Origin of the sequence: Dyadobacter diqingensis (assembly GCF_024220585.1) — a bacterium.
Taxonomy (GTDB): domain Bacteria; phylum Bacteroidota; class Bacteroidia; order Cytophagales; family Spirosomataceae; genus Dyadobacter; species Dyadobacter diqingensis.
Genome location: NZ_JAMXKF010000009.1, coordinates 170430 through 285772 on the forward strand (window position 1 = coordinate 170430; position 115343 = coordinate 285772).

Genomic DNA, 115343 nt, shown 5'->3' on the forward strand with positions numbered 1-115343 from the left:
AGGTTGAGGCCGAAATGAGCCGTGTTATTGGCCGCAGTGATGTAGCGCTTACCAAACCGTCGGAGCCTGAAACGTTGATGGGTGACTTTTTTTCAGACGCGATTTTGACTGAGGGGTTGAAAAAAGATCCCGGTATTCAGTTTACGCTTGCAACAAAAGGTGGTTTAAGGACTACTTTTCCCAAAGGTGATCTTACCGTTTCTCACGCTTTTGAGCTGATGCCGTTTGAAAATGAACTGGTCGTGCTGACGCTTACCGGTGCAAATACGCAAAAGGTCATTGATTTCATCGCCCGTTCAGAAGGGCAGCCAACGGCGGGTATCACCATGAAAATAAAAAATAAAAAGGCTTATGACGTGGTTATTGGCGGCAAACCTTTTGATATCAACCAGCATTATAAATTGCTGACCTACGATTATCTGGCCAATGGGGGCGATAATCTGGATTGTCTGAGCAATCCGGTTGAAAGTAAAGTGATTGATAAAAAAGTGCGTGATGCCGTGATTGACTACATCAGCGATCTGACCCGCGCAGGAAAAACCATAAATACGAAATTAGATGGAAGAATTATTGTTGTCAACGACTAATCGCCGGGACTTCCTGAAAAGCGGCAGTGCGGCTGCTGCTTTCTTTGCATTAAGCCCGTTTGCTGCTTTTGCTAAGGACGAAACGGTACAGCTTACCATTTTACATACCAATGACGTTCATAGCCGCATCGAACCTTTTCCTATGGATGGTTCCAGAAATCAGGGCCTGGGTGGTGTGGCCAGAAGGGCAGCGCTTGTGAAAAAAATCCGGGCCGAACAAAAAAATGTGCTTTTGCTGGACGCAGGGGATATATTTCAGGGAACACCATACTTCAATATGTTTGGCGGTGAGCTGGAAATGAAGCTGATGAGCGATATGGGTTACGACGCCGCAACCCTGGGAAATCATGATTTTGATAATGGTATTGCCGGTTTTGTAAAACAAATGCCGCACGCGAAATTTCCGTTTCTTGTCAGTAACTATGATTTCAATAACACGGAACTTAAAGGCAGAACACAGCCCTATAAGATCTTTAAAAAGCAGGGCTTGAAAATTGGTGTATTTGGGATTGGGATTGAGCTCGCCGGTTTGGTGGATAAAAAAAATTACGGGGATATTGTTTATCAGGATCCGATAGCAAAAGCCAATGAAACGGCAGCAATTCTTAAAAATGATCACCATTGTGACCTGGTTATTTGCCTTTCACATCTGGGATATAAATACAAGGAGGAAAAGGTATCCGACCAGATTCTGGCGAAATCAACGCGGAATATTGATCTGATTATCGGTGGGCATACGCATACCTTCATGAAGGCGCCGGAAGACATAAAAAATCTTGACGGGAAAATTACAACGGTCAATCAGGTTGGTTTTGCCGGCATTAACCTGGGGAGACTGGATTATTTCTTCCAAAAAGGAACAGGGAAACGCCTGATGACGGCTGCTGTTTGTCCTGTACATGAGTACGGGTTGGTGTAATACGCTGCCATTCAGGTAGGCTGAAAAATATAAAAGGGACTTGCTGATAACAGTGAAGTCCCTTTTTCTGCTTTGTACAAATCGAAAAAACTATTCGACCCGACTGATCTGCATCTCAGGTATAACCGATGTGAAGTTTGAAATGTCTCCGATCAGCGTTGCGCCTTCGGCAGCCAGCCCATCCTGCAACGATTGAAGGTCAGGGAAAAAGATCCCGCAAATAACCGCATAAGGTGGCTCCGATCCGGGAGCCGGTCCGGAAATCCCTATTTCCACATCTACTTTAACCAATCCGAAGGGACCCAGTAATTCTTTCAGCAGGGGTGTATGCACTTCAAGGTAATAGGCGACGTTAAAGTCGTCTTCGGCGGTACGCGGATAAATAACAGTTACTTTGAACATAGGGCAGGTTGTTTAAAGTGTGATAAGTATTTACTTTGAAGGTAATCAATAAAAGCTGTTTTCAAATTTTAAAAAACGAATGCCATGTCTGTTCGGTTCGGCGTTGATATTTTCCTTGAAAAAGTTTCTGCGTATAGTGGTATTCGGTTTGGTTTTGTAACCAATCATGCTGCAACGACTTCATTTTACCAACCTTCAAGAGCGGCTTTGCTGGCGGCTGGATTTAAAATTTTCAGATTATTCTCGCCGGAACACGGCCTGGATACGATTGGTGAAGATGGGAAACTGATGAGTAATGGTATCGACGAATTCACCGGTTTGCCAGTCATCAGCTTGTATGGTGATAAGTTAGGGCCTGCTTTGGATGATATTGGAGATCTGGACGCGATTTTGCTGGATTTACCTGATATCGGCAGCCGGTTTTATACTTATCTGTGGACGTTGACTTATGTGATGGAGTCGTGTAGTCAACATCGCAAGCCGCTTATTATTCTTGACAGGCCGAATCCTATTTCGGGAAACCTGAGACTGGCGGAGGGACCGATGCTCGATGAAACGTCGTGTAGTTCTTTCATTGGAAGGTGGAATATGCCGTTGCGCCATTCCTGTACTTTGGGAGAACTGGCCACTTATTGGAAGTCGGAAAGGTTTCCTCACTTACAGCTTGAAGTTATCCGGAGTGAAGGATGGCATCGTTTATCTTTTCAACAAGACTGGCAGCAATCATTTATCCCTGCTTCACCGGCCATGACAAGTCTGGAGGCTGCTTTACTTTATCCCGGTTTGGGTTTATTGGAAGCCACCAATCTGAGCGAAGGCCGGGGCACTGCTGCGCCTTTCAAAATTGCAGGCGCACCGTGGATGAAAACAAAGTTGTTGGTTGAATGTTTCAACCAGTTAGCGTTGCCAGGATTAGTTTTACGGAGTATAACGTTTACACCAGCAGGAGGAAAATACAGAGATGAACTTTGTCATGGCGTAATGTTTCATGTAACAGACCGGGAAATTTTCAGACCCGTTTTGGCAGCATTGCTGTTCATAAAAATGGTGAAAGATATGCATCCTGATCATTTTCAGTGGGCTCCATATCCGACACACGTAAATCCGACGGGCGAAAACCATCTGGATTTATTAACCGGTATTCCGAAAGCGACATTATTATTTGAAAAATCCTGGGAGGTATTTAACGAAATTATCCCGCCGCTCCTTTCCGTGGAAGAATGGCACGACAGGATAAAGCCGTATCTTTTATATTGAAAAATAACAGGTTAATGAATCATGCCACCGTCAGCGCCCGCTTCAACTTCTATCGTTTGTGCAATGGTTTTTCGTCCGATCAACAATACGCAAAGTGCAAGTAACGAGGAACCTGCCATGGCGGCCGTCATAGGCAAAGTGGATGGTTCTTCAAATAAACTGATCGCCACCGAAATTAACGCACCCATACCCATTTGAATGGCACCCATCAGAGCGGAAGCGCTTCCGGCATTTTTGGAAAAGGGCGCCAGGGAAAGTGCGGCCGCATTCGGGTTTGTAAGGCCGATGCAGCAAAGGAAGAGGAATAACAGAACGATCGTGGGTGCGAGTGTCAGCAATCCGTTAAAGGAAGCAAAAACCAGTGTAAAACTGACAATCAACTGGCAGATCAAAGCTGTGTTGATAATTTGCTCACTTTTATATTTTCTCAGGAGCAGCGTGTTAAACTGACTTGCGCCAATAAATCCAACCGATAACAATGCGAAAATCCAGCCATAAACTTTTTCATCCGTGTGAAATACTTCCATAAAAACCAGTGGCGAACCGGAAACATAGGCAAACAACCCTGAAAATGCGATGGCGCCGGTAAACGAATAAGTATAAAACTGAGGCTCACGGATTACAGATAAGAAGTTGAGGATGATTGGCCGTGGTTTCAGAGAAAGAGATGTGTCGGGTTTGAAACTATCCGGGAGCCACAACACCGTCGCCGCCAGAATGGCCACACCCATACCTGTAAGGATCAGAAAAACAACTTGCCAGCCGAATGCCGCCGTGACATAACCGCCCAGCGTGGGTGCGATCATGGGTGAAGCACCGACCACAAGCATCAGCAGAGAGAATACTTTTGCACTGTCTTTAACCGGAAAAAGATCCCGAACCATGGCCACAGAAGCCACCGCCGCTGCACAACTCCCAATGGCCTGAATAAAACGCATGACAATCAGCATGTCGATGCTGGTTGAAAGTGCACAGCCCACCGAGGCAAGGATGTAGACGGTTAACCCAATAAAAAGTGGCTTTTTTCTTCCAAATCTGTCCAGCAACGGCCCGTACAGCAATTGCCCTGCGGAAATACCAATAAAGAAACCTGACAATGAAAGAGATACTTTGGAAGCGGTTGTATGCAGGTCTTTTGCAATGGCCGGGAATCCGGGGAGGTACATATCAATAGAAAAAGGACCCAGTGCAGTAAGGCTTCCTAATATCAAAATCAGGAAGAAATATGTTCTATTATTCATTTTTTAAAATGTATTATTTTTTGTTTAAAGTCTATTGCAGAAAAAAAATCTAGTTAACCGGAATTTACTTGTAGATTAATGTTGTTAATTTGTAGAATTAGTTGTAACATGTTGTTTATGAGTTATTAATTAGTTGTAGAAGTTAAACTAACTGTTAACTTTGATACCTTAATTACGAATCTCAACAATGAAAAGCGATATAAAAACGGTATCTCTTAAATCTTTTGCCTGGACGATAACCCTAATTTTAATACTAGCATCTTTTGTATTTTTAACGCTGATCACCAATTCAAAGTCAGATATTGTTCAGCATAATATACGTGTCCTGCAAAATGGCGATAACAATTACCGCCGGATAGATACCTGTATTTCCGTTTTATACGTGGCGGAGAATAACAGCAGGCTGTACGCGATTACCGCTGACTCCCAATACCTGGATAAGTACACAACGCAGATGAAAACAGTTTCATCGATCCTGACTCAATTTCAGGAGGAGAAGAAAAAACAGTCATTTTTTTCCAGTTTGTATCTTCCTGAGTTGCTATTGAGCAAACAATTGAAAAACGAGGAGTTTATCTCTCTGAAAAAAATGGTTGACAGCCTGCTTACATTTCAGGCACCTAAAAAAGTGCTGGAATTACCGAGAAACAGCAAACCTTTTACTGTCAAAACAATCAGGAAAATTGCAAAGACGGATTCGGTTGCAATTACGCCTGCAAAGGTGAAAAAGAGGTTATGGAGAAGACTGGTTGAAGCGGTTTCCAATAAATCGGACGACAGCAGCAATGTGAAGGTGAGGGCGATGAGATCTTATCTGACGATCGAAGACTCGCTCGCGCTGGTCATGCGAAAATCGGAATATCAGAGTGCGAAAATGATTCAGGGGAATCTCGAACTGGCGCGTATCAGACTGAATAAGGCTGAGCTTGAGTTGCTTGGAATTAACAATCGAATATTTTCAAACCTTCAGTCGGCGTTGAAAGCGTTGCGAAATGAAGAGGTGAACAATGTGGAAACGTTGAGAATGTCATTATTATTACAGACTTCCGATAAAATGGCAGAACTTAATCAGCTGTCGTGGGGGAACATCGCTGTGGTGCTGATATTAACGCTGATGATCATCTGGAATATCATCCGGTTATATAAAAGTGAACGTACAATCCTGGAATACAGTAACCTTGCTGTGAAATCAGCGAAACGAAAAGGCGATTTTCTATCACATGTCTCGCACGAAATCCGAACGCCGCTTAACGCCATCATCGGTTTTTCACGACAGATCGGTGAGGAAAAACTAACACCGGAGCTACGTTCAAAGGTTAAGGCAATCAGAAATTCTTCTGATGTGCTGTTGATGCTCGTGAACGAGATCCTTGATTTTTCCAAGTTTGAGAGTGGTAAGATCAAGCTGATCATTCACCAGTTCCACCCGCTTGAAATGCTGCAAGGCGTGGTAAGTATGCTGTCGATACTGGCTGATAATAAGGAGATTAAATTGACTGAAAAATTTGAACTGGATGCGAAGCTCATGCTCAATGGAGATGATTTTCGGTTGAAACAGGTTGTTATTAATCTGCTTACGAATGCGATTAAATTTACGCCGGTGCGCGGGCAGATCAATATCCACGCCGTATTTGAGAAAACAGCGGATAAAGAACAGGGGATATTGAAAATTATGGTACAGGACAGCGGGGTGGGTATTGCCAATAAAAACCTGAAAAAGATTTTTGAAGATTTTACGCAGATTGAAACACCGGACGATCCGTCGAGGGAATTAGGAACCGGGCTTGGTCTACCGATCAGCAAAAGAATTGTAGATCTTTACAAAGGGAGTATCAGCGTAAAAAGCGAGCTAGGGAAAGGGTCTGTTTTTACGGTCGAAGTGCCTTTGGATATCGCGAAAGCCGTAGCAGTTGTCAACCATGAACAGACGGATCTGCCTGTCATCGCTTCTCTTTTAAAAAATAAGAGAATTCTGCTGGTTGATGATATAAAGATCAATTTGCTGATGTTAAGCCGGTTTATGGATAAAAATGCCGTACGATACGATCTTGCGTCGGATGGCGAAGAGGCTTACAAATTATTTAAATCAGCTCAGTATGATCTGATCATTACGGACGTGCAAATGCCGAAAATGGATGGCCTTCAATTGACAAAACTGATCCGGGATGATGAAGACAATAGAAAATCAGCAATCCCTGTTATCGGCTACACCGGAAATGTGTCAGAGGAAGAAAGATTGAAATGTTTGAGCATAGGGATGAATGATTTATTGGCAAAACCTTTCACAGAGAATGATCTGATAGAGGTTTTGACCCGGGTTATTTTTTAATTATTTTCACAGGAAGCAACTTGTAACGCAGGAAACACATCTGCTTTACAGCCATGAAAATTTTATAATTTTAAAGTACCTATATGCACAACCGTTCTATTCCCGCTTTCTTATTCTTTCTCCTGCTTGTCACTCAGAGTTTTTCACAAACCGGTATTTTATCGACTGGTGTGAAAGGTGTCATTAAAACTAAAAAGGGAGAACCTCTTCCGTTTGCCGCCATTGTGGTGAAAGGTACCGATATCAGTACGATTTCTAATGAAGAAGGCAAATACCAGCTCGATCTTAAACCGGGTTATTATGAGATTATCTTCCAGTACCTCGGGTTTAAAACAGGGCAGAAAGCTTTTACCATTGAAAACAGGATGGAAACTTTTGACCTGACCATGGAAGAGCAGGCCTATAATCTGGGCGAGGTGCGGATCGGGAATAAAGGTGAAGATCCGGCTTATACCATTATGCGAAGGGCCATTGCAAAAAGCCGTTATCATTTTTTGCAGGTGGAAAGTTATACGGCCAAAGCCTATTCGAAATCATCCTTTGTGATCACTGACCTGCCCCTGGAATTTCTGTACAAAAAGGAATTGAAGGAAATGGAAAAGGAGTCGAACTTTAAAAAGGGCGTTCCTATTTTAAATGAGAGTGTTTCGGAGGTAACTTTTCGTCAGCCGAATTCGTATAAACAGCGGGTAATCGCGGCGCGGAACAGCCAGGATAAAAGCTTTGCCAACGCGAACCAGTATTTTCTGACCAGTTTTTATCAGCCGGAAGTGGTAAAAGCCGTGTCTCCATTATCGCCGCGGGCTTTTACTTATTACAAGTTTGAATACGAGGGGAGCTTTCGGGAAAACGGTGTTGAAATCAATAAGATCAAAGTAACTCCGAGATCGTATGGAGAGGGCGTTTACCGAGGGACTATTTATATTACCGAGAATTTGTGGAGTATTTACAGTCTGAATCTACAAACGGTCAATACTGGTTTTAATATCGAAATCAAGCAGGTTTATAGTCCCGTACAGGGTGTTTGGATGCCGATAAATCAGCAATTTCATGTAAACGGAGGGATTTACGGTATCAAGGGAAAAGGTGATCTGGTTATTTCACAGACTTTTTCCAAACTGAAAGTTAACCCGGCTTTTCAGGCAGATATTGTTGTTGTTGACGGTAAGAAAGAAAAAGAAGAGGCCAGGAAAATTGGCTTGTCGTCGCGAGAGATCAAGTCTCAGAAACTGGAAGAGGTGGTGAGCAAGCAGAAAGAATTTTCTGCCAAGAACCTCAAAAAGCTGATGAAGGAATATGAAAAACAGGATCTGAAAAAGAAAGAGGAAAAAGGAGAGGATATTGATCTGAATTTTACCAGAAATGATTCCACCTCGGTGGATTCGATGGCAGGCAACAGGAGTATGGCTTTCTGGGATTCGATTCGCTCGGTTCCGTTGACGGTCGCTGAGGTGAAAAGTTATAACAGACTGGACAGCATTATCGTCATGAAAGAGGGTACGCAAGAGCAGCGTGACGGCCTGATCATTGCCAAAGCAGACACTACCAAAAAGAAAGGAGGCTCGGATTTTCTTGGTAATCTGCTGACTGGACATACGTTTCGTTTAGGCAAAAAAAGCCCGTGGAGGCTGGAATACGTCAGCCCGCTTTTGGGGTTGCAGGTTAATACAGTGGAAGGTTGGGTGCTGAATGGCGGAGGTTTTAAACTGAAATATAAAAAAGGCAGCCAGCCGAAAAAGGAAACAGACGAAATCCATATTTCCGGTAACGGAGTGAAAAGATATACTGTCAGGGATCCGGGAACATGGACTTTTAGCGGATTAACGCGTTATTCATTTGCCCGGGAGAAGTTGTTTGCAACCGGCGTTGTGGATTATAACTGGAAGCAAAATGCAATTATGATGTCGGGTGGAAAAACGGTGTCGCAGTTTAACGCTGAAAACCCGATGCATCCGATCCTCAACAGTTTGACGACGTTATTTCTGGAAAGAAATTTTATCAAGATCTATGAGAAGAACTTTGTCAGACTGGATTTTAGAACCAGTCGTGAAAATGAGCATTTTGAATTGAAAGCAAACATCGAATACGCCAACCGTCGGGCGTTGTCCAATAGAAGCAACACCAATCCTTACAGCTGGATTGACTGGAAAAAAAGGACATTTACCTCCAATATTCCTGTTAATGAGGAGCTGGCAGATGAATCCGGTACCAGGCTTACCGACAAACTGGGGCAACGGGCATTAACGGTGGGCTTGTCGGCCTATTACAAACCATGGCAGAAATACCGTACGCAAAAGGGAAAGACAACATTTTATGATGACGATTCACCAAAACTTTCGGTCAGTTACCGGAAGGGGATTGATGTTTTTGGGAGCGACGTGAATTTTGACTTTGTGCAGGTGGGAATAGCACATGGATTTGATATCGGTGTGCGAAGCAAGTTAAGTTATAAAGTGGCCGCCGGTGCATTTTTAAACGGCAGAAATGTGCAGTTTCCGGATTTTCAGCATTTTGCAGGGAACCAGTTTTTCTTCCAGTATGGCGATCCGGTTGGAACATTCCGGATGCTCGATTATTATCGTTACAGTACTTCGGAGCGATTTGTGGAAGCACACGCATTGGCCGAGTTACGTAAATTTTTGCTCACGCAGATTACCTGGTTCCGGATTATGGGGATTAAGGAGAACTTTTTTGCGCATTACCTGGGCACGCCCGACTCGAATCATTATGGAGAGCTGGGTTACGCGCTGGATGTTGGCATTCGTTTTCCTTTCCGGGTAGAGGTTGCTAACAGTTTTGAAGGTTTTAAATACAAACACACGGTGTTCCGAATTGGCACGACGATGAATTTTTCTTTTGGAAAAAAATAATATCCCGGCGTCGGGATTAGTCTAAAAAGTAAAACTCAACTTTTGGGAACAGGCTCCTGAAAGTTGAGTTTTTATATTTTGAATGAAAACAGAGTTAAACCGGATTACATTTTCTGTACAAACATCGTTTTCAAAACCATTACGGTTTTTTCTACTTTGCCTTCAATTTCTTCCTCGTCATCGGTAAGACGTATATTTTTAACCACCGTTCCTCTTTTCAACGTGGTGGACGAACCCCTAACTTTTAAATCTTTGATCAACTTTACCGAATCGCCTTCTGCAAGCAGTGTGCCGTTGCTATCTTTAACTTCCATGAATTTTTTATTGATTGGAACAATGTTCAATGTGGCGCAAAGGTAAGGAAAACCGTGAAGATTGGCTTTCCTGAACTGGTCGGAAGGCGGATAACTGACATAAATCATATTTGTGTACATAAAAAAGCTGCTGCCGGAACCGGCAACAGCTTTTATCCTGGAAATATATTCCCTACGCGTCCAGAGCTTCGCGCAATGCTTTTGCAGCAGCAGCAGGATCTGCCGCACCATAAATAGCCGCACCTGCAACCGCAACTTTTGCACCCGATGCCTTTACAGCAGCGATGTTGCTCAGTTTAACGCCACCGGCAATAGAAACCGGCACACCCGCACGTGACGCTTCGTCAATCAAAACCTGGATGGAATAACCCGGTTGCGCCTGTTCGTCCAGACCTGCGTGTAATTCTACAAACTCCACGCCGAGTGCAATCACTTCCTGTGCACGTTTTACGCGGTCGGCCACGCCGATGGTATCCACGACAACGCCTTTTCCATGCGCCTTCGCAGATTTAACGGCACCAAGAATGGTGGCGTCGCCGGTTGCACCTAAAATCGTAATTAAATCTGCGCCTGCTCCAAAAGCCATATCAGCTTCCAGTTCACCTGCGTCAGCTGTTTTGAAATCTGCAAAAACCAGTTTGTCCGGAAATGCTTTTTTCATCGCGGTAATCACCGCCAGACCTTCGCTTTTGATAAGCGGTGTTCCCAATTCAATGATATCGATATAAGGAGCAACTTTTGTTGCCAGTGCAATTGCATCTGCCGTTGTCAATAAGTCTATCGCGACTTGTAATTTAGCCATTGTTTTATTTATTTAAATTATTGGTATTCAGTTTATTGTTTGATTATTCGAGATTTGCATGCCGCTGCCAGAGTTCTTCTGCCGGTGTTCCGTCCATTTGCCATAACGTTTGGATGATCGCGTCGGTAAGCAGCAATACGGATTGTTCGAACAGGCTTCCGGCGTACTGTCGGGATATGGTGGCCCCATGATCCTGTTTCTGGGCTGCCGGGAGCATGGCAACATGATCTGATAATTTTGCAAGCGGCGATGTCACGGAAGTGGAAATGGTAATCACCTTTGCACCGACGGCGACCGCTTTTTCGGCGGCTTTTACAATGGTACCCGTAGTTCCGGAGCCAGAGCCTGCAATGAGCAAATCGTTATTCCTGATCGCAGGTGTCGTTGTTTCACCAGCCACAAAGACCGTAAATCCCAGATGCATGAGCCGCATGGCAGCGGCTTTCAGAGCTAAGCCAGTTCTTCCGGCCCCTACTATAAAAATGCGGTCGGCATTTTGGATGAAAGGGATGATATCGGCAACCTGATTAAAATCAATTTCTGTCGCCAGCTTGGTGTTTTCAGCCAGAATCATTTTCAGATTATTCTGTAAATCAGTGGCTAAATCAATATTTGTTATGGTACTCATGATCCAATTTTTATCATGTTGAGAAAGTCAGAGATAATTCTCGTTGGAAGAGATCAGTCTGATTCCTTTTTGTTCGTTCAAATGTGCGGATACAAATTCCTGTAAAACCTGTCGGCAAAGTTATGGCAGGCGGGAAGGGAAGACGTTACACAATCGGCGCGATATGTTGTACTATTTGCTAATGATTATTTATTCGATTGCATAATCTGCTAATTTTGGTATCTAATTCGGAATATGGTATTCGGAGGAGAAAATCCGGGAGAATTTTAGAACGAAAAAAATGGAGGAGAACAACCTGAGTATTGAGCTTAATAAGACACTCATTTATATAAGAAATCTGGACAATTGTCCGCCAAGTTATCTCAACGATCCCAGCCGAAAGGAGTTTTTTGAGATTGTCTGGCTGAAAAATGAGGACGCTTTGCATACGATTAAAGGCAATGAATATCCGTTGAAGGGCGACTGGATTTATCTGATACCGCCGTACCGGGTGCATCAGTTAAACAAGGCAGGGAAAAAGGGAATTCTGCTCTCGTTCAAAAGAGATATTCTGGACGACGATGTCAAAGAGTTTTTGCTCGACGTTTTCAAAATATTCAATATTCAGGGAGAATTTTCGTGCCTTCAGATCAGCGATGAAACGGCCATTCAGTTGGGCAAGGTATATCAGTTGCTCGAAGAGGAATATCAGAGAGAAAACAATAGCCTGGTGATCATTAAGGCTTTGCTTAAGGTGTTCTTATTGCAGTTGGTAAGGATCAAGGAACATAACTTTACCGTTCAGGACATTAACCAGAAGCGGGTTTACGAGTTTATGGTTTTGCTGGAAATGAACTATCAAAACGTCAGGAACACGGATTTTTATGCCGGAAAACTCGGGATCAGTTCGAAAAGGTTAAACCAGATTTTAAAAGAAAAACTGGACAAAACCGGTATGCAGCTTATACATGACAGAATTGTGCTCGAAGCCAAAAGGCAGATTATCCATAGTGAAAATACGATAAAGGAAATTGCCTATGACCTTGGCTTCAAAGATCGTCCGTATTTCAGCCGTTTTTTCAAACAGCATACGGGATTGTCACCGGAACAGTTTCAAAATGAGGCGAAAGCACATATTGTAACCAAGTTCAATACCTTATTTTGAGGGGCTAAACGTTACCCCTCAAAATAATTTTATCCGGTGTGGGATACTCCAATAATTTAGTGAAATCCACCTTCCAGAAATCCAGGTCCAGTAAATGGTTTTTGTCGTCTTTTGTCAGGGTGATAACTACCGGTGTTTCGTCGGAATCAACATATTCCACCTGGATTAAGTCGCCGTCATAAGCTGAAACATCGCCTCCGAGACTGATGCTTCCCATTTTTCCGTCTTCATACTCATCGACATATTCGTCGACGGGGTAGTCGTCAGGATTAAGGTTAAGTTGTTTTAGCAGAAATGTTATAAGGTCTTTTTCGTTTTGACGAATTGCTCTTTTCTCTCTCATTTTTTAATCTCAATATCAGGCCAGTTTCTTTTCCTTATTTCTCCATTGTTCGGCTTTTTTGCCAACGAACCAAAAAGAAATCGCAAGTATAGCAAAGAAAATGCCTTTGTTCGTTCTGTCCCAGAAATACTCAAAATAACGGGTGTAAATGTTAAGGAGAAAAAAAACGAGGCCCATATCACGGAGCACATCGTTTTTTGTTTTGAAAGCATAGGTGATAAGTGCCGCCAAAACGATGGTATAACCAACCGACCAATACCACAAAGTTCCCTGCCTGATGGCCGTCCACCGATCCAGGTCATCATAATTTCCAAAGATGGAAAGGGTCCAGGCTGCCAGCAAAAATAAGAATAAGCCGATGGAATAGGTAACGGTTGAAAAAGGCTTGAGCCCTTCGATCTTTTCAACAATCCATGAAAACGCCCAGATTACCAGTCCGAAAAGGGTCATGTTTAACGGGTAATTCATCCCGGCGAACCGATACGCCCCGCCAGTCCAGAAATAGGTCTGGGCGCCCCACCAGCCGGCTAATGTAAGCAGCATGACGGTCCACAAAAGCTGAGCACCGAGATAGGCCGCGGAGACGAAATAGACAACGGCGGCAATCAATAATGGTCTGGCATAATTGCCCTCGAAATAAGCGAAACTTCTGGTCCAGTAGGCAATGGCGATGGCCACACTGAGGATGATCGTGATGGTATAGGTTTCATTGCTGGCTCTGGCGGTCGGGTGTTTGAGCTTTCTTCTTTTGGCCAAGATCACAAAAACTACGGCAACCAGCGAAAAACCAATGCCCACAACAGTTTCCGAAAAACCCCATTTGTTACGTAATAACTCGATCCATTTTTCATCAATAACCAGGGCTCCGAAAGCCAGCAAACCACAGGAAACGGCGGAAATGAAAGCGTACCAGGTAATTGTATCGACATTTGAATCACGAAGCTGATAACTGTTACGCAGGTCGTCAGCGAGCTCCTGAGATACTTTGCCCGAATCCTGCCAGAACTGAATTGCGTTGCTGATAACGGCAGCCTCTTTTTTATCTACTTCCATTTAGTTGATGATGTGTTTCTTATACGTGTGTCGTTTTTTTGCTGAGATATGTGCCCTCAAATATACCTTTTTTTAATTTTTGTTATCAATATTGTGCCTGTTCACGGAAATTGGTTTTGGTGTAAAAAAAGAGAAGTCAACTTTTCAAAAGTTGACTTCTGAGACTTATTTAAAGCAAGTTTAAGATCTATGTCCAAATAAGAGTGTTTCCAATTCTTGTTTGGTCATCCCGAAATGGTCCGAAATGTTTTTCAAAATTTTGTTTGCTGTGCCTTCTTTCAACGGTTTATGATTGGGTATCGTTTCCAGATGATTACCATTTCGAACTGTTTTTATTCTGATATGACTACCTTTCTGGCGCACCACCGAATAGCCGAGATGGCAAGTCTTTTTACAAGATCTTGCCCTGTAATGTTTTTAGGGATCATTGCATGTTAGTGTGTGTTCTTCAGGCAATCTAAATTTCAAAAACTTCCTCTTTTACAAAATGTAAGCGGACAGTTTTGGGCATATCTTCTATGTTATCGTAATGGCATTCCAAAGCATCTTTGATCATTAGTTTTAGCTCTTCAATGGAATTTCCTTCTGTGATAATCTGCTCGTTATCTGAGATGTGTGCTTCTGCTACAAAGCTGCCGTCTTCTTCCTGCTCTACAACGAAAACTATTTCCTGCATGTCGTTTGCTGTGTGAGATGTATTATCAAATATACTTTTTTTATAAGGTAATAACAAGGGTCAGATTTTCTGTAAAAGGAGATTTCTGGCAAAAAAAGAGAAGTCAAGTTTTCAAAACTTGACTTCTCTAGACGCCGGGGTTTCAGAAACCTGGCTTTTTTGATAACAAAATTATTCCGTATTACTTCAAGTTTGACAAAAATTCAACAACGTCTCTGATCTCTCTTTTTGACATAATTGAACCCATTGGAGGCATACTTGATGGCACATTGTCACGTTTCGCAATTCTGGCCACTGCAATTTTCAACGGCTCAGCTTCTGACGTTTTCAAAACCAGCTCATGATCATTTTCTTCGGTAAGAATACCGGCAGCGGTCTGACCGTCTTTAAGAGTAAGGACAACCATACCAAAACCAGGAGATAGTCTTGCACTTGGTTCGACCAATGCCTGTAAAATTTGCTCTCTGCTCAACGTTCCTCCGATTTTCGAAAGTGATGGGCCTACTGCACCACCCTGGCCGCCAATGGAATGGCAACGTACGCATTCTCCCTGCGAGCTGGTCATAAAATACCTGCGTCCCAATTGGGCATTGCCGCCATAAAGTGATTCCTGATAATCTGCTACGGTTGCTCCGTTTTTGCGCATAGGAGCCAGTTTTCCAATCAATACACTTGATTTTGTAGAATCCACAGCCTCGCCAAGATCAAGCGCCAGGTTATTGGAGAGTTCTTTTGAAGCCATTTTTGAAATCAGACCGTCAAAAATTGTTTCTGTTTTAGAAACCGGCAATCCTCCCAAAACGCGTAACATTTGCTGCTGTTCCTTCACACTTCCCTTTTCGAAAATCACTTTCGAAATATCCGTAAGGGTTTCTTTTGACATATTTACGCTGCCTACCAAAGCCAGAGCTGCCGTGCGGACATCAGCGTCAGGGTCGCTCATACCTTTTTTCATTGCCGACTCCATACCTGTATATTTCAGCGTATTGAGGGCGCCAAGCATCGAAGCTCTTACTTTTGGGTCTTTGTGATCATCAAGAATTTTCGCCAGCGCATCATTATTATCAGAAATACCCAGTTCGCCGAGCATTTGTGCTGTGGCAATTAAAATACTTGCATCGTCATCCTGTAACAATGTGCTGATCTGCGGTTTGATCTTGGCTTTTACCAACTCGGGGTTTCTGGTGATAACACCTCTGTAACGGCCGTCAACGCGGTCGAGCACGGATGGATTAGCCCAGCTTCCCAAAGTCGCCAGGGCTTCTGCCCGCAGCTCTTTATCTACGTCAGTTCTTTTAGCGAAAGCAATCAGGTCGTTAAGTTGTTCTTCACCTCCCACGCGGAGTGCAGCGTTGATGGCACGACGAAGTAAAGGCTCAGAAGTAAATCTTTTTTCTTTCAACGTGGCTGCCAAAGCAGGCAGTGCAGGAACAATGGACAAATCGTCGTTGATAGCGCGGGCTGCCTCGGTGGCGATGTACTCATCTTTATCCTGCAAAAACAAACTTACTTTGTCGCTGCTTAACCGGCGTAAAACCAGCACAGCTGCCAGACGAAGGGATTTGTCAGAATTATTTGCCAAAGCTACCATCGGCTCCACTTCACCGATGCGTGACAATGCCAAAACAGCGGCGTGTCTTAGATAAAGATCTTCATCTTTGTTCGCCTTGATCATATCCAGCAGGGGAGCTATCGCCTGTTTTTCGTGAATTCTTCCCAAAGCCTGTGCTCCGAAGAATTTGACACGAGGATTTTTATCGGTTAACAATGGAAGCAATAATGGACCTGCTTCTGAAATTTTGGCATCTCCCAATACTTTTGCAGCTTGTGCAATAATTTCGGGATCCGAATCCTTTAACAAAGTCATCAGTGTATTAGCATAAGCCTTATCCTGGCGGGCCAGTTGTCCAACGCCCCAGATTCCGTGCACGCGTGCCAGTTGATTTCCTGTTTGTGTAATGGCTTTATTCAGCTCAACGGCTCCTTTTGAACCACGAGATGCCAGTTCAAATTGTGATTTCAACCTGATTCTCATGTCAGGGTTCGACAGCAAAGTGAACAATAACGCTTCTGTTTGTTTTGAATAGTCCAGCTGCATCAGGCGTTTGGTCTCAATTCTAAGCGCCTTCAAGTCGTTTTTGCTATCAGTGACGTCAAGTTTCCAAACGCGACCGTAGTTTTTCGTATCCCATCCGTTGATCCAGTCGGCCACGTACAATGCACCATCCGGACCGAAACGAATACCTGTTGGCAAAATGCCACTCAGAATGTTTTTTTCGCCATCCAGTACGAAAGAGGCACCTTTTGGTTTTAAACCAAATGACCAGATTGGTGAACGTGCCGGGTTTCCAACAAACTCAACCAGGAAAAATTTGTTTTTCCATTCCGATCCCAAAGCGGTTCCTGGGTTGTACTGCATACCCGTAGGCCCGTTGTGGAAGTTTTGGATCGGAGGAATGATATAAGCAGCCTGTCCATCCCAACGTGGCACGTACAATTTTTCGTCCATCCAGACTTTATAGCTATTGTTCTTCGGGTCAGTATATTTTCCATACTGCCAGTTTGAACGCCAGCCTGCGTCAGAACCTTCCACGACGTGTACCAGACGCTCGCTTTCGCCAGGATGGTCACCATCGTTATCCGAGCTGATCAGGTTTCCGTATTCGTCAAAAACAAATTCATGGGTATTTCTTAAACCTCCCGCAAATATTTCGAAATCACTTCCATCCGGGTTTGAACGGGCAATGATCCCTTCATTCGGACGGCTATGATTAACACCTTCTTTGGTGGTGATGTTTGCACCAATATCACCGATGTTCCAGTAAATTTTTCCGTCAGGTCCCTCAATCGGGTTTGACATGCCGTGGCCGCCAAAACCGATATGTACGCCATATCCGTGGCTGATGGAAGTTTTTTCATCCAGGATGCCATCACCGTTGTTGTCTTTCAAACGCCATACATCCGGTGCTATAGCTACAAAAACATCATTTGCCCGAACCAATAAACCTCCGGCAACATCGGAAACTTCTTCAAAGAAATCGCTCAGAATACGCATCGATACGTCGGCGATGCCGTCGTTATCCGTGTCTTCCAAACGCCAAACTTCATCTTTTTCAACCGTCAGGTCTTTCCAGTCGTGAGAACCATCACCGTTCAAATCTTTGAGCCAGTTGTTTTCTTTGCTTTTGGCAGGATCAAAAGTGCTGCGTAAAAATGCCCGGCGGTCTTCAACGGATTGAAGCGCTATGGACGGTGTCATCCAGTTGCGGTGTCCGCGGATATCAAATTCCGAATTTTTTTGTCTGTTTGTCCTGTTCAGATATACTCTTCCCCTGTTATCTATGGCGATCGCAACAGGGTCGGGGGCGAGAGAATCAGATGCCCACAGGTCAAGTTTTAGCCCATCAGCAATTTTAACAACAGTGTTTTCACGGATTTCTTTGGATCGGGCTTTTGCCGTCGCGGCGTCTTCCTTGACAACCAGCGGTTTGCTCGAAATTTTCGAAGCCGTTGGAGCCATTTTCATACAGGAAACAACTACAACAGCGGTAAGAGCCAGAAGCGGGAGTGGTTTTCGTAAAAAGTTCTTTGGGATCATCAGGTTGAATTACTTTTTGATATGGAATTACGTCTTAGTCTTGAAAGACTAAATGTAAGTGAGAAAAGAGTTAAGAGGAAGAAAAGAATCTTTTTTACTGATAAAAATGAGAATGAGTGTTGGGGAGGTGGAATATTCGGTGAGTGGAATGAGTCTAGGTAGGGTGAGATAGAGAAGTCAAGTTTTCGAAACTTGACTTCTCTGGACGATGACCAGGTTTCCGCCCCACCCATGCAAAATCAGAGATTAACAATAATTGATTACTGTATGCCGATAAATGACAAATACATCGAATCATTCTGCGCAACTACCTTTTTACACGTAACCTGTAAGGCGGTAGGCAACGTCCTGCTTTTCAGAAATGACGAAAATCGCCGGTATTTTCTAAAAAAATATGCGGAGTATAGTTGTGGATATTTAGAGACATATAGTTATATCTTGTTGAGTAATCACGTTCATTGGTTAGTGAAAACTGTTTCTGAGGAATCATTATTACATTTTCTCCGGGGCATACCTCTTATCGACCGTAAATCACACCAAAAAAAATACCTTAAAAAAGAGATAAGCTTCGAAGAGGCAGTCGAGTTTCAGATGAAAGATTTTTTTATTTCATATGCGATGTCGTACAACAAAAGATTCAATCGTAGTGGAGCATTATTTTTAAATCCATTCAGGAGAGTAAAAGTGGAAGACGAACAACATTTTACACAGATTATTGTCTATCAGCATGCCAATGCATTGAAACATGGTATTTCGACAGATTTTGCAAATTATCTTTGGTCTTCTTACCGCTCTCTATTGTCTGAAAAACCGACAATTTTGAAGAGGGACGAGGTGTTAGGATGGTTTGGCGGGAGACAGGGGTTCGTTGCAGCACATTGTGAAATGAGTGAATATTATTATTCTCATCCTAATGCGATAGAATAATGTTTTTGGGGTATGAGAGGCCTTTAGAGAAGTCAAGTTTTCAAAACTTGACTTCTCTAAAACATCAAAACAATTCCAGCTGTCCTCCATTCCCTTTCGGCTTCTTAGCTTTTCCCATAACCGTCCGCCCTTCGTATTTCCAGGCGTTGTTTCGCTCCTCCTGAATCAGGTCGTCGAACCGGTTATTGGGCTGGAAATCTTTTTCCAGCTGAGCCGCTACTTTGGACAGATTTTTGAGTGCATCCGATTTATCATGATCACCCAGCCTGGATTTTTGTACAGCCTTGTCCAGAATCTGGATGGATTCATCGTAAATGGTTATCGGAACGGGGAAGGGATGACCGTCCTTACCTCCATGTGCGAACGAAAAACGGGCAGGATCTGAAAATCTTGAAGGGGTTCCGTGAATAATTTCACTCACCAGTGTTAGCGACTGGATTGTTCTGGGACCAACTCCTTCCAGCAACAATAGCGATTCCATATCTTGAACGGGGTTATCGTGTGCCAAAGCCAGCACGGACCCTAGTCTTTTTAAATTGACATTTTCAGCACGGACGTCATGATGTTCCGGCATAATCAGTTTTCTGACCTCACGCATGATTTTATCAGGATTTTCTGCGGTGAGCTCTAAAATCCCCGAACGTGTTGGCGCTGCGGCTTTATCAGTCAGGTTTAAAATTTTTCCCTGATTCTGACCATAAATAAAAGTATGAGGTTCTTCAATAAATGATTTTATACTCGGAGAATGCCAGTGGTAACGGCGCGCCATTCGCTCATCCGGATTCATACCTTGTTGAACAACGGCCCAGTTTCCTTCCTTTGATACGATAAAGGAATGCAGATAAAGCTGAAAGCCATCCTGAATGGCTGTGTTATCAACTTTGGCGGAAAGGCGGCTGTTATGGACCAGAAGATCCCCGTTTAACCCTGTTTTATTGGCAATAGCGATTAATTCAGCGGGTGTCTGCCGGGATTGTTTGCCTCTTCCCCCGCAAATATAAATTCCCAGGTCGGCCGATCTTTTGTTAACTGATCGTTTCAAAGCGCCCATTACAGAAGTTGTGATTCCGGAAGAATGCCAGTCCATACCCAGAACACAGCCCAGCGACTGAAACCAGAAAGGATCACTCATTTTTTGAAGTAAAACATCCCTTCCGTATTCTATTACAATGGATTCCACAATGGCGCCACCCAGCAGGCTCATTCTTTGAGCCAGCCATTCGGGCACTCTTCCATAGTGCAAAGGCAAATCTGCATGTCCGCTTTTCATAGAAGTGTAAGTTACTCAAAATAGTGAAGACGTAGAAAAACAGAAACCATAACTACGGTAGAACAAACCCGAAGGAAATCAGTTTTTTTAATTTTAAGGAAGACAAGAGCAAAACAAGGGCGATATTTGCACAAATATTTTACTGAAAAATTTAAAATCTGACAATGATATGACCAATAACGATATCCTTAAAAAGTTACGTGTAGCGCTTCATTTGAGAAATGATGAAATAATCAAAATTCTGGCACTGGTTGACTTTAAAGTAACTGCAAGTGAATTAGGCGCGTTATTTCGTAAGGAAGGCCATGAAAATTATAAGCCATGCGGCGATCAGCTCCTTCGTAATTTCCTGAACGGATTGATCATCCACATGCGCGGACCCTCTGCGGACGGCAAGGTTAGAGACGAGGAATAATTAGAAAAGAATCGATATTAACGGGAAGTAAAAGCTTCCTGATGATATCATTTTTTATATCTTTGAGTTCAACGGGTATTGTTTAGAGGTAAATTATCCCGTCGGCTCGTTGCCTTACATGCTAAATAACTTAATAAACATCCAATGTTAATTCAGGTAATTATTACCCTAGTCCTAGTTCTATTGAATGGTTTTTTTGTAGCTGCCGAGTTTGCTATTGTAAAAATAAGAGCTTCTCAACTTGAACAAAAGGCGCAGGAGGGTAATAAAATGGCCATTTTGTCCAAACAAATTGTGTCTAATCTGGATGGTTATCTGGCTGCTACTCAATTCGGGATAACCTTGGCGAGTCTTGGACTCGGTTGGATCGGAGAGCCGGTTGTGTCCAAGATATTGATCAGTGGAGTAGAATTGATCGGTATTACGCTGGACCCGGTTCTCGCACATCAGATTGCCCTGCCAACAGCATTTGCGATTATCACCGTACTTCACATTGTTTTTGGAGAACTTGCTCCCAAATCCATCGCTATTCAGCGCCCTGAGGCCACAACTTTGTTCTTGTCTTATCCCTTGCATGGATTCTTCATCGTGTTCCGCCCGATTGTATGGATTTTGAACGGCATTGCCAATTTTATATTAAAAGGTATTGGTATCACGCCAACCCATGGCAGTGAAGTGCACAGCAGTGATGAATTGCGTTATCTTGTCCAGCAGCAGAAAGACAGCGGGATGATCGAAGCGGCAGATTATGACCTTATTAAAAACGCATTTAATTTTTCTGAGCGTATAGCAAAGCAGGTTATGATACCGAGAACCAAAGTCGTTGGTGTAGATATCAATGATTTTACCGAGGCCGATCTTGAAAAGGTTTTGGAGGAAGGTTATTCGAGAATCCCGGTTTATGAAGATTCGATGGATCAGATTGTCGGTGTGCTTCATCTGAAAGATTTACTGATGAAGATGAGAAAAGGCAGTGAAATAATACTTTCTGAGCTTGTGAGGCCTATATCCATGGTGCCGGAGTCAAAACCGATCGGAGCTATTTTACGTGATTTTCAGTTGAGCCGCCAGCAAATGGCGGTTATTGTCAATGAATACGGCGGAGTGGAAGGTATCGTTACCATGGAAGATATTCTGGAAGAACTGGTTGGGGAAATTCAGGATGAATATGACAACGAAACGCCTATCGTTAAAAATGAAAATGGCAATTATCTGGTATTAGGCTCCGCTTCTCTGAGTGATATCAATGAGCATCTTCCTACGGACATCTTCAAGGAAGGCGATTACGAAACGCTGGCCGGTTTTCTGATTTCCAAGTTTAACAGAATTCCGTCGATCGGTGAAAAAGTGCGGACGAAAGATTATGAATTTATGGTCATGAAAAAACAGCGGAGCATGATATCACTTGTGCAGATTACTGCGTTGGAAGATTAGTATTCCGGCCTGGAATTTAACCCGTTGCGAATGGTTTTTTGAAAATATCAGCCACAATAATATCATAGCGCCATGAAAATTTATTCCGTGATTGTAATTGGAACGGTCTTTTTGCTTAGCCTGCCCGCACATGCGCAGAAGAAGCAACAGAAGGAAAGCTTTCCGACTTATGAGCAGATCATGCCGAAGTTTTCAGAAATGACCGATCACGGACTACCTTCCAAAACACAGACTTATGAGTCACCCGACGGGCAGGTCTCGACATTTAATGAGGTAAATGCCAACGGTACGGCCAGGTTTGTAAGAACAGAGATGGTCGTTATTCCAAACGGAAACCGCGATAGTACAGATAAGGAAAAGAAAAAATCAGGAAAAAGTGCTTCTCAAAAAACAGATAATAAACTGAAATTAAAGGAGTAGGCGCAGAGTAATTTTGGAATGTTTTATCAGCCGTTGTTATATACCTTTAAAATGGGTTCTCTTAGTTTTTGTCCACTGTTGCTCAATACAAAGGCAATAGTCTCCGCAATGTCTGACGGTGCAATCCATTTGGTGAAATCGGCATCCGGCATAGCTTCGCGGTTTGGAGGCGTGTCAATGATGCTGGGAACGATGACCGTAGCGGTGATATTCTTTGATTTTCCCTGGGCGTTAATAAATTCGGCCATTTTAAATATCAGCGATTTGGAAAGCGCGTAGGCAAAACTCCCTTGTCCCTGATCTGCTTCCAGTGCCGGCCTGGCGCCGATAAAGATAAACTGACCGCCGCCATTTGCTTCAAAATGGGCCATTAAAGGTTTAACCAAATGAAAGGCGGTGAAAAAATTTACTCCAAACATTTTTTCAATCAAGGCATCGTCGGTTTGTGCGATATCTCCCATGGCAAAAGCACCCGCCAGGAATATTCCTGCCTGAATGGTTTTTGCTTTCGATAGCGTCTGATCTACAAAGTTGAGCGAAGCTTCGTTGTCCAGTAAGTTTACAGCCTGAGCGCTTACATTTTCAAAATCATCAAACATCCCGGGATTTTTGGAACCGGACGTCACATAAAGCTTATTGCCGTTTTCTGAAAGTCGTTTTACAACTTCTTGGCCAAGATTTCCGGAAGCGCCGCTGATGATGATGTTTTGAGACATGATTTGATGAATTTTGTTGAGGTATGTTGAATGTGAAAGAAACTTGCCGGAGGAAAATCAGGGAAGTTAGGTTTGCAAACGGAGAAGTCAAGACTGGGCGTCCCCCTTTGCAAATCTTGACTTCTCTGATGCAGTATCTAAATTCATTCGTTTTCTCAAAAATAATGAGAAAACGGCCTATTTATTCAAAAGATCAATCAGGAACTTTCTGAAAGGCTCGGCGAATTCTTTTCTTTTCAACGCAAACTCCACAGTCGTTTTCAGATAATCGAGCTTGTCGCCGATATCGTGACGTTTTCCTTCGATATGATGTGCGTAGATATTTTCACGTTTCAAAAGCAACAACAGCGAGTCAGTCAGCTGAATTTCATTGTTTTTTCCTTTTGGCGTTTGTTCAATCGTATTGAAAATTTCAGGCGTCAGGATGTAACGTCCGGCAATGGCAAGATTGGAAGGAGCCAGGTCCAAAGCCGGTTTTTCAACCAGTGTGCTCAGTTCGAGGATTGTGTCGCTTAGAGAAGTTCCGCCGACGATACCATAACGATTTACTTTGTTGGCAGGAACCTGCTCAACGGCAATCACCGATCCGCCATACTGCTCGTAAGTGTCCATCAATTGTTGTGTAACAGGAATCACAGAATCCATGATCGTATCGCCCAGTAATACCGCAAATGGCTCATTGCCAACATGATGTCTGGCGTAATAAATAGCGTCTCCCAATCCGTTTGCTTCTTTCTGGCGAACAAAATGTACGTTAGCCATATCAGCCAGACGACGCATTTCATTAAACCAGATCATATCTTCTTTTTCTTCCAGACGGGATTCCAGTTCCACGTTGCGGTCGAAGTGATCTTCGATGGCACGTTTCCCTTTTCCTGAGATAATCAGAATATCTTCAATACCCGAATCAACGGCTTCCTGCACCACATATTGAATGGTTGGAATGTCAATGATCGGCAACATTTCTTTTGGCATCGATTTTGTTGCCGGCAAAAAACGGGTTCCAAGTCCGGCAGCAGGAATTACAGCTTTACGAATCATATATTTTTAGGTTTTAGCTATTAGCGGTTGGGCGTTAGTGCGTGACTAACAACTGTTCAATTATAATTGATTATATATTTTATAAAAGTGTTTAGGTGACGAGCTAATAGCTAACCGCTAAAAGCCAACAGCTCTGATCAAACTACAAATGGCTTAATGACTCTCGCGTTATGTTTTTTTAGTTTGACGAAAAGCTGATTCAGCATATCGTCGTCTTTATAAATTCCGATAATTGTTCCGCCCGACCCGGCAAATTTTGCTGATGCACCGCAGGCCCTGGCCTCGTTAATCAATCTTTTGTTGGAATCCGGAACGTTATAAATCTTGCAGCGAAGATCGAAATTCTGGTTCATCAGTTCGTGCAGGTCGTCGGGCCTTTCTTCCAAAAGTGCGGTGTAACCTTCTTTGGCTTTTTGTCCGATTTGTCCGAGCACGTCGATAACTTCTTTTTCACCACGGTCAAATCTTGCGCGTACATCGCTGTGCACCTTCCCCGAAACCTTGCTGAGATTTGTGTTATAGGCTACGTAAAGTTTCGGAAGCAAAGCAGGGTTAATGCGCTCGTACAAGCCGTGGCCCTGTTTTTCGATCAGAGATTTATCGAAATCCATGTAAACGCAGCCTTCGTAACACTGAATAACCCGGTCCTGTAAACCGGCAGCAATACCAAGTTCCTCGGTCTCAGAAACCATAACCAGCTGCGGCAGGATTTCAATTGGAATTTCAACTTTGTAGAATTGCATCAATGCCCGGAAAAGTGCCACGACAATCGCACTTGAGCCGGACATGCCTACCTGGCGCGGGATGGAAGAGCGATACCTGACCGTAAAATTCCGGTTTGGCAATTTGATATGGTGATCCTCGCAGAAATCTGCGAACTTTTTGATACCTGCTTTGATCAGCGGAATACCGCCGTTATATCCGAGCATGCTCACAGAATCGCGCAGATGAAAAATGCTGCGGAACGTGCTGCCATCCTGTGGTTCGGGCTCTATGTGAAGCTCGGGAGACTCGTATAATGAAATGGATGCTCCGAAATTTCGGACTGAAATTGATATTGTTTTTCCAAAAAAACCATCAGAAGGATTTCCCAGCAGCCCTGCCCGGGCGTAAGCGCGCGTTTCAATTATCAATGTAAATCTTTTTTTGCGTCAAAAATAGTAACTAATTGACGACGCATCACACTTTTGTCCCTTAAATTAATGCAACGGTTATACACTTAAAATTTAAGCAGGCAGTAGGGCCTTGTAAAGGACAAAATAACGGGCAACAAAAAAGCATCCGGAAGTCGTTAATTACTTCCGGATGCTTCGTCAAGCTGTGGTTAACCCAAATACTATGCTTGTTTGATCAACTGAATGTTGATTACCAGTTTGATTTCGTCACCAACTACCACGCCACCTGCTTCGGTTGTTGCACTCCAGCTCAATCCGAAAGCTTTGCGGCTGATCTTTCCTGTAATTTCAAAACCAGCTTTGTTCTGGCCATAAAAGTCGGTCATCGCACCACCATATTCGGCATCCAAAACTACCGGATTGGTAACACCTTTGATTGTCAGATCCCCTTTAAGCTTGTAGGTATCATCACCTGTTTTTTCAAGTTCAGTTGAAGAGAATGTCAATTTAGGATAGTTTTCAGCGTCGAAGAAATCTCCTGAGCGAAGGTGTTCGTCACGTTGTGCCTGATTGGTATCGATACTTGCAACGTCGGCAGAGAATTTGATATCTGCTGTTGTCAAATCGTCACCGTCTGTTTCAGCAGTTCCTTCGAAAGTTTTGAAAGAACCTGTCACGGTAGAAATTACAAGGTGTTTTACTTTAAACTGAATTTCTGAATGCGTTGGGTCAATAACCCATGATGTTTTAGTTGACATATGATATTTTGTTTGAATTAGTATGTTTCTACATTTAATGTATATACATGTAAATGTCAGAAAAAGTTTTCTTTAACACAAAAAAAAGTATCAATCTTTTTTGATTGATACTTAAAGTGTTGAAAATAAGATATTTACTTGAAAATATTTTTTCTATTCTTTTGGCATAGCAAAAATATTTTCGTCAATTTTTGGATTGATTTCCAGTGACTTGATCTTCATCGCCATGGTTGCTCCCGGCATAGCAGAGGTTTCTACTTCTGAGGTAAAGGGATAAGTGATCCCGTCGATATGCCTGAAATCCGATTGTGTGTTTTTTGATTCGACCTCCTGACCGTTGACGTTTACCTTGGCAACGGTTTTCAAAATGTAATAGGTATCTTTTGAAATGTAATTTGTCCGCTTCGCACCGTTTTTAAGATTGACAGTAACCTTGAAAACTTTTGCGCCTGCCATGTCTTCTTCGCCGTCCAAAGTGAGGGTCTGGCCTTTTTCTTTGTAGTTGTATAACCCGGTTAGATCCGTTTCGGCAGAAAGGGATTTGACAACATCGTCGGGCAGGGCAGTGGCTTTAAGCTGACCGGCCATTGGGTTTATCGCCCAGCCTTTGTCGTTGTCGATAACCTGGATGATGGTTGATCCCTGAACGGTTGTTTCACTTCTGAATCCGCGCTGCTGTACAATGGTTGTGGTGACGGGTATCTGCATATTCATCACTTCCATTTCGGCCGATATCTTTATGCTTTTAAGTTTTGACAATTTGTCCGCACCACCCATCGCGGTGATATGTTTTGCTACGATTTCGTCCAGTGTCTGGGCAAATGAGGATGTACATATTCCCGAAATGACAAGGACGACGAGTGATTTTAAATATGTGGATTTTCGCATGAGCGCTAGTTTTGATGAGCCGTAAAACTAGGAAATATTAATTTAAAACTAAATGATGTCGGTTGAGCGGCCTTTCTTTACTATGCGCGGTGATTTAAATAGTGTTGCCGGACGACGGGATTTATATTGTGTTTTTTGCGTCTGTCAAAAGACGGAATTTTGAAGTTTTTATACCCGTCGGATGGCGGAAAAAGCCATCCGACGGGCAGCTCGTTCCGTCCGACGGCTTTTCTGCCGTCGGACGGATAATTAAAAAGAGCGGTATGATCGTTACCTGATCAAGATTTACGTCGTTGGATGGGTAGCAAAAGGTGAGGCCCGGTAACCGGGATTTATTCAAACTTTGAATAAAAAAAACGAACGAACCATAAATGATCCGCTCGCCAAAAATATATAAGATTTTATACTAACTACGCACTTTTCAAGGCTTCGGCACCCCCAACGATTTCGAGGATCTCGGTTGTAATAGCAGCCTGACGGGTACGGTTGTAAATCAGTTTCAGCTCTTTCAAAAGCTCCTGAGCATTTTCAGTTGCCTTATCCATCGCAGTCATACGTGCACCTTGTTCAGAAGCGTTAGATTCCAGAACGGCACGGTACAACATTATTTTCAAAGATTTTGGAATCAATTCAGCAAGAATTTCTTCCTCATTTGGTTCAAATATATAGTTAACCTCCGGTGCTTTCGCCTGCTGAGCAGAAGTGTCGGCAACGATCGGTAAATATGGATCCGTGTGGATAATTTGCGTAGCAACGTTTTTAAATTCGTTGTAAACCAGGTCAACCACATCATATTTTCCTTCAGAGAAGTCCTTCATGATTTTTTCGGCTGCTTCTTTTACATTGACAAATTTAAGTCTTGTAAACAAATCTGTAAAAGTTGTGTTCACCACAAAGCCTCTGCGGCTGAATGCTTCTGCACCTTTTTTACCGATTGCAAATATCTCTACATTTCCTTTGCTTGCCTGCACTGAATACTTTTCGTTGATCAGCTGCAAGGTAGCCTTGATGATATTGGTATTGAAAGCACCGCACAATCCACGATCGGAAGTAACGACAACGATCAATATTTTTTCAGCCGCGCGTACTGACTTCAATGGGCTGTCCACTGAGCTTTCAGAACCTGCGGATACTGTTGAAAGCATTTGACCTAGCTTTTGGGCATAGGGACGCATTTGCAGGATATTATCCTGAGCCCTGCGCAATTTAGCAGCTGCCACCATTTTCATGGCTTTCGTGATCTGCTGGGTTGAATTAACCGATACAATCCGGTTACGTACTTCTTTTAAGCTTGCCATCTTAGGGAAATTAAATGCGGTCCGCCTGAGGTAATCAATAAGTTAAGAACCAGAAAATGTATTTCCGATTCTTAACTTATAACTTCTCTATTAATATTTAGCTGAAAGTTCTTTCGCTACTTTGTCGATAACATCAGTTACGCTGTTATCCAACTTACCTGCACGAAGTGCAGCAAGTGTATCGCTGTATTGCGCTGAAAGAATTGTAAGGAATTCTTTATCGAATTCTTTTACTTTTTCAACCGGAACTTTATCTAACAATCCTTTTGTAGAAGCGTAAACCGTAGCAACTTGTTGTTCAACCGGTACCGGAGCATATTGAGGTTGTTTCAATACTTCCTGGTTACGGCGTCCACGATCAATCGCAAGTTTAGTAGAAGCATCAAGATCCGAACCGAATTTTGCAAAAGCTTCCAATTCACGGAATTGAGCCTGGTCAAGTTTTAACGTACCTGATACCTTTTTCATTGACTTGATCTGAGCGTTACCACCCACACGTGATACCGAGATACCTACGTTGATCGCAGGACGGATACCAGAGTTGAACAAGTTAGATTCAAGGAATATCTGTCCGTCCGTAATAGAAATTACGTTCGTAGGGATATATGCAGAAACGTCACCCGCCTGAGTTTCAATGATTGGAAGTGCAGTTAATGAACCACCACCTTTTACTTTTCCTTTCAAAGAAGGAGGAAGGTCATTCATGTTGGCAGCAATCGCATCATCATTGATGATTTTCGCAGCTCTTTCCAATAAGCGGCTGTGAAGATAGAAAACGTCTCCTGGATAAGCCTCACGTCCCGGAGGGCGACGAAGTAGCAGGGAAACTTCACGGTAAGAAACCGCTTGTTTTGAAAGGTCATCATAAACGATCAATGCAGGACGACCAGTATCACGGAAGTATTCACCGATTGCAGCACCCGTAAACGGAGCATAGAATTGCATTGGTGATGGATCCGATGCACCGGCTGCTACGATTACCGTATAGTCCATTGCACCATAACGACGAAGTGTTGCTTCGATACCTTTGATTGTTGAAGCCTTCTGGCCGCAAGCTACGTAGATACAGAATACAGGCTCGCCTTTATCGTAATATTCTCTTTGATTGATGATTGTATCAATAGCAACAGCTGTCTTTCCAGTCTGACGGTCACCGATAATCAACTCACGTTGTCCACGCCCGATAGGAATCATCGCATCGATTGCTTTGATACCAGTTTGAAGTGGCTCGGTTACAGGCTGACGGAAAATTACCCCCGGAGCTTTACGCTCAAGTGGCATTTCAAATGTTTCACCCTGAATAGGGCCCATTCCGTCGATTGGTTCAGCTAATGTGTTTACAACACGGCCTACAATACCTTCACCAACTTTTACTGAAGCGATCTCCTTAGTACGCTTCACTGTGTCGCCTTCTTTGATTTCACTTGAATCACCAAGTAAAACGGCTCCAACATTATCTTCCTCGAGGTTCAAAGCGAGGGCTTTTAAGCCATTCTCGAAAACAAGCAGCTCACCCGCCTGTACTTCGGAAAGGCCATAAATGCGGGCAACACCGTCACCAACCTGAAGGACTGTTCCTACTTCTTCGAGTTCTGCTTCAGATTTAGCGCCTGCAAGTTGTTCGCGCAGGATGGCCGAAACTTCGTCCGGTCTAACAGATACCATAGTATAATTGACTTATTTAGAGTATAGTAGTAAGTTTTTGAAAACAGCCGCAAATGTAGGGTTAATTTGTTAAATAAAGAATAGTTAACCTAAAAAACTGCTGGATAAAAATTAGATTTTTCCAAGTTTGCCGCTTTGGAGTATTATAACGCAGTAAAAATATGGAATTTTAGGCATTTAAAAGGTTTTTAAAACTTTTTTAGGTACTAATTGTGTTTTTGTTGTAATTGAGTTCGTTAATAACAATTAATTATCACAAATTTAATTTTCAGACCATCCTTAAGTAGAATGTACAAATTAGAAAAAACCATTTTAGCCTCTGTTTTATGTATCGGTTTAGCTGCATCACAAGGGTTCGCACAAGCGCCTAAGAAAGTTACGAAACCAGCCGCTGCAACAAAAAAGACCACAGTTACAGCAGCTAAAGCTGCACCTTCATCAAGTGTACTTAAGACTAAGATGGATTCTCTGTCAGCGGCCATTGGTGTTAGTTTTTCCAACTCATTGTCGTCTCAGGGCATTAGCAACATCAATACCGATATCCTGACCAGAACAATCACGTCGGCGCTGAAAGGAGAGAAAACTACATTTACATCTGAAGAAGCAAATAAATTTATCAGTGAGTATTTTCAAAAAATGATGGAAGAAAAAGGAGCAGTCGTGAAAGTAGAAGGAGAGAAGTTTTTGGAAGAAAACAAGAAGAAGGCTGGTGTAACAACCACAGAAAGCGGCTTGCAGTACTCTGTGATCAAAATGGGAGAGGGTGCAAAACCTGCTGCAACGGATAAAGTAAAGACACATTACCACGGCACTTTGACCAATGGAACGGTTTTTGACAGTTCAGTGGATCGCGGTGAGCCGGTAGAGTTTCCGGTGAATGGCGTAATTAAGGGATGGACAGAAGCTTTGCAGCTTATGCCGGTAGGTTCGAAATGGAAATTGTTTATTCCGTATTCTCTTGCCTACGGTGAGCGTGCTGCTGGTCCTCAGATCCCTGCCTATTCAGCTTTAGTATTTGAAGTTGAATTATTAGAAATTGTTAAATAGTTAACAAAAATTCGACGAATGAAAAAGTACCTAATCACTCTTATTCCTGTTGTATTACTTGGCTGGCAGCGAGGTCCCGTACAGCAAAATGCAATCGTCACTACGGAAACTTCGTTAGCGGAAGATATCAAGCCGACCGCAGCCCAGTATAAAGCGGAAGAGCTTTCGACAAGAATACTTTCAAATTATCATTATCGGAAAACGAAGCTGACCGATTCATTGTCGTCGGCAATTTTCGATAAATACATTGACGGTATTGACCATGGTCGATTGTATTATCTGGCCTCGGATATGGCGGAATTCGAAAAATACAGGTACTCTTTCGATGACTTTTTGCAAAAACGTGAGCTGGATATTCCTTTTAACATGTATAACCTTTTCAGAAAGCGTTATCAGGAAAGAAGCGAATATATCCAGACACTTCTGAAAACGCCGAAGCCATTTGATTATACCGTAGACGAATCACTGAACACGGATCGTGATAAGGTGGCGTGGGCGAAGTCAAATGATGAGCTGAACGATACCTGGAGAAAATACCTGAAAAGTGAAGCGCTGGATCTGAAACTGGCCGGAAAGCCGGATTCGTCCGTTGTGAAAACTTTGAGTGACCGGTATAAAAACCGTGACCGTGGTTTGAGCCGTATCCGTACGGAGCAGGTTTTCCAGATGTTCATGAACGCGTATGCCGAGTCTCTGGATCCGCATACAAGTTACATGGCGCCTACGTCGGCAGACCGTTTCAAGCAGGAAATGAGCCAGTCGGTAGAAGGTATCGGTGCGTTACTTCGTGAGGAAGATAATTATATCAAAATCGTTGAAGTCGTTCCGGGTGGTCCTGCATTTAAAGGAAAACAGCTTAAGAAGGAAGATAAGATCATCGGTGTTGCCCAGGGTGACGACGGGAAATTTGTTGACCTTGTTGGCTGGTTCGTTGACGATGCGGTTAAGCTCATCAAAGGTCCGAAGGGAACTGTGGTTCGTTTGCAGATCGTTTCGGCAGATGCGCTTTCAAGCACACCTCCAAAGGAAATCAGATTGGTTCGTGAAAAAATCAAATTGGAAGATTCGCGCGCCAAAAAAGAAATTGTTTCCATCAACTCCGGTAACAAGGATTACAAAATTGGTGTGATCGATATTCCTTTGTTCTACCGTGACTTTGAAGGAGCTCAACAGAAAGAAAAAGAATTTTCGAGCACAACCCGTGACGTTCAGAAACTGATCACTGAATTGCAGGGAGAAAATGTCGATGGTATCGTGATCGACCTGCGTAATAACGGTGGTGGTTCATTAACTGAAGCAGTTTCTCTGACAGGTTTGTTTATCAATAAAGGACCGGTTGTTCAGGTGAAAGAGGGACAAGGCGATATTCAGGTGGAAACGGACAATGACCCGATGGTTGCCTACAATGGCCCAATGGCAGTTATGGTGAACCGTTTCAGTGCTTCGGCTTCCGAAATTTTTGCAGCTGCTATCCAGGATTACAAACGTGGAATTATCGTTGGTGAGCAAACTTATGGTAAAGGAACAGTTCAGACATTGATCGATCTTAACCAGTGGGCTCCGAAAGAAACGGATCAACTTGGACAGGTTAAACTGACGGTTGCGAAGTTCTACCGTATCAACGGAAGCAGCACGCAGCTGAAAGGTGTAATGCCTGACCTGGAATTGCCGTCAGCATTTAAGGTGAATGAATATGGTGAAGGATCGCAGCCAAGCGCATTGCCATGGGATCAGATTCCTTCTTCTAAATACGAATCAACGAACAATATCAACGAAAAAATCGTAGGTCAGCTTCGTGACAAGTATAAGCAACGCCTTAAATCAGACGAAGAACTTAAAACGCTGGTAAAAACGATTGACGAATTTAAGAAGGCACGTGAGAATAAAGTGGTTTCTCTACAAGAGTCAAAACGTAAAATCGAGCGTGATGAGGCGGAAAAGAAACGTGCTGCGTTGAAACAACTTGGAGAAGACGCCGAGGATGATGAAGACGAAGCGGATACAAAAGTAGCTGCCGAAGCACCGAAGGAAGCGAAAAAGAAAAAGGATATCTATATCACTGAAACCGGACGGATGCTTACAGACCTGATCATTATTTCAAAAGAGCCAAGTCTGGCAGGAACCAAAAAGAAGTAAGTTTTAATAAAAGATACAGGCAAAAAATAACACAGCGGGATAACCTGCTGTGTTATTTTTTTTCCCAAACCTTGTTCAAAACTGAGGATCACCCAGTGCCCTGGGCACGACCGATCTTATTGCCACGGATTTCAATCCGTGGAAGAGATGTTTATTCCCAGCCTCCGCCCAGCGATCGGTACAATTCGATCAGCGCAAGATGTTGATCTTTCTGAACATCTGTTAATGATAACTCCGCTTCCAACACCGTCTTTTGTGCGGTGATAATTTCCAGATATGTGGCATAACCTGTCAGGAAAAGATCACGTGAAGTGACAACGGCCTGTTGCAGAACGTCCACTTCCTGCTTTTTGAAATCCGCTAATTTTTTAGTGTTATCTATCTTTTTCAGACTTGTACTTACCTCCTGAAAACCGGTGAGAATTGCTTTGTTATAGGCATACAGCGATTCGATGCTTGCAGCTTCCAGCCGTTTTTGTCCGGCTTTAAGTGCTTTTCTGTTAAAAATAGGCGCTGCCAATCCACCCAAAGCACTGTAAGCGATCGATCCGGAATTGAACAATAACGAACCCTTAAACGCATTAAAACCCAGCATGCCCGTAATATTCAGGGACGGAAGAAAGGCCAGTCGGGCTGCCTGCAAATCCGCATGATTGGCTAATAATTCCAGCTCCGCCTGCTGGATATCCGGACGTCTGATAAGCATTTTGGAAGGTATTCCGGCCTGAACGCGTTCCGGGAGATTTTCATCCAGTCTGCCACCCCGCTGAATTTTCTGCGGAAAACGACCCAGTAAAAGATTTAGCGAATTTTCTGCTTCTACAATCCGCTGGTTAATCTGGATTTCCAGACTTTGTGTATTTAAAAGCTGCGCTGTGAATTGGCGCACACCAAGTTCATTTGCCCTGCCGCCTTCTTTTTGTATTTTGATATTTTCAACGGCCGACTGTTGCAGCGTAATATTCTTCCTGATAATAACCAGTTCCAAATCCATGGCCAGCAGTTCGTAGTAAAGCCGGGCAACCTGCGCGATGAGACTGGTCGTGACCAGATGCCTTCCTTTTTCAGAAGCAAGGAAACGTGTATAAGCAGCCTTTTTCTGCGTTTTCAATTTACCCCAGATATCAATTTCCCATGAACTACGCAATCCGGTAAAATAATCAGGCATGAACGGAGCCGGCAACCTTCTGTCTGCGTCGATGTTTTCTGAAAAATTGGTATCATAATTACCTACACCATCCATGGTATAGTCGCCAAACTTGCGGCCGCCGCCCGAAATTTCGGCATTTACCGATGGCAGTAAAGCGCCCTGAGCGACCATGATATTGGTCCTGGCCATTTCAATGCGCTGAACGGCCATTTTTAAATCAGGGTTATTCAGTAGAGCCGTGTCAATCAACGCAACCAGATTCGGGTCTTTGAAAAAATCCTTCCACCGTATCGCGCCTATACCCGTCGAGTCTGTCTGACTTTCAAAAGTTTCGGGTGCTTTTATAGAAGAAGCATGTTTGACAGGCTGCATTACTTTACACCCGCTCAGGCAAACAATTGCGGTGACAAGAAGGGTGTTGTAAATTTTTTTATTTGTTTTCATCCAATGAATGCAATTAATATAATGGCAGTTACGGTTTTGTGACCATAACTGCCTGAATAAGCGGGTGGGATTAATGGAGCAAGGCTTCCTCTTTTTCCAGTTTTGGGGAAGAAGGTTTTTTAGGAAGTGCCAGCGTTGCAAACAGCACGTACAATCCGGGGATGATGACAACCCCGAACAAGGTCCCGATTAACATCCCTCCGGCCGCAGCCGTACCAATAGACCTGTTGCCCAGCGCACCTGCACCGGAAGCGATACAGAGTGGAATTAGACCCGCAATGAAGGCAAAGGAAGTCATCAGGATAGGGCGTAACCTTTCTGTTGCTCCTTCGAGCGCGGCTTCAAAAACGGTACGTCCTTCTTTTTGCCGGAGTATGGCGTACTCAATAATCAAAATTGCGTTTTTCCCGAGAAGTCCGATCAGCATAACCAGAGAAACCTGCGCATAAATATTGTTTTCCAGTCCCAGTAATTTCAGGGCCAGGAAGGCTCCGAAAATACCCGTTGGCAAAGAAAGGATTACAGGCAGTGGTAACAGGAAGCTTTCGTATTGTGCCGCGAGCAAAAGGTATACAAACAAAAGACAGATCATGAAAATGTAAACCGCCTGATTGCCCGAAAGAATTTCCTCTCTCGTCATCCCCGACCAGTCATAGGTATATCCTTTGGGCAGGGACTCCTTAGCAACCCTTTCAACGGCTTTAATCGCATCCCCGCTACTGTAACCCGGTGCTGCATCTCCGTTGATCATCGCAGACGTAAACATGTTGTAACGGGTCAGCTGTTCTGGTCCGTAAACCCTTTCAAGTTTGATGAACGTGGAAAAGGGTACCATTTCGCCACGGTTATTTTTTACATAAAGTTTTAGAATATCCTCCGGGTTTTTACGTGCACTCGGTTCGGCCTGTACCATTACCTTGTACATCTGGCCAAAACGGATAAAGTTGGAGGCATAAAAGCTACCGACAAGCGTCTGGAGAGTGCTCATTGCATTGTCAACGCTGACACCTTTTTTAGCCGCCATATCAGCATCTACATGGATCATGTATTGCGGGAAACTGGCGTCGAAACTTGTGAAAGCTGCGTTGATCTCGGGTGAGTCCGCGAGTGCCTTGATAAAATCATTGGTAACCTTTGCTGTTTGCTGTAAATCACCTTTCCCGGTGCGGTCCTGCAAACGAAGTTCAAAACCACTCGAATTACCGAAACCCGGTACGGTAGGAGGAGGGAAAAACTGGATATCGGCATCGGTCACATGCTTGGTTTTCTCTTTCATCCGGTTGATCATATCCTGTACCGAAGCGGTACGGTTTTCCCACGGTTTCAGGTTAATCATACCCATACCGTAAGAAGCTCCCGCGGATTCGGTCATTAAGCTATAACCTGCCAGCGTAGCAACGGACTCAACCTCGTCAAAGCTTTCCGCCACTTTCTGAATTTCATCCAGAACCACTTCTGTCCTTTCCACCGTCGCGCCAACGGGTGTGGTCACGTTGACATACAACATCCCCTGATCTTCCGTTGGAATAAATCCGGTAGGTAAAATGCTGTTTACCCCCCAGGTGCCTACACAGAATGCAATAAGCAGCCCGATGGTAACCGTCCGGCGGTTGATGATGGAGCCAAGCAGGCTGCGGTATTTATTCGAAATCGAATCATAACCCCGGTTAAAACCGTTGAAAAATCTTTGGAGCGGCGTGTTTTTCTGCGGCGTACCATGGGTGTTTTTAAGCATCAGGGCACACAAGGCCGGCGTTAATGTCAAGGCATTGATACCGGAAATAACGATGGAAATCGCGAGGGTCACAGAAAACTGTCGGTAGAAAATACCTACCGGCCCGGACATAAATGCCACCGGAACGAACACGGCCGACATCACCAGGGTGATTGCAATAATAGCACCCGTCATTTCCTTCATCGCCTCAATAGTGGCATCCATGGCGTTGAGATGTTTCTCAGCCATTTTTGCATGGACGGCCTCGACGACGACAATGGCATTATCGACGACGATACCAATGGCCAGTACCAGTGCAAACAGTGTAAGCAAATTAATCGAAAATCCGAACATCTGCATGAAGAAGAACGTACCGATCAAAGCCACAGGTACCGCCAGCGCCGGGATAAGTGTCGACCGGAAATCCTGTAAAAATATATATACAATGATAATAACCAGAATAAATGCCTCGATCAGTGTCCTGATTACCTCGTGGATGGATGCATCCAAAAATCTTGAAACGTCATACGATATCGTGTAATCCATGTTCGGTGGAAAAGACGTTTCCTTCAACTCGGCTACACGTTTTTTTACATTGGCAATAACGTCACGGGCGTTGGACCCGGGACGTTGTTTCAGCATGATCGACGCAGATGGCCGGCCATCCGACTTGGAGGTCATGTTATAATCCAGGGAGCCAAATTCGATGTCGGCGACATCTTTTAGCTTCAATACAGAGCCGTCCGCATTGGCTCTGACCACAATATCTTCATATTGTTTTGGCTCAAACATTTTACCGGTATAGCGCAAAACATATTGCAGCATCTGGGTTTCTTTACCGGAACTTACGCCCGTTTTTCCGGGAGCTGCTTCCACATTCTGACCACGAATGGCCTCAATAACCTCATCTGCTGACACATCATAACCAACCATTCGATCCGGTTTCAGCCAGATACGCATCGAATAATCCTTACTTCCCATGATCTCGGCAAAACCGACACCATCAATTCTTTTTAATTCGGCAAGTACGTTGATATCGGAAAAGTTATAAACAAAACGTTCATCAACAGCGGTGTCGGAGCTCATGATATCCAGATACATGAGCATACTGTTCACCTCTTTTTCCGTGGTCACCCCTGCCTTGATAACCTCCTCAGGAAGCTCGTCAATAACGGTTTGTACACGGTTTTGGACGTTCACTGCCGCCAGATCGGGATCGGTGCCCACCTTAAAGGAAATGGAGATCAGTGTAACTCCGTTATTACTTGAAACGGATGACATATACGTCATGCCGGGAACCCCGTTGATGGCCCTTTCCAGTGGCGTAGCCACGGCTTTGGCACAAACCTCCGCATTGGCCCCTGTGTACTTCGCAGTAACGACTACGGACGGCGGAACGATGTCCGGGAACTGGGTTATTGGCAATTCTGTGAGGGCCAAAATTCCCAGCAGGGTAATAAAGATCGATATGACCAGTGAGAGCACTGGTCGTTTTATGAAAGTTTCAAACATAAGATTTAATTCAGATAAGACTTAGGAAATTTTTAACGTGCGCTAAGTTCAATTCCCTTTGCTGCAACGTTCAGCGTGTCCATGGAAACCGTTTTAGGGTTGATGGTCACACCTTCCTTTAATCCCTGAATTCCTTCATAAACAATTTTATCGCCTGCTTCCAGCCCCGATTTTACGACGTAATAAGTTGATGTTCTTGATTTGGGTACGAAACTTCTGGTTTTTACTTTGTTGTCTTTATCAACGACATAAACGAAACTCTTGTCCTGAATTTCAAAAGCAGCCTTTTGAGGTATCAAAATCGCATTATCCAGCGTGTTCGTCAGGCGGATCGTACCGGTAGAGCCATGTTTAAGCAATTTTTCAGGATTGGCAAACTTGGCGCGGAAGGCGATAGAACCGGTCCCTTCGTCAAATTCACCTTCCATTGTTTCAATGGTACCCTTATGGCGGAAATAAGAGCCGTCAGCAAGTTCCAGTTCTACCACGGCATCTTTGCCAGTCGTTTTTCCTCTTGCTTTTACATATTCAAGATATTCGTTTTCTGATACGTTAAAATAGGCATAGATATTCCTTGTATCGGATAGGGAAGTCAGTAAAGTCCCCTCGTTGATCAAACTGCCTATTTTGAAAGGAAGGCGGTCGACCATCCCGTCGAAAGGTGCTTTGATCTGCGTTTGTGCAAGCTGTATGGATGCGTTGGATTTCATGGAACGTGCTTCCTCGATCCGGGCTGTTACCGCTGCATATTTTGCTTTGGCCACTTCCAGTTCCGTTTTGGAAACCACATTTTTTTCGACCAGCATTTTTACCCTGCCCACTTCCAGTTCTGCGCCTTTTGCATCAGCGATTGCGCTTTGCAGAATGGCATTTGCCTTGGCAAGTTCGGCGGCATATTCCTCATTATTGATACGGAAAAGTATCTGTCCTTTTTTTACTTCCTTTCCCTCATCAACATAAACCTCCTCGAGGTATCCTTTTACGCGGGCATAAATTTCAACGTTTTTAACCGCATGAATATCACTCACATATTCCCTGTGAAGATCGGTTTTCTGTTGTTTCAACTCCGTTACAGGGATCGTCGGAATTGAATCTTTAATTTCTGAGGAGTCTTTGCTTTGCGTAGCACACCCGGTAGCGAACAGGCCTATGCCCAACAAAAAAGACCAGTTGTAATTTTTCATGATGCGTAGTAAGTAATTGAAAATTAATATGGTAAAAGGGATTTGGATTTGTTTTAGCGCATGGTTTTAGTTCCGTGATTGGTCACGGAATAAGTGGCGGGACAGACAAAATGAAACATGCGCTGACACGCAGGCATTTTGATGTCTGTTAGGTCCCTGAAAGAAAATTTGCGGCTAAAAATAAATGGATGCGGCAGGAGATTATCCTACGGCATGGTGTTGCGGCCGGGTGTTAGAACGGGCAAAGACGATGAAGGAAACTGTAATAGTCAGGCAGGGTAAGTAATCCCTTAATGGAACCGATAACCTGCGTGGTGTAATGTCTTACGACTGATTTGGACGAAAAATGAAAGTATTCAGAAGGGACGGATTCGAAGCAGATAAAGCGGTAGCTCGAAGTCCGGTGCCGAAGCAGGTCCGTGATACTTTCTTTCCATTCAAACTCATCGGCCTTGACAAAAGTTTGTTTCAGGCAAATGGAGTCGTCAATTTCAATAATATCTTCCTGTGCTTTCGGGAAGACGGCAAAAGAAGAAAGACGTTTTATTCTTAATGTAGATCTGCACGACGCTTCTGCCTGTTCGGAGAACAGCGCAGAGGCAAGAATCTGCCCAATACAAAAAAACAATACAAAAGTTCTTTTTAGCATGGTGCTGACTTGTATCAGTACATTAAAAAATTCATACTTTTATAATGAATTCAAGAATGGTTGGCACTAATTAGTTGGAAATACAATAATGGGATCCAATTGTTCAAATATAATAATTCAAATGGTATAACCAAATTTTTTGAGTTGTTAACGACTGTTAACAGATTTTAATGTTTTTCTAATTAACGGGTGATCGTGGTGGATTGATACCAACGTGCTTAAATTTTTTAATGAAAGGTAACTGGCTGATTGTCTTTCTCTTCGTGGATATTTACGGTCTTTACTTTCCTGAAAAAACGTATGGTCAGCAAAAGCGCTGAAACCGTAAGCCCCGCCGAGAGCCCGAGCCATACGCCTGTGACGTTCATACCGGCATGAAATGCAAGGACGTAACTAAGTGGAAGCGCCAGTATCCAGTAAGCGAAAAGTGTAATAATCGTAGGAATGTTTACGTCTGCAATGCCGCGAAGGGAACCAAGTGCAGTGACCTGTATGCCGTCTGAAAATTGGAAAAATCCGGCAATGATCACAAGGCCGGTGGCGATGCTGGTAACATCCACATTGTCGCGTATGTACAAACTGACAAGCCATTCATTGGCTGTGAGGAACAACAAACAGCTTAATCCCATTAGTAGGATGGTTGTCACAAAGGCGGCGGATCCGGCGCGTCTGACGGCATCAAGACTTTTCTGCCCCAATGCCAAGCCAACGCGAATGCTGCCCGCTGAGGCAATTCCCGTGGCCATCATGTAGGTGGTCGATGCGAGATTGATCGCAATTTGATGGGCCGCGAGTGGTGCTTCTCCGAGCCAGCCGATCATGACAACGGCTGAGGCAAAAGCAGCGATTTCAAAGAAAAACTGGAATCCGCCCGGAACACCCAGACGCAGAATTTTTTTGATCAGCTCATTGCCAGAATCCTTTAAGTTTTGGAAATCAAAGTAAGGTTTGAAAAATTCAGAGCGTTTGATATAAATCCATATCGCAATGGCCATGAAAATCCGGGCGAACAATGTGGCCACAGCCGCACCGTTGAGTCCGAACCAATTAATGAAAACGTAGTTAAGGATCAGGTTGATGATCAGTGCCGAAACGGTGATGTACATCGCCACTTTCGGATTGGCCAGACCGTCGCAAAGCTGTCTCTGCGCTATAAACAAGAACAATGGAATATTGGAGATAACCAGAATAATCATGAACGGCCTGGCCAGCGCTGTAACCTGTGCTGTTTGCTGAAAAATATCGAATTGCCAGGCAACGAGTAAACTAATTGCGCCCAAAATCAGCCCTAAAAGCAACGAAGCTTTAATTCCGGCTTTAAAAAGTTTATTGATCTCGGCTTTGTCATCACGCCCGTTCGACTGCGCCACAAGAGCCGAAACAATGGAAAGTGATCCAATACCAATCGAGCAGATCATATGGGTGATCGAGTTGGCCAGGCCAGCAGCACCGAGAGGAACAGCCCCAAGCATACGTCCGACCATGATATTGTCGGTCATACCCATAAGCACGACGCCCAGCTGGGCAACGACGATGGGAATACTTAACCGGATGGTGTCTTTTAAATCCTGCTGATATAGTTTGAGGGGAAACATTATAAATTATTTAAGCAAATTACCGGTTCCGTAATCGAAAATCTACCCGAAAGTAATATTTAATTACCTGCCTGTTACTTTTAGATTTGTGTATGTTTTGCCTTAGTTATGTAACTCAAAAATAAAAAGAGTGCATCTAATGAAATTTTTAATTACAAAATGTATATTTCGTAATCTATTGTTAAATTATTTAATCGTTTGAAATTCTGAATGTTACTTTTTAATTTACGTGACGTTCTTTTAATGTATGAAAGTTTTTAGGATAAAGACGCGGCGGTTTATTTTAACAAAAATGACAGCAGCAGACGGTGATAAATATTTCAGACTGAGTAATAATGCAAGGGTAATGAAATTTGTGACCGGTTTCGCGTTGAGCCGTCATGAATCCGACGAAATGTTAAAGCTGATCCTGAAAGAGAACGAAACGGACACTTATTTTGGGAGATATTTAGTGGAAGACCGGAAAACGGGCGCATTGGTTGGAGCGGCTAAACTTGAAGCTTATGGCGAGGAGGTAGAAATAGGTTACCGCATCATGGAAGAGTATTGGGGACAGGGCGTTGCCACTGAAATTGCAAAATACCTGATCGGGTTTTCTGTTCGCAAATTTGGTGCACCGGCAGTCGTTGCTTTTGTGAATGTGGAAAATATGGCCTCAATCCGGGTTCTTGAAAAAGCCGGAATGAGCAATATGGAGAGGATTGAAGATATTGATGAAGTAAAATATAAATTCATTTATTCACCTAAAACTAATCCAGTCATGAAAAAAGTGCTCTACACAATCCTTGGTTTGCTCGCCGTTTTTATCATCGCAGCCATCTTAATGCCCAAAAATTATGCTGTCGAACGCGAAATATTGATCAACAAACCAAAACCTGAGGTTTTTGCCTATCTCAAATCCTTAAAGAACCAGGATAACTGGAGTGTTTGGATGGCTAAAGACCCTAATGTCAAAAAGACTTTTAAAGGTACCGACGGCACCGTTGGTTATACATCCAGATGGGAAGGGAATGAGGAAGTGGGTACGGGAGAGCAGGAAATCAAGAAAATTACCGAGGGCGAACGGATTGATACGGAACTACGATTTATCAAACCTTTTGAATCCACGAATGATGCTTATATGATCACGGAAGTCGTTGGCCCTGAACAGACGAGGGTCAAGTGGGGATTTTCGGGAAAGATGCCAATTCCTATGAATGTGTTCCTGCCGTTTATGGGCATGGAAGATTCTGTCGGAAAGGATTTCTCTGACGGGCTCAAAAATTTAAAGAAAATTCTTGAAAATTAGTATCTGATTGTTTTGCCGGGATTCGTCTGTTTCCTGATTAGAATTTTAACCGACCGATGAGTACAAAAGATTCTCGAATTGACACCTACATCGTAAAATCAGCCGATTTTGCTATACCTATATTGGATTATCTAAGAGAAATCGTTCATGGATCCTGTCCGGATGTACATGAAACCATGAAGTGGAGCATGCCTTTTTTTGAGTACAAAAATTATAATTTGTGCAACATGGCGTCCTTCAAACAACATTGTGCATTTGGTTTCTGGCTGGGCTCTCTTTTGACAGATCCGGATCATGTACTGGCAAGCGGTACCGAGAAGAATTCTATGGGGCAGCTCGGCAGGATAACAAAAATTGAGGATCTTCCTTCGGAGGAAAAACTTGTGGGTTTTATTCACGAAGCGATGGCCCTGATTGATAAGGGTATTAAACCTGTAAAAGAATCCGCGTCAAAGGAACCGAAGGAATTGGTCGTTCCGGAATATTTTACAGAAGCGATTAATACCAATCCGCTTGCGTCGGAGACCTTTGGGCGTTTCAGTTATTCGCAGAAAAAGGAATATGTGGAATGGATTACGGAAGCAAAAAGCGAGACGACCCGGAATAAAAGAATGGAGCAGGCGATCGAATGGATGGAAGAGGGGAAACAGCGTAACTGGAAGTACCAGAAATGATTTTTTTGATAGCCGTTCACACTGATCAGGTTGTGAACGGCTATTTTATACTGGCTCAGGTATCAGAACTTACCGTTTTGATCTGCCAGAACATATCTGAATGTATAGTATTTTGACTCTTCGGTTGGGACCTCTTCGGGGGCGCCTTTGTAATAACTGATAAATTCAATTTTGGCAAATTTGCCTTCTGCCGTTTTGACCACGATGGTCCGTCCGACAATCGGAAGAATGGCATGAACAGTCATATCGTATTTGTACCAGGAGTTCCCGCTGCCGCCTGCAATGGCGTTACCCGAGGCGCCGTCGGTTTTGTAACCATCTTTTGGCACTTCGGAAAGCGAATCAAATGGTTTTTCAAGAACAACTGCACCACCTTGTCCTGGTCCGCTCGTGCCGCCATTTACCAGAATTGTAGTCCCGCTGAATGCCAGGTCCCATTTATTGGTTTTCGCATCATCCATAGATACCTCCGAGCCGGTTGTGAGGCTGAAATAATTATAGGTATTGGGTTTGGTCACCGCACTGAAATCTTTGATGACACGGATCTCCGCTTTGCTTGTTGAGGCTGCGATGATTTCTGCTGTTTGATGATAACCTGAAAGTGCCTCTGCATGTGCCGGATTGAATAAGGTGGAAACAGAGAGAATGAGTGAAGTAAGCATTTTATATCGTTTTAAATCCAAAAATCAGAGAGAAAGGCATGAAGCCTTATCTCTCTGATGGGTCGGAATAGTTGAAAATGATCAGGCTCCTTTTTTTACCAGTTTGTATTCAAGTTTCGGTTTACCTCTTTCACCGCCGTCACTTGCGTGGAAGTTGATAAATCTAAGTTTGTATACATTGCCGGCAGCGTCTTTGATTACATAAAAGCGATCCGTTTTTACACCTACCGTGCCGCCGGAGGTTACTCTCCATTTCGATCCGATTACGTCGCGGTCCGCTACGAAAGTGGTTGTGCTCACGTTACTTTCTGCATAAGCGTCGTATGTTGCAGTCGATGTGAGTACTTCGGCTGCCGTTACACCTGCGCGGTGGTTGATAAACACAAGGTCAGAGAATGCATACGGAGTAGGACCTGTGAAATATAGACTATAACCCCAAACGATATCCCAACGTGCTTTTGCCGGCTCAACACTTACAGCAGTACCTTTTTCGAGTGAAGCAAACTGGAAGTTGTAGGTAGCGTCTTTGGTCACATCCAGTGTTTTGAAAGTTGTCTCATTCAGTTTGGCATACTGAAGCGTGTAACCGGTGCCTTTACGCAAAATACGTACTTTGTAAATTTTGTCAGCCGCAAGAACAGAACCTGATCCGCCAGCGCGGTTGATTACATACACCTTGTTGTCTGCATCGGTGGCCGAAATTTCTTTAATAACCGTTTTGGTAAGATCGCCGGTTACGTCGTCGTATAAGGCAAAGGTTCCTGTACCCTGGCCAACTGCCAATGTGGTAAGATCGATATCTTTATCCGAAACCGCGTTGATATCAGACTTATTGATCTGAACTGCCGAAGCACCGTTCGTATTGTTAATAATCACACGGAAATCAGCTCCGCTGTTGAAGCCAAGGTCCCAGCTGTCACGTAAAACCGGTGTTTGTGTATTACCGCTCAAATCCAGATAAACTGAGTTTCCTGCTGCTGAGCCAGCCTCACCCGCTGCAATCCCGTTAAGTTGAATAGCCGTTCCTTCGGAAATGATGGCTTTGAAACTTAATTTCAGCTCTGTGTTGGTACCAATCAGGACAGGAGAAGCCACAGAAGCTATTTTAAACTGAATGGTTTCATCCCCGTTTAAAAGTACGCCTGTCTTTTTTACGACCTTGAAAGTAGCGCTGGTTTGTCCCGCCGGAACAGTCAAAGCCAGTGTGTTATTGGTTGCAGCCGGTTCGGTTGTAAATTGGGTGCCGTACGTTAATAGCGTAGGCGTAAGTGCAACGGAAATAGAGACAGCCGATTCTGCCGCTCTGCTCAAATTGATTTTTACGTCCACACTTTCTCCTTCAAAACCTTTTGCAGTGGATTCAAACGAAGCAAGGTTGTCCGGTAGTGGCGGATCATCATCGCTGCAGGCGTTGAATATCCCCAGAAATGCAATGACTAGTAGAGGTTTGATTAATTTGTTCATAATTGTTTGATTGATTTAAAACGGGTAATGAGATTAGTTTTTAGACCATTGGATGTTTAAACCCAGGAAGTAGGAACGGCCGTTGAAGCCGGGACCGGAGGCATCGTGTCCTGTTCCGATGGTGGTGTTTTTAATGGCTGTAAGATCAAACAGGTTTTTTGCACCGCCGATCAGGCTTACATATTTGCCGATGGTTTTGGTAAGGGTTAAATCGGCCATACTGTACCCGCTTATTTTTCTCAGACTTGCCGTGATTGGTGTTGTGTCAAGAATGGCGTAAGCAGGTTTTTTGCCGGAGTATTTATAGAAAAGGTTAAGGGTTGCTCCGATTTTTGGGAAGCTGTAAAGGAAGTTGGCATTGATTTCAGGAGACCAGACAAATTCAGGAAGGCTCTCATCCAGCTCTGCATCCTCGCTGAATTCATTGTAACTGCCAATGTAAGTTGCGCCTAATGTGGCTGTAAGGTTTTTCCAATAGAATTTATTGTCAAGCGTTACACCCGTCGTTTTGAATAAACTGATGTTCAGATAAGTCGTCTGCGTTGGATTGTTGGGATCAAATCCGGTATCGATACGGTCATGAAAAACATTGTAAAAACCGCCTAGTGTTGACGTTATACGAAGTTTGGAATCTTCAATAGCCCGCCATGTCAGAAACGCATTGAAACTATTGGAGTATTCGGCTTTCAGGTTTACGTTGCCGTTGATCGAGTGTGAGGCATCGTGAAAATCAAAATACAATTCACGCAGGGCAGGTGAGCGGAACCCTCTTGCATAACCCATCCGCAGATCGAAGGATTTATTCAGTTCAATCTTGGCGTTCAACGATGGAATCACCGGAGGTGCGTCATACACCGAGTTTTTGATAAAACGAACACCCGGACTCAGTTTGATCGCCGGTGTGATTTTTAGCTCTGACGAAACGAAAAATGCATATTCGTTAATCGTTGGTGATCCCAGGATGCGTTGCCCGCTGCTATTGTTGTTGTTGATTTCTAAACCCGGAAGTAGCGATACATTGGGATTAACTTTATACAACGCTGTTCCTCTGAAAAATAAAGTCGTGAAAATGGATTTATCCTGACTGGCGGCATCCAGTGTCAACGTGCGTTTGCCTGTGTTAAAATCAATGTTGGTGCTCAGCGTTCTGCGGCTATAATCCGTGTAAGACAGTGCGCCGCTGAACCCCAGTTTTTCATTCGCCTGATAAGCACCCTGCGCCTGATGGAACCAGCGTTTGGTGATATAGTCTTTATCACCTGCCGAATTCAGTAAGTTGATATTTCCCAGGAATTTGATCGTTTCATCTGTCCCGTTGAAGCGGTACCACAGATTCCACTTTTGTCTGGAATATCCGAGACCTGCTGTGTAAAGCATCTGCTCTTTCGGCATCCAGGCTTTTTGCCGGCCACTGGAATCTCCCTGCCAGCCACCGAAATTGTTGCGGGTAATACTTCCGGATAAGTGAAATCCTTGTTTTTGCCAGGTTATCCCAATGTTCTGGTTGTGCGTGCCTTTTTTGCTGAACGCATCATATTCATCACCAACGGTTTCTTCCTGGGTCCTCGCTGAAATTGAGAGGTTATCTTTTCCGTCACTCTTTTTTGTGATCAAATTGATTACACCTGCCAGTGCATCGGTACCGTAAATAACAGACATCGGGCCTTCTACGATCTCTATACGTTCTATTGTGTTGATATCAATTTGTCCCAGACTTTCCCGTGTGGCTCCACGGTCAACAAGGGGAATGCCGTCCAGTAAAATCTTCACGCTTTGGCCGGTCATACCCATAAGCTGGATATCGGTGGTGCCCAAAGTCGGGTCATTGGAAAAGCGTATGCCGAGTTCGGTGTTCAGGATTGTCTGAATGTTGGTTGCGCCTCTGAGTTTGATGCGTTCACTGTCAATCGTTCTGACCTGGAATACGGAATTACGCAGCGATTGTTTTCCAAATTGTCCCGTGATTACGGCGTCTTCCAGTGCGATACCGGATTCGTTCAGTTGTATTTCATCTAAAATCGTCGGTGTATTTTCGGAGATATGTACGGGAATTTCTTTTTTTTCATTGCCGAGGATACTTACCATCAGTGTATAAGTTCCTGTCGGAGCTTTTATAGAGAACTTGCCATTGGCGTGTGTTGTAGTCCCGTATTTGGTATTTTTTAAGGTAACGTGTACTCCTTCAAAAGATTTGCGGTCTTGCGTCAGAATCGTTCCCCGGATCTCTCCAATCTGTGCAAAAACGTCTTGCACACAGGATAAAATGAGCATACACAAGAGTGCAAAAAAGTATTTCATCGGAAGGTTATATCTATTTAGACCAGTTATATTTTACAAATGAAAGACTAATTAGACTAATTACAAAGTAATGTACCGATAAATAATTCTCAAATTTTTTATGAATTGAAATCTTGCCAGGGTTGTAAATGAAATTACTTGCTCCCGGGATTAAAATCCCGGGCCACAAAATCGGCCGTGCCGATGGCACTTGGAGGTTTGGGAGAATATTTGGAAATAAAAAGAGATGTATTTGTCACTGATCCGGCCAGTTTACAAATACATCTCTTTCTTTTTGTTGGCTGTTATTTATTTGATAACGGCTTTGATCGTCAAGGTTACCACATCTTTCAATTTCCAGTTGCTTTCGCCTACTTTATAGTCGAGCCGGTTGATATCAAAAGTACTGGCCAGGGCATAACTGCCATCCGCATTTTTCTTTGCTTCAAAAGGCAAGGTTACCGTTTTGGAAACATCTTTGATCGTCAGCGTCCCGATGGCCTGGTAATTGGCATCTTTTTTCTCGATTTTCGAAGATTTAAAATGAATCTCAGGATATTTGGCGACGTCAAAATACTTGTCACTTTTCATATCCTTGTCTCTGGCGTTGCTGTTTGTTTTAAAAGTAGCGGCAGCAACCGTCAGGTTAAATGCGGAAGCATTCAGGTTATTCGGATCGAAGATGGCGCCGCCTTTGGGAGCGTCAAAAGTGCCGTTGCAAGTGCCCAAAACAAACTTTACACTGAAATTGGTAGCACCTGAGACTACTTTTGAAGTTTGTGCCTGCGCCGCATAAGTCAGCAACGCGAAGAAAAACAATAAGATTTTAACCTTCATAATACGTTCGATTAGGTAGTTCTCGTGAAAACAAACGGCTTATTTTCCGGCGGTCAGCTCTTCCAGGATTGAATTTCCCTCAGACAAATCCCCGGAAGTCCACTGCCATTTTTCATGTAAACGAATTTTTCCGTTTGGTAATATTTCAGGGGTAGATTTACAAATGCCTGTTGTGATTTCACCGCGATCGTTCACCTGATGATAACGCATATCCAGACAGCCCTTCTCGTCCACCAGCGCGATCAAATGTCCAAGCCTTATATTTTCTCCTACGTAATCGGAAGTCAGAAGGTTGCCTGTCTGCTTGTATTTAAATTGCATTTTAAGATCCACTTCCCCGTTTTCTGAATTAGAAAGGGGGATGAAAATCTTGCCGTCGTAATTAATCATTATGGTAATACTGAAAGGTTATAAATCGTTTTTTGCACAGAGACTGTCGACACGTTCCGTTAGTTTTTTTAATAATTCAAGCTGTTTTGCCTGCACTTCAAATAGCGTTTTTACTTGCTCTTCCAGCAGAAGATCCATTTTCTGATGCAGGCTGCGGACTTCCAGTTCCGCTTTCATATTGATCAGATAATCATTTTCAGCCCTGATTCTGTCTTTTTCCTCCTGCCTGTTCTGGCTCATCATAATGATCGGTGCCTGCATGGCGGCCACACATGAAAGTATCAGATTCATCAGAATAAAGGGATAAGGGTCAAACTGTTCAGCTTTCGGAAGAGTCGAGTTGTAAATGATCCAGACGACCAGAATGATACTGAACACGATGATAAATGTCCAGCTCCCGCCAAATCGTGCAACTTTGTCCGAAACGCGCTGGCCTTGTGTTAATATTTCCTGAGGAGGATGCGCGAGATTATCAATAATAAGTTCTTCTTCCTGAAAAGCCTTGGTTGCAATGCTGTGTAATTTTTTGAGCTGTTCGTTTTGATTGTCAAGAATATCGTCGACTTCTTTTAATGTTTCAGCCATCTTTAATTCGAAAGTTTTATTTTAAAAGTACGAATTAAAGATGGCTTGTGAATTATTTTACGGAAGTTATCCACCAAACATTTCCGCAGGGATCTGTTACGCCGCAGCTTCTTCCATAGTCCTGGTCTGCGGGTTCCATGATGCTTATGGCTCCTTCGGAAAGCGCTTTTTTGTAGGTTTCGTCAGCATTATCTACATAGATAAAAAGGTTGGACGTTTGCGTTTTCCATTGATCGGTGCTGTCGCAAAACATGATCGTGCTATCATTGATCCGGATTTCGGAATGCATCACTACGTCGGTGTTGTCGCGCATTCTCGTGAAAGTTACTTCCGCTCCGAAAACGTTTTTTGTGAAATCAATAAATTGAGCCGAAGATTTCAGCATCAGATACGGCATAATCGTCTGGTGGCCGTTAGGAATTTTTGCAGTGCTCATCGTTTTTTGTTTTAAAGTTTATGCAAATCTATCAAGGCCCGACAGCCGGAAATTGGAAAAACGCGACATTATGCATCTCTGTATTCAACGCCTTCCGCTTTTCCTGAAAAGAAAGATTTTGGGTGCTGACCTGAAAATTCTTTGAAATCGTGTATGAAATGGGACTGGTCGTAATAACCGCAGTCATAGGCGATTTCGGTAAGTGATTTTTCCTGATTGCCATACATTTCCAGCGCGGACTGAAACCGTACAATCCGGGAATATAACTTGGGACTGAAACCTGAAAACGCCTTAAATTTTCGCTCAAACTGCCTTGTTGACAGAAAACTCTGATCCGCCAGCTGCTGAACATTGGCAAATCCTTTGGTGCGGATGATATAACTGATCGTAGAAAATACGGCGGGTTCTTCGCGATAATTTTGGGTGATCCGTTTTTCAAGAAAATCGGAAATGATGACCACACGCTCTTCGTTGCTTCTTGCCAGCATCATTTTTTCTTCCAGAAATTTTCCTTCGTCGCCCAACAACGTTTGTAGATCGGGCATTTCGTTGCTGAGCTCGTCAGAAGGCATTGAAAACAGGAGCGGCAAAGCAAACGGGTAAAGATAAATACCGAAAATGCCGAAGTTTTCCCGCACAATAAACCGCCGGAAATGTTGGGCCTGGCCGTGGAGCCCGGAATGAAAAGATGTTTCGATTTTATCTTTTGAAAAAATTTCGTCGAAAGGAGTTTGATAATGAAATATCATTTCAGCGCAGCCGTCTGCCATCACCCGGTGAATGTAGGGTTTATCCGGATTTACGTCGTCTTCCAGTATCCAGAAGGATCTTACAAAACGCGCCAGTTTTGGAGGTGGCTGTATGGTTAAATATTTCATCGGACAGTGAGCAAACCGTTAACGAAACCATTCAATATTTGCCGGTGAAGATACGTTTATTGATCGGTAGCGTGTGTGATTATTGTCATTTTTTTTATTTCGATTTGGGTATAACTTGCAGGGTAATACCGGAGATAGTTGTCTGGAATGCAAATGATCCTGTAAGGATTATCTCAAATTATTTTGGGTATATTTCCAATTTCCTTTAATACATTTGATGTAGTTTTTAGTGTAACGGTATAAATTTGTCAATGAAAAATCATTACAAACGGCACCATAACCGGCCGGTTGTTTTTGAAATATTGATTTTTTAGAACTATTACCCGAATTTGAATTGTTATTTAGAATAATTGGTAAGATGGTCGAAAGGCTATAATATAATTTTTCTTACACAGTCGATTACTCATTATACTCAGTTTCTGTCATGAAATTAGTGCCAATAGAAAAACGTACCGGACTTACCCGCGAAGAATTTATTGAGAATTATTTAAAACCAAGCCGTCCTGTTGTTTTTACTGATTTAGCAAAAGACTGGCCGGCGATGCAAAAATGGACTTTCGAGTGGCTTCGTGAAAACCACGGTCAAATCGATGTTCCTTTGGTTGATAACCACATGCATGATGCGGATAAGTATTTTCAGATCGCCAAAACGATGAAGTTTGGCGAGTATCTTTCGTTGATCGAGAAGGGGCCTACGGATTTGAGACTTTTCCTTTTTGATATATTTAAAAAAGCGCCTTCGTTGACAGACGATATCCGTTTTCCAACGATCATGGACGGATTTTTAAAGTACTATAAATTTGTATTTTTCGGAGGTGAGGGTTCGATTACCAACCTGCACTATGATATGGATTGCTCCAATGTGTTTTTGACGCAGTTCCATACCCGCAAGCAGGTTATTTTGTTCTCTCCTGAGGAAAGCACAAGGCTTTATCAGCATCCTTTTACGGTAATGAGTAAAGTGGATCCGATCAATCCGGACTACGAACGTTTCCCGGCTATGAAGGGTGCAACAGGTTTTGAAACGACTTTGTTACACGGCGAAACGATTTTTATTCCTTCGCTTTGGTGGCACTATATCCGGTATGTCGACGGAGGTTTTAGCCTTGCACTGCGGGCGAACAACTCTGTTTTTACGGCTGTTCGCGGTGGTATGAACCTGGTTCGTCACACTTTTGTGGACAAAGGAATGGCGTCACTTCTGGGGATTGGATGGCAGCATTGGAAAGAGAAAAAAGCAGTGGAAAAAGCAGAACAGCTTATCGCACAAGAAGCATAAAAGGAATTCCGACGCATTCCAAAGAAACTATTTTATCTTTGGAATGCGTTATGAATTGTATTCCTTTTATGTTTAGCTATGAATTTTGAACTCATTTCAGATTACCAGCCTACGGGGGATCAGCCTGAGGCAATCAGACAACTTTTACAGGGAATTGCAGCAGGCGAACCGGCTCAGACCTTACTTGGGGTAACGGGCTCCGGAAAGACTTTTACAGTCGCCAACGTTGTGTCGGAAATAAACCGGCCTACCTTGGTGCTGAGCCATAACAAAACACTGGCAGCCCAGCTATACGGTGAATTCAAGCAATTTTTTCCCAATAACGCGGTTGAATATTTCATCAGTTACTACGACTACTATCAGCCGGAAGCGTTTATTTCCAGTACCAATACTTACATAGAAAAGGACCTGATGATCAATCAGGAAATTGAAAAGCTCAGGCTTCATACGGTGTCCTCGCTCATGAGCGGGCGTAGGGATGTGCTTGTGGTGGCCTCGGTTTCCTGTATTTATGGCGCGGGAAATCCTAATGAATATAAGAAAAGCATTGTTCGGGCCGCGGTAGGGGATATTGTGAGCCGGAATCAGTTTTTGTTCCGTCTGGTAGAAATTCTTTACAGCCGTACCGAGGTTGAATTTAGCCGTGGAACGTTCAGGGTAAAAGGTGATACGGTTGATATATTTCCGGGTTATGCGGATTTTGCCTACCGGATTATCTTTTTCGGGGATGAGATTGAGGAAATTCAACGCATAGAGCCGGAAAGCGGAAAGAAGATTTCTTCTGATAAAATCATAGCAATTTTTCCTGCGAATCTATTTGTGACCGGGCGAGATGTTCTTACACAGTCCATGAAGGAAATTCAGGATGATCTGGTAAAACAAATTAACTATTTTACCAGCAATGGAAGATTGTCCGAAGCGGAAAGAGTTAAAGAACGTACGGAATTTGATATGGAAATGATGCGCGAACTAGGATACTGTTCGGGCATTGAAAACTATTCACGATATTTTGACAGACGTATACCGGGGCAGCGACCATTTTGTTTGCTGGATTATTTCCCCGAAGATTTTTTGATGGTTGTGGACGAAAGTCACGCTACCATGCCTCAGATTAAAGCGATGTGGGGCGGTGACAGGTCGAGAAAAGAGGCGCTTGTGGAGTATGGTTTCCGCTTGCCGTCTGCTTTGGATAACCGCCCGCTAACATTCCAGGAGTTTGAAGATCTTACGCCGCAGACGATTTATGTGAGCGCGACACCAGCGGACTATGAACTTCGCCGTTCGGATGGTATCGTGGTTGAACAGATTATCCGCCCGACAGGATTGCTTGATCCTGAAATAGAAGTGCGTCCGAGTCTCAACCAGATTGATGATTTACTTGAAGAAATAAACATACGAATCAAGCAGGGCGACCGGGTTTTGATCACAACGCTAACGAAGCGTATGGCAGAGGAGTTGAGCAAATACCTGGACCGGGTTGGTATCAAATGCCGGTATATTCACTCGGAGGTAAAGTCGCTGGATCGGGTTGAGATTCTGCGTGAACTGCGCCTGGGTATTTTTGATGTACTGGTGGGTGTAAACTTGTTGAGGGAAGGTTTGGATTTACCGGAAGTATCGCTGGTGGCGATCATGGATGCGGACAAAGAAGGATTTTTGAGAGATATCCGTTCATTGATTCAAACGATCGGACGGGCAGCCCGTAATGAAAATGGCAAAGTGTTAATGTATGCTGATGTCATAACCGGTTCAATGGAAACTGCGATCAGTGAAACCAATCGGAGACGGAGTATTCAGCTTGCCTATAACGAGGAGCATGGAATTACGCCAAAAACAATTCTGAAATCGAAAGAGGCCATTATGACCCAAACCTCGGTTGCTGATTCGAAACCAAGGAAAATATATGTTGAGCCATCCGAAATACGCATTGCTGCTGATCCGGTGGTGCAGTACATGGGTAAAAATGATCTTCAAAAACTGATTATTGAAACCCAGAAGAAAATGGAAAGTGCAGCAAAAGATATGGACTTTCTGGAAGCGGCAAGGCTAAGAGACGAGTTGCTGCAATTGAAAGAGCGGGTTAAGGAGAAGGCTTAGGTATTTAAATTTTGATTTTTTCTACAAGTATTTCGGTGCTTTGCACCTGAATACCTGTAGAAAAAATGGCTAAACAACCCCAACATGCTCCCGCAATAAATTAACCGCCTCAGCCCAGTTGTTAACCCTTGTATGTTTGGTGACATTGATATTATGTCCGGCAGTGAAAAGAATCGGCATCCCTTTATGGAAGTCGAGGTTTTTTAAATGGTCATCAATCAGGAAATCTGTGCCAATCACACTTTTGTCTCCACAGAAAATGATGTTTCTCCATGTAATAAAAGGAAAATGCTCGGCCAGCCAATTGTATTTTTCGGGCAATGAATTCGGGAATTCCATGGCTGCCGAAACGATATAAACTTCAAAATCCTCCTGCAATTCTTTCAGAGCTTCAATGGCTCCTTCAATGACAGGCGCGTTGCGGAAAAAGCCAGGTTTGTAAATAAGGCTTCGCGCGGCGGCAGGATCAGGAAATGCAAAATCCTCTGGTTTTCCCAATAATTCCTCCTTCTCAACCCGAATACCATATTCCTGCTCATATAACTTAATCCAGTTTGTCTCAATATCGGCGATGACATTGTCCATGTCAATGGCTACTGTTTTTTTCATGGGTATGTTTTTTGTTAAATTTTTGATCAAAGAATGAAACAATATGTTGCTATTATTTGCAATTTTGTGCTGCAAATGTAAGTATATATTGCAATAATTTGCAGTATTAAATCAAAATTAATATTTATATTTGCAAAAAGCTGAACGAATAACGATGTTAAAAGAGGAACGGTTTCAGGTTATACTGAATCAATTGGGACAGGACCAAAAGGTACTTTTGTCCGGTTTAAGTGATATTTTAAAGGTTTCGGAAGATACGGTAAGAAGGGACATCAAGGAACTGGCAGATCAGGGATTGTTAAAATCTGTGCGGGGGGGAGCTGTGCCACATGCGCCAGGCCCGCATAATTTTAAAGACCGGGTAGAATATGGCAATGACCAAAAAAAAGTGATTGCCAATAAGGCGTTAAGATTTTTAAAGGATGGACAAGTTGTCATTTTTGATGGTGGAACCTCTGCGATGCTGATCGCGCAGGCTTTGCCCAAAGACATTCGATTGACGGTCGTTACCAATAGTTTTCCTATCGCCAGTATTTTAGAAGAGCATGATAAGGTGGAAGTGTTGTTTGCGGGCGGACGGCTTTTAAAAAGTTCGTTCGTAACGATCGGGCATGAGACGATTCAGTATTTCAAAAAATTCAGGGCCGATATATGTTTTTTTGGAATTTGCAGTATCCACTCGGAGCTGGGAGTGACCGGCCCGGACTACGAGGAAAGTGAAGTCAAAAGAGCGATGGTTGAATCTTCGAGAGAGGTTATTGCACTCTCAACAATAGAAAAACTTGGTACCGCGGAGGCTTATTATATTTGTCCGACCAATCAGTTAACGACAATTGTAACCGATCAGCCGGACGATATGAGTGACTTTAACATCTACAAGGAAATGGGGATCAGAATGGTTTGATGCTATTCCTGATCTTCGGATGTCTGCTCGATTTTGGTGAAAGTGTCATCCATCGTTTTTGTTTCCTGATTTAAAACATTGGCAAAACCCAGCATGTAGGCAATGGTTAAATACCTGACCCACTTGATGGTCCGGAGAATTATTTTACTAATTTTCATGATTCCTGAGTTGACTAAATAAAACATACGGAAAGCCCGTCTCCGTCTACAATAGGATAGGGTAAACCGTTTTACCGGAATTTCGGATAAAGAATGTTTAGATAATGGACAGATGGATTGTCCGCTCAGGAGATAGCGTCATCGTCGCCGGAACATAAAGTTCTGTGCTGAAAATGGATAATTGTATGCTGAGGTAAAAATGAAGAGATTGCTGCTTGTCTAGTAAAAGCAACTTTGACCAGACTATTCAGGGTTCTGGATAAGGTATTTATTTTAAGAGATTGTGTGCTGTGGTTTTGGAACGTTATGCGTTTTTGAGAAGAAACAGGATATTCGGTAATGTGTTTTGTGTTCCCAAAAATTCTTGTGTCCCGATGGACAAACTCAACAGCGAAAAGTTTACCGATTGACGGGCTTTCCTGAAAATAAGAAAATCCGGTTGACAGCAACAGGAAAAACAACCAATGAAGCATCGGTGTTTTAAATCTGGTCTGTTGGATGGATCTCATAGTCAATTCGTTATTTTATAGCAAGATACGCCAATTTACTATTAGTTTCAATTTTTACCTCGGTCCCATTCTTATGGCACCGTCCAAACGAATCACCTCGCCGTTTAACATCGGATTTTCTACGATTGATTTGGCCAGCAAAGCATATTCCGAAGGCCGTCCAAGGCGTGAAGGAAAAGGAACCTGCTGTCCCAAAGATAATCTGGCTTCTTCCGGCAAATCCATCAATAGAGGCGTTTCAAATAGTCCTGGTGCGATGGTCATAACCCGGATTCCTGTTTTGGCGAATTCACGTGCTATGGGTAGTGTCATGCTTACAATTCCGCCTTTACTTGCCGCATAAGCTGCCTGCCCGATTTGTCCGTCGTAAGCCGCAACCGAAGCTGTGTTAATGATGACACCACGTTCGCCTTCTTCATTAGGGTTGTTTTTCTCCATTGCAAAACCTGCAAGTCGTATCACATTAAAAGTCCCGATCAGGTTTACACGGATTGTTTTTTCAAAAATATTCAATGCATGCGGGCCATAAACGCCGTCAACTTTTCCAATGGTTTTACGCGCCAGGGCAATACCGGCGCAATTCACGGCGATCTGGATTGAGCCAAATGTTTCCAACCCAGCACTAAGCGCCAGCCTCACATCGACATCATCGGAAACATTTGTTTTGAAGAATCTCAGTTGACCGGAAAACTCCTTTTCAAGTGCTTTTCCGGAAATTTCATTTAGATCAAGGATAATCACCCGCGCACCATGCGACAGGAATAAACGTGCAGTGGCTTCGCCAAGGCCCGAAGCACCGCCGGTGATGAGCGCTGTGGAGTTTTGTAATTGCATGAAGTGTCGACGCTAATTATAATGAATCACTTATCACTTCGAACTCTATTTAATATATGGTCAGGAATTGGATGCTTTTCTAAAAACGCGCGGGCTTCATCGTTTTTCCTCTGAGCCGCAGGAGATACCGGCATATTATCTAAAGATTTATCAACGTAGATTCCTCCATAAACTGGTTTTTTATCAACAACTTTTGATTCTAATGATTTCATATCTAGCTAGTTTAATCTAAATTATTGACACTTTTAACAATCAAAAAACTATCAAATGATAAGTTTGGTTCAAATGGAACCCATCCATTACTTGTTGATCCATATATAATTAAATCCTTTTCAAGATCAAGGTATGTCTTATTTATAGAAATCTGGTATAATCGTGTTCGGGATTTTGAACTTCCCTTGAAATAAACAGCCTTATCAGGATAGTAGATAAAGAAAAGTTTAATAGCTTTCATGACCGTTGCTAAAACTTCTGGCATATCGCCATTGTCGGTTATAGACAAATCATTTTCCTGATGAGTCACTGGATTATAGTCCAGTAAAGCTAGATTGTATATTGCATCTGACAACGGTCTAAATTGTATTATCTTTTCAAAAACGCCCCGCTTCCCAATACTTTGGAATTGAAAACGGGTGTTGTCTTTGTTTATATTTAGTGTGTATGGTTTGTAATTCATTACATGCTGATAAGGCAACCTACAATATTGAGTTACGCAGAGCTTCACAGAGTAAAACTTTACCAAACCTGCATTCTCATATCTAATACGTAACAGATCAACATAAGTTACACAAGTACAAGAAAAAGGAGCCCCACAAAGACAAAACCATCTCTGTGAAACTCCTTTTTTACTCTTCTAACGCTGCGTTTCCTTACCTACAAATCAGGACACAACTTCAATTTTTACCTTCAATAAGAATTCGTCCATTTCAATCTCAGTGGCAGAACCATTCAGGTCACCAACGAGGTTAAGATCCAATGCCTGAACTTCCTGACAGATATATTCCCGGTTAGCAGTAACTGCGCTTGCCAATAATTCATCATTGTTTTGAAGTGTGATCCGGATTTTATCCGTTACTTCAAAACCGCTGTCTTTCCGAAGATTTTGAACGCGGTTGACAAAGTCGCGGGCGATACCTTCCAGGCGAAGTTCATCGGTCACGGTAATATCCAACGCCACGGTTAATCCGTTTTCACTTGCAACCAGCCATCCCGGAACGTCTTCTGTGTAGATTTCCACTTCGTCAATCAAAATCGCGGCTACCGGTTGAAGGTCAGTGATTAAATACTGTCCATCTTTTTCCAGTTGTTTGATCTCATTGTTGTCCCAAAGCTTGATCTTCTCCGCCACAGCCTGCATATCCTTGCCAAACTTTTTACCTAAGACCTTAAAGTTTGGTTTTGCTCTTTTATGGAAGAAACCGTCGTTATCATTGATTGCGTCAACATCTTTCACATTAACTTCTGAGAGGATAATCGAAGCAACCTGATGGATCTGACGACTTGTTTTTTCTGTCAAAGCCGGGATCAATACTTTTGAAAGTGGCTGACGTACTTTTAGTTTATGTTTTTTACGGATCGAATGGACCAGCGAACTGATCGACTGAGCCATTTCCATTGCTTCTTCCAGATCCAGGTCGATGTCGCTATACTCAACAACCGGCCAATGTGTAAGGTGTACCGAGTCGTATTTTAAGTGGGAATTCGCTTTGATCGATTCTTCTCTTATTCCGTCCGTCAGGCTTTTGTATAACCATTCCGCAAAGAAAGGAGCAATTGGTGACATCAGCTGTGATACCGTTACCAAACAATGCTGTAAGGTTTCATAAGCTGCTTTTTTATCTTCTGTCAGGCCAGTATTTTCGCTGGACGGATTCCAGAAACGACGGCGATTCAAACGGATATACCAGTTTGAAAGCTGATCTGTTACGAAATCCTGCACCAAACGGCCCGCTTTTGTCGGGTTGTAATCGTCAAACTGCTCGCCAACTTCTTTGATCAACGTATTTAGTTTTGACAAAATCCAGCGGTCAAGCTCTGTTCTGCTCTCAACAGGAACTGCTGTGGCTTCATGGAAATTATAGCCGTCAAGGTTTGCGTAAAGGGCAAAGAAGTTATAAGTGTTCAGCAGCGTTCCGAAAAACTTACGCTGCACTTCCTGGATTCCGTCAATATTGAATTTCAGGTTATCCCATGGCTCGGCATTGGTGATCATATACCAGCGCGTCGCGTCAGGGCCATATTTCCCTAAAGTTTCGAATGGATCGACGGCGTTTCCAAGACGTTTTGACATCTTGTTTCCGTTTTTATCCAAAACCAAACCAGTGGAAACGACATTTTTAAATGCTACCGAATCAAACAACATTCCCGCAATGGCATGGAGCGTGAAGAACCAGCCACGTGTCTGGTCAACACCTTCCGAAATGAAATCTGCCGGATAACTTTCGTTGAAAGTTTCGTGGTTTTCGAACGGATAATGCCATTGCGCATAAGGCATCGCACCCGAGTCAAACCAAACGTCGATCAGGTCCGGCTCGCGGAACATGACGCTGCCTTGTGATGAAACGAAATAGATATTGTCAACATAAGGACGGTGCAGATCGAAATCTCCTTCACCCAGTTTTGCAAGATAGGTTTTGTTGCTCTCGGCTTGTTCTGCTGATAGTTTGCCGGAAGCATTTGCATTTTCAAGCAATTGTTTCAGTTCGCTGATCGAGCCCACACAAACTTCTTCTCCATCCTCACTCCGCCAGATCGGAAGCGGTGTTCCCCAGTAACGAGAACGTGATAAGTTCCAGTCAACCAGGTTTTCCAGCCAGTTTCCGAAACGCCCTGTTCCGGTACTTTCCGGTTTCCAGTTGATGGTTTTGTTCAGTTCAACCAGTTTATCCTTCATCGCCGTGGTTTTGATAAACCAGCTATCCAATGGATAATATAAAACCGGTTTATCTGTACGCCAGCAATGCGGATATGTATGTTCGTATTTTTCAACCTTGAAAGCTTTGCCTTCCTCTTTCAGTCTGATCGCGATCAACACGTCAGTTGCACGGAATTCCGGATCAGCCTGTTCTTCTGCGGAATAATATTCAGGTTTTACAAAACGACCTGCATAGTCTGTGATTTCTTTCACAAAACGTCCGCGACGGTCCACGATCGGTACTTCCTTGCCGTTTTCATCCTTCACCATAATGGCAGGGATTCCGTTGGCATGAGAAACCCGGAAGTCGTCCGCTCCAAAAGTCGGAGAAGTATGAACAACACCCGTTCCATCCTCAGTTGTTACGAAATCACCGATAATCACGCGGAAAGCTGGTTTTTCGGGCTGAACGTAAGGCATCAGTTGCTCGTATTCAACACCTTCCAGATCTTTTCCTTTAAATTCCTTCAAAACAGTCCACGGCAATAACTTCTTATCGCTCAGCGCATAATTTTCAAAGTCTCCGTCTTTACCCTTTTCGGTAAAATATTTACCAATCAGATCCTTAGCCAGAATCACCTCGACAGGCTCATAGGTATAAGGGTTGAAGGTTTTTACCAATACATAGGTAATGTTAGCGCCAACCGTCAACGCTGAGTTTGCAGGCAAAGTCCATGGTGTTGTTGTCCAGGCCAATATGCGCAGGTCAACCAGTCCGTTAACGTCAGCAAAAACAGGATAACTTTCTACCGCTTTTACCTTAAACATTGCTACAATCGTCGTGTCTTTCACGTCTTTGTAGGTGCCAGGCATGTTCAGCTCGTGCGACGAAAGACCTGTGCCGGCAGCTGGTGAATAAGGCTGAATGGTGTAACCTTTATATAATAATCCTTTGTCGTAAAGCTTTTTAAGTAGGCTCCAAAGGCTTTCGATGTAATTGTTTTCGTAGGTTACATACGGGTTTTCAAGATCCACCCAGTAGCCCATTTTTTCAGTAAGATCATTCCATTGGTCGGTAAATTTCATGACCGTCTGGCGACATCTTTCATTGTATTCTTCTACCGAAATCGTTTTTCCGATATCGTCTTTTGTAATGCCAAGTTCTTTTTCAACCTGCAATTCAACAGGCAGACCGTGTGTATCCCAGCCACCTTTACGTTTCACCTGAAAGCCCTGAAGTGTTTTATAACGACAGAAAATATCCTTAATCGAACGCGCCATTACGTGGTGAATACCCGGAGTTCCGTTTGCGGAGGGAGGGCCTTCGTAAAAAGTAAATGAGGGAGAACCTTCACGCGTATCAACCGACGCTTCAAATATTCTATTGTCTTTCCAGAATTTCAGTATATCATCACCAATTTGTGGATAACTGAGGTTTTTATACTCTTTGTAGTTCATATTGGCTGTTAGCTGCCAGCGGTTGGCTGTCAGCTTCGTTATTTGGCACTTTCTAAATTTTCAGACCGCAAATTTACGGATTTTTTGGGTGAAAGGGAAGGAGAGGGAATAATGATTACAGCTTAGATTTGTTATCGATCTAAAAAATGGAAAAAGAAATCGTAAATAAGCCAGTCTGCACGCAGAACAGGAAGTTGAGAAAACTGCTGTTTTGAATATCTAAAAGTTGAATGAGAAGAATTATTGTTTTCAAGTAACACAATCAAAACACCCATTTCAGCGAAATAGACCTATATTTCCATTATATTGCCACCCGAAATAACCAACATCGAAAATTAAATGGAATTATATCAAAGACTTCTGGAAGCGAATAAAGACTGGGCAGTGAAAAAACTGGAACTGGATGAGCATTATTTTGACAGACTTTCTGCCGATCAAAAACCTGATTTTCTTTGGATCGGATGTTCCGATAGCCGGGTGCCTGCTGAGGAACTTACAGGCGCACGTCCTGGTGATATGTTTGTTCACAGAAATGTCGCGAATCTTGTCGTAAGTACGGACATGAACATGTTGAGTGTACTCCAGTATGCCGTTGAAGTTTTAAAAGTAAGGCATATTCTGGTTGTCGGGCATTATGGATGCGGAGGCGTAAAGGCTGCCATGACGCACCAGGATCTGGGATTGATCAATAAATGGCTGCGTAATATTAAAGATGTTTATCAAAAACATGCGGTTGAACTGGATGCGATTGAAGAGGAAACTGCGCGTACCAACCGTTTGGTTGAGCTTAATGTTGTAGAGCAGGTGAACAACCTTTTGAAAACGACTATTATTCAGAAAGCATGGAATCGCGGTCAAAAGCTGCATTTGCACGGATGGGTATTCGGGCTTAACAACGGGATCATCAAACCGATTATTGACTTGCCGGCAGGCAGTGAAATTGCAGATATCTATCGATATGACTTTGAATAAATAAAAAATGGCGCAGGATTTATTTTCTGCGCCATTTTTCTTTAAGGTCTGAACCACATTATTTCTGATAAACCCGAACGTAGTCGATTTCGTAACGGGCAGGGAATTCAGTTTTAGAAGGATCGCCTCCATTATCACCTCCAATGGCCATCCCGATTAAAATGTAGTGTGGCTGGCGGAAAGGATTTTTACGCGGCTCTTTCGCATTGTACGTTTTTTCGAGATCAATGGAATTCATCAAAAGATCATCTACATAGAGCCTGATGCTTTTCTCGTCCCAATCCATTCGCCAAACGTGAAATTTATTCGACCATTCGGGATCGTTAAATTCTGAAACCGGCTTTTTTACGGTACTCCATATTCCTTTCCATTTTTCCATAGAACCCCAAACCGCATTGGCCAGAATCGTTCCGCGATAAAATTCCATGATATCTATTTCGCCGTTCTCTGGCCATTCTCCCTCATTTCCAAGTGTCCAAAAAGCTGGCCACATACCCGACCGTGTGTCTATTTTTGCTTTCATTTCAAAACGTCCATATTGAAAACTCTGCATACCCTGTGTAATGAGACTGGCAGAGGTGTAATGTGCAGTGGGGCGTTCTTCCTTCCAGTTTTTACTTCCGGCAATATAATTTGGGTTTTTAACCTCCTCTTTACGTGCTTCAATGGTCAGCATGCCGTTTTTGCAATAGGCGTTATCTTCCTGAAACCATTGGAACTCGTGGTTGCGAACAAAACCTTTTTCTGCTTTCCAGTTCTTCGGACTTGGTTTACCGTCAATGTTAAATTCATCGGACCATACCAGTTTCCACTGTGCCTGGGACGAAACGCTGAGCAGTAGAAAGAGACCGGAAATAATAAATGTGGAACTGATTTTCATATCAAAGTGAGTGGGATAGGTATTTAAAAGCGGTTTAAGTTAACATTAATAATGATTGGAAGGGGTTTTAGCAGCATTTATTATGCTATCTTCCCTCATGTTAAAAGTGAGTTTTTTATGAAAAAGACTTGATGTTATAACCTAAAGACTACAAATGTTGTTGTGCTAATAACTTATGTAAGCATCGTCGGCGATGTGATTTGAATTCAGTAATTTGAAAGTGAATGAATAAGATTGTTGTTTTAGCTCAGAAGGCAGGTTTGGATGGTTTTTTACTTGCGCTAATTGGTATGATCGGCCTGGCCTATGTTTGGCCGTATCCGGGGATGAAAACGAGTCCGGTGCCGTTGAATGAAATTGCAACTTATGGCGTTTCGGTTGTTTTCTTTTTTTACGGGCTGCGACTGAGTCCTGAGAAACTAAAAGCAGGACTTACGAACTGGCGCCTGCATGCGATGATCCATATTTCCACTTTTGTTTTCTTTCCCCTGATAGCACTGGCTTGCCGCCCACTTTTCGCCGGTTCGGAAAATGAAATGTTGTGGTTATCCATTTTTTTTCTGACCACATTGCCTTCAACCGTTTCTTCTGCGGTGGTGATGGTTTCAATCGCGAACGGTAATATTCCGGCCGCGATTTTTAATGCCAGTATATCCAGTTTGCTTGGTGTTTTTATCACGCCGTTATGGATGGGTCTTGTGCTGGACATGGCTTCTGGTCATTTTGATTTGATGGGAGTAGTCGGAAAACTGTCTTTGCAAGTAGTATTACCGGTTGGTTTGGGACTGCTGTTAAATAAGTCGTGGGGAGGCTTTGCGGAAAGGAATAAAAAGAACATCCGGTATTTTGATCAGTCGACGATTTTGCTGATTGTTTATACCTCCTTTTGCGAGTCGTTCGGCGAACATTTATTTAGTGGATTTGAAATTAAAGATATCGTACTTTTAGGAATAGGAATGCTGGTGCTGTTCTTTCTGATCTTTTTAATGCTGAGGTTTTTTAGTCGTTTATTGCATTTTAGTAGGGAAGATGAGATAACAGCAGTATTTTGTGGTTCCAAAAAATCTCTGATCCAGGGGGCTGTCATGTCCAAAGTTCTTTTCTCAGGTGCGTCGTATGCCGGTGTGATGTTGCTGCCGATTATGCTTTATCACGCTTTACAGCTGATTGCTGCCAGTGTGCTGGCGCAACGGATGGCAAGGAAGAATTCGGAAATAACAGAGGCTCAGTAATGGTTTGCGTCAGAGATATTTTTCATTTAAAAAAGTATTATGCGATTAATTCCTTTCATTCTGCGACTGATTTTATTTGTACTTATTCTGGCAGGATTAAAATCGATATGGGATAATTTCAGTACCGGAAACTGGATTCCCGACTGGATTTCAGGAAAAGATAAAACCGAAACCGTTCATACTTTGGTGTTGCAGGAAATGACTGCGATGGGTAAACTGGAACTGGTGAAATATAATTTTAAGGATGTGGTGGAGCAGGAGGTTGTAAAAACCTGGCTGCCGAATGCCAAAGCTGTCTTGATTGTGCAGGGCGAAGCGATAGGCTGTGTGGATCTGACCAAAATACAGATTGCGGATATAACGTCGGAGCAGGAAACACTGGTGGTAAACATGCCTGAACCGGAACTATGTGTTTTTAAAATTGACCATGAACGTTCCAAAGTTTACAACACGGAGTATGCTTTTATGGAAGAAGGAAAACTGGTCAATGAAGCATACCTGCAAGCCGAAAAACAAATTCAAAAATCGGCGCTGGATATGGGAATTCTGGATCAGACAAAAGAAAATGCCACAAAAATATTAACACCGATGCTGGAAAAGGCTTCCGGTAAAAAGGTAATGCTTAAATTTCCGATGAGTGCCAAAATAGATAAATTACGTTAACCATAACTTTCCTATGCCCGTTAAAGGTTTTCTCACACAGGAGGATTTTGAAAAAAAGGTTGAGCTTGAAGAATTGGAAACGGTGATCGTAGCCTTTACAGATCACTACGGCAGGCTGATGGGAAAGCGGGTGGATGCGGATTATTTTATCGATAGTGTGCTGAAATCCGGTACACATGGTTGTGATTATCTGCTTACAACGGATATGGAAATGGAGCCGGTACCGGGGTACTCTTATGCCAATTGGGAACTGGGTTATGGCGATTTTCACATGGTTCCTGATTTGTCGACCTTACGGATAGCCGATTGGCTGGAAAAAACGGCATTGGTAATTTGTGATGTTTTTGATGAAAAAACACATGCACCTGTACCGGTTGCACCCCGGTCGATATTGAACAAACAGCTGGAAAATGCAGCAGGTTTTGATCATCTGAAATGTTTTGCGGCCTCCGAACTGGAATATTATCTGCTTGAAAATACCTACAAAGACGCATTCGAAAAACATTATCAGGATTTAACGCCGGCGGGATATTACCTGGAAGATTACCATATTCTTCAGGGAACGCGGAATGAAAAATATACTTCGGCAGTTCGTCGTCATTTGAAAAACTCAGGCGTCCCGATCGAAACTTCGAAAGGCGAATGGGGCCTGGGGCAGCATGAATTAAATGTCCGGTATGCTGAGGCGCTACCAATGGCGGATAATCATGTGATCTATAAACAATGCATGAAAGAAGTGGCCGATGCGATGGGCTTTTCGGTCACGTTTATGGCAAAGTTTGCGACGGGACAAGCAGGTTCCAGCAGTCACATTCATATGAGTTTGTGGAAAGACGGGAAAAATGCGTTTGCCGGCGATCAGCAATTTGGTCCGGTGAAAGGGTCGGATATTTTTCGCTGGTTTTTAGGTGGCTGGATTAAACATGTGCCGGACGTTATGCCTTTTTACGCACCAACGGTCAATTCGTATAAACGTTTCGTAGACGGTTCATGGGCTCCAACACGTTTGGCGTGGAGTTATGATAACCGGACAGCGGGGTTCAGGGTTGTTGGGCAAGGATCAAGTTTAAGGATTGAATGCAGAATTCCCGGTGCGGATTGTAATCCATACCTTGCTTTCGCGGCCTCGCTTGCGTCAGGTCTGGCGGGAATAAAAAACAAAATTGAACCACCGGAATGTTTTGTCGGGGATATCTACGCGGCGGCACATTTGCCGAGAGTGCCTTACACCCTGGCGGAAGCAACTGCTATTTTTGAACAAAGTGCATTTGCGAAAGAGACGTTTGGAAAGGATGTGGTGGAGCATTACGTTCATTTTTTCAAAACAGAGCAGCATGCCTATGACATGTCGGTAACGGATTGGGAGCGGAAACGATATTTTGAAAGGATTTGAGGATTTTAGTCATGTGATGGCTGACTGTTTTTGGCAAATGTAATAAGAATTGAAGCCGACGACAGGAGACTCGTAAGGAGTCGGGTGGGGTGGTTGAGCAAGTCTATTGCTATAAACAAGATGCTCCCAAAGGAGCGTGACAGAAAATCGGTGGTGTTTTGATAGGCTGTTTAGTTTTGGCTATTGATGGCCACGTAGTGGTTCCCTGTTTATAGAAAGTGCTTGGATTTATTGATACCTGGCTCCGTGGGAGCCTCCTGTTTATGCTTAATGAACTAAATACCATACATACAAACTCAATTACTATTATTCAATCCCTTAATACATTAACCAATGCGTTTAGAAAATAAAGTCGCCCTCATCACTGGTGGAAGTGGTGGAATCGGCCGGGAAACGGCTCTTTTATTTGCCAAGGAAGGAGCCAAAATTGTTGTGACGGACGTGAATGACGTAGCTGGCCAGGAAACGGCAGATTTGATCACAGCCGAAGGCGGTGAAGCTTTTTACCTTCATGCAGACGTTTCCAAAGCTGCTGATTGCGAAGCCATGGTTGCTTTTACCGAAGAAAAATTCGGGAAACTGAACATCTTGTTTAACAACGCCGGTATCATGCACAGCGATGACGATAACGCCGTTACTACCGAAGAATCGATCTGGGATCTGACGATGAACATCAACGCAAAAGGTGTTTTTCTGGGATGCAAATATGGCATTCCGGCGCTTCAGCGCGCGGGCGGAGGGTCGATTATCAACACGGCATCTTTTGTGGCAATTCTTGGAGCCGCTACGCCACAGGTAGCGTACACGGCCAGTAAAGGAGCTGTTTTGGCATTAACACGCGAATTGGCGATCATTCATGCACGTGAAAATATTCGCGTTAATGCTTTGTGCCCGGGACCTTTGCGCACGGAATTACTGATGAAGTTTTTAAATACGGAAGAAAAAAAACAACGTCGTCTGGTACATATTCCAATGGGGCGTTTTGGGGAAGCGAAGGAAATGGCATCGGCTGTTTTGTTCCTGGCTTCCGACGAATCCTCTTTCGTAACGGGTACCGACTTTTTGGTTGACGGAGGTATTACGTCTGCTTACGTGACACCACTTTGATCAAAGATGGAGTAGGGTTTTCCTGAATCTTTTCTAACTTTTTGATTTATGCAAACAACAATAAGTCCGGTTGACGGATCGGTATATCTGGAACGGTCGCTGGCATCCGATGAAATGATTGAGAATGCTTTGGCTAAAGCAACCGAAGCACAAAAAGAATGGAAGAAAACAACAGTTGCCCAACGGGCAGCTTTTTGCCATAAAGCCGTTGAATATTTCCTGAATAATGCCGACGAAATTGGTTTGGAACTTACCTGGCAAATGGGCAGGCCGGTCCGTTATACCGCTAATGAAATCCGGAAAGGGTTTCAGGAGCGGGCAAAATACATGATCGGCGTAGCAGAACAGGCCCTGGCGGATGTGGAAGTAGAAGAAATTGCAGGTTTCAAGCGATTTATTCGTCGTGACCCGGTTGGTGTTGTATTTGTTGTTGCGCCGTGGAATTATCCTTATCTGACTTCCGTTAATTCGGTGATTCCTGCAATCATGGCCGGCAATACTGTTATTTTGAAACATGCGCAGCAAACGCCGCTTTGTGCGGAACGTTACGCAGCAGCTTTTGCTTATGCAGGTTTGCCGCAAGGTGTTTTTCAATATTTGCATTTAAGTCACGAACAGGTGGCCAGTGTTATCGCCGATGACAGAACTTCTTATGTAGCTTTCACGGGTTCAGTGGAGGGTGGTCATGCCGTGCAAAAATCTATCAACGAGCGGTTTATTGTTGGCGGACTGGAATTAGGTGGAAAAGATCCTGCTTATGTGCGCGCAGATGCGAACCTGGCAGATGCGGTTGAAAATCTGGTGGATGGTTCATTCTTTAATTCCGGGCAGTCGTGTTGCGGAATCGAGCGTATTTATGTCCATGAAGACGTGTACGATAAGTTTGTAGAGGAATTTGTTGCATTGACAAAAACCTATACCCTTGGAGATCCGTTAAGTGCGGACACGACGCTCGGCCCGATGGTGAGAACTTCGGCTGCTGTTTTTGCCCGGAAACAAATCGATGAAGCCGTAACACAGGGAGCTAAAACATTGATCGATCCGGCACTTTTTCCTGCTCATAAAGACGGAACACCTTATATGGCGCCTCAGGTGCTGGTGAACGTAGACCATACCATGCAGATCATGACGGAGGAGAGTTTTGCTCCGGTCGTTGGGATTATGGCCGTGAAAAGTGATGAGGAAGCGATCAGACTTATGAATGATAGCCAATATGGGCTGACGGCCTCTATCTGGACAAGCGATATTGACGCGGCATTAGCGATTGGGGAGCAGGTGGAAACCGGAACCTGGTTTATGAACCGCTGCGATTACCTGGATCCGGCTCTGGCCTGGACAGGTGTGAAAAATTCAGGAAGAGGTGTTACGCTGTCAAAAGTGGGTTATGAAGCATTGACAAAAGCCAAATCTTTCCACTTGAAAATCGGGTAGGATTTAGGCTACACAGAGTAACACAGAGATAAAAAGAGGTGCACGGAGTTTATGCTAAATAAAGCTCTGTGCACCTCTTTATTGTCTCTTTGATACTCTGTGTTACTCTGTGTTACCCACCTGCGTGCGTAATAAGTCTTCCAGCGTCTCGCGTCTTCTTACCAGTTTCGCAGTACCATGATCCACCAAAACTTCTGCGGGGCGGAAACGTGCGTTATAGTTGGAACTCATGGTGTAGCCATAAGCGCCTGCATTCAAAAATGCCAGAATATCCCCCTGACGAACTTCCGGCAAAGGACGGTCCGTTGCGAAAGTGTCTGTTTCGCAGATGTAGCCAACGATTGTATATTCTTTTTCTACACCTGCCGGATTGGATACATTCAAAATGTGATGGTAGGAGCCATACATCATCGGTCTGATCAGATGATTTAAACCGGAGTCGATGTGAACAAATGTACGGGCCGGATCTTCCTTCACCACAGTCGTATTTACTAATAAATTACCGCACTCGCTTACCAAAAACTTGCCTGGCTCAAACCACAATTGCAGCTCACGGCCATATTTTGCACAGAAATTTTTGAAACGTTCCGAAATCTTGTTTCCCAAAAGTTCCATATCCGTGATCGGATCGTTTGGTTTGTAAGAAACCTTAAATCCACCGCCAAGGTCGATAATTTCAAGATCCGGGAAGCGTAAAGCGGCTTCAAAAACGATATCAGCTACCTGCAAAAATGGCTCTGCATCTTTAATGTCAGATCCTGTGTGCTGATGAAGCCCAATGACTTTGATATCGTATTTCTCTACGACTTCAAGAATCTGATCCAGCAGCAAAACCGAGATGCCGAATTTGGAATCTGCGTGTGCCGTCATGATCTTGACATTTCCACCGGCGGCGACGTTAGGTTTCAAACGGATCAGACAAGGTTTAGTGTTTCCGTAGGTTTGTCCAAACCATTCAAGCAAAGGAATACTGTCGACATTGACGATAGCTCCTGCTTCCACGGCTGTTTTTACTTCGTGAAAAGGTACACCGCTTGGCGTAAAAGTGATCTGTTTCGTATCGAAACCAGCCAGTTTTCCCATTTCCAGCTCTCCTGTGGAAACAACATCAAGCTCCACGCCAATTTCACGCATCAAACGTAAAATGGCAAGGTTGGTATTGGCCTTACATGCGAATTTGATCTTCATATTCACACCGGAAAAAGCATGTTGCAATTCCTTTACTTTCCGGCGGATCGTGCCGCCATCGTAAACATAAAGTGGACTGCCAAACTCTTCAACAAGCTGAGCCGGATCGATATTTTGTATGGTATATGTATTTAGTTCTGAAAGCTGCATTGGGAATTAGTTGAATGGATTTGTAAAATATTCAGAATGACGTTTTTTGACTTACTTGCAGTACTTATCAAGATAAACCGCCATTTCCTGTTGTAAAGCCTGCGCCTCTTCCTTGGCCTTTTGCGCGAAATCAAGTCCGTCTCCGGCATAGATAATGCTGCGGGAAGCATTCACCAGCAATCCGCAGCTCTTATTCATACCATAACGCGAAACCTCTTCCAGATTTCCGCCCTGCGCACCTACACCAGGTACAAGCAGGAAATGATCAGGGACAATGGTACGGATATTGGCCAGATCATGCGCCTGTGTTGCGCCTACCACGTACATCATGCGGTCCGCACCCGCCCATGTTTGCGAGGTTTTTAAAACCTGTTCGTATAAAAAACCGTCTTTGGTTTCGATTCTCTGAAAATCAGCACCACCGGAATTGGAAGTTAATGCAAGCAAAATTACCCACTTACCCTCAAAATCCAGAAACGGCGTAACAGAATCACTTCCCATGTAAGGAGCAACGGTCACAGAGTCAAAATTCAATCCGGAAGAACTCGGATCGAAAAACGTACGCGCGTACAGACCCGAAGTATTTCCGATATCACCTCTTTTGGCATCTGCAATGGTAAAATGACTTTTCGGGATATATTCCATCGTCTTTTGCAGACTTTCCCAGCCTTTCGCTCCCAATGCTTCATAAAAAGCAATATTGGGTTTATATGAAACGCAGTAATCCGCCGTTGCTTCAATAATCTGTTTATTGAATTCAAATACGGGATCGCTCTCTTTTAATAAATGAGCCGGGATTTTACGTATATCTGTGTCGAGTCCTATGCAGAGATAAGATTTCTTCTGGGAAATGTGGTCAAAAAGCGCTTCGTATGTCATGTTATTTCGAAATAATGTGCCGAAATTACAACCTCTGCAAATAGATTCATAAATTTGGACGCACATTAAATACTAAGGCTCTTTAAAAAAGATAATTCAAACAATAATTATGCAGATCCGAGAAACATCCATTGCCGGTTTAGTTGAAATTTTTCCACGCGTTTTCGAAGACGACAGGGGATTCTTTTTTGAATCTTACAATGAGGAATTGTTTAAAAAATTAGGCTTGCCAACCAACTTTGTACAGGATAATCAGTCATTTTCCATAAAAGGAGTGGTTAGAGGTCTGCATTTTCAAAACGCGCCCTTTGCGCAGGGAAAACTGGTTCGTGTTATCTCGGGAAGGGTTTTGGATGTGGCGGTAGATATTCGTCCGGATTCGCCTACGTTTGGAAAACACGAGGTTTTTGAATTACGCAGTGACACCAATAACATGGCTTACGTTCCGGAAGGGTTCGCCCACGGTTTTGTAGCGCTGGAAGATTCTGTGTTCAGTTATAAGTGTACTAATGTTTATAACAAAGGCGCGGAGTCAGGCATTTTGTGGAATGACCCTGATTTGGGAATCGACTGGGGAATCGAAAATCCGATTGTATCAGAAAAAGATCTGATTCTTCCTACTTTGAAATCGCTGTTTGAAAAGCAATTGTAACAGATTTTATATCGGGAGAAAAGGGCGGGGCAGGATTTATTTTCTACCAGCTTTTTTCTCCTTTATTTTTCAAAAAGTTCTTCAAGCGCCTTTGTCGCCACTTTTTTTGCCGAGTTTGGATTTTGCCCGGTAATAAGCCTTTCATCCATTTCAATAAATTCGACGAACGGAATCATTGCCTTGGTATAATGCGCACCTCTTTCTTTCAGCAGGTCTTCCAGATGAAAGGGCACTTCGCTTACGAAACTCATCAGCGTGTCTTCCACGTGCGCATATCCTGTCACATATTTGTCATGAATAAGGTAAGAGCCGTCCGAAAGTTTTACATTTAAAAGTCCGCTGACGCCGTGGCAAACCGCCGTGACCATGCCATTATTCTCATAAATTGATCTCGTGATTTCCTGTAATTCAACGTTGTCAGGGAAGTCCCACAAGCCACCGTTTCCTCCCGTAAAATAGACAAGCCGGTAATCTTTCGGATTTATGTCGGATGGTTTTAACGAGTTTTCAAACTTTTCTAAAAACGTGGTGTCGGCAAGATATTTCTGGTTTACCTCATCTTTCAAATCCATACTTCTTTCGTCGACAGGAATTTTTCCGCCCTGGGGGCTCACCAGGTCTATCAGCACTTTTCGTCGGGTCATTACATTATAAAAATGAGTCAACTCGCTCAGCCACAATCCTGTTTTTCCTGACTTGGTTGGGTAACTATCGTGATTGGTACAAACAATGAGTACTTTCATTTGGTTAATGATTGAATGAGCGAATGTTGACCGGGTCGCCTGTGCGATACGGAATTAGCCGAAAATTCAGATTTTCAGGACATGCCAAACTTTGTTTGAATGGTTTGGAAAGATAAAAATAAAAAGGAAGTAATATGTTGATAAAGGCAAAGATTTCCAGCAGAAGACCTGCGGGAAAAATTTTGACGAGCAGTCTGAACCCTAACTCCTAACCGCTTAAAGCTATTAAAGCAGCTGATTTTTGTACGCGAAAGCTACGGCGGCCGCGGTGGATTTTGTACCCGTCTTTTCGAGCACACGCAGACGGTGACCTTCTACGGTCCGGATACTGATAAACAGCTTATCGCTTATCTCGGTGGTAGACAGTCCGTCACAGATCAATTGAAGTACTTCCTTTTCACGTGCGGAAAGGGCTACGTTACATGAATTCGGGAAAAACGGATGCTTATTGGGCTGGCGGTTCACCATTTTGCGGTGCATCGCTTTGGAGACAAAATCATTGTAATAAAACCCTTCTTCGGCTACGCGACGGATTGCTTTTTCAACTTCATCCGGACTGGTGTCTTTCAATAAATAACCCTGAACGCCTTTTTCAAGCATGTGAATGACGAAGCGATCCTCATTGTACATGGAAACGACGATGATCTTGATTTCGGGGAAGCGTTCAAAAGCGAGCTCAGTAGCCTGAATCCCATCCATAACCGGCATTTGCAGATCCATGAAAACGATATCAGGCAGGTTGCCAGGCAACTTATCCAGAAGTTCCTGTCCGTTGGCCGCTTCCAGGACGAAATCAAAATCCGGAATATTACTCAGCATGGAAATAAATCCTTTTCTGAATAATTCGTGATCGTCAGCTATGCCCAGTTTCAAGGTTTTCATGATGTTAAATTGTCATTCGCTCACGGCGAAATGGATGTAATGGCTCAGGTTTGTTTCCGGATGCGTGAACCACGGGTATCTGAGCAAAAGCCTGACAGCCACCGGTTTTTGGTTTCTCATATTCAATGGTACCGTCCACAATGGCGAGCCGGCTTTCGATACCCAATAGCCCAAGGCCGGCCAGATTGCTTTCTTTGATCATTTCAGGATCGAACCCGATACCGTTGTCGGTCACCATCAATCCAATAAATTTACTATTGATCTGCAAGTTAATTTCAATCTGCGAACATTTCGAATGCTTGATCGAATTGTTTACAAGTTCCTGCATAATCCGGTAAATTGTGAGCTCAACTTTCTGGCTTTGACGCGGAGCATCTTCGGTGTTGGAGTGGAAAGAAAGTCGGAGGTTATTGTCTTCTTCCAGTTTGTTGATAAATTCTTCAATAGCCGCCGCCAGACCAAATCGTTCCAGGGTGGTTGGTACCAAATCGCGGGTAATTCTCCGCACATGCAATATCGTTTCTTCCACCAGCGACTGTGATTTTCGCATAATCTGATCTTCCTTGATGTCAGAATCTGCTACCAGCTTACTAAGCTGATTCAAACTCAGCTTAGTAAGTGATAACATCGTCCCAATATCGTCATGAAGGTCCTGAGCAATACGCCTGCGTTCGTTTTCTTCGGAATTCAGTGCGGTGTCAAGGAGCTTGCGCTGATGGTCTTTTTCAATTTCACGAAGCTTTTTTTCCTGATGCAATTGTTTTTTTTGGTAGAACATAACGAAGAGGATCACAAAAAATGCCATCATCAACATAGCCATCATGGCAATTAGTATAGCCCATTTTAGCTGCTCACTGTTTTGCATAATATCTCTTCGAAAAAATCCATATTCCTACACTAAATAGTATAAGAGATACTGTTTCAAATATATAAGGAACTTTCTCCAAAAAACCCAATTCGAGCGGATCTTTCCATTTTTCGGTATAATGAAGGACTGGTGCTATAAAAATAAAACTAGAATAGTACAGCAAAATTCCTGAGCACACCCAGAAAAAAGGAAACGTAAGCAAATTCGGAATCTTCAGTGTGTTAATTGTTTCATAGAAATATAAAAGTGTCCAAAAAAGCATTAGAAAGCTTTCCAATGTTGTCGCATAAGCCACCATATTATGATTGTGTAAGTCGCTTATGTCAGGATTGGAACGAAAAATATCCCAAAAAGAAAAAAAAGTAAATCCCACAATGGCGTAGAGGATACTCTTTTTGAATTTTTTCACTTCAAATTTATGATAAAACATTGCACTGAGCAAAGCATATCTTACTGGTACACAGATATTATAAAACAATATGTTATTGGTTCTTAAAGAAGCATAGTGAAACATAACGAGATCTATCACCAGCTTAAATATTAAATATTCAAGTAGAAACAGGAACGATGGATCTATATAAGCTCTTCTATACCAAATTAAGAATAAAGGTATTAGTGTGGTAAAAACTGCAATACAGGGTATTAAATGATTGTGAACGAAAGAGATGTAGGTCTCAACCATTTATTGTAAGTTTAATTAGTAATTAACAATTTTTTGGACATGTAGGACCTCCCGACATTCCATCGTCACTGTTGGGCATGTCTTTTAACCCCATTCCTTTTGTGATGTCTCTGCCGTCAGCCGAAACAGGGACAATAACTAAGCGCGATGTGGGTTTCCCCTTTCCATATACCGGCTCATCTCCTTCATGATCTTCGTCTCTGTTGCCGTAATATACACGAAAACCAACACAATTATCGCCGTGTGATTGTATTAATTTGTTGAATGTGTGGATTCCGAAAAACTCTGCTTTAACGTAATTATCACCTCTTGCAGCGATATCCTTTTCTTTTGCGTGGTGGGGTTCTGTTAACGCCTTAATTTCAAATGACGAGATAAGTTTTCCTTCGTGACCTGTAAACTTTGCCATAATTGTACTTGAAAATGGGAGAGAGTTAATAAATAAAATTAATAATACGTAAAATTAGCCCGAAGCGAAATGATTGACAAGGAGAGCAAGGATGCGGGGTTTTTTACGTGATTGTAAATGTTTGATTATTAGTATTTTAATTGGTATTGTTAAAATAAAACACGTAATTCTACTTACCAGATCAGGGGTAATTACGATTTAAGGGAATAGGATTTACGTGATTGAAAAATCGGGGATAATCACGCTAAAATGCAAGCGGCGCGTGCTGTACTTTTGTATCAGTCATGAAAAATACATTACCAGAACATACTTATTAGGGTTAAAAAGGTTAGGCTTAGTACACAAATCCGGGATGAAAGTTCATCCCGGATTTTTTGTTTAGGTGCTAACTCCGATTTGTAATCGGGGTTTCTTGGTTTAGCGTTTGTAACGCTACAATAAGAAACATAAATAAAGCCGATTTAACCTGAGAATAGAAAGTATTAAATCTTCATGTTTGTTTATCGAGCGTTACAAACGCAAAGCCAAACAACACCGATTGCAAATCGGTGTTAGCTCGCTCAGAGAAATTCAATTTCCAGCAATCCCTTTAAGCCCGAATAATCTCTCGCGGAGCTAAATGTATAATCTTCAGCTTCTTCGACAATTAAGGCTCTGACTGGGTTTTGATGAATGTATTGAAGTTTTTGTCGTGAGAAGTCGGCGTTATAACATTCAATAGCATGATTGCCGTCCTGCCAAAATTTGAAATCCTTTACGTTGGATTTATATTTTCCGGCATATTCAAATCTATGCAACATCCATTCCCTTCGGCTTTCAGTCTCGTTCTGTATGGCCGAAACAATTTGTTTTGAAGTGAATTTCTTAAAATCTCGAATGATGTCAGATAATCTGAATTCATTACTGGCTGTGGCTAACAAATGCATATGGTTAGACATGAGGCACCAGCCAAATATCCGAAGTCCTTTCTGTTTTTGACAATAGCGAAGCGAATCAATAATTTTCAGCTTATATTCCTTTCTTGTGAAAACATCTACCCAATCCACTACGGTTATTGTCAAATAATGTAATGCGTCTTGATTTCTGATGAAATATTGGTTCGAGGCCATTTTATTGCATGTTGATTTATCCTTTTGACGGCCGATACGTGATTATGTAACTTCGGTGATCCAGATTTGCAGCAGGTGCTGTATGCGTGGATTTCTTAATCTGCACTGCGGCAGCTGAATGTTACAAATGCCTAAGCCAAGCAACTCTACGCGGAACGCCCTGACGCCGCTCTTTCACTTTTTGATTAAGAACCTTTCATTAACTTTATCAAAAAATGACGCAACATGAAACCCACAATTACCATAGAATATTGCCCTAAATGTGGCTGGCTTTTACGTGCAGCCTGGATGGCGCAGGAGTTACTCACTACTTTTGTTGAAGATGTGCATGCGGTCACACTGGTGCCGTCGGAAGTTGCTGGGCGCTATACCGTGAAGCTGGACGATCACCTTTTGTGGGACCGGAAAAGGGAGGGGCATTTTCCGGAACCGAAAGAAATGAAACAACGCGTTCGTGACCAGATCGCTCCCGAACGAGATTTAGGTCATAATGATCGTTGAGGGTGCCATTTTCGTATATCCGGTATAATCGACCGAAAATATTACTATCTGTATTTTAAACCTTTATGATATTTTGGAGTCTATGAGTCAGATAGGTTTAAAGACAGAATGGCATTTTATATAATCATTAACTGTAAAAATGGCAGTAACTATAATTTTTATAGTGGTATAGTCTTATTTTGAAATCGGCTTATTTTGTTAATTATTTGATTGTTAGATGATTGAGGTGTTTGTTGCAATCTTCAATACTTGCTTTAACACCAATCGGGAATTTCTGGTACGGAATTTTTTGTTTAATGTGTAAATATGAATTCAAAACGCTAAGCACCATGGAAAACAAGATAAAAATACCGCGGGAAATGTTAATGCATATTGATTTTACCAATACCATTAACGGAGGAAACAGCGAACCGGTAGTAAACCTCAAAAAAGGTACCGATGGTTATGAAGTGACAGTAAAAGCGCCGGGCATCGAGTCCGAAGATTTACAGCTTGAAATTGTTAAAGACAAAATGCGGTTATACCACCTTTTGCCGATATTCGCTCAGAGCCAGGAGCAGGAAGAACAATGGAAAACGATCCGTTTTATCAGCACACTCACTATTCCTGATGGTGTAGATTCTGATAATATCACGGCGAGATATGATGCCGGTAAACGTCATTTGGTCCTTTTTCTTCCATTTAATCACCAACAAGATGATTTTCGTAGAAAAGTGGATATTGAGCGCTGGTAGGCAGTCCGGGACAGGGATTTTAATAATATGAAGGCCTCACAATGACGAATTGTGGGGCCTTCATATTTTCGGAGGTTTCAAGATATTTCGATATTATTTTTTGTAAATAAAAACCTCGCTTGCAGGCAGTATGAGCTATTTTGCTCTTTAAACCTGAAATTATTGCACCCTGCCAATACTTAATGTTAAGATATAGTAAACCTGAATTTTTTGTTGAAAAAATAAGGCTACATATCTGTATATTCGTCTACGTATTACCTCCCATATTCAACACAACGTTATGAAAAAGTCAAACATCTTTGCCTATATTGAACTTTCAAAGTTGGCAGACGGTCTCCGTGCCCCCGAAAGCGGTGGGAAACCTAAGGAGCAACTCAAATCGCAGGCAGCTTATTTCAACATCATCGATCCTAAATATTTTTCCGACGAACTTGTAGGCGAATGGGAAAACATACTCGGACACACTAAAAAACTTGGCGCCAAACTGAATGCAGAGGGGAGGGTTGTTTCCAATGCTGTAACGAACACCATTGAAAACATGACGGAGTCGGAGTGCCGGGTTTTGGTAGACCGTGTGAATGCTTTGTATGACAAACTGAAAAAGGAATTTGAATAAAATCAGTTACTACTGACCTCATATATTATTTCCAAAGAAAAACCCCTGACACATCGCTGTATCAGGGGTTTTTCTTTTGTACAATATATCTCAGGATTAGTTAACCGTTCCTCCGTCCCAGACCTCTTTACCAGGTTGAACGAAAGCCAGGCTGCCATCTTTGTCTTCAGCCATCAGAATCATTCCGTGACTTTCCATGCCCATCATTTTACGGGGAGCAAGGTTGGCCAGGTACAAAACTTTTTTGCCGATTATTTCTTCCGGTTTGAAATGCTCTGAAATTCCACTTAAAACTGTGCGTTGCTCGCTGCCGATATCCACTTTCAGCTTCAAAAGTTTTTTGCTTTTGGGTACGCTTTCGGCTTCAACAATGGTAGCCACACGAATATCCATTTTGGTAAAATCGTCATACTGGATTTCAGCTTTCACGGGAGCAACCACTTTTCCTTCCAGTTCATTGGCGCGTTTAGCGTCGTGAAGTTTCTGGATTTGTTTTTCGATGATGTGATCTTCAATTTTTTCAAAAAGAAGTCCTGCTTCGCTGATCGGTTGTCCAGCTTCCAACAGATCGGCTTTTCCTGCGTCGGCCCAGGTTTTATTGAGAACGCCCAGTTGCGTACGAATTTTTTCAGCGGTAAATGGAAGTACCGGTTCTGATACGATCGACAAAGATGCCGAGATCTGAAGTGCAATATTCATGATCGTATTCACACGTTCGGGATCTGTTTTGATCACATGCCATGGCTGTGTATCGGCCAGGTATTTGTTTCCTAAACGGGCAAGGTCCATAATAAAAGTAAGTGCCTCGCGGAAACGGTAGTTTTCCATTGCATCACCGATTTTCGTCGGGAATGCAGCCAGTTCGGCAAGGACAGCCTGATCAGTCTCTGTTAATTCACCAGCAGCCGGCACTTTGCTGTCGCAGAATTTCTGGGTTAACACAACGGCACGGTTGATAAAATTGCCAAAAATCCCGACAAGCTCACTGTTGTTACGCGTTTGGAAATCTTTCCAGGTAAACTCGCTGTCTTTCGTTTCCGGCGCGCTGGCCGTAAGTACGTAACGGAGTACATCCTGCTTACCCGGTAGTTCTTCCAGATATTCATGCAACCATACGGCCCAGTTTCTGGATGTTGAAATTTTGTCGCCTTCCAGGTTCATAAACTCATTGGCAGGAACATTGTCAGGCAATATCAGATTGCCTTCCGCAATTACCGTTGCAGGGAAAATGATGCAGTGGAATACAATGTTATCTTTTCCGATAAAATGCACGAGTTTCGTTTCCTCAGCACCTTCTTCGTTTTTTTGCCACCACTTTTTCCATCCTTCGTCAGTACCATTTTTCTGGATCAACCAATCTTTGGTGGCAGAGATATAACCGATTGGCGCCTCAAACCAAACGTAAAGCACTTTTCCATCGGTATCTGGCAATGGAACCGGAATTCCCCAGTCGAGGTCACGGGTCATCGCTCTCGGTTTAAGGCCCTCTTTAAGCCATGACTGGCATTGTCCCAATACATTGGTTTTCCATTCCGGATGGCTGTTCACGAAATCTTCGACCTGCGGTTGTAATTTATCAAGCGGCAAGAACCAGTTCGTCGTAGGACGCATTACAGGTTTGGCCCCTGAAAGCATGGAATGCGGCTCAATAAGTTCTGTTGGACTTAATGCCGAACCACAACGTTCACATTGGTCGCCGTAGGCATTCGGGTTGGCACAAACCGGGCAGGTTCCCACGATGTAGCGGTCAGCCAAAAACTGCTGAGCGGTTTCATCGTAATATTGTTCAGTGGTTTCTTCTATGAAAACACCTTTATCATATAAATCTTTGAAAATTTCCTGAGAAGTCTCGTGATGAACCTTCTTGCTGGTGCGGGAATAAATATCAAATGAAATCCCCAATTGCTTAAAGGATTCGTCAATTTGTGTGTAATATTTATCAACAACCTGCTGAGGAGTCAGTCCCTCTTTTTTTGCGCGAATAGTAATAGGAACGCCATGTTCGTCGGTTCCGCTGATAAATGCCACGTCTTTCCCGTTAGCGCGCAGATAACGCACGTAAATGTCGGCGGGTACGTAACATCCGGCAAGGTGGCCAATATGAATAGGTCCGTTGGCATAAATCAATGCCGCGGTGACGGTATAGCGTTTAGGGTCAATAATTGCCATTAATTCTTTACTCTTATTTAGTTTATGCTGCAAAGTTAGTGAAATCGGCTTGAGAGCGGTTACGTTATAAACAAGAAAGTATGAAGCAACGACATAGTGAAGTCAAGACTGGGCTTCTCTGTTTTCAAAACTTGACTTCCCTTTCGCCCTGGTGTCTGGTTTGTTGTATAAAATGTAAATTAAATTTTACATTTATTAAAACATAATTTACATTTATCACGTTAAACAGATGTACTTTAAAACCTCCCGTTATTCATGAAAACAAAATATCTTCTGCCGCACGGTTACCAGCTTTTGGGCTGGGTTGCTACATGTATTGGGCTGACAATCCTGTTTTGGGGGTTGTTTGCCGGAGAGGCAGTTCCTTTTAAACTGGAAATCAGTTTTCCATGGCCATTTTCGGCAGGGAAAGGATTTTTGGATCCTCAGGTTTTGGACGGAAACATAGTTTTAGATGTTGCGGATGAGTTATTGTGTGTCTTAATAATTGCCGGATTATTTATCGTTGCTTTTTCAAGACAAAAAGTTGAAGACGAACGGATAGCACAAATACGGCTTGAAGCTTTGCAGTGGGGGATATATGCCAATTATTTCATGCTTGTTTTATGCATCCTGCTGGTTTATGGCGGATCGTTTTTGCTGGTTTTGTCTTACAATATGTTCACACCGCTTCTGATTTTTATAGCACGTTTTTATTGGTTATTGTACGCTGAACCTGCTTTGCAGGCAAAGAGAGAAAAGAGTTTGTTATGAAAAACAGGATAAGAATCGAACGGGCCATTTTAAATATAACACAGGCTGAGCTTGCCGAACGGGTTCAGGTATCACGCCAGACGATTAATGCAATCGAGGCAGGCAAATATTCACCGACATTGGCATTGGGGATGAAAATTGCAGCGCAATTCGAGAAGACTGTTAACGAAATATTTGAACTTGAAGAAGAGGATTAGAAGTCAAGACTGGGCCGTCCCCGTTTTCAAAAGGGCACTCCCAGTCTTGACTTCTAGCTTACCGCAAAAAACAACCATAGTTCTCTTTTAACCAGCGTTACACTATGTAAAAATTGGTTACAAATTGTGACTGAAAAATTCCTGATTTATTTAGCGCGATTTCTGATCTGACAGCCACTTGCAAATTCTATGGATTTTGATATATTTGTACAATTGTAAGTAATAATTTTACTTTTATAACCTTGGGCCGGATTCTATCCATATTGCTTTGCGGGCTTTTGCTATACAACATGATGGGCTACTCGGTGGTTTATCTGTTTGAGGAAAAGTATGCTATAAGCGCTGGAAATGAAGACTATATAGAACGGCATCCCTACTCCAAAGACATTGTGATCAAGGTTCCGGTGTCGATTCCATATCAGACCAATTGGGATAATCCTGAACCCGCGGAAGGCAAAATCCAGCATGACGGTGAGTATTACCAGATGAAATCCAAACAGCTGATAAACGACACGATGTATGTCCACTGCGAATTTGATCAGAACGCACGCGACAGGTTTATGACGCTGGTGTCACATATTAATGATGAAATTGCCGGAAGTAATGCCGATACGCATAAAAAATTACCATCAACAATTCTAAAAAGTTTCCTTAAGGATTATATGACTTCCACCCGGAAACATATTTTCTATGTCATGGAATGGTCGGCTCCGGCGGCGGTTGTCGCGGATCAGTATCATTTCACTGCGCAAAAATCTTCTCTTAGCATTCCTTCGCCACCACCCGATCTGGCTTAATTTCCTTTTTCTCATACAATCAAGACCGATCCGTTTACAGATTGTGAATAAGCGGTATTGTTGCTGTTTATCAATTTACAATCATTGCTGAACAGCTTTTGAGAAAAGGTTTTAATGATGTAACTGTTTTATTTTGAGTTAATTGTCGTAGTTTTTTAGCTGCGGTAATTCAATCGTTGGTCGTTTACAGACTGACTAATTTTGCATTCTCAAATGGCACATATAGCCTTACCAAACGAAGAACTTCCTGGTATTGTAGGATTGTTCGGTTTCAAATCTGAAACGGCAAAACCGCTTTGCGCGCTTGCGGAAGTACTTTTACGTGGACCGTCTTCCTTAACCAGCGGAGAGCGTGAGCTGATAGCATCTTACGTATCGAACCTTAATAACTGCCATTTCTGTCATACCTCACACGGTGCGGCGGCTATGGCTCATTTATCCTGCGATGTAAATCTGCTGGATGATATCAAACAGGATTTTATCCAGATCCCTGTTTCACCAAAATTACGTACACTATTAAACATTGCTGCAAAAGTGCAGAAAGGCGGAAAGCATGTATCGGAAGAAGATGTGGCCGCGGCCCGTGCAGAAGGGGCTACTGACCAGGAAATCCACGATACCGTATTAATAGCGGCTGCTTTTTGTATGTTCAATCGCTACGTTGATGGGCTCGGAACATGGGCGCCAAAGGAAAACGAAGCCTATCGCGAAATGGGTGAGCGCATGGCTTTCGTAGGTTACAACCGATATTGATTTACTCAGCTTGCAGAACATTTAACATAAAATAATAATAACGATGCCTCATATTCCCTTGCCATCACATTTGCCGGGTATCACAGGTTTACTGGAATACAGGCAGGATACGGCCGCCCCGATTCGCGAACTTACCCAGCTATTGCTGCGGGGAGATTCGACGCTTAGTCAGGGCGAACGGGAATTGATCGCAACGGTGGTTTCCTTTAATAATGAATGCATTTTTTGCACCACGGCACATACAGCGGCCGCCGATCTGCTTTTGGGAGAGTCAGAAACTTGTGAAATGGTGAAGCAGGATATTGATACGGCGCCGGTCAGCAGCAAAATGAAAACGCTGTTGAAAATTGCCAAACTGGTCCAGAAAAGCGGAAAAGAGGTTACTCCTGAGGCTGTTGCAGCCGCCAAAGCGGAAGGTGCAACAGACGAGGAAATTCATGATACGGTATTAATTGCTGCATTGTTTTGTCTGTACAATCGCTATGTGGACGGACTGGCCAGCGTAACGCCAACAAACCCCGAGTTCTACGAATATTTGGGCGAAAGGATTGTCAATCATGGATATAACCGCTTGCCGCAAGGCTATGAACACTTGAAAAAATAATAAATTATCACCCAGCATACTCACCCGGCAACTTTATGAAGAGAAACCTTTACCTGAACGTATTTATTCTGATCCTGTCATTCATTTCTATGGCAAATGCCCAAACCATTAAAATTTCCGGACTTATCCAGGATTCGGAAACCAGACAACCGCTGGCGGGAGCTTCGGTTGTGGTGAAGGGAAATATTGCCGGAACGATAACAGATGCAACAGGAAAATTTGAAATAACAACGACTGCGTCATCTTCCATAGTGATTTCTCTGGTGGGATATGAACGTCAGGAATTCAAAGTCAATAACCAGTCTTCGGTGACGATTGCGTTGAAATCGTCGGCGGAAGAACTTGATCAGGTGGTGATTTCAGCGTCGAGGGTTGAAGAAAATATACTACGGTCGCCGGTGAGTATTGAAAAAATGGATTTGAGGGGTATTCAGCAAACACCTTCAGCGAATTTCTATGACGGACTGGTGAACATGAAATCTCTGGATATGGTTACGAGCAGCCTTACATACAAGCAGATCAATACCCGCGGATTTAACACAACGGGTAACGGCCGCTTTTTGCAGCTGGTGGACGGCGTAGATAACCAGCCCGCAGGTTTAGGTTTCGCGATGGGAAATTTATTTGGCCCGCATGATATCGATGTTGAAAGCGTCGAGCTGATTCCGGGCGCTGCTTCGGCACTTTATGGCCCGGTGGCATTCAACGGCATGTTATACACACGCACGAAGAACCCTTTCGAATATCAGGGTTTAAGTGTTCAGACAAAATTTGGAGTGAATCACCTCAGCGACGGAACAGGCCTTGGAGCCAAGCCGATGTATGACGTGGCACTTCGTTACGCCAAGTCGTTTAATAACCGTCTGGCTTTTAAGGTTAATGCATCTTATCTCAAAGGTACCGACTGGTATGCTAATGATTACACCGATATCGACCCTAACACACCTGTTGAAAACAGAGGGCCTAATAACCCTGGTAAAAACTCTTTGAACATTTATGGCGACGAAGTGGCGCAAAGTCTGGTGGGCATCGGTCGCGTATCGAGAACGGGTTATGAAGAAAAAGACCTCGCTACCTATGGTGTTTACAGCCTGAAACTGAATGGCGCTCTGCATTATCGTATCACCGATAAAATTGAAGCCATTTATCAGGGGAATTTTAACCAGGGAACGGCACAATACACAGGTAGTAACAGGTTTGTGATCAATGATTTTAAGCTGATACAACACCGGCTGGAATTAAAAGGAAGTAATTTTTATATCCGGGCTTATTCCAATAAAGAATTGTCAACCAATTCTTACAACACGCGGGCATTAGGGCAGCAGATCAACCGTACCTGGGTTCAGGATCTGAATGGTGCCACTGTGACGCCGGATAAAGCTGATGCAACCTGGTTTACAAGATACGCCGCTGCTTTTAACGGAACAGTAAACGGTGTTACGCCAAAGGATAACAATGCCGCACGTGCCTTTGCTGACAGGGGAAGAGTATTACCTGGCAGTGCTGAATTTGACAATGCAAAAGACAGACTGATAAAAACCAGAGGTTTGGCAGGAGCGGGGATATTGAGCGAATGTAAATTGCAGCACATCGAAGGGATGTACGATTTCAGCTCTTTTCTGAAAGTTTTCAATTTACAGGTGGGAGGAAATTACAGGAAATATTTTCTGAATACGGGCGGTACTTTGTTTGACGATAAGGACAAAAACCTGACCAATTACGAGTACGGCGCATTTGCACAGGCGTCCAAATCCTTGTTGAAAGATCATCTGAAGCTGACGTTATCAGGACGTTATGATAAAAACCAAAATTTCGAAGGACGGTTTACCCCACGTGCTTCGGCCGTGTATTCTGTTGGAGACCATAATTTCAGAGCTTCATACCAAACCGGTTTCCGTAACCCGACGATCAGTGATCAGTATATCAAATTAAATGTTGGCCCCATCATCATTTTGGGAGGTGCTCCATCGAACACGGTGGGACTGAATGCCTATGAAAATTCATTTACAGCGGCATCAGTATCTGCTTTTGGAGCGGCCTTCGGAAAGGAAGTGCAGCAGGGTACACCTTTTCCACAGGCTATTGCCAATAACAAGGACAAGCTGGTGAAGTCTAATGTCCCTTTTATCAAAGCGGAAAAAGTAAAAAGTTATGAGGTAGGTTATAAGGGTTTGTTTGGCAAAAAACTGCTGGTTGATTTGAACTATTATTATAGCCAGTACACGGATTTTATTATCAGCACAGTGGTTATTCGGCCTAATTCCGATGTTTTGCTGGCAGACGGATCGATAAATGTAGCGGCGGCGGGAGATATTCCTGCGGGTAAAATTCAGGCATTTCAGTTGTATACCAATGCCGCGGATAAAGTGTCGATTCAGGGTGTAAGTGCAGGTCTGACTTATTCTTTCCCTAAATCTTATCGCGTTAATGCCAACGGGACCTGGGCCAGTTTTAATATTCTGGATGCAAATCCTAATAATATCCCTGCGTTTAATACGCCGAAATGGAAAACAAACCTGGTGTTGAGCAATTCGAGATTGACTGAAAACTTAGGTTTTAGCGTGGCTTGGCACTGGCAGAGTTCTTTTGACTGGTATGGCAGTTTTACAGAATTACGCCCTGGCAAAATAAACGCCTACAACTTGTTGGATGCTCAGGTTAGTTATAAGATTCCGTCTTTAAAAACGACTGTGAAGCTGGGTGCAGCAAACCTGACGAACAAGTATATCATGCAGGCCTATGGTTCACCATCTGTGGGTGGGTTGTATTATGTGAGTTTGAATTTTGATCAGATGTTCAGATGAAAACGACAAACAAAGCCAGTCAAGTGCTGATTTTTATCGGTTCAGGAAAAGTATTCCTGATCGCTTTTTGCATGTTCCTGTTTTCATGTGGGCATGAAAAGGAAAATGAGGAAAAAATGATTTCGGTTTTAAATGAGATTAACAATAACAACTTCAATAAGTTAAATCCATTTTGTCCGGAAGCAGAGCTGGCTTTTTATGCCTCAGTTAATAGTAATAACATTGATGCATACAGAGGTTTTGTAATGAAGCATCAATCCGCGATTGCGTATCTTAAAATGGGTGAAGAGCAAAAAGCGGTTGATATCCTTGAAAAGATTGTGCCTTTGGCAGAGTATCAGTTTACTACCTATGCTGAATTAGTGAAAGGGAGTCTGGGGATAGCAAACATGCGTCTTGGTGAACGTCAGAATTGTGTAAGAAACCACACCAGCGAATCATGCCTGATACCTATTGTTAATACGGGTATTCATACGATCAGAACGGGATCAAACCGTGCGATTGAGGTTTATTCAAATATACTTAAAAAGAACCCGGAGGATTATGAAGCGCGCTGGCTGCTGAATATTGCCTATATGACTTTGGGAGAATATCCCGCAAATGTTCCTTCAAAATGGCTGATTGAAGGATTGAATCAGGATCCGACCGATATCAGTATCAAACCTTTTGAAGATATCGCTCCGCAGCTTGGATTGAACAAACGCAACAGGGCCGGAGGTGTTGTGATTGAAGATTTAAATAATGACGGTCACTACGATATCGTAACATCCGACTGGGGTTTGGATGGAAGCATGCATTATTTCAAAGGAAATGGAGACGGAACATTCACAGATATTTCCGCGAAGTCGGGACTTGAACGTTTCAAAGGCGGTCTGAACATGATCCAGGCAGATTATAACAATGACGGTTTTATTGATATTCTGGTTTTACGGGGCGCCTGGATGGCGGGTGATTTTGGAAAACAACCCAATTCCTTATTCAGAAACAACGGAGACGATACTTTCACGGATGTAACAATTCAAAGTGGTTTGTTTTCTCTGCATCCAACCCAGGCGGGTGTGTGGAGGGATTTTAATAATGACGGCTGGCTGGATTTATTTATTGGAAATGAATCTGCAAAAGGCGGCGAACAGCACGGGTGTGAATTATATTTGAGCGATAGAAACGGTAAGTTTACAGACGTAGGACTAGAAGCCGGCTGTGATGTAAACGCCTTTATTAAAGGAGTGGCCGCAGCGGATTATAACAATGACGGCTTTCAGGATATTTTTATTTCCACGATGTCAGGATACAAAGTCCTCTTGAAGAATAAAGGTGTTGTGAATGGAAAACTGAAATTTGAAGATGTAAGCGAAATCTCCGGTGTCGGAAACATTGGCGCATCGACTTTTCCTACCTGGTTTTGGGATTATGACAACGATGGTTGGCAGGATATCTTCGTTTGCGGTTATCAAATGGATAAAACACTTGCTTATTCTGTGGCGACCGATGCTTTGGGAATTCCTAACAAATCAAGCAAAATGTATTTGTATCGGAATAACCATGACGGCACCTTTAAAAATGTTTCAGAGGAAGCGGGATTAAATCACAGTGTTTTTGCAATGGGTTCAAATTTCGGGGATATCGATAACGATGGTTATCTGGATATGTACCTCGGTACCGGAAATCCGGATTACACGTCGCTTATTCCCAACAAACTTTACAAGAATATTGACGGCAAGCGGTTTGCTGATGTCACCATTTCAGGAAGAGTCGGGAATCTTCAAAAGGGACATGGCGTGGCTTTTTCCGATATGGACAACGACGGCGATCAGGATATTTTCATTGAAGTCGGTGGTGCTTACAAGGGTGATGCCTACAACAATTCTTTGTATATGAATCCCGGGCAAAATGCCAATAACTGGATAAAACTGGCACTGGAAGGAACAAAAAGCAATCGGTCGGCGATCGGTGCTAAAATCAAAATCAGTTTTAAGGAAAATGGTGTAAGCAGGGCTGTTTACCGTGACCTGAATTCTGGCGGAAGTTTTGGCGCATCACCTTTGAGAAGAGAAATTGGTATCGGCAAAGCCGCTATAATTGATGAAATAGCAGTCACATGGGTTGGAGAAAAACAGCCGGAAATATTTAGAAATGTAAAGCCGAATCAGTTGTATAAAATTACAGAAGGAGAAAAAACTTTGGAGCCGGTCAAGCTGAAAAAATTTGCTTACAAGGCTTTAAATACTTCGATTCCTGTTTGTGATACCCCCAAAATCTTATAGGCCGAATGGATACGCTGAACGAAACTTTTCTGATTGAAACAGTAGCCACACGAAAATGGCTTGTGTTTTCGCTTTGCATGATCGCCTATATTTTCAGCGGTACAGTATCTACCCTGATGTCGGTTTACTTGCCGGTTGCTATCCCTGATCTGATGCACAGAGAAGTTTCGGAAGCTGAACTTGGGGAGATCGGTGCCTTTGTTAATGCGACATTTTTATACGGCTGGATGTTCGGTGGATTATTTTTTGGCGTGGTCAGTGATCAGATTGGAAGAACAAAAACCCTGGCATTAACAACGGGACTCTATGGCGTTGCCACCTGTCTTGTTGTGATTGTACCCAACTGGTATTCGCTCATGGGGCTGAGGTTTGTAACAGGTATGGGTGTCGGCGGTGTACTGCTGGTATCGACCGTTTATATCTCAGAGATCTGGGAAAAACGTACAAGACCTGTGATGCTTGGTGTGCTGGCGGTGTCTTTTCCAATCGGTATTGTAGCCACAGGAAGTTTGAATATACTTTTTGCTGAATGGCGTCCCGCTTTCGGGCTGGGGATTATACCGGTTGTTGTAGCGCTGCTGATATTGTTTTTGACACCTGAATCCAATTCGTGGCAGCTGACGAAGACTCAGCTCGTACTTGAACCGGAAAATATTTTTGATGAAAGAAACCGTCCGAACCTTATAGCCGGATCGATCATTTTCGGCTCAGTATTGATAGGACTCTGGGGTATATTTTCCTGGCTGCCTACCTGGGTGCAGTCGCTTTTAGCTGCCGGCGAGGACGGTCAGAAACAAAGAGGCCTTACAATGGTGTTGCTTGGACTTGGCGGAATAACAGGAGGAATTCTTTCCGGTTTTCTGATCCGAAACTTCGGGAGCAAAAAAACGCTGATGTTTACTTTTTCCGGTTGCATTGTGATGTGCGGGCTGTTATTTATAACCAATCACACATTCGGCAACATCATTTATCTCGAAACGGCCGCGCTTTCGCTTTGCTTTGGAATAAGCCAGGGGGCGTTATCAAGTTACATTCCTGAACTGTTTCCGGTAGTGATCCGGGCTACGGCCACAGGCTTTTGTTTCAATATTGGCCGTTTTTTTACTGCTACTGCTGTTTTTTTTATCGGGGCATTGGTTACAATCCTCGGTGGTTTTGGCAATGCCCTGATGGTTTTTTCGATACCATTTCTGGTTGCCCTTACTGCCGCCTGGCTGAGCAAAGATCCTGATACGAATATAAAGAACTTATCATAGGTTAATTAATTCAAGCAAACGGGCTTGTCATTTGACGAGTCCGTTTCTCTAAATTACATAAACTTATGAATATCAACATGATTTCCGATGAAGAAACTGTTTTACCTCGGTGTTATTGGTCTTATTTTATTTGAAATAGCCAAAGTATATTTTATCATGCCCATGCCCGGCGCAAGCCAGCATGTGAACAGCATCGATCTCGCCTATTTCCTGCATAATCAGCGCTGGATTTTTCGGGGCTTATTTGCACTGTTAATGCTCGCAGGTCTTGCTGCTGCTTTTAAAACCAATAAAAAGTGGCTGCCTGTGCTGATGCTCTTATTGGCCGGCGCGATAACTTATGGTACCAATTTTGAAATGGCTGCTGACACCATGTTTTACCAGCCTAAAACTTTGCTGCTGAAAAACGTTAAAGAAAACAAAGTGGATAAGGAACGCCTTGTAATCGGTGTTGAGGAAAATGGGGAGGCCAAAGCGTATCCGATCCAGTATATCGGCTATCACCATCAGGTTCAGGACAGGCTTAATGGCAAACCTATCATCGTTACTTATTGCACCGTTTGCAGGACCGGGAGGGTTTTTGAGCCGGTTGTAAACAACAAACCCGAGTTTTTCAGGCTTGTTGGTATGGATCATTTCAATGCCATGTTTGAGGATGGAACGACGCATAGCTGGTGGCGGCAGGCCAATGGTGAAGCTATTGCAGGTCCCTTAAAAGGACAAACTTTACCGGAAGTACACAGCACCCAGACTTCATTGGGAGCATGGCTCAAATTACATCCTAACACGTTGATCATGCAGCCGGATCCGGAGTTTCAGATGAAATATGATTCGATGAGCAAATATGAAAGTGGAAAAGGCAAATCCAAGCTTACCGGAACAGATTCTATTTCATGGAAAGAAAAATCATGGGTGGTTGGGATCCAGGTTGATAAGCAGAGTAAAGCTTTTGACTGGAATCGTTTGAAAAAGGAACGGGTTATTAACAGCGAGATTGGCGGCAGGCCGACTGTGTTGGTTTTGGCGACGGACAACAAAAGTTTTTTTGCTTTCATCAGACCGTCGAATGCTGAAATTTTTTCAATTAAAAACGACACAATTTTCAGCGATAAAAAACAATATAATTTGCTTGGGAAAAGTCTTTCAACAGGACCGGAAGGGCACCTCACACCAATAAATGCTTATCAGGAATTCTGGCACAGCTGGCAGACTTTCCATCCCGATACAGAAAGATATTAAGGAGACGAAAGGTTATTAGCCATAATTTTTGCTCCCGGTGACGGCTGTTTAATGCGTGACAGCCGTCGCTTTCAACGCTCAACTTTATACTTCTAACTGCAATGGCTTACATCCAAATCCCTGAAGAAAACCAGCTTCCCGGAATTCGCGGCCTTATGGCATTTAGGCCTGAAACAGCGAAACCATTGAACGACCTGGCCGAAGCATTGTTGCGAACGACCGATAACGACTTGTCCAGAGGAGACCGGGAGCTGATCGCCACCTATGTTTCTTATCTTAACGACTGTCTTTTTTGTCAAAGCGTGCACGGAGCTGCGGCGCAGTGTTATCTGGGCGACGATGGCTCGTTGATTGGGGAAATAAAGCAGGATTTTAACAAAGCCTCGGTTTCGGAAAAAATGAAAACTTTGTTGTCGATAGCCGGAAGTGTTCAGAAGGGTGGTAAATATGTAACGACACAGCAGATTGAAAAAGCGAAAAGTGAAGGCGCAACAGATTCAGAAATTCATGATACTGTGTTAATTGCCGCAGCTTTTTGTATGTTTAACCGATACGTTGATGGCTTGGGAACATGGGCTGCGTCCGATCCCGAAAGTTATATTCCACGCGGTTTCCGAATCATGGAGGAAGGATATGCCGGGTATGATCCGATGAAGAGTTTGGGGAAATAGGAAGTTATAACCTGGTGATATTTCAGATAAATGAATGGCGATTATTAACAAGTCATTTTTTCAGGCGAACTTTGGTGATCTACTGTTCGTTCTACCTACATGAAAATCCTTATTACCGGTGCCACAGGTTTAGTTGGAAGTACTGTTGCGAGGCAGTTTCTCGCAGAAAATCATACTGTTTTTGCGCTTTTTCGTCCTGGCTCAGACAGAAGTCTGGTGGCTGATATTGAGAGTAAAATACAATGGATTGAAGGGGATGTGTTGGATATCAGTTCGTTGGAGAAAGCGATTGAAGATGTTGAATATGTAGTGCACACGGCTGCTGTTGTGTCTTTCGTACCCCGCGACCGGAAGATGATGTACAAAGTGAATATGGAAGGGACGGCCAATGTTGTGAACGTTTGCCTGAAATATGAAATAAAAAAACTTTGTCACGTCAGCAGTATTGCCGCACTGGGTCGTCCCGATTCCCGTAAAATCATCGGAGGCCAGGATCTTGTGATTGATGAGGAACAGCGCTGGGAGGAATCTCCGGAAAATTCTGAATACGCAAAATCAAAACATCTGGCGGAGCTGGAAGTATGGCGTGGCATGGCCGAGGGGCTGAATGCGGTGATCGTGAACCCAACGCTTATTTTAGGGGAAGGCGACTGGTCGAAGAGCAGCACCCAGATTTTCCGTTATGTATATCAGGAAAAACCTTTTTATACGGAAGGAATAGCTAATTACGTTGATGTGCAGGACGTCGCCCGGGCGGTTGTAGCGCTGCTGTTTTCTGATATCTCCGGAGAAAGATTTTTGTTGAATGCGGGGAGCATTTCGTATCAATCTTTGTTTAATAATATTGCCGATGCCATGGGTAAAAAGCGGCCTTCGTTTAAAGTTGGTCCGGGTTTGGCAGCAATAATCTGGCGGGTTGAAGCTGTGCGGACCTGGCTGATGGGAACAAAGCCACTTATTACAAAGGAAACGGCACAATCGAGTGCAAGGCGTTTCCGTTATGACAACGGAAAAATAAAAAAAACGATCGGGTTTGAATTTCAGCCTATTGAAAAAACGATCGCTCGTGTGAGTGAAAGTTTGGTAGGCAAGATTTGAATAAACCGGATTTATTTTTAACTTTCTTTTACAATAGTTAGTGGTAAATTTACCCTAAACTCTAACCTACTGATCCGTATGATGGAGAAAAACTTCGGGGAAAGAAAAGATTACATGAAAGAAACACTGCTCAGGTTTGAAAGAATGCTAAAAACCAATGAGTCAGAGTTTTTTGATTTGGATACGTACGAAAAGGTTACAGAGTATTATCTGGAAAAGGGGGATTGGGATAAAGCTTATCAGGCTTGTGAGCTGGGTTTGACAGATTTTCCATATTCCCTGGATTTATTGCTTAGTAAAGTACAGCTTCACGCCAACCGTGGTGAACACGATCTGGCAATGGAAATATTGGAGCGGGCATCTCTTTTTCATCCGGGAGACGTTGAAATTTCTTTCATGCAGGTTGGAATTGCCAATATGATGGGAGAATATGAAGAGGCGATTTCGATTTTGGAAGGCTTGCTGAACAAGGTAGAGGATAAGGATGAAATTTACTTCCAGATAGGTCAGACTTATCAGAATTGGGGTAAATACGATGATGCGATTCTCAACTACAAACTCTCGCTTCGCAACAATCTGAACAACGAAAGTGCTTTATATGAACTGGCGCATTGTCTGGACTTGATCGGGGAACTGGAAAGTCATCTGGCTTATTATCATGAGCTGGTCGACAGAGATCCTTTTTCGCATCATGCCTGGTATAATCTCGGGATTGCATTCAGTAAGCTGGAACGTTTCGAGGATGCCGTAAATGCCTACGAATACGCCACGCTGGTTAAAGACGATTTTGCTTCTGCGTATTTCCAGTTAGGGAATTCGTATATGAGTCTGGAACAATATGAACAGGCAAAAGTACAGTACCTGAGAGCGATTGAGCTTGAAGGCAAGCAAACAGAAACCTGCTGCTGCCTGGGAACCTGTTACGAGAAACTGGGAGAATTTGAAACAGCCATCAAATATTACCGGGAAGCGGTGAAGCTGGATAGCCAGTGGGATGATGGATGGTATGGGCTTGGAATCTGTTTCAGTGAGCTTGGGCGTTGGTATGAGGCCGTTGGTTTTTTAAGAAAGGCAATTCAGATCACGGAATTAAATCCTGATTATTGGCTCGCTTTGGCTGAGACGGAGTTCAGGGTAGGTAATGTGGTTTCGGCTTTTGAAGCTTTTGAAAAAGCCGCGGAAATAGAGCCGTCAAATCCGGATATCTGGCTGAAATGGTCTTTTGTTCTGTTTGAACAGGGCAACTATGCACGTGCCTGCGATCTGTTACAGGCTGCTATCGAGGAAATGCCGGAAGAAGCCGACCTGTATTACCGAATGGCTGTTTATCAGATACACTCAGGAGATTACCGCGAAGCCTTGATAAATCTCGAAGTGGCGCTGACGCTGGATTACGATGCGCATTTGCAGCTTTTTGACTTTTTTCCAGAACTGGAAAAACAGAAAGTGCTTTTCAGAATTATCGAGCAATACCGCGAGAAGTAAAATCTTGCCGTAAAAATATAGGAACAGTTTCTTGAAATCTACTGCGGTAGCACTTCAAGAAACTGTTCCGTTTTTATATCCGTTGCACATTTGAAATGTCCTTCCGGGCATGCTTTATGGCCGTGCAGGCCGCAAGGCCGGCAGGTTAATTTTTCCAGCACTTCAACAATATGTGAATTGTCTGAAAGTGGACCGAAGCCGAACTCCGGTACAGTGGAGCAATAAACAGCTGTGACAGCAGCGTTGACCGCAGAGCTGATATGCATCGGTGCGGAGTCATTCACAAAGTTCATAACCGAGGATTGCATCAATGCCGCAGATTGCAGAAAAGAAAGTTTTCCACACAGGTTATGCACATTTTCCTTTGAAGAAACCTGATTTTGGATTTTATCGGCCAGGTCGCCATCGCTCGGTCCGCCAAGCAGCAGGACGTGATATTGACTGGTCAATTCGTTTATCAGCTTAATCCAGCCCTCGACGGGATATTGTTTTGTAAACCAGACAGAAGCCGGCGCCACACAAATGTAGGGTTTGGACTGATATGGCTTTACAAAATCATAGTCAGTGGACGAAGGATAAAGACGGGGTTTCAGAATTTTGCCGGCAACCTCATTTTTGACCAATTCGTAATTTCGCGTTACTTCATGCACACCGTTTTCAATCTTGTGCGGAAACTTGTTAGTAAAGAGAAATGAAAGCGGGTTTTTATCAAATCCTGTCGTTTTCGGCGCCTTTGAAAAAGCCGTCAGCATACCGGTTCCGGCAAATCGTTGTAAATTAATGACCCAGTCGTATTCCGTTTGCCGGATTTGTTTTAAGAGCTGCCATAGGCTTTTAAACTTACCTTCTTTCTTTTTCCAGATCAGGACCTTGGATAAATAAGGATGATTTTCGAAAAGCCCTTCATTTCCTTTTCTGACGAGAAAGTCGATTTTGGCATCCGGTAAACCCTGATGCAGGTTTTCCAATAAAGCGGTCGCAAGAATTACGTCACCTATAAAAGCAGTTTGAATAACAAGTATGCGCCTGGGAATCATCTTATTGGAATCTGAAATTTATATATTTAATCTTTTTTAGTAATGTGCTGTTTGTTAGTCTATTATCGGTAAGATAGCCGATAGCTAACAGCTGGTAGCCCTAAAAAAAATGTCTTTCAAACAAAAGTCTGTAATTTTGCAGACATCACCGAAAATTATTGACAGGTAATTTGTGTTCATAAGGAATGAAGAGAAATAATATGCGTAAACATGTGAATGCCGAAGCTCCCTCATTAGCGCTTACAGAAGAATATAAGTTACATACCCTGGCTAACGGAATTCGCATTGCACATAAACAGGTTCCTTACACGCAGATTGCGCACGTAGGAATTATGCTTGATATCGGAAGCCGTGATGAACAGCCCCATCAACAAGGTCTGGCTCATTTCTGGGAGCATATGGCTTTTAAAGGAACAGAAAAACGCAGCTCATACCACATCATCAACCGTCTTGAAAATGTGGGTGGTGAACTCAATGCGTATACAACGAAGGAGAAAATCTGTTTTCACGCGTCAGTCCTTGACGATCACTTTGATAAAGCACTGGATTTGCTGGCGGATATCGCTTTCCATTCGGTGTTCCCCGACAAACAGATTGAGCGTGAAAGAAATGTAATCATTGAGGAGATGTCGATGTATAACGACTCTCCGGAAGATGCTATACAGGACGATTTTGACCAACTGGTTTTCGCTAATCATGCCCTCGGCAATAACATTCTCGGAACGCCTGAAACGGTGAATTCATTCGGGCGTGAAGAGCTTTTCCAATTCATCAATGAAAATCTGGATACCGAGCAGATCGTCGTTTCTTCGGTGAGTCGCCTGCCATTTTCCAAAGTGATTCGTATCGCGGAGAAATATCTGGGCAATATTCCACATAAAAAAACAACACGTATCCGTCAGGCTCCGGGGATTTATTCTCCCATTATTCAGGAAAAAGAGCGGTCGATCACCCAGGCGCAGTGTGCGATGGGGCAGCCGGCTTATGCTTTGGCAGATGACAAACGTTTGCCATTTTTCATGCTGGTCAACCTGCTTGGCGGACCTGGGATGAACTCGCGTTTCAACTTGTCGTTACGTGAAAAGTATGGATTTGTTTATTCGATCGAAGCCAATTATACACCTTATCTGGATACCGGATTTTTGGGGATATTTTTTGGAACCGAGCAGAAGCAGCTGGCAAGAAGCATTTCCCTGATTAACAAAGAGCTAAAACGTATCCGTGAAATTCCTTTGACAACTTCACAGTTGCACCAGACGAAAGTGCAATTGATGGGGCAGCTTGCAATGTCAGAAGAAAGTAACATGAGCTTTATGCTTATGATGGCTAAAAGTCTGCTGGATACCGGTCGGGTTGACTCATTGCCGGAAATCTTTACAGAAATTCAGGCGATAACATCCGAGCAATTGCAAACCATTGCCCAGGAAATGTTTAATCCCGAGAATTTTAGTTACCTGACTTTTATACCCGAATAATTCCGGGTTATTGATAATATTGGTTTTAAAAGTCATTCGTTTCGGCGGGTGACTTTTTTTGTTGGTAAAACAAATGGTCGACGGAAAATCAATACCATAGCCCGCACGAAGCGTTCCTATGGAACGCCAGGCCAGGTTCACGACCTTCATAGCTACCCACGAAATCTGCCGATGGCAGAGGTACGAATGGAATTTGTAAGCACGAGCGTTTTATTATGTGATAATTTTTCTGTGATTTTGTGCCTACGGCACATTTCGTGAGTAGCAAGGAGATTGAATAAATCTCACGAAGCGTTCCTATTGGAACGCCATGCCAGGTTCACGACCCTCCTAGCTACCCACGAAATCTGCCGATGGCAGAAGTACGAATAGATTTGTAAGCACGAGCGTTTTATTATGTCATAATTTTTCTGTGGTTTTGTGCCTACGGCACATTTCTTGGGTAGCAAGGTGATTGAATAAATCTCACGAAGCGTTCCTATGGAACGCCATGCCACCTGACGACCTTCGTAGCTACCCACGAAATCTGCCGTAGGCAGAAGTACGAATGAATTTGTAAGCACGAGCGTTTTATTATGTGATAATTTTCCGTGGTTTTGTGCCGACGGCACATTTCTTGGGTAGCAAGGTGATTGAATAAATCTCACGAAACGTTCCAATAGGAACATTTGACGACGGGGGGATTTTCTGAGCTACCTACGAAATCGGCCTATGGCAAAAGTTTGAATTGAATGCGTAAATCATAGCGTTGTATTAATCCAATGATTTCCTTAGCTCGTTTGTGCCTGCGGCACATGTCGTGGGTAGCAAAGTGATTGAATAAATCTCACGAAGCGTTCCTATGCAACGCCAGGTTCACGACCCTGCTAGCTACCCACGAAATCTGCCGATGGCAGAAGTACGAATGGAATTTGTAAGCACGAGCGTTTTATTATGTCATAATTTTCCGTGGTTTTGTGCCGATGACAGAAGTTTGAATTGAATATGTAAATCACTGCGTTGTATTAATCCCACGATTTTCCTCTCTCGTTTGTGCCTACGGCACATTTCGTGGGTAGCAATGCGATGGGAGTAATCCATAGTAAGCGTTCCGATAGGAACGCTTCGTGAATATAGGTTATCGGATCTTTAATGTATGAAACGGGCTTAAAATGGCGATACCCGAAAACCTGTGCACTTTATCGAATCGAAATGCGCCGTAGATTTATTTAAGATCATTTATTTCACGCGCATGGCTAATCATTGACGAGATATCGATAGTCTGAATTGGTAAAAAGCAGGTATTAATTTACAGGCAGTAACTAAGCCGTAGATCAATCCAATATATGCAAACATTCATGATGACAAAAAGATACTATTTTCTGCTTCTGATCGGACTATTGCTTGTCGGATGGATTGCCCCAATCGAAAAAAACGACACTAATGAATTTCCTTCTGAAATTGTAAACTTTATATCTTTTAAAAACAACCCGCTCTTCAAAGGCACCGCCGATACCGCAACCTGGGACGAGCAGATTCGGGAAAGGGGTTTTATTTTAAAAGAAGAGAATAAGTATTACATGTGGTATACAGGTTATACCAAAAAGACTGGCAAACAAATCAAGTATCTGGGACTGGCCACTTCTTCTGATGGGTTGAAATGGACACGTTACCCAAAAAATCCTATCCATAAAACCAATTGGGTTGAAGACGTTTTTGTATTAAAATCTGCCGGAACTTATTACATGTTTGCAGAAAGTAAAGATGATATCGCACGTTTGCTGACTTCGAAAGACCGGATTCATTGGGACGACAAAGGTGCGCTGGACATTCGCTTGAAAAACGGGAATCCGATTTCAAAAGGCCCATTCGGTACCCCGACGGTCTGGAAAGAAGGTGATACCTGGTATTTGTTTTACGAGCGGAACGACGCCGATGTCTGGCTGGCTACTTCGAAAGATTTGAAAACCTGGACAAACGTCCAGGATGAGCCCGTACTGAATGCCGGGCCGGAAGCCTACGACAAATTCGCGGTGGCTTTCAATCAGGTTATCAAACACAAGGGATTGTATTACGCTTATTACCACGCTTCGGCTTTCAAAGACTGGCGGGAATGGACTACGAATGTCGCTGTTTCCAAAGATTTAATTCACTGGAAGAAGTATGAAAACAACCCGATTCTAAAAGAGAATAAATCGAGCGGATTCACAGTGCCCGATGGCAATAAGTTTCGCTTTTACACCATGCACCCCGAAGTGAACGTATATTTTCCAAAATAACGAGAGATATTGGGCACGTGCGAAATTATTTTGCCTTCAAAACCGACTGAACCTGTTCAAAGTCTTTCGTCAGGAATATTTCGTAAAGCGCTTCGATTTCGGTCCAATTGTCAAACTGGGCTTCAATCTCTTCCTCTTCCGGGTCGTTGAAGATGCCAAGGACAGTCAGGTTTTTACGGCTTTCCAGAACGATCTCGCTGTCGCCGACAAATATTCCAACCCAGAAAACGGCGTCTTCGCCCTCAGTTTCTGTTAGTTCTTCAATGGCTGACTGAACGTCTTCAATGGTTACATCATCGAAAGAATCTCCCCAGGAAGTTTGCAGGTATGTTTCAGGTATGGACATGGTTTGGGTTATAGTGAAATGAACGGCGATTGAGGAAGGTGAAAAAATTACCCCAATCGCCGGTTATGATAAATTTAAGCGTTTTCTTCTGCTCTGTAATAAAGCGTTGAGCCATTTTCGGGGCTTAGGATATTCCTTGCCGCTTCATGCAGATCTTCCGATTTCATATTACGGATAATCTCGGCATCGTCATTTGCCCAGTCCACATTACCCGCATTGGCTGCAAATGCCAGGTTCATGGCGCGGTTTAAGAGCTCAACTTCGGAGAACGCCAAAGTTGCCTCGGTTTGATTTTTAACTTTGGTCACCTCGTCATCCGTTGCACCGTTTTTTACGATTTCCTGCAATACTTCTTTCACAGCTTCGTCTGCCTCTTCCAAGGTTATGCCCGGGTTCAGGTTCCCTTTGATCAAAAGAAGTCCCGGATCAAGGGATGACGTCGTACTGGCGCTGATGCTGTTGAAAAGCGGCTTATCTTTCAGCAAAGCCTGATACAGTCGTGATGATTTTCCTCTTCCTAAAATATCACTCAACAAATCCGATGCATAAAACTGATCTTCATAGCGACCGGGCATATGGAAAACCTTGATCAGAGAGTTCAGCGGAACAGCCGCGGAAGTTTCCAGATGACGCGCTTCCGTTTGTTTAGGTTCTTTTGGGATGTTACGGACGTAAGGAGCTCCGGCAGGGATTCCCGCAAACCATTTTTTAGCAAGCTGTTGTATTTGCGCCAGTTTTACTGCACCGGCAACCACCATCACAGCATTGTTCGGGCGATAAAAGCGGAAGAAAAAATCCTGCACATCTTCCATGGTTGCACGTTCGATGTGTTCAATATCCTTTCCGATGGTAGCCCAGCGGTAAGGGTGTTTCTGATATGCCAGCGGTCTTAATTTCAGCCACATATCGCCATAAGGCTGGTTAAGATAGCGCTGTTTGAATTCTTCAATCACCACCTTGCGCTGCACTTCCAGAACGTTGGGATCAAAAGAAAGGCTTAACATGCGGTCAGATTCAAGCCAGAAGGCTGTTTCCACATTATCGGCGGGCAATGTTATGTAATAATTTGTAATGTCTGGGGAGGTGAAAGCATTGTTTTCGCCGCCGACGGTCTGAACGGGAATATCGTAATTCGGGATGTTTTTTGAACCTCCGAACATCAGGTGTTCAAAAAGATGCGCAAAACCGGTGCGCTCTTCATCCTCGTCCCGTGAACCTACATTGTATAAAATATTGACCGCCGCCATTGGGGTCGAAAAGTCTTCGTGAACATATATTTTCAGACCATTGTCCAGCGTAAAGTGCTCGTAGCGAATCATAAGTAACTAAATAAGTGGTTGGTGTCGGTAATTCTCCAAAATAAACAAAACAGGGAGAAACCTGTACGCGGGTTTTATGGTTATAAACAAAGCTAATGCTCAGGTGGGACTCCACCAAACCATTTATATCGTTATCCCAGATAGTCATGAATTTTACTTTGCGGATTTTCTTTTTCATTACATTATTTATTGTGTCGTCAAGGCCGTCTCAGGCGCAGTTACTCAATGACCCTTCCACGCTTAAACTGATTCAAAAGGGGCTTGATCATATCTACAATTACGAATATACCGAAGCGAATTCGGTGCTGCACCAGGTTGAGAAGAAGTATCCAAACCATCCTGTTTCCTACATTCTGGATGCGTTTGTGATGTACTGGCAGTATCTTCCGATTAAGGATAACGCAACCAAGTCGAAAGAATATGTTGGCAAACTGAACCAGTGTCTGGATGCGATCACAAAAAGATATGGCAAGAACAGCACGGATCCGGAAGCTGTTTTTTATACAATCGTTGCACGCGGATACATCGCGATGATGTACAATTACAATGGAGAACTCATGAGCGCGGCGGGAGAGGCAAAAAAAGCGTACAATGCGCTGATCACCGGTTTGAAACTGACTGAGAAAAATCCTGAATTTTATTTTACTTCCGGAATGTATAACTATTATGTGGAGTTATATCCGGAAGACCATGCGATTGTAAAACCGCTGATGATCTTTTTCAAAAACGGAGACAAATCATTGGGATTGAAACAGGTGGATATTGCCACACGCCAGGGGGTGATCACGAAGGCAGAGGCCTGTTTTTATCTTTCGCATATTTATCTTGAACACGAAACCAACTTTGCCAAGGCATTGACTTATACGCAAAAACTGGTCAGCTGGTATCCGCAGAATCAGATTTTTAATATGGTGAACACCGAAACGCTGATTCTCACGGGAAAATTTGATGAAGCTGAAAAAGGCATGAATATGCTGAAAGCTAATACAAAAGGTTTCTATCCGATTGCTTACAATACTTTCCAGGGATTGATTCATGAAAAGGATGCAAAAAATGACAGTGCGGCGCAAAAGTCATACCTGACGGCTTTACGGACTCCGCATGACGATCAGTATACCCGCGAGTATTATGCCATGTCCTACGCAGGTTTGGCGCGTATCGCGAATCGTGCGGGGAACAAAACCAAGGCGAGAGAATATTATAAAAAAGTGCTGGAAAAAGCGGAGTATAAGTCGCTTGTAAAAGAGGCGAAAGCTTTTAAATAATAGTTAATTGTTAATGAAATAGGCTCACAAGATTGTTTTTTGCCAGCTTATTTCATTAACAATTGATCATTTATAATTAACAATTATCTAAATCATTTCGGGAATAAGGATTTGTCCAGTCCGGGAATGATTGTCAGCGCATTTTTATAGTATAGTTTTTTCAATACTTCGTCGGAAAGTCCCATGCCGTACATGCGCCAGAATGCGTGGTACTTTTTGTGATACGGGAAATATTCATCTTCTGTTTCCAGAACGCGGAAGTAAGTGCTGTATTCCGACGGAACCCAGCTATCCTTTCCAAAAAGAACTTTGTCCTGCCATTTGTCAAAAAACTTTTTGGCGGCTCTCGGCTGTCTTCCCAGTTCGGCGATCACGGCTCCGATTTCAACATACATATTTGGAAAAACCGTCATCAGGCTGTCCAGCTTTTTCAGGTTGTTCGGATACCAGCCCATGTGAGCATTGATAAAAATTGTTTTGGGATTGTTTCGGAAAATAGCATGCTGCTCTGCAATCAGTGAGTCGAATGGCACCGGGTCATTTGGGCCGCGGCGACGGCCGGGATGTGTTTTCAGTTCCAGCCAGCGTTCGTTGTAGCGGTCCATCGGATCCCAGAAAGAAGGTACGTCTGCCGTGTGGATGAGCACCGGGATTTTCAGTTCTCCGCATTTTTTCCATACCGGCCCCAAACGTGGATCGCTCACCGCCACCCGGTTTCCTTTGTCATCTTTGATGCCGCTGAAACCAAGACTTTTATAAATTTTAAGGCCTTTTGCACCCATTTTTACATCTTCCTCCAATTGCTTCACGGCCTTTTCTGTCCAGTCTTTATCACCAAAACCTTTGAATTGCAGATTGGTGAAAACCGCGATTCGTTTGGGTTGGTTTTTAGCAATATTTTCGATGGATCCTTTCAGCGTCGCTGTGCCTTCGCTCCATTCTTGCGACCATCCGCGTCCGCTCAGGTTTACCATAATGCCCATGTTGAGGCTATCCATTTGCGCCACAAGATATTTCAAATCCTGGGTTGGCATCTGATACTGGTGATTGTGCACGTCAATAAACGGGAATTTGGCTTTCCGTACTTTATGTTCTTCCACTTTTAAAGTGGATACGGGATCATATTCTTCAAAACCCAGCGGTTCCGTAATGTTCTGGGCTATTGAAAACTGCGATTCCAGGCTGAACAGACCTGCCAGCGATAATGAAAAAAGGAATAAAGGTCGGGTTAATTTCATAGGGAACACATTGATGCGGATTTTACCGCATGGGGTGGAAAACTGGACTTATTGCGGCTTTTGATAACAGGTGTAAAATCGCCTGTGCTAATCACTTTCCGGCCGGTATATCAGGGCTACACAATGTGCAGCGATCCCTTCTTCTCTGCCTACAAAACCGAGATGTTCGGACGTGGTAGCTTTGATGGAAATATCTTCTTCCGAAACATTCATCACCTTACTCAGGCAGATTTTCATTTCCGGAATATGTGGGTTCAATTTTGGTTTTTGCAGGACAATGGTCACGTCAACATTACCGACTTCAAACCCTTTTATGCGGATCATTTCCAAAACTTTGGCAAGCAAAACTTTGCTGTCAACACCTTTCCACTGGGGATCTGTATCGGAGAAATGATAACCGATGTTGCGCATATTGGCGGCACCTAGCAGGGCGTCGCAGAGAACATGGCAGACTACGTCGGCGTCCGAGTGCCCTTTTGCTCCGTGTGTGTGTGGAATTAAGATACCGCCAAGCCAGAACGGCCGGTCTTCTACGAGTTGATGAACGTCATAACCTTGTCCTATTCGAAAGGGAAACATGCGAAATTTGATTAATAAATAGTAACTGCAAGTTGGTGATTGAAATCGTGAAAGACAATAGTGGAAGGGTTTTCTGTATGATTTTCTCAGGGAGTTATGTTCGCTGAAAATGGGCTGGACGGGGTGGGGCCGGTCGGACGGTTTTTTCGACCGTCCGACCGGTACTCAAAACAAATAATCTGTGTTTCAGTGGTTTGTAAATATGCCGGAATCGGGCTGTTTTTTTCTCGTTGAATTGCCACGTTTTTACACAAAAATGTAAACCCGAATGACGATATTGGTGTTGTAAAATAGAGCGTTCCGACGCTTTCACTATATAACATGATCTATCTATCCATTTAATGCAACCGANTTGTAAATATGCCGGAATCGGGCTGTTTTTTTCTCGTTGAATTGCCACGTTTTTACACAAAAATGTAAACCCGAATGACGATATTGGTGTTGTAAAATAGAGCGTTCCGACGCTTTCACTATATAACATGATCTATCTATCCATTTAATGCAACCGAATGAAAACGAACATTGGAATTTCTGACAGTAATACCGAAGCCGTAGCGTTTCAACTTAATAAATTATTGGCGAACGAATTCGTTCTTTATACCAAAACCCGCAACTATCACTGGAATATCGGAGGAATGAATTTCTTTGAACTGCACAAGTTATTTGAAGGGCAATACGAACAATTGCAGGTTATTTTGGACGATATCGCGGAACGTATCCGTGCGATCGGTCACTATTCAGAAGCACGGCTGGTTGATATCCTGAAACTGACTGATTTGCTTGAACCGGAATACACGGTCGAGCCGAAGGAGCAGCTATCTAATCTTTTGAATGACCACGAAACGATTATCCGGATCCTTCGTAATTTGATCACCGAATTTGCCGATACTTACAAAGACCTTGGATCAAGCGATTACGTAACAGGTTTACTGCGTGAGCACGAGAAAATGGCCTGGATGTTACGTGCATTTCTAAAATAGCAAAACCTTATAAAGGTAAAAACCCTTCATTCAGACCAGGAAACTGTTCAGAATGAAGGGTTTTTTATGAATTCAGTACATTATTGCTGTCTGGACAAAATTTCTGTTTTTAGCTTATCGATTTCTTCCTGCTGGCTGGAAGCCTTGAAATAATAATACAAACCTGCGATCAAGAATATTTTTGACAACACAAAAACCGCAATGAAGGCCGGGCGCCACCATTTATGGACTTTGATGTAGGTATCATTTACTTCAATGTCAAGGAAATCGTCTTTCTTTTCAGTATCGACAGGGATATCATAATACGTATGGGCTCCCGCTTTTTGAATATCGGTTTTAGCAGTGCGCAACTGGATAAGCTCCCTTACAGCCGGTGGCGGGGGAACTGCGTTTTGAAGAAAATAACCATTTATATTTTTTTCAAAATCAACCAGATAATCAGCGAATCCTGAACTGGTCAGAACCCTCTGGTTTACTTCGTGCTGCTCTTCCTCAGTGGCAAGTCCCAACACATAAGACTCCAGAATACCACTTTCAATAAATTCCTTAGTATTCAAGTTTTTACAAATTAAGAGTGAGGGAAAGATTTGAAAAATTCATGAAATGCTTTCAGCACTTCTGATTTCGAAATATGTAATTTTTCGGCAACCTCTTCCGGTGAAAATCCCTGCCGAAAGGCTAGGTCAAAAATAAGTTCGGGTGTGCTTTCGTGCGAATTGTTCGTGTGTTCGGCGCTGACTGTACCGATGGTCATTAGTTTTCTTTTCGCTTCTACTGCCTTGGCCCTTGCCAGTTTTATAACACAAACGGCAAACGTAAACGGGTAACTGTTGCAGGACTGCAAAAGCGGCGACGAAAATACATTGACAAGTACTTCCTGCGCAAGATTCGGTTGTGGAACTATTTGTAAAATAATCCCATATGCCATGGCGCCATACTTGTCGTACACTTCCAGAGATGTCAGCGGGCCGGATGGCTTCGAAACAGACTGGTGACCAGAATTATCATTTAAACGTTCAAGTTCATTCATACAACGCTGTTTTTTAGCGAATAGAGATTTTAGGGTAAGGTTTGTCTTTGATGATTAAACCAAAGAGAATCAAATCTTTATACGGGTGAGAAAATATGATATTGGTACTACTGATAGTTACTTTTAATTATAAACATATCAGGGCTAAATTAAAAAGTTCTACTGATATATCATTATTTAATTCGTCAATTTTACAATTAATGTTATCAAATGTGCCTGTTTGTTATTTAAAGGATAGTTTTTTAGCTTAAAAGTAGTTGTACGAAAATTGCTGTTTTTCTATTTATTATTGATAGAATTTTAGATAGTTCTCGAAAATGGCGGTTAAAATGTTCGGATAATGGCGGAATAATTAAGCCTCATAGAAGTCATACCGGAAGAAGTTTTACCATCGGCTCCTGCCTGGATTAACGTCATCCGAAATGTTGTTATTGGTATTAATCTGACACCCGAAAGCCGGCCACCGATAGCAATACAAAAGAGATTATGATAATGTCTATTACCTTTGCCGGATGAAAAAAGAAATTGCAGTGATCTTTGATATGGACGGTGTCATTGTCCATACGAATCCATACCATTCCCAAGCCTTCCGTGAATTTTTTTCTGTCCGGAACCTGGCTCCCACCGACGAAGAGTTTGCACAGCATATGTTCGGAAAAAGCAACAGTTATATCCTGACACATTTTTTACAACGCAAAATCGAAGGGGAAGAGCTACGTCTGCTGGAAGATGAGAAAGAGAGTTTGTTCCGAACAATCTACGAACCCCATATCGATCCGATTGCGGGTATTGTTCGTTTCATCGAGGACCTTTATCAAAATGGCGTGAAACTTGGTGTAGCCACTTCGGCGCCGTTGGCTAATCTGGATCTCATTCTGAGCAAAGTGCCGTTGCGTGAAAAAATGGGTTCTATTCTGGCCAGTGAAAATGTCAAAAAACACAAACCTGATCCGGAAGTATATCTGACATCTGCGGAAAATCTGGGATTGAGTCCTGAGCAGTGCGTTGTTTTTGAGGATTCATTTTCGGGGGTGACCGCTGCTTTGAACGCCGGGATGAAAGTCGTGGGGGTGCTTACTTCACACACCAAAGAGGAATTGCCTCCTTGTAACTTTTACATCAGCGATTATACTGAATTATCGTTTGAGAAGATTAAAGCGTTGTTTTGATAGAGAAGCTAAGTTTTCGGGAAGAGAAGTCAACACGGGTCGTACTCCTTTTCAAAAGTTGATTTCTCTTCCACAGCCCCCTTTCCCTCTGCCCTTACCCAAGACTCTCGTCCATTTACAATGTAGTTGTATCCCTAACCTGCGCATCAAATGCACCGGTTAAAACCTGTCCGTTCCGTTTAACCTGGAAGAATATTCTGTAACGTCCGCTTTTCGGAAATGAATACGGGAAGGAGATTCTATTGCCGTGTTCCATGTTGGTCATCGCGCTGCCATCTGTTTTATACATCCCCATTTCTGTCATCAAAAGCTCTTCTCTTTCCAACGTCGACATGCTTTTTAATTTACCAAGATACCGGTCTATGCTGTCACGGAAAATTTTGGGTGACGGACGTTTTATTAATCTGGTCGTATCGCTTAACCGATTTTTTAGCGTCTGCTCAGCTGCCATGGCAAATGTCCCGGTCGGGTGTAAGTGGATATATACAGAACCATCGGAACGTAACACGGCCACGTGTCCCATCATGCCCAGATAGGGCTCCGGGAAAGTAGGCGTTCCGTCCGGATTAAAAACTTCAAAATTCAGGAGATACGGTTTTCCTGCTTCCAGCGGCCGGTCGGGTTTTCCTTCCCAAATGGCATACGAGCTATCTTTAAAAACGGTTTTCGTTCCCGGTTTGCCACAAATCACAACGTTATCGTCAATCGGGATTTTCCCTGGCGAATTCAACGCGTCCGTGATCACGTAGGTATCCTCTTCGGCTGTTTTTTTTAAATCAGCATTTTTTAAAACATGCTCTGGAATGTCCAGGGTATCGACGATCGTTTCGGCAAAACCTGAATACTGCACGATATCGGCATAAACCAGATATTTTCCAGCTGGTAAATTGGGCAGATACGATTGAAAAGTCGTGCTGTCAGTTCTTTCCGGATGGATATGTGCGAAGGCATCAAGTCCGGGTGTGCGCACCAGAAATACATGCATCAGCTTTCCATGATCAGGAATCAATGTGCTAAGTAAACTGCCTCTTTTCCGGCCTTCCCAGTTTGTGGTGTCAATTTTTAATTGAAAAACCCGCTGATCTCCGTCCTGCTTGAGACTGGAAGATCCTGTTAACGGTTTATACATAAATTCTTTGTATTCATGCGCCCAGCTATTCCACCAGCTGCTTCCGCCATAAAGAATAAGTCCGCAAACTATTGTCGCAATTCCCATATTGATCCAGCGCTTTCTTTTTTGTCTGGCAGACAAAACGTCTCCAGGGCGTAAAATCCCGTCACTGACACTGGCGCCTATGGCCGTGATCATAAGCAGGAAAAGCAGCAGACCCAAAATGCTCAGACCGATACCCAGGCTTTTCGGCATTGCTCTCTGTGCAGTGGAAACGGCAGCGATCGGTACGATGAATTCACCCTTTCCTTCTTTTCCGGAAATTTGAATCTGTACACTCGACGAGCCTCTTTCCATCAGCCAGATATCGCCCTGAAACTGCCCCGGTTGATCTTTAACAGGTTGGATTTCGTCAGAAGAAGGCGCTCCTTTATCTCCGGAACGAAAATAGATCGGACGCACGAATATTTTTTCTGCGTTGCCCGTTTCAACAAAAACGGTAATTCTGGCTGTGCCGGGAATGACGTCAGGCGGTTTTACATCGATTAAAACTTTGTAGGGCCCCGCTTGTCCCTGCATGAGTACACCTGAGCTGCCTACATGCGCCTGGGCGGTCTGGATCGTGATGAGCGCCAGAATAAGAAAATATAATAGCTTTTTCATCGTTGAATTTTGTTCATCCAGTTCCCCCATTTAAGACCGATACGCGTAGAAATCAGACATGCGATCCATGCAATACCCATTCCTTTTAGTCGCTCAGGCAGCGTTTCCAGCGTCCAGGGTGGGAATTTGTAACGAAATTCCCAGTTAGGATTACTCCCGAAATACCAGTAATGACTGCCGAAAAACCAGTTTCTGGCATAGGGTGATTCCACCAGAAATGTGCCGGCATTCCATTGGGCAAGAAAAAACACGAGTAAAAATGCTGTTCCGAGAATCAGTGCTAATAACCAGTCGTTGAGGTAAGCGTAGCGGTTTCTGAGTATATCCGTAATAAAGGCCGGAATGATCAGTAAAAGCGGGAATTTAAATCCCTGATAATGGTCTATATGATGAATGATCGGGCCAAGTTTGGGCTCAGCCGGAAAAAGAGGAATGATCCAGAGCGTCACGAGGAGCAAAATACTGTATACAGCCGTCACCGCAGTAATCGTCCATTTATTTTTGACAGCTTTTCCCAGCGCCATCAGAAAGAGCGGAAATACCGCACTTGCCACAACATAGAATCCTGATTGATGCATAGCCCTGTTCCCGAGATTTTCAGAAAGCAGAGTATACCACATGGTTAATAAAAATCCTGCTGAAAGGGCAAAAAGCCAAAAAAGGACTTTGTTAAGCAATTTTTTTCTGGCCAGCGTTCCGTTGAAGAATAATTTGAGATGGTTTTTTAACGAGATTACGCTGATCATCGCGCCAAATTGTACGCTGATAATACCCAGCGCCAACACGGTGTGCGGCGGTGACAGAATGGTGATGTCAAGTCCGTAGGTATTGTGCCACCAGTCGTCAAAGGGGGCGGATGTTAACATGGCCAAAGCGCCCCAGACACAAAACAGCGCGCCCAGAGAGCTGTAAAAAAAGCCCCACACTTTTACGCTTTTTGTTTTTTCGGCCTGATTACCCCAAAAAGTAGTCCGTAAAATTTCATAACCGGAAAATAAACCCGAAACAATGGCGCCAAGGTAGATGATCAAATGCGGAGGTGATAACAGTCCGTCGCGTCCGATGCTCATGTGCCAGCAGATATCCCAGATAAGTCCGGTAATTACGCAAAAGGAGGAAAAAACGGTTGCGTAAATGTAACGTGGAATTTCGGCGCTGCCTCCATGCAACGCAATGACACGGCCGGGCGGTGCCGGGGGCGGACTTATCGTAGTTTCCATTTATTTAAAGGGTTTTGAGGGGTAACGCGAACAGAAACAGGGTGTCAGATCAAATGATATTTAAGCCGCTGTTTCTGATATACTTGAAAGATACAGATACCGTACTACTACTTGATCCACGCAATGATAATTATTTTTAAAACGGACGCATGGCCTTGACAAATCTTCCTTTAAAATAGGTCGAGAAAAGATTGTCTTCACGAACACCTTTTGATGTTGAAGCATGAATGAAAAAAATCTCCTGTTGGTTACGTACGTCTGTGACAATACCTGCATGTGACACATAACCTTCCTTGCCTGCTTCGGGTACGAAAAACACCCAGTCGCCGGGGCGGATTTCCTGAATGCTGCCAACCTCGGTACCAAACTCAGATTGCTGCCAGGATATTCTGGGCACTTTTACACCGATTTCGGAATACACCGAGCAGATCAGCCCGGAGCAATCAATGCCGCTTTTGTCGTTTCCGCCGGAACGATACGGGGTGCCTGAATAAGTTCTGGCTACTTCAACCACCTGTGGTATTTCTTTGGCATAATCTCCCGAGGGGCGCGAGTAAGTTGGTCTTGCCGGGGATGAAGCGGCACGGTTATTCGTGGGGCGGCGTGCGGGCGCGGAGCCGGGTCTTCTGTTGGCAGTGGTATTGGGTCTGCGCGACTGCGCTGTGGGCGTCGGGTTTTTGCGAAGTGTGTCGCAGGAAAACAAGGTAACGGTTAAAACGAAAAGGCAAATCGTTATGGCTAATGGAAAGGAAATCTGCTTCTTCATGTATTCATTTTGTTGATTTACAAAAGCGGTAAAATTAGATTTTGACCGATCGGGTATGCCGGAACAGGCCATTTTTTGTAGCAGGTCCCGGCCTTTAACACTTACAAATAACGACACTTCCGTTAAAAATTGTAGAGTCGGCCACTGAAAAGGTGAGAAAGAATTATTTAAGGCGTTGAGCTTCAAATTTCATTCATTATTTCGCAGATGAAAAAATGGAAGAAATATTATGTGGCTGTGTGCTTTGTCAGTAGTTTTGTCTTTGTTCAGGCCTGCACCCCGAAGGTAGCCTGACAGTGTTATCTATAAATCTCAAATCTTTTTTGATGAAAATTATTTGTGTAGGCCGTAATTATGCGGATCATATTGAAGAACTTAATAACGCTCGCCCCGATGCACCGGTCATTTTCCTGAAACCGGAAACTGCCCAGGTCCGTGCCGGAGAGCCATTTTTTTATCCTGATTTTTCAAAAGATATCCATCATGAAGTTGAGCTGGTTGTTAAAATCAACCGGGTTGGAAAAAATATCGAAGAACGTTTTGCTCATAAATATTACGACGAAATAGGCGTTGGCATTGATTTTACCGCACGTGACCTGCAATCGGAGCTGAAAAGTAAAGGTTTGCCATGGGAGCTTGCCAAGGCATTTAATGGCTCTGCACCTGTTTCGGAGTTTGTGCCCATTGCTGACTTTGAAGATATTCAGAACATAAATTTCAGTCTGGAAGTGAATGGCGAGACGCGTCAGAGCGGCAATTCTTCCATGATGTTATACCGGATCAATTACCTGATTTCCTTTGTTTCAAAATATTTCATGCTGAAAAAGGGAGATTTAATTTTTACAGGTACTCCGAAAGGGGTTTCTTCGGTGCAGATCGGAGATCGTTTGACAGCTTATATTGAAGGTAAAAAACTGTTGGAATTAGCAGTGCGGTAGAGGGAAGTTCATTTATCAGAATTCAGTTTCATGCATTATAACAATCTGGTTATCAAACGTACCGGTTTCTTACTTTTATTTTCTTTGTGCTGCATGCTTTCTGTTTCGGCACAAAAGCAATCTTATCCCAAAGGGTATTATCAGTTCCCGATCAGGCCGGGTCTTTCCAATTCGCTTGCGGGTGTGCTGGGCGATTTGCGCAGCAACCACTTTCATGCTGGCGTAGACATCCGAACACAACAGGTGGAGGGATTGCCCGTTTATGCGGCTGCCGAGGGATATGTGTTTAAAGTGGCCGTGCAGCGCAGCGGATATGGGAATGTGATCTATCTCAGACATCCCAACGGTCAAACGACAGTTTACGGTCATTTGCAGAAATTTAGCGATTCGCTTGCAGCTTATGTCAGGAGCGAGCAGTATAAAAAGCAGACTTTTGAAATCGATTTGTTTCCGGAGCCGGGTAAATATGCTTTCAAGAAAGGACAATTGATTGCCCTTTCCGGAAATACAGGCGGCTCTGCCGGCCCCCATTTGCACTTTGAAATCCGTGATGTGCAGGATAATTATCTCAATCCGCTGTTTTTCGGTTTTAGTGAAATAAAAGATGTAACGCCTCCAAAATTTGTTAGTCTGGCCGTTCGTCCGATGGATATCAATGCCCGGGTAAATGGCAAGTTCGACAGACAAACTTATACCCCGGTTCGCCAGAAAGATGGTTCATTCAGGATTCCGGGCACGGTTACTGCTACCGGGACGCTCGGGCTGGAATTGCTGGCCCACGACATGATGACCGGGACGGGCTTTCGGTATGGTTTGCAGTGCGTGGAAATCAGGATGGATGATCAGGAAGTTTTTGCATACAACATGGAGATTTTTCCCAATGCTGCGACGCGGGATTACAACAACCTGATCGATTACGAAACCGAACAGGAGACAGGGCAGCGTTATCTCAGATGTTACGTTCCGGACGGGAACCAGTTTGATCTGTATAAAACAGGCGCTTACAAGGGAAATCTTTTTGTGAATGATACGCTGGTGCACGAAGTTAAAATCAAGGTTTTTGATTCGTATGAGAATTCATCTGTTCTGACATTTAGTATCAAGGGAGAAGCTGCCAATCCGCCGCTACCGGTTTATGATCTCGAAGTTAAACCAGAATGGATACAAACTGAGATTTCGGGCAATACCCTTAAAGTCCGTGCCAAATATTACCGCAGCTCTTTGCCGCTGGCTACATTCTTCGTAGCGGGCAAGGAGGTAAAAAAAGTGCCGGATCTGTATGAAAATGAGTCGGCGGTATTTCTTGCTGATTTGAGACAGTATATTCCTGATTCCGTACGGATTGGCAATACCACGGCCCGTACTTATTTAAGAACCAAAATTGCTCCCGGGAAAATGTCCGCCTATAAGTCTGATCGCTGGTCGATTAATTTTGAGGCGGCAAGTTTGTTTGATACGTTGTACGTAACCGGGCAACAGAATTATAACGCACTCACCATTAATGACAAGGGAACGGCCCTGCGCGATTATGTGACGATCACGTTCCGGCCGGAGGAAACGCCTGCCAACAAGGAAAGAAGCGGAATTTACCGCTACACCGGATATAGTTACCGTTTTATCGGAGGAAAATGGAACGGCGATGAAATCACGTTCAAAACACGGGAGCTCGGGACTTTTGTCATTCAAAAAGATACAATTCCACCAAGAGTAAGGCTGGTTGAGCATAGCAAAAAACGGATCCGCGCATACATCGGCGACGGGATGTCGGGTATTGACCGTTTCAGGGCGCTGATCAATGGAGAATGGATCCTGATGAACTACGAAGCGAAAACAGGTTATATCTGGTCTGAAAAAATAGATGAGTCTCAACTTTTTGAAGGAGAACTCACCCTGGAAGTGACAGATGGGGCCGGAAATAGTACTATCTTGCAGACGGATTTAGTGGAATTGGTTTCTACACCCAAAAAACGAAAAAGAAAATAAATATGGCTCTTCAGATTGGCGATCCCGCACCGGAAATTTTAGCAAAAGATCAAAGTGGCAATGAAGTAAAACTGTCTGATTACAAAGGGAAAAAGGTTATTCTTTACTTTTATCCGAAAGACGATACACCCGGCTGTACCGCGCAGGCATGTAACCTGAGAGACAATTATGACGCTCTGTTAGACAAAGGTTATGTGGTTTTGGGCGTAAGTGTTGACGATGAAAAATCGCACCAGAAGTTTATCAAAAAATTTGATCTTCCGTTCCCATTGCTTGCAGATACCGACCATGCTATTGTTGAAGCATATCATGTTTGGGTAGAAAAAAACATGTATGGCAGAACTTATATGGGGACAGCACGCACAACTTTCGTCATAGATGAAAATGGTGTTATTTCTGAAATTATTCAGAAAGTAGATACCAAAAACCATACTGATCAAATTTTGAGTAAAAATGACTAATTAAAAGTCACCTATTACTGGTTTTTAATCCGTAATTCGCACCGCGTTTATGATCTAAATCATAAGAGAAGTAGCGAAAAGCTTTATCCAACTTGTATTACGCTCCAAAGAATAATTAATAATTAAATCGAGAAATGGAAATTGAACAATTAGAAAAAGTAGCAGCACAAGTTCGCCGGGATATCGTTCGCATGGTACATGGCTGCCAGTCGGGACATCCGGGAGGATCTTTGGGTTGTACTGATTTATTAGTAGCGTTGTATTTCGAACGCATGAAACTGAATGAAAAAGACGGCAAAGTCGTTTTTGAAATGGACGGTAAAGGCGAAGATTTATTCTTCCTTTCCAATGGTCACATTTCTCCATTGTTGTACAGCGTTTTAGCCCGTAAAGGATATTTCCCTGTTGCGGAAATGGCAACATTCCGTAAACTGAATTCAAGACTTCAGGGACACCCGACTCCGCATGAGCATCTGGAAGGTATCCGTATCGCTTCCGGTTCATTGGGACAGGGTATGTCTGTTGCAATCGGAGCGGCACTTTCTAAGAAACTTAATAATGATAATAGCCTTGTTTACGTCCTGATGGGC

The 115343-nt window shown here is 43.3% G+C and carries 105 protein-coding genes (2 of these 105 cut by a window edge); 48 read left to right on the top strand and 57 right to left on the bottom strand.

From position 1 onward, the window contains the following. Nucleotides 1-587 carry the 3' portion of a 5'-nucleotidase C-terminal domain-containing protein gene (locus M1L62_RS22305; protein WP_254561841.1) on the top strand. It extends 178 nt beyond the left edge of the window, so only the last 587 of its 765 coding nucleotides appear in the window; the start codon falls outside the window, past its left edge; its stop codon occupies nucleotides 585-587. After that, nucleotides 559-1506, top strand: a complete 948-nt coding sequence (locus M1L62_RS22310) for a bifunctional metallophosphatase/5'-nucleotidase (protein ID WP_254561842.1) — start codon at nucleotides 559-561, stop codon at nucleotides 1504-1506. Before M1L62_RS22305 ends, M1L62_RS22310 begins: the two co-directional genes overlap by 29 nt. Nucleotides 1507-1596: 90 nt before the next feature. Here M1L62_RS22310 and M1L62_RS22315 read toward each other — a convergent pair whose 3' ends face one another. Beyond that, the gene (locus M1L62_RS22315; protein WP_254561843.1) at nucleotides 1597-1908 is read right to left on the bottom strand and encodes an EthD family reductase; all 312 of its coding nucleotides are present in this window, start codon (nucleotides 1906-1908) and stop codon (nucleotides 1597-1599) included. A gap of 84 nt (nucleotides 1909-1992) precedes the next feature. Between M1L62_RS22315 and M1L62_RS22320 the strand changes: the two genes are divergently transcribed. Beyond that, on the top strand, nucleotides 1993-3165 hold the full coding sequence (locus tag M1L62_RS22320; RefSeq protein ID WP_254561844.1) for an exo-beta-N-acetylmuramidase NamZ family protein: 1173 nt from the start codon (nucleotides 1993-1995) through the stop codon (nucleotides 3163-3165). 11 nt (nucleotides 3166-3176) lie between these two features. On the opposite strand, the gene M1L62_RS22325 is transcribed toward M1L62_RS22320, so the two are convergent. Continuing rightward, nucleotides 3177-4406 (bottom strand): multidrug effflux MFS transporter, encoded by a 1230-nt coding sequence (locus M1L62_RS22325; RefSeq protein ID WP_254561845.1) that lies wholly within the window; start codon nucleotides 4404-4406, stop codon nucleotides 3177-3179. Between the two features lie 187 nt (nucleotides 4407-4593). Between M1L62_RS22325 and M1L62_RS22330 the strand changes: the two genes are divergently transcribed. Both M1L62_RS22330 and M1L62_RS22335 read left to right on the top strand, forming a co-directional pair. Beyond that, nucleotides 4594-6735 (top strand): response regulator, encoded by a 2142-nt coding sequence (locus M1L62_RS22330; protein WP_254561846.1) that lies wholly within the window; start codon nucleotides 4594-4596, stop codon nucleotides 6733-6735. An 83-nt stretch (nucleotides 6736-6818) separates the two neighbouring features. Next, the gene (locus M1L62_RS22335) at nucleotides 6819-9605 is read left to right on the top strand and encodes a DUF5686 and carboxypeptidase regulatory-like domain-containing protein (RefSeq protein WP_254561847.1); all 2787 of its coding nucleotides are present in this window, start codon (nucleotides 6819-6821) and stop codon (nucleotides 9603-9605) included. A 104-nt stretch (nucleotides 9606-9709) separates the two neighbouring features. Here M1L62_RS22335 and M1L62_RS29625 read toward each other — a convergent pair whose 3' ends face one another. Genes M1L62_RS29625 through hxlB form a run of 3 tightly spaced genes read right to left on the bottom strand, consistent with a single transcriptional unit; the run spans nucleotide 9710 to nucleotide 11349 of the window. Next, a complete protein-coding gene (locus tag M1L62_RS29625; RefSeq protein WP_310589997.1) occupies nucleotides 9710-10150 on the bottom strand; it encodes an alkylphosphonate utilization protein in 441 nt (146 codons plus the stop codon). Next, entirely contained in the window at nucleotides 10092-10721 is a 630-nt protein-coding gene (hxlA, locus tag M1L62_RS22345) for a 3-hexulose-6-phosphate synthase (protein WP_254561848.1), read from the bottom strand. Before hxlA ends, M1L62_RS29625 begins: the two co-directional genes overlap by 59 nt. Before the next feature lie 43 nt (nucleotides 10722-10764). Continuing rightward, nucleotides 10765-11349, bottom strand: coding sequence for a 6-phospho-3-hexuloisomerase (hxlB, locus tag M1L62_RS22350; RefSeq protein WP_254561849.1), 585 nt, complete (start codon nucleotides 11347-11349; stop codon nucleotides 10765-10767). Nucleotides 11350-11629: 280 nt separating this feature from the next. Here hxlB and M1L62_RS22355 point away from each other — a divergent pair, with 280 nt between their 5' ends. Next, on the top strand, nucleotides 11630-12493 hold the full coding sequence (locus M1L62_RS22355; protein WP_254561850.1) for a helix-turn-helix domain-containing protein: 864 nt from the start codon (nucleotides 11630-11632) through the stop codon (nucleotides 12491-12493). A gap of 4 nt (nucleotides 12494-12497) precedes the next feature. On the opposite strand, the gene M1L62_RS22360 is transcribed toward M1L62_RS22355, so the two are convergent. The 5 genes from M1L62_RS22360 to M1L62_RS22380 all read right to left on the bottom strand — a co-directional run bounded on the left by M1L62_RS22360 (nucleotide 12498) and on the right by M1L62_RS22380 (nucleotide 18163). Beyond that, complete coding sequence (locus tag M1L62_RS22360; RefSeq protein WP_254561851.1) at nucleotides 12498-12836, bottom strand: DUF6984 family protein; 339 nt, start codon at nucleotides 12834-12836, stop codon at nucleotides 12498-12500. A gap of 15 nt (nucleotides 12837-12851) precedes the next feature. Next, nucleotides 12852-13889: a hypothetical protein gene (locus tag M1L62_RS22365; protein WP_254561852.1), complete on the bottom strand. Its 1038-nt coding sequence runs from the start codon at nucleotides 13887-13889 to the stop codon at nucleotides 12852-12854. Between the two features lie 180 nt (nucleotides 13890-14069). Then, complete coding sequence (locus M1L62_RS22370; protein WP_310589998.1) at nucleotides 14070-14255, bottom strand: type II toxin-antitoxin system HicA family toxin; 186 nt, start codon at nucleotides 14253-14255, stop codon at nucleotides 14070-14072. Between the two features lie 91 nt (nucleotides 14256-14346). Beyond that, nucleotides 14347-14565 (bottom strand): type II toxin-antitoxin system HicB family antitoxin, encoded by a 219-nt coding sequence (locus M1L62_RS22375; protein ID WP_254561853.1) that lies wholly within the window; start codon nucleotides 14563-14565, stop codon nucleotides 14347-14349. Nucleotides 14566-14746: 181 nt separating this feature from the next. Further along, complete coding sequence (locus M1L62_RS22380; RefSeq protein ID WP_254561854.1) at nucleotides 14747-18163, bottom strand: HEAT repeat domain-containing protein; 3417 nt, start codon at nucleotides 18161-18163, stop codon at nucleotides 14747-14749. A gap of 465 nt (nucleotides 18164-18628) precedes the next feature. On the opposite strand from M1L62_RS22380, the gene M1L62_RS22385 reads away from it, so the two are divergent. Beyond that, nucleotides 18629-19090, top strand: a complete 462-nt coding sequence (locus tag M1L62_RS22385; RefSeq protein WP_254561855.1) for a hypothetical protein — start codon at nucleotides 18629-18631, stop codon at nucleotides 19088-19090. Nucleotides 19091-19154: 64 nt separating this feature from the next. Here the strand turns inward: M1L62_RS22385 and M1L62_RS22390 are convergent, their stop codons facing one another. Beyond that, complete coding sequence (locus M1L62_RS22390) at nucleotides 19155-20360, bottom strand: DUF763 domain-containing protein (RefSeq protein ID WP_254561856.1); 1206 nt, start codon at nucleotides 20358-20360, stop codon at nucleotides 19155-19157. 169 nt (nucleotides 20361-20529) lie between these two features. Here M1L62_RS22390 and M1L62_RS22395 point away from each other — a divergent pair, with 169 nt between their 5' ends. From M1L62_RS22395 to M1L62_RS22405, 3 genes are all read left to right on the top strand, one after another. Beyond that, a complete protein-coding gene (locus M1L62_RS22395; protein WP_254561857.1) occupies nucleotides 20530-20775 on the top strand; it encodes a DUF1456 family protein in 246 nt (81 codons plus the stop codon). 144 nt (nucleotides 20776-20919) lie between these two features. Beyond that, complete coding sequence (locus M1L62_RS22400; protein ID WP_254561858.1) at nucleotides 20920-22209, top strand: hemolysin family protein; 1290 nt, start codon at nucleotides 20920-20922, stop codon at nucleotides 22207-22209. Nucleotides 22210-22281: 72 nt separating this feature from the next. Beyond that, the gene (locus tag M1L62_RS22405; RefSeq protein WP_254561859.1) at nucleotides 22282-22629 is read left to right on the top strand and encodes a hypothetical protein; all 348 of its coding nucleotides are present in this window, start codon (nucleotides 22282-22284) and stop codon (nucleotides 22627-22629) included. 26 nt (nucleotides 22630-22655) lie between these two features. Here M1L62_RS22405 and M1L62_RS22410 read toward each other — a convergent pair whose 3' ends face one another. From M1L62_RS22410 to atpA, 7 genes are all read right to left on the bottom strand, one after another. Then, nucleotides 22656-23345: an SDR family NAD(P)-dependent oxidoreductase gene (locus M1L62_RS22410; RefSeq protein WP_254561860.1), complete on the bottom strand. Its 690-nt coding sequence runs from the start codon at nucleotides 23343-23345 to the stop codon at nucleotides 22656-22658. Between the two features lie 177 nt (nucleotides 23346-23522). Then, nucleotides 23523-24386, bottom strand: coding sequence for a UTP--glucose-1-phosphate uridylyltransferase GalU (gene galU, locus M1L62_RS22415; RefSeq protein ID WP_254561861.1), 864 nt, complete (start codon nucleotides 24384-24386; stop codon nucleotides 23523-23525). A gap of 137 nt (nucleotides 24387-24523) precedes the next feature. Further along, the gene (locus M1L62_RS22420) at nucleotides 24524-25519 is read right to left on the bottom strand and encodes a mevalonate kinase family protein (protein WP_254561862.1); all 996 of its coding nucleotides are present in this window, start codon (nucleotides 25517-25519) and stop codon (nucleotides 24524-24526) included. A gap of 203 nt (nucleotides 25520-25722) precedes the next feature. Further along, the gene (locus M1L62_RS22425; RefSeq protein WP_254561863.1) at nucleotides 25723-26259 is read right to left on the bottom strand and encodes a YceI family protein; all 537 of its coding nucleotides are present in this window, start codon (nucleotides 26257-26259) and stop codon (nucleotides 25723-25725) included. Nucleotides 26260-26412: 153 nt separating this feature from the next. Further along, on the bottom strand, nucleotides 26413-27147 hold the full coding sequence (locus M1L62_RS22430; RefSeq protein WP_254561864.1) for an outer membrane lipoprotein-sorting protein: 735 nt from the start codon (nucleotides 27145-27147) through the stop codon (nucleotides 26413-26415). Nucleotides 27148-27557: 410 nt separating this feature from the next. Continuing rightward, nucleotides 27558-28445 carry an ATP synthase F1 subunit gamma gene (gene atpG, locus M1L62_RS22435; RefSeq protein WP_254561865.1) on the bottom strand — a complete coding sequence of 296 codons (888 nt, stop codon included), beginning with the start codon at nucleotides 28443-28445 and terminating at the stop codon, nucleotides 27558-27560. 90 nt (nucleotides 28446-28535) lie between these two features. Beyond that, the gene (gene atpA / locus M1L62_RS22440; RefSeq protein WP_254561866.1) at nucleotides 28536-30110 is read right to left on the bottom strand and encodes a F0F1 ATP synthase subunit alpha; all 1575 of its coding nucleotides are present in this window, start codon (nucleotides 30108-30110) and stop codon (nucleotides 28536-28538) included. A gap of 288 nt (nucleotides 30111-30398) precedes the next feature. Between atpA and bamJ the strand changes: the two genes are divergently transcribed. Next, nucleotides 30399-31157, top strand: a complete 759-nt coding sequence (gene bamJ, locus M1L62_RS22445; protein WP_254561867.1) for a BamJ family beta-barrel-assembly machinery protein — start codon at nucleotides 30399-30401, stop codon at nucleotides 31155-31157. 18 nt (nucleotides 31158-31175) lie between these two features. Beyond that, entirely contained in the window at nucleotides 31176-33293 is a 2118-nt protein-coding gene (locus tag M1L62_RS22450) for a carboxy terminal-processing peptidase (RefSeq protein WP_254561868.1), read from the top strand. A gap of 151 nt (nucleotides 33294-33444) precedes the next feature. Here M1L62_RS22450 and M1L62_RS22455 read toward each other — a convergent pair whose 3' ends face one another. From M1L62_RS22455 to M1L62_RS22475, 5 genes are all read right to left on the bottom strand, one after another. Then, nucleotides 33445-34887, bottom strand: coding sequence for a TolC family protein (locus M1L62_RS22455; protein ID WP_254561869.1), 1443 nt, complete (start codon nucleotides 34885-34887; stop codon nucleotides 33445-33447). Nucleotides 34888-34957: 70 nt separating this feature from the next. Then, on the bottom strand, nucleotides 34958-38113 hold the full coding sequence (locus tag M1L62_RS22460; protein WP_254561870.1) for an efflux RND transporter permease subunit: 3156 nt from the start codon (nucleotides 38111-38113) through the stop codon (nucleotides 34958-34960). 32 nt (nucleotides 38114-38145) lie between these two features. Continuing rightward, nucleotides 38146-39297, bottom strand: coding sequence for an efflux RND transporter periplasmic adaptor subunit (locus tag M1L62_RS22465; RefSeq protein WP_254561871.1), 1152 nt, complete (start codon nucleotides 39295-39297; stop codon nucleotides 38146-38148). Between the two features lie 232 nt (nucleotides 39298-39529). Continuing rightward, entirely contained in the window at nucleotides 39530-39946 is a 417-nt protein-coding gene (locus M1L62_RS22470; RefSeq protein WP_254561872.1) for a DUF4209 domain-containing protein, read from the bottom strand. 227 nt (nucleotides 39947-40173) lie between these two features. After that, nucleotides 40174-41541 (bottom strand): MATE family efflux transporter, encoded by a 1368-nt coding sequence (locus tag M1L62_RS22475; protein ID WP_254561873.1) that lies wholly within the window; start codon nucleotides 41539-41541, stop codon nucleotides 40174-40176. Nucleotides 41542-41788: 247 nt separating this feature from the next. On the opposite strand from M1L62_RS22475, the gene M1L62_RS22480 reads away from it, so the two are divergent. Further along, a complete protein-coding gene (locus M1L62_RS22480) occupies nucleotides 41789-42829 on the top strand; it encodes a GNAT family N-acetyltransferase (RefSeq protein WP_256527755.1) in 1041 nt (346 codons plus the stop codon). Nucleotides 42830-42885: 56 nt separating this feature from the next. Next, nucleotides 42886-43503, top strand: a complete 618-nt coding sequence (locus M1L62_RS22485; protein ID WP_254561875.1) for a YdeI/OmpD-associated family protein — start codon at nucleotides 42886-42888, stop codon at nucleotides 43501-43503. A gap of 62 nt (nucleotides 43504-43565) precedes the next feature. On the opposite strand, the gene M1L62_RS22490 is transcribed toward M1L62_RS22485, so the two are convergent. The 8 genes from M1L62_RS22490 to M1L62_RS22525 all read right to left on the bottom strand — a co-directional run bounded on the left by M1L62_RS22490 (nucleotide 43566) and on the right by M1L62_RS22525 (nucleotide 51032). Further along, entirely contained in the window at nucleotides 43566-44165 is a 600-nt protein-coding gene (locus tag M1L62_RS22490; RefSeq protein ID WP_254561876.1) for an HmuY family protein, read from the bottom strand. 81 nt (nucleotides 44166-44246) lie between these two features. Further along, nucleotides 44247-45629, bottom strand: coding sequence for an HmuY family protein (locus M1L62_RS22495; RefSeq protein ID WP_254561877.1), 1383 nt, complete (start codon nucleotides 45627-45629; stop codon nucleotides 44247-44249). 33 nt (nucleotides 45630-45662) lie between these two features. Further along, a complete protein-coding gene (locus M1L62_RS22500; RefSeq protein ID WP_254561878.1) occupies nucleotides 45663-47927 on the bottom strand; it encodes a TonB-dependent receptor in 2265 nt (754 codons plus the stop codon). A gap of 288 nt (nucleotides 47928-48215) precedes the next feature. After that, nucleotides 48216-48743: a YceI family protein gene (locus M1L62_RS22505; protein ID WP_254561879.1), complete on the bottom strand. Its 528-nt coding sequence runs from the start codon at nucleotides 48741-48743 to the stop codon at nucleotides 48216-48218. A 39-nt stretch (nucleotides 48744-48782) separates the two neighbouring features. Then, nucleotides 48783-49133 (bottom strand): avidin-fold protein, encoded by a 351-nt coding sequence (locus tag M1L62_RS22510; protein ID WP_254561880.1) that lies wholly within the window; start codon nucleotides 49131-49133, stop codon nucleotides 48783-48785. Nucleotides 49134-49151: 18 nt separating this feature from the next. After that, a complete protein-coding gene (locus M1L62_RS22515; RefSeq protein WP_254561881.1) occupies nucleotides 49152-49718 on the bottom strand; it encodes a DUF1003 domain-containing protein in 567 nt (188 codons plus the stop codon). Nucleotides 49719-49770: 52 nt separating this feature from the next. Next, on the bottom strand, nucleotides 49771-50154 hold the full coding sequence (locus M1L62_RS22520; RefSeq protein WP_254561882.1) for a VOC family protein: 384 nt from the start codon (nucleotides 50152-50154) through the stop codon (nucleotides 49771-49773). 68 nt (nucleotides 50155-50222) lie between these two features. After that, nucleotides 50223-51032, bottom strand: a complete 810-nt coding sequence (locus tag M1L62_RS22525) for a helix-turn-helix transcriptional regulator (RefSeq protein WP_254561883.1) — start codon at nucleotides 51030-51032, stop codon at nucleotides 50223-50225. A gap of 424 nt (nucleotides 51033-51456) precedes the next feature. Between M1L62_RS22525 and M1L62_RS22530 the strand changes: the two genes are divergently transcribed. Both M1L62_RS22530 and uvrB read left to right on the top strand, forming a co-directional pair. Next, nucleotides 51457-52311 carry a cupin-like domain-containing protein gene (locus M1L62_RS22530; protein ID WP_254561884.1) on the top strand — a complete coding sequence of 285 codons (855 nt, stop codon included), beginning with the start codon at nucleotides 51457-51459 and terminating at the stop codon, nucleotides 52309-52311. 78 nt (nucleotides 52312-52389) lie between these two features. After that, a complete protein-coding gene (gene uvrB / locus M1L62_RS22535) occupies nucleotides 52390-54408 on the top strand; it encodes an excinuclease ABC subunit UvrB (protein ID WP_254561885.1) in 2019 nt (672 codons plus the stop codon). A gap of 69 nt (nucleotides 54409-54477) precedes the next feature. On the opposite strand, the gene M1L62_RS22540 is transcribed toward uvrB, so the two are convergent. Continuing rightward, nucleotides 54478-55017 (bottom strand): 5' nucleotidase, NT5C type, encoded by a 540-nt coding sequence (locus M1L62_RS22540; protein WP_254561886.1) that lies wholly within the window; start codon nucleotides 55015-55017, stop codon nucleotides 54478-54480. Nucleotides 55018-55171: 154 nt separating this feature from the next. On the opposite strand from M1L62_RS22540, the gene M1L62_RS22545 reads away from it, so the two are divergent. Beyond that, entirely contained in the window at nucleotides 55172-55921 is a 750-nt protein-coding gene (locus M1L62_RS22545; RefSeq protein WP_254561887.1) for a DeoR/GlpR family DNA-binding transcription regulator, read from the top strand. 2 nt (nucleotides 55922-55923) lie between these two features. Here the strand turns inward: M1L62_RS22545 and M1L62_RS22550 are convergent, their stop codons facing one another. The 6 genes from M1L62_RS22550 to ileS form a co-directional block, all read right to left on the bottom strand. Beyond that, the gene (locus M1L62_RS22550; protein WP_254561888.1) at nucleotides 55924-56079 is read right to left on the bottom strand and encodes a hypothetical protein; all 156 of its coding nucleotides are present in this window, start codon (nucleotides 56077-56079) and stop codon (nucleotides 55924-55926) included. A gap of 125 nt (nucleotides 56080-56204) precedes the next feature. Next, nucleotides 56205-56588 carry a hypothetical protein gene (locus tag M1L62_RS22555; protein ID WP_254561889.1) on the bottom strand — a complete coding sequence of 128 codons (384 nt, stop codon included), beginning with the start codon at nucleotides 56586-56588 and terminating at the stop codon, nucleotides 56205-56207. Nucleotides 56589-56642: 54 nt separating this feature from the next. Beyond that, nucleotides 56643-57422 carry a 3-hydroxyacyl-CoA dehydrogenase gene (locus M1L62_RS22560; RefSeq protein ID WP_254561890.1) on the bottom strand — a complete coding sequence of 260 codons (780 nt, stop codon included), beginning with the start codon at nucleotides 57420-57422 and terminating at the stop codon, nucleotides 56643-56645. Between the two features lie 26 nt (nucleotides 57423-57448). Beyond that, on the bottom strand, nucleotides 57449-57634 hold the full coding sequence (locus M1L62_RS22565; RefSeq protein WP_254561891.1) for a hypothetical protein: 186 nt from the start codon (nucleotides 57632-57634) through the stop codon (nucleotides 57449-57451). Nucleotides 57635-57645: 11 nt separating this feature from the next. After that, on the bottom strand, nucleotides 57646-58098 hold the full coding sequence (locus M1L62_RS22570; RefSeq protein ID WP_254561892.1) for a DUF6934 family protein: 453 nt from the start codon (nucleotides 58096-58098) through the stop codon (nucleotides 57646-57648). 204 nt (nucleotides 58099-58302) lie between these two features. Next, nucleotides 58303-61734: an isoleucine--tRNA ligase gene (gene ileS, locus M1L62_RS22575; RefSeq protein WP_254561893.1), complete on the bottom strand. Its 3432-nt coding sequence runs from the start codon at nucleotides 61732-61734 to the stop codon at nucleotides 58303-58305. Nucleotides 61735-62073: 339 nt separating this feature from the next. Here ileS and can point away from each other — a divergent pair, with 339 nt between their 5' ends. Next, complete coding sequence (gene can / locus M1L62_RS22580; protein ID WP_254561894.1) at nucleotides 62074-62706, top strand: carbonate dehydratase; 633 nt, start codon at nucleotides 62074-62076, stop codon at nucleotides 62704-62706. 58 nt (nucleotides 62707-62764) lie between these two features. Here can and M1L62_RS22585 read toward each other — a convergent pair whose 3' ends face one another. Then, nucleotides 62765-63586, bottom strand: coding sequence for a glycoside hydrolase family 16 protein (locus M1L62_RS22585; protein WP_254561895.1), 822 nt, complete (start codon nucleotides 63584-63586; stop codon nucleotides 62765-62767). A 224-nt stretch (nucleotides 63587-63810) separates the two neighbouring features. On the opposite strand from M1L62_RS22585, the gene M1L62_RS22590 reads away from it, so the two are divergent. The 5 genes from M1L62_RS22590 to M1L62_RS22610 all read left to right on the top strand — a co-directional run bounded on the left by M1L62_RS22590 (nucleotide 63811) and on the right by M1L62_RS22610 (nucleotide 69412). Then, nucleotides 63811-64818: a bile acid:sodium symporter family protein gene (locus M1L62_RS22590; protein WP_254561896.1), complete on the top strand. Its 1008-nt coding sequence runs from the start codon at nucleotides 63811-63813 to the stop codon at nucleotides 64816-64818. A gap of 39 nt (nucleotides 64819-64857) precedes the next feature. Continuing rightward, a complete protein-coding gene (locus M1L62_RS22595; RefSeq protein WP_254561897.1) occupies nucleotides 64858-65481 on the top strand; it encodes a DUF4230 domain-containing protein in 624 nt (207 codons plus the stop codon). A gap of 13 nt (nucleotides 65482-65494) precedes the next feature. Beyond that, nucleotides 65495-66874 (top strand): glutamine synthetase family protein, encoded by a 1380-nt coding sequence (locus M1L62_RS22600; protein WP_254561898.1) that lies wholly within the window; start codon nucleotides 65495-65497, stop codon nucleotides 66872-66874. Nucleotides 66875-67207: 333 nt separating this feature from the next. Continuing rightward, the gene (locus tag M1L62_RS22605; protein ID WP_254561899.1) at nucleotides 67208-67981 is read left to right on the top strand and encodes a glucose 1-dehydrogenase; all 774 of its coding nucleotides are present in this window, start codon (nucleotides 67208-67210) and stop codon (nucleotides 67979-67981) included. A 48-nt stretch (nucleotides 67982-68029) separates the two neighbouring features. Then, nucleotides 68030-69412: an aldehyde dehydrogenase family protein gene (locus M1L62_RS22610; protein ID WP_254561900.1), complete on the top strand. Its 1383-nt coding sequence runs from the start codon at nucleotides 68030-68032 to the stop codon at nucleotides 69410-69412. A 102-nt stretch (nucleotides 69413-69514) separates the two neighbouring features. On the opposite strand, the gene lysA is transcribed toward M1L62_RS22610, so the two are convergent. Continuing rightward, the gene (lysA, locus tag M1L62_RS22615; RefSeq protein WP_254561901.1) at nucleotides 69515-70750 is read right to left on the bottom strand and encodes a diaminopimelate decarboxylase; all 1236 of its coding nucleotides are present in this window, start codon (nucleotides 70748-70750) and stop codon (nucleotides 69515-69517) included. Nucleotides 70751-70801: 51 nt separating this feature from the next. After that, on the bottom strand, nucleotides 70802-71629 hold the full coding sequence (gene pyrF / locus M1L62_RS22620) for an orotidine-5'-phosphate decarboxylase (protein WP_254561902.1): 828 nt from the start codon (nucleotides 71627-71629) through the stop codon (nucleotides 70802-70804). 109 nt (nucleotides 71630-71738) lie between these two features. On the opposite strand from pyrF, the gene rfbC reads away from it, so the two are divergent. After that, nucleotides 71739-72281: a dTDP-4-dehydrorhamnose 3,5-epimerase gene (gene rfbC / locus M1L62_RS22625; protein WP_254561903.1), complete on the top strand. Its 543-nt coding sequence runs from the start codon at nucleotides 71739-71741 to the stop codon at nucleotides 72279-72281. 62 nt (nucleotides 72282-72343) lie between these two features. Here the strand turns inward: rfbC and M1L62_RS22630 are convergent, their stop codons facing one another. From M1L62_RS22630 to M1L62_RS22650, 5 genes are all read right to left on the bottom strand, one after another. After that, a complete protein-coding gene (locus tag M1L62_RS22630) occupies nucleotides 72344-73024 on the bottom strand; it encodes a type 1 glutamine amidotransferase domain-containing protein (RefSeq protein WP_254561904.1) in 681 nt (226 codons plus the stop codon). A 225-nt stretch (nucleotides 73025-73249) separates the two neighbouring features. Then, a complete protein-coding gene (locus M1L62_RS22635; protein WP_254561905.1) occupies nucleotides 73250-73906 on the bottom strand; it encodes a response regulator transcription factor in 657 nt (218 codons plus the stop codon). A 4-nt stretch (nucleotides 73907-73910) separates the two neighbouring features. Next, the gene (locus tag M1L62_RS22640; protein WP_254561906.1) at nucleotides 73911-74771 is read right to left on the bottom strand and encodes a sensor histidine kinase; all 861 of its coding nucleotides are present in this window, start codon (nucleotides 74769-74771) and stop codon (nucleotides 73911-73913) included. A 707-nt stretch (nucleotides 74772-75478) separates the two neighbouring features. Next, a complete protein-coding gene (locus M1L62_RS22645; RefSeq protein WP_254561907.1) occupies nucleotides 75479-75865 on the bottom strand; it encodes a hypothetical protein in 387 nt (128 codons plus the stop codon). Nucleotides 75866-76425: 560 nt separating this feature from the next. Beyond that, the gene (locus tag M1L62_RS22650) at nucleotides 76426-76974 is read right to left on the bottom strand and encodes an REP-associated tyrosine transposase (protein WP_254561908.1); all 549 of its coding nucleotides are present in this window, start codon (nucleotides 76972-76974) and stop codon (nucleotides 76426-76428) included. A gap of 225 nt (nucleotides 76975-77199) precedes the next feature. Here M1L62_RS22650 and M1L62_RS22655 point away from each other — a divergent pair, with 225 nt between their 5' ends. The 3 genes from M1L62_RS22655 to M1L62_RS22665 all read left to right on the top strand — a co-directional run bounded on the left by M1L62_RS22655 (nucleotide 77200) and on the right by M1L62_RS22665 (nucleotide 78825). Beyond that, nucleotides 77200-77475 (top strand): Rdx family protein, encoded by a 276-nt coding sequence (locus M1L62_RS22655; RefSeq protein WP_254561909.1) that lies wholly within the window; start codon nucleotides 77200-77202, stop codon nucleotides 77473-77475. Nucleotides 77476-77804: 329 nt separating this feature from the next. Continuing rightward, nucleotides 77805-78209 (top strand): Hsp20/alpha crystallin family protein, encoded by a 405-nt coding sequence (locus tag M1L62_RS22660; protein WP_254561910.1) that lies wholly within the window; start codon nucleotides 77805-77807, stop codon nucleotides 78207-78209. Between the two features lie 280 nt (nucleotides 78210-78489). Then, entirely contained in the window at nucleotides 78490-78825 is a 336-nt protein-coding gene (locus M1L62_RS22665) for a hypothetical protein (RefSeq protein ID WP_254561911.1), read from the top strand. A gap of 96 nt (nucleotides 78826-78921) precedes the next feature. On the opposite strand, the gene metG is transcribed toward M1L62_RS22665, so the two are convergent. After that, nucleotides 78922-80994, bottom strand: coding sequence for a methionine--tRNA ligase (gene metG / locus M1L62_RS22670; RefSeq protein ID WP_254561912.1), 2073 nt, complete (start codon nucleotides 80992-80994; stop codon nucleotides 78922-78924). Nucleotides 80995-81249: 255 nt separating this feature from the next. Here metG and M1L62_RS22675 point away from each other — a divergent pair, with 255 nt between their 5' ends. The 12 genes from M1L62_RS22675 to M1L62_RS22730 all read left to right on the top strand — a co-directional run bounded on the left by M1L62_RS22675 (nucleotide 81250) and on the right by M1L62_RS22730 (nucleotide 94915). Next, nucleotides 81250-81747: a hypothetical protein gene (locus tag M1L62_RS22675; RefSeq protein WP_254561913.1), complete on the top strand. Its 498-nt coding sequence runs from the start codon at nucleotides 81250-81252 to the stop codon at nucleotides 81745-81747. Next, nucleotides 81744-81944: a helix-turn-helix transcriptional regulator gene (locus tag M1L62_RS22680; protein ID WP_254561914.1), complete on the top strand. Its 201-nt coding sequence runs from the start codon at nucleotides 81744-81746 to the stop codon at nucleotides 81942-81944. The genes M1L62_RS22675 and M1L62_RS22680 overlap by 4 nt, the downstream gene beginning before the upstream one ends. A 242-nt stretch (nucleotides 81945-82186) precedes the next feature. Next, a complete protein-coding gene (locus M1L62_RS22685; protein ID WP_254561915.1) occupies nucleotides 82187-82741 on the top strand; it encodes a hypothetical protein in 555 nt (184 codons plus the stop codon). A 213-nt stretch (nucleotides 82742-82954) separates the two neighbouring features. Continuing rightward, the gene (locus M1L62_RS22690) at nucleotides 82955-83494 is read left to right on the top strand and encodes a carboxymuconolactone decarboxylase family protein (protein WP_254561916.1); all 540 of its coding nucleotides are present in this window, start codon (nucleotides 82955-82957) and stop codon (nucleotides 83492-83494) included. A 43-nt stretch (nucleotides 83495-83537) separates the two neighbouring features. Continuing rightward, nucleotides 83538-84098: a carboxymuconolactone decarboxylase family protein gene (locus M1L62_RS22695; protein ID WP_254561917.1), complete on the top strand. Its 561-nt coding sequence runs from the start codon at nucleotides 83538-83540 to the stop codon at nucleotides 84096-84098. Nucleotides 84099-84133: 35 nt separating this feature from the next. Further along, on the top strand, nucleotides 84134-86902 hold the full coding sequence (locus M1L62_RS22700; RefSeq protein ID WP_254561918.1) for a TonB-dependent receptor: 2769 nt from the start codon (nucleotides 84134-84136) through the stop codon (nucleotides 86900-86902). Further along, entirely contained in the window at nucleotides 86899-89166 is a 2268-nt protein-coding gene (locus M1L62_RS22705; RefSeq protein WP_254561919.1) for a CRTAC1 family protein, read from the top strand. Before M1L62_RS22700 ends, M1L62_RS22705 begins: the two co-directional genes overlap by 4 nt. Before the next feature lie 5 nt (nucleotides 89167-89171). Beyond that, nucleotides 89172-90422: an MFS transporter gene (locus M1L62_RS22710; RefSeq protein ID WP_254561920.1), complete on the top strand. Its 1251-nt coding sequence runs from the start codon at nucleotides 89172-89174 to the stop codon at nucleotides 90420-90422. Between the two features lie 87 nt (nucleotides 90423-90509). Then, nucleotides 90510-91661 (top strand): DUF3179 domain-containing (seleno)protein, encoded by a 1152-nt coding sequence (locus M1L62_RS22715; protein ID WP_254561921.1) that lies wholly within the window; start codon nucleotides 90510-90512, stop codon nucleotides 91659-91661. A 101-nt stretch (nucleotides 91662-91762) separates the two neighbouring features. Further along, on the top strand, nucleotides 91763-92332 hold the full coding sequence (locus M1L62_RS22720) for a carboxymuconolactone decarboxylase family protein (protein WP_254561922.1): 570 nt from the start codon (nucleotides 91763-91765) through the stop codon (nucleotides 92330-92332). 99 nt (nucleotides 92333-92431) lie between these two features. Next, on the top strand, nucleotides 92432-93430 hold the full coding sequence (locus M1L62_RS22725; RefSeq protein ID WP_254561923.1) for an NAD-dependent epimerase/dehydratase family protein: 999 nt from the start codon (nucleotides 92432-92434) through the stop codon (nucleotides 93428-93430). A gap of 78 nt (nucleotides 93431-93508) precedes the next feature. After that, complete coding sequence (locus tag M1L62_RS22730) at nucleotides 93509-94915, top strand: tetratricopeptide repeat protein (RefSeq protein ID WP_254561924.1); 1407 nt, start codon at nucleotides 93509-93511, stop codon at nucleotides 94913-94915. Between the two features lie 38 nt (nucleotides 94916-94953). Here M1L62_RS22730 and M1L62_RS22735 read toward each other — a convergent pair whose 3' ends face one another. Beyond that, nucleotides 94954-95952 (bottom strand): glycosyltransferase family 9 protein, encoded by a 999-nt coding sequence (locus M1L62_RS22735; protein ID WP_254561925.1) that lies wholly within the window; start codon nucleotides 95950-95952, stop codon nucleotides 94954-94956. A 185-nt stretch (nucleotides 95953-96137) separates the two neighbouring features. On the opposite strand from M1L62_RS22735, the gene M1L62_RS22740 reads away from it, so the two are divergent. Together M1L62_RS22740 and M1L62_RS22745 are read left to right on the top strand one after the other, a co-directional pair. Then, nucleotides 96138-97427, top strand: coding sequence for a M16 family metallopeptidase (locus M1L62_RS22740; protein WP_254561926.1), 1290 nt, complete (start codon nucleotides 96138-96140; stop codon nucleotides 97425-97427). 1337 nt (nucleotides 97428-98764) lie between these two features. Next, nucleotides 98765-99685, top strand: coding sequence for a glycoside hydrolase family protein (locus M1L62_RS22745; RefSeq protein WP_254561927.1), 921 nt, complete (start codon nucleotides 98765-98767; stop codon nucleotides 99683-99685). 25 nt (nucleotides 99686-99710) lie between these two features. On the opposite strand, the gene M1L62_RS22750 is transcribed toward M1L62_RS22745, so the two are convergent. Together M1L62_RS22750 and M1L62_RS22755 are read right to left on the bottom strand one after the other, a co-directional pair. Further along, nucleotides 99711-100031 (bottom strand): hypothetical protein, encoded by a 321-nt coding sequence (locus M1L62_RS22750; RefSeq protein ID WP_254561928.1) that lies wholly within the window; start codon nucleotides 100029-100031, stop codon nucleotides 99711-99713. A 74-nt stretch (nucleotides 100032-100105) separates the two neighbouring features. Further along, on the bottom strand, nucleotides 100106-101350 hold the full coding sequence (locus M1L62_RS22755) for a M16 family metallopeptidase (RefSeq protein ID WP_254561929.1): 1245 nt from the start codon (nucleotides 101348-101350) through the stop codon (nucleotides 100106-100108). 146 nt (nucleotides 101351-101496) lie between these two features. On the opposite strand from M1L62_RS22755, the gene M1L62_RS22760 reads away from it, so the two are divergent. Then, on the top strand, nucleotides 101497-102615 hold the full coding sequence (locus M1L62_RS22760; RefSeq protein WP_254561930.1) for a tetratricopeptide repeat protein: 1119 nt from the start codon (nucleotides 101497-101499) through the stop codon (nucleotides 102613-102615). Between the two features lie 92 nt (nucleotides 102616-102707). On the opposite strand, the gene M1L62_RS22765 is transcribed toward M1L62_RS22760, so the two are convergent. Further along, entirely contained in the window at nucleotides 102708-103853 is a 1146-nt protein-coding gene (locus tag M1L62_RS22765; RefSeq protein ID WP_254561931.1) for an amidohydrolase family protein, read from the bottom strand. A gap of 87 nt (nucleotides 103854-103940) precedes the next feature. Continuing rightward, nucleotides 103941-104432: a 2-C-methyl-D-erythritol 2,4-cyclodiphosphate synthase gene (gene ispF, locus M1L62_RS22770; protein ID WP_254561932.1), complete on the bottom strand. Its 492-nt coding sequence runs from the start codon at nucleotides 104430-104432 to the stop codon at nucleotides 103941-103943. A gap of 509 nt (nucleotides 104433-104941) precedes the next feature. Here ispF and M1L62_RS22775 point away from each other — a divergent pair. Further along, complete coding sequence (locus tag M1L62_RS22775) at nucleotides 104942-105412, top strand: Dps family protein (RefSeq protein WP_254561933.1); 471 nt, start codon at nucleotides 104942-104944, stop codon at nucleotides 105410-105412. Nucleotides 105413-105492: 80 nt separating this feature from the next. Here M1L62_RS22775 and M1L62_RS22780 read toward each other — a convergent pair whose 3' ends face one another. Both M1L62_RS22780 and M1L62_RS22785 read right to left on the bottom strand, forming a co-directional pair. Further along, a complete protein-coding gene (locus tag M1L62_RS22780; protein ID WP_254561934.1) occupies nucleotides 105493-105969 on the bottom strand; it encodes a hypothetical protein in 477 nt (158 codons plus the stop codon). Nucleotides 105970-105980: 11 nt separating this feature from the next. Continuing rightward, on the bottom strand, nucleotides 105981-106442 hold the full coding sequence (locus M1L62_RS22785; RefSeq protein ID WP_254561935.1) for an RNA polymerase sigma factor: 462 nt from the start codon (nucleotides 106440-106442) through the stop codon (nucleotides 105981-105983). 512 nt (nucleotides 106443-106954) lie between these two features. Here M1L62_RS22785 and M1L62_RS22790 point away from each other — a divergent pair. Continuing rightward, complete coding sequence (locus M1L62_RS22790; RefSeq protein WP_254561936.1) at nucleotides 106955-107611, top strand: HAD family hydrolase; 657 nt, start codon at nucleotides 106955-106957, stop codon at nucleotides 107609-107611. A 115-nt stretch (nucleotides 107612-107726) separates the two neighbouring features. On the opposite strand, the gene M1L62_RS22795 is transcribed toward M1L62_RS22790, so the two are convergent. The 3 genes from M1L62_RS22795 to M1L62_RS22805 form a co-directional block, all read right to left on the bottom strand. Next, complete coding sequence (locus tag M1L62_RS22795) at nucleotides 107727-109385, bottom strand: DUF8832 domain-containing protein (protein WP_254561937.1); 1659 nt, start codon at nucleotides 109383-109385, stop codon at nucleotides 107727-107729. Further along, nucleotides 109382-110605 (bottom strand): hypothetical protein, encoded by a 1224-nt coding sequence (locus M1L62_RS22800; protein ID WP_254561938.1) that lies wholly within the window; start codon nucleotides 110603-110605, stop codon nucleotides 109382-109384. The genes M1L62_RS22795 and M1L62_RS22800 overlap by 4 nt, the downstream gene beginning before the upstream one ends. Before the next feature lie 136 nt (nucleotides 110606-110741). Then, nucleotides 110742-111371 carry a C40 family peptidase gene (locus M1L62_RS22805; protein ID WP_254561939.1) on the bottom strand — a complete coding sequence of 210 codons (630 nt, stop codon included), beginning with the start codon at nucleotides 111369-111371 and terminating at the stop codon, nucleotides 110742-110744. A 326-nt stretch (nucleotides 111372-111697) separates the two neighbouring features. Here M1L62_RS22805 and M1L62_RS22810 point away from each other — a divergent pair, with 326 nt between their 5' ends. From M1L62_RS22810 to M1L62_RS22825, 4 genes are all read left to right on the top strand, one after another. Next, a complete protein-coding gene (locus M1L62_RS22810) occupies nucleotides 111698-112309 on the top strand; it encodes a fumarylacetoacetate hydrolase family protein (protein ID WP_254561940.1) in 612 nt (203 codons plus the stop codon). Between the two features lie 30 nt (nucleotides 112310-112339). Next, entirely contained in the window at nucleotides 112340-114292 is a 1953-nt protein-coding gene (locus M1L62_RS22815) for a M23 family metallopeptidase (RefSeq protein WP_254561941.1), read from the top strand. Between the two features lie 2 nt (nucleotides 114293-114294). Next, complete coding sequence (gene bcp, locus M1L62_RS22820; protein WP_254561942.1) at nucleotides 114295-114753, top strand: thioredoxin-dependent thiol peroxidase; 459 nt, start codon at nucleotides 114295-114297, stop codon at nucleotides 114751-114753. A gap of 134 nt (nucleotides 114754-114887) precedes the next feature. Next, on the top strand, nucleotides 114888-115343 hold the 5' portion of the coding sequence (locus M1L62_RS22825; RefSeq protein WP_254561943.1) for a transketolase. 402 nt of this gene lie beyond the right edge of the window; 456 of the gene's 858 nt are visible here — the first part of the coding sequence; its start codon is at nucleotides 114888-114890; its stop codon lies beyond the right edge, outside the window.

Excerpts from the sequence above, each read along its gene's own strand:
- M1L62_RS22310 (WP_254561842.1), top strand. The coding sequence starts at position 559 with ATGGAAGAATTATTGTTGTCAACGACTAATCGCCGGGACTTCCTGAAA.
- M1L62_RS22315 (WP_254561843.1), bottom strand. The coding sequence starts at position 1,908 with ATGTTCAAAGTAACTGTTATTTATCCGCGTACCGCCGAAGACGACTTT.
- M1L62_RS22320 (WP_254561844.1), top strand. The coding sequence starts at position 1,993 with ATGTCTGTTCGGTTCGGCGTTGATATTTTCCTTGAAAAAGTTTCTGCG.
- M1L62_RS22325 (WP_254561845.1), bottom strand. The coding sequence starts at position 4,406 with ATGAATAATAGAACATATTTCTTCCTGATTTTGATATTAGGAAGCCTT.
- M1L62_RS22330 (WP_254561846.1), top strand. The coding sequence starts at position 4,594 with ATGAAAAGCGATATAAAAACGGTATCTCTTAAATCTTTTGCCTGGACG.
- M1L62_RS22335 (WP_254561847.1), top strand. The coding sequence starts at position 6,819 with ATGCACAACCGTTCTATTCCCGCTTTCTTATTCTTTCTCCTGCTTGTC.
- M1L62_RS29625 (WP_310589997.1), bottom strand. The coding sequence starts at position 10,150 with ATGGTGCGGCAGATCCTGCTGCTGCTGCAAAAGCATTGCGCGAAGCTC.
- hxlA (WP_254561848.1), bottom strand. The coding sequence starts at position 10,721 with ATGGCTAAATTACAAGTCGCGATAGACTTATTGACAACGGCAGATGCA.
- hxlB (WP_254561849.1), bottom strand. The coding sequence starts at position 11,349 with ATGAGTACCATAACAAATATTGATTTAGCCACTGATTTACAGAATAAT.
- M1L62_RS22355 (WP_254561850.1), top strand. The coding sequence starts at position 11,630 with ATGGAGGAGAACAACCTGAGTATTGAGCTTAATAAGACACTCATTTAT.
- M1L62_RS22360 (WP_254561851.1), bottom strand. The coding sequence starts at position 12,836 with ATGAGAGAGAAAAGAGCAATTCGTCAAAACGAAAAAGACCTTATAACA.
- M1L62_RS22365 (WP_254561852.1), bottom strand. The coding sequence starts at position 13,889 with ATGGAAGTAGATAAAAAAGAGGCTGCCGTTATCAGCAACGCAATTCAG.
- M1L62_RS22375 (WP_254561853.1), bottom strand. The coding sequence starts at position 14,565 with ATGCAGGAAATAGTTTTCGTTGTAGAGCAGGAAGAAGACGGCAGCTTT.
- M1L62_RS22380 (WP_254561854.1), bottom strand. The coding sequence starts at position 18,163 with ATGATCCCAAAGAACTTTTTACGAAAACCACTCCCGCTTCTGGCTCTT.
- M1L62_RS22390 (WP_254561856.1), bottom strand. The coding sequence starts at position 20,360 with ATGAAAAGCGGACATGCAGATTTGCCTTTGCACTATGGAAGAGTGCCC.
- M1L62_RS22395 (WP_254561857.1), top strand. The coding sequence starts at position 20,530 with ATGACCAATAACGATATCCTTAAAAAGTTACGTGTAGCGCTTCATTTG.
- M1L62_RS22400 (WP_254561858.1), top strand. The coding sequence starts at position 20,920 with ATGTTAATTCAGGTAATTATTACCCTAGTCCTAGTTCTATTGAATGGT.
- M1L62_RS22405 (WP_254561859.1), top strand. The coding sequence starts at position 22,282 with ATGAAAATTTATTCCGTGATTGTAATTGGAACGGTCTTTTTGCTTAGC.
- M1L62_RS22410 (WP_254561860.1), bottom strand. The coding sequence starts at position 23,345 with ATGTCTCAAAACATCATCATCAGCGGCGCTTCCGGAAATCTTGGCCAA.
- galU (WP_254561861.1), bottom strand. The coding sequence starts at position 24,386 with ATGATTCGTAAAGCTGTAATTCCTGCTGCCGGACTTGGAACCCGTTTT.
- M1L62_RS22425 (WP_254561863.1), bottom strand. The coding sequence starts at position 26,259 with ATGTCAACTAAAACATCATGGGTTATTGACCCAACGCATTCAGAAATT.
- M1L62_RS22430 (WP_254561864.1), bottom strand. The coding sequence starts at position 27,147 with ATGCGAAAATCCACATATTTAAAATCACTCGTCGTCCTTGTCATTTCG.
- atpG (WP_254561865.1), bottom strand. The coding sequence starts at position 28,445 with ATGGCAAGCTTAAAAGAAGTACGTAACCGGATTGTATCGGTTAATTCA.
- atpA (WP_254561866.1), bottom strand. The coding sequence starts at position 30,110 with ATGGTATCTGTTAGACCGGACGAAGTTTCGGCCATCCTGCGCGAACAA.
- bamJ (WP_254561867.1), top strand. The coding sequence starts at position 30,399 with ATGTACAAATTAGAAAAAACCATTTTAGCCTCTGTTTTATGTATCGGT.
- M1L62_RS22450 (WP_254561868.1), top strand. The coding sequence starts at position 31,176 with ATGAAAAAGTACCTAATCACTCTTATTCCTGTTGTATTACTTGGCTGG.
- M1L62_RS22455 (WP_254561869.1), bottom strand. The coding sequence starts at position 34,887 with ATGAAAACAAATAAAAAAATTTACAACACCCTTCTTGTCACCGCAATT.
- M1L62_RS22460 (WP_254561870.1), bottom strand. The coding sequence starts at position 38,113 with ATGTTTGAAACTTTCATAAAACGACCAGTGCTCTCACTGGTCATATCG.
- M1L62_RS22465 (WP_254561871.1), bottom strand. The coding sequence starts at position 39,297 with ATGAAAAATTACAACTGGTCTTTTTTGTTGGGCATAGGCCTGTTCGCT.
- M1L62_RS22470 (WP_254561872.1), bottom strand. The coding sequence starts at position 39,946 with ATGCTAAAAAGAACTTTTGTATTGTTTTTTTGTATTGGGCAGATTCTT.
- M1L62_RS22475 (WP_254561873.1), bottom strand. The coding sequence starts at position 41,541 with ATGTTTCCCCTCAAACTATATCAGCAGGATTTAAAAGACACCATCCGG.
- M1L62_RS22480 (WP_256527755.1), top strand. The coding sequence starts at position 41,789 with ATGAAAGTTTTTAGGATAAAGACGCGGCGGTTTATTTTAACAAAAATG.
- M1L62_RS22485 (WP_254561875.1), top strand. The coding sequence starts at position 42,886 with ATGAGTACAAAAGATTCTCGAATTGACACCTACATCGTAAAATCAGCC.
- M1L62_RS22490 (WP_254561876.1), bottom strand. The coding sequence starts at position 44,165 with ATGCTTACTTCACTCATTCTCTCTGTTTCCACCTTATTCAATCCGGCA.
- M1L62_RS22495 (WP_254561877.1), bottom strand. The coding sequence starts at position 45,629 with ATGAACAAATTAATCAAACCTCTACTAGTCATTGCATTTCTGGGGATA.
- M1L62_RS22500 (WP_254561878.1), bottom strand. The coding sequence starts at position 47,927 with ATGAAATACTTTTTTGCACTCTTGTGTATGCTCATTTTATCCTGTGTG.
- M1L62_RS22505 (WP_254561879.1), bottom strand. The coding sequence starts at position 48,743 with ATGAAGGTTAAAATCTTATTGTTTTTCTTCGCGTTGCTGACTTATGCG.
- M1L62_RS22510 (WP_254561880.1), bottom strand. The coding sequence starts at position 49,133 with ATGATTAATTACGACGGCAAGATTTTCATCCCCCTTTCTAATTCAGAA.
- M1L62_RS22515 (WP_254561881.1), bottom strand. The coding sequence starts at position 49,718 with ATGGCTGAAACATTAAAAGAAGTCGACGATATTCTTGACAATCAAAAC.
- M1L62_RS22520 (WP_254561882.1), bottom strand. The coding sequence starts at position 50,154 with ATGAGCACTGCAAAAATTCCTAACGGCCACCAGACGATTATGCCGTAT.
- M1L62_RS22525 (WP_254561883.1), bottom strand. The coding sequence starts at position 51,032 with ATGAAATATTTAACCATACAGCCACCTCCAAAACTGGCGCGTTTTGTA.
- M1L62_RS22530 (WP_254561884.1), top strand. The coding sequence starts at position 51,457 with ATGAAATTAGTGCCAATAGAAAAACGTACCGGACTTACCCGCGAAGAA.
- uvrB (WP_254561885.1), top strand. The coding sequence starts at position 52,390 with ATGAATTTTGAACTCATTTCAGATTACCAGCCTACGGGGGATCAGCCT.
- M1L62_RS22540 (WP_254561886.1), bottom strand. The coding sequence starts at position 55,017 with ATGAAAAAAACAGTAGCCATTGACATGGACAATGTCATCGCCGATATT.
- M1L62_RS22545 (WP_254561887.1), top strand. The coding sequence starts at position 55,172 with ATGTTAAAAGAGGAACGGTTTCAGGTTATACTGAATCAATTGGGACAG.
- M1L62_RS22550 (WP_254561888.1), bottom strand. The coding sequence starts at position 56,079 with ATGAAAATTAGTAAAATAATTCTCCGGACCATCAAGTGGGTCAGGTAT.
- M1L62_RS22555 (WP_254561889.1), bottom strand. The coding sequence starts at position 56,588 with ATGAGATCCATCCAACAGACCAGATTTAAAACACCGATGCTTCATTGG.
- M1L62_RS22560 (WP_254561890.1), bottom strand. The coding sequence starts at position 57,422 with ATGCAATTACAAAACTCCACAGCGCTCATCACCGGCGGTGCTTCGGGC.
- M1L62_RS22565 (WP_254561891.1), bottom strand. The coding sequence starts at position 57,634 with ATGAAATCATTAGAATCAAAAGTTGTTGATAAAAAACCAGTTTATGGA.
- M1L62_RS22570 (WP_254561892.1), bottom strand. The coding sequence starts at position 58,098 with ATGAATTACAAACCATACACACTAAATATAAACAAAGACAACACCCGT.
- ileS (WP_254561893.1), bottom strand. The coding sequence starts at position 61,734 with ATGAACTACAAAGAGTATAAAAACCTCAGTTATCCACAAATTGGTGAT.
- can (WP_254561894.1), top strand. The coding sequence starts at position 62,074 with ATGGAATTATATCAAAGACTTCTGGAAGCGAATAAAGACTGGGCAGTG.
- M1L62_RS22585 (WP_254561895.1), bottom strand. The coding sequence starts at position 63,586 with ATGAAAATCAGTTCCACATTTATTATTTCCGGTCTCTTTCTACTGCTC.
- M1L62_RS22590 (WP_254561896.1), top strand. The coding sequence starts at position 63,811 with ATGAATAAGATTGTTGTTTTAGCTCAGAAGGCAGGTTTGGATGGTTTT.
- M1L62_RS22595 (WP_254561897.1), top strand. The coding sequence starts at position 64,858 with ATGCGATTAATTCCTTTCATTCTGCGACTGATTTTATTTGTACTTATT.
- M1L62_RS22600 (WP_254561898.1), top strand. The coding sequence starts at position 65,495 with ATGCCCGTTAAAGGTTTTCTCACACAGGAGGATTTTGAAAAAAAGGTT.
- M1L62_RS22605 (WP_254561899.1), top strand. The coding sequence starts at position 67,208 with ATGCGTTTAGAAAATAAAGTCGCCCTCATCACTGGTGGAAGTGGTGGA.
- M1L62_RS22610 (WP_254561900.1), top strand. The coding sequence starts at position 68,030 with ATGCAAACAACAATAAGTCCGGTTGACGGATCGGTATATCTGGAACGG.
- lysA (WP_254561901.1), bottom strand. The coding sequence starts at position 70,750 with ATGCAGCTTTCAGAACTAAATACATATACCATACAAAATATCGATCCG.
- pyrF (WP_254561902.1), bottom strand. The coding sequence starts at position 71,629 with ATGACATACGAAGCGCTTTTTGACCACATTTCCCAGAAGAAATCTTAT.
- rfbC (WP_254561903.1), top strand. The coding sequence starts at position 71,739 with ATGCAGATCCGAGAAACATCCATTGCCGGTTTAGTTGAAATTTTTCCA.
- M1L62_RS22630 (WP_254561904.1), bottom strand. The coding sequence starts at position 73,024 with ATGAAAGTACTCATTGTTTGTACCAATCACGATAGTTACCCAACCAAG.
- M1L62_RS22635 (WP_254561905.1), bottom strand. The coding sequence starts at position 73,906 with ATGAAAACCTTGAAACTGGGCATAGCTGACGATCACGAATTATTCAGA.
- M1L62_RS22640 (WP_254561906.1), bottom strand. The coding sequence starts at position 74,771 with ATGCAAAACAGTGAGCAGCTAAAATGGGCTATACTAATTGCCATGATG.
- M1L62_RS22645 (WP_254561907.1), bottom strand. The coding sequence starts at position 75,865 with ATGGCAAAGTTTACAGGTCACGAAGGAAAACTTATCTCGTCATTTGAA.
- M1L62_RS22650 (WP_254561908.1), bottom strand. The coding sequence starts at position 76,974 with ATGGCCTCGAACCAATATTTCATCAGAAATCAAGACGCATTACATTAT.
- M1L62_RS22655 (WP_254561909.1), top strand. The coding sequence starts at position 77,200 with ATGAAACCCACAATTACCATAGAATATTGCCCTAAATGTGGCTGGCTT.
- M1L62_RS22660 (WP_254561910.1), top strand. The coding sequence starts at position 77,805 with ATGGAAAACAAGATAAAAATACCGCGGGAAATGTTAATGCATATTGAT.
- M1L62_RS22665 (WP_254561911.1), top strand. The coding sequence starts at position 78,490 with ATGAAAAAGTCAAACATCTTTGCCTATATTGAACTTTCAAAGTTGGCA.
- metG (WP_254561912.1), bottom strand. The coding sequence starts at position 80,994 with ATGGCAATTATTGACCCTAAACGCTATACCGTCACCGCGGCATTGATT.
- M1L62_RS22675 (WP_254561913.1), top strand. The coding sequence starts at position 81,250 with ATGAAAACAAAATATCTTCTGCCGCACGGTTACCAGCTTTTGGGCTGG.
- M1L62_RS22680 (WP_254561914.1), top strand. The coding sequence starts at position 81,744 with ATGAAAAACAGGATAAGAATCGAACGGGCCATTTTAAATATAACACAG.
- M1L62_RS22690 (WP_254561916.1), top strand. The coding sequence starts at position 82,955 with ATGGCACATATAGCCTTACCAAACGAAGAACTTCCTGGTATTGTAGGA.
- M1L62_RS22695 (WP_254561917.1), top strand. The coding sequence starts at position 83,538 with ATGCCTCATATTCCCTTGCCATCACATTTGCCGGGTATCACAGGTTTA.
- M1L62_RS22700 (WP_254561918.1), top strand. The coding sequence starts at position 84,134 with ATGAAGAGAAACCTTTACCTGAACGTATTTATTCTGATCCTGTCATTC.
- M1L62_RS22705 (WP_254561919.1), top strand. The coding sequence starts at position 86,899 with ATGAAAACGACAAACAAAGCCAGTCAAGTGCTGATTTTTATCGGTTCA.
- M1L62_RS22710 (WP_254561920.1), top strand. The coding sequence starts at position 89,172 with ATGGATACGCTGAACGAAACTTTTCTGATTGAAACAGTAGCCACACGA.
- M1L62_RS22715 (WP_254561921.1), top strand. The coding sequence starts at position 90,510 with ATGAAGAAACTGTTTTACCTCGGTGTTATTGGTCTTATTTTATTTGAA.
- M1L62_RS22720 (WP_254561922.1), top strand. The coding sequence starts at position 91,763 with ATGGCTTACATCCAAATCCCTGAAGAAAACCAGCTTCCCGGAATTCGC.
- M1L62_RS22725 (WP_254561923.1), top strand. The coding sequence starts at position 92,432 with ATGAAAATCCTTATTACCGGTGCCACAGGTTTAGTTGGAAGTACTGTT.
- M1L62_RS22730 (WP_254561924.1), top strand. The coding sequence starts at position 93,509 with ATGATGGAGAAAAACTTCGGGGAAAGAAAAGATTACATGAAAGAAACA.
- M1L62_RS22735 (WP_254561925.1), bottom strand. The coding sequence starts at position 95,952 with ATGATTCCCAGGCGCATACTTGTTATTCAAACTGCTTTTATAGGTGAC.
- M1L62_RS22740 (WP_254561926.1), top strand. The coding sequence starts at position 96,138 with ATGAAGAGAAATAATATGCGTAAACATGTGAATGCCGAAGCTCCCTCA.
- M1L62_RS22745 (WP_254561927.1), top strand. The coding sequence starts at position 98,765 with ATGATGACAAAAAGATACTATTTTCTGCTTCTGATCGGACTATTGCTT.
- M1L62_RS22750 (WP_254561928.1), bottom strand. The coding sequence starts at position 100,031 with ATGTCCATACCTGAAACATACCTGCAAACTTCCTGGGGAGATTCTTTC.
- M1L62_RS22755 (WP_254561929.1), bottom strand. The coding sequence starts at position 101,350 with ATGATTCGCTACGAGCACTTTACGCTGGACAATGGTCTGAAAATATAT.
- M1L62_RS22760 (WP_254561930.1), top strand. The coding sequence starts at position 101,497 with ATGAATTTTACTTTGCGGATTTTCTTTTTCATTACATTATTTATTGTG.
- M1L62_RS22765 (WP_254561931.1), bottom strand. The coding sequence starts at position 103,853 with ATGAAATTAACCCGACCTTTATTCCTTTTTTCATTATCGCTGGCAGGT.
- ispF (WP_254561932.1), bottom strand. The coding sequence starts at position 104,432 with ATGTTTCCCTTTCGAATAGGACAAGGTTATGACGTTCATCAACTCGTA.
- M1L62_RS22775 (WP_254561933.1), top strand. The coding sequence starts at position 104,942 with ATGAAAACGAACATTGGAATTTCTGACAGTAATACCGAAGCCGTAGCG.
- M1L62_RS22785 (WP_254561935.1), bottom strand. The coding sequence starts at position 106,442 with ATGAATGAACTTGAACGTTTAAATGATAATTCTGGTCACCAGTCTGTT.
- M1L62_RS22790 (WP_254561936.1), top strand. The coding sequence starts at position 106,955 with ATGAAAAAAGAAATTGCAGTGATCTTTGATATGGACGGTGTCATTGTC.
- M1L62_RS22795 (WP_254561937.1), bottom strand. The coding sequence starts at position 109,385 with ATGAAAAAGCTATTATATTTTCTTATTCTGGCGCTCATCACGATCCAG.
- M1L62_RS22800 (WP_254561938.1), bottom strand. The coding sequence starts at position 110,605 with ATGGAAACTACGATAAGTCCGCCCCCGGCACCGCCCGGCCGTGTCATT.
- M1L62_RS22805 (WP_254561939.1), bottom strand. The coding sequence starts at position 111,371 with ATGAAGAAGCAGATTTCCTTTCCATTAGCCATAACGATTTGCCTTTTC.
- M1L62_RS22810 (WP_254561940.1), top strand. The coding sequence starts at position 111,698 with ATGAAAATTATTTGTGTAGGCCGTAATTATGCGGATCATATTGAAGAA.
- M1L62_RS22815 (WP_254561941.1), top strand. The coding sequence starts at position 112,340 with ATGCATTATAACAATCTGGTTATCAAACGTACCGGTTTCTTACTTTTA.
- bcp (WP_254561942.1), top strand. The coding sequence starts at position 114,295 with ATGGCTCTTCAGATTGGCGATCCCGCACCGGAAATTTTAGCAAAAGAT.